Annotated in this window: 71 protein-coding genes, 2 rRNA genes, 4 pseudogenes and 1 riboswitch; of the genes and pseudogenes, 16 read left to right on the top strand and 61 right to left on the bottom strand. The window is 28.3% G+C overall.

The window, feature by feature from the left end:
• Positions 1-20: 20 nt before the first annotated feature.
• The 16 genes from C7U54_RS08835 to loaP all read right to left on the bottom strand — a co-directional run bounded on the left by C7U54_RS08835 (position 21) and on the right by loaP (position 14431).
• Positions 21-437 carry a hypothetical protein gene (locus tag C7U54_RS08835; RefSeq protein WP_162297508.1) on the bottom strand — a complete coding sequence of 139 codons (417 nt, stop codon included), beginning with the start codon at positions 435-437 and terminating at the stop codon, positions 21-23.
• Between the two features lie 134 nt (positions 438-571).
• A complete protein-coding gene (locus tag C7U54_RS08830; protein WP_107030044.1) occupies positions 572-946 on the bottom strand; it encodes an IS1/IS1595 family N-terminal zinc-binding domain-containing protein in 375 nt (124 codons plus the stop codon).
• 146 nt (positions 947-1092) lie between these two features.
• Positions 1093-2160, bottom strand: a complete 1068-nt coding sequence (locus C7U54_RS08825) for an NAD-dependent epimerase/dehydratase family protein (RefSeq protein WP_107030043.1) — start codon at positions 2158-2160, stop codon at positions 1093-1095.
• 18 nt (positions 2161-2178) lie between these two features.
• Positions 2179-3672: a lipopolysaccharide biosynthesis protein gene (locus tag C7U54_RS08820; protein WP_107030042.1), complete on the bottom strand. Its 1494-nt coding sequence runs from the start codon at positions 3670-3672 to the stop codon at positions 2179-2181.
• A 22-nt stretch (positions 3673-3694) separates the two neighbouring features.
• Complete coding sequence (locus C7U54_RS08815; protein WP_162297507.1) at positions 3695-4597, bottom strand: glycosyltransferase domain-containing protein; 903 nt, start codon at positions 4595-4597, stop codon at positions 3695-3697.
• Positions 4598-5041: 444 nt separating this feature from the next.
• Positions 5042-6292, bottom strand: a complete 1251-nt coding sequence (locus tag C7U54_RS08810) for an O-antigen polymerase (protein ID WP_162297506.1) — start codon at positions 6290-6292, stop codon at positions 5042-5044.
• Positions 6292-7179, bottom strand: coding sequence for a glycosyltransferase (locus C7U54_RS08805; RefSeq protein ID WP_107030039.1), 888 nt, complete (start codon positions 7177-7179; stop codon positions 6292-6294). Before C7U54_RS08805 ends, C7U54_RS08810 begins: the two co-directional genes overlap by 1 nt.
• Positions 7169-7747 carry an acyltransferase gene (locus C7U54_RS08800; RefSeq protein ID WP_107030038.1) on the bottom strand — a complete coding sequence of 193 codons (579 nt, stop codon included), beginning with the start codon at positions 7745-7747 and terminating at the stop codon, positions 7169-7171. Before C7U54_RS08800 ends, C7U54_RS08805 begins: the two co-directional genes overlap by 11 nt.
• A complete protein-coding gene (locus tag C7U54_RS08795) occupies positions 7731-8564 on the bottom strand; it encodes an NAD-dependent epimerase/dehydratase family protein (RefSeq protein ID WP_107030037.1) in 834 nt (277 codons plus the stop codon). Before C7U54_RS08795 ends, C7U54_RS08800 begins: the two co-directional genes overlap by 17 nt.
• A complete protein-coding gene (locus C7U54_RS08790) occupies positions 8561-9382 on the bottom strand; it encodes a hypothetical protein (RefSeq protein ID WP_107030036.1) in 822 nt (273 codons plus the stop codon). The genes C7U54_RS08795 and C7U54_RS08790 overlap by 4 nt, the downstream gene beginning before the upstream one ends.
• The gene (locus tag C7U54_RS08785) at positions 9379-10287 is read right to left on the bottom strand and encodes a Rossmann-fold NAD(P)-binding domain-containing protein (protein ID WP_107030035.1); all 909 of its coding nucleotides are present in this window, start codon (positions 10285-10287) and stop codon (positions 9379-9381) included. The genes C7U54_RS08790 and C7U54_RS08785 overlap by 4 nt, the downstream gene beginning before the upstream one ends.
• An 8-nt stretch (positions 10288-10295) precedes the next feature.
• Positions 10296-11054 carry a glycosyltransferase family 2 protein gene (locus tag C7U54_RS08780; RefSeq protein ID WP_107030034.1) on the bottom strand — a complete coding sequence of 253 codons (759 nt, stop codon included), beginning with the start codon at positions 11052-11054 and terminating at the stop codon, positions 10296-10298.
• The gene (locus C7U54_RS08775) at positions 11054-11953 is read right to left on the bottom strand and encodes a glycosyltransferase (RefSeq protein ID WP_107030033.1); all 900 of its coding nucleotides are present in this window, start codon (positions 11951-11953) and stop codon (positions 11054-11056) included. Before C7U54_RS08775 ends, C7U54_RS08780 begins: the two co-directional genes overlap by 1 nt.
• Complete coding sequence (locus tag C7U54_RS08770) at positions 11950-13065, bottom strand: NAD(P)/FAD-dependent oxidoreductase (protein ID WP_107030032.1); 1116 nt, start codon at positions 13063-13065, stop codon at positions 11950-11952. Before C7U54_RS08770 ends, C7U54_RS08775 begins: the two co-directional genes overlap by 4 nt.
• 117 nt (positions 13066-13182) lie before the next feature.
• The gene (locus C7U54_RS08765) at positions 13183-13881 is read right to left on the bottom strand and encodes a sugar transferase (protein ID WP_107030031.1); all 699 of its coding nucleotides are present in this window, start codon (positions 13879-13881) and stop codon (positions 13183-13185) included.
• A 31-nt stretch (positions 13882-13912) separates the two neighbouring features.
• Positions 13913-14431, bottom strand: a complete 519-nt coding sequence (loaP, locus tag C7U54_RS08760) for an antiterminator LoaP (protein ID WP_107030030.1) — start codon at positions 14429-14431, stop codon at positions 13913-13915.
• 649 nt (positions 14432-15080) lie between these two features.
• Between loaP and C7U54_RS08755 the strand changes: the two genes are divergently transcribed.
• The 6 genes from C7U54_RS08755 (at position 15081) to C7U54_RS15215 (ending at position 20179) form a co-directional block, all read left to right on the top strand.
• On the top strand, positions 15081-15767 hold the full coding sequence (locus C7U54_RS08755) for a YveK family protein (RefSeq protein WP_107030029.1): 687 nt from the start codon (positions 15081-15083) through the stop codon (positions 15765-15767).
• 2 nt (positions 15768-15769) lie between these two features.
• Complete coding sequence (locus C7U54_RS08750; RefSeq protein ID WP_107030028.1) at positions 15770-16552, top strand: tyrosine-protein phosphatase; 783 nt, start codon at positions 15770-15772, stop codon at positions 16550-16552.
• A gap of 2 nt (positions 16553-16554) precedes the next feature.
• The gene (locus C7U54_RS08745; protein ID WP_107030027.1) at positions 16555-17265 is read left to right on the top strand and encodes a CpsD/CapB family tyrosine-protein kinase; all 711 of its coding nucleotides are present in this window, start codon (positions 16555-16557) and stop codon (positions 17263-17265) included.
• 1 nt (position 17266) lies between these two features.
• Complete coding sequence (locus C7U54_RS08740) at positions 17267-18265, top strand: hypothetical protein (protein ID WP_107030026.1); 999 nt, start codon at positions 17267-17269, stop codon at positions 18263-18265.
• 288 nt (positions 18266-18553) lie between these two features.
• Positions 18554-19291: an AAA family ATPase gene (locus C7U54_RS15220; RefSeq protein WP_241522596.1), complete on the top strand. Its 738-nt coding sequence runs from the start codon at positions 18554-18556 to the stop codon at positions 19289-19291.
• Positions 19292-19411: 120 nt separating this feature from the next.
• Entirely contained in the window at positions 19412-20179 is a 768-nt protein-coding gene (locus C7U54_RS15215; protein WP_241522595.1) for a PD-(D/E)XK nuclease domain-containing protein, read from the top strand.
• Between the two features lie 10 nt (positions 20180-20189).
• Here C7U54_RS15215 and C7U54_RS08730 read toward each other — a convergent pair whose 3' ends face one another.
• The 14 genes from C7U54_RS08730 to C7U54_RS08665 all read right to left on the bottom strand — a co-directional run bounded on the left by C7U54_RS08730 (position 20190) and on the right by C7U54_RS08665 (position 32222).
• Complete coding sequence (locus C7U54_RS08730) at positions 20190-20879, bottom strand: biotin--[acetyl-CoA-carboxylase] ligase (RefSeq protein WP_107030025.1); 690 nt, start codon at positions 20877-20879, stop codon at positions 20190-20192.
• A gap of 48 nt (positions 20880-20927) precedes the next feature.
• Positions 20928-21353 carry a 3-hydroxyacyl-ACP dehydratase FabZ gene (gene fabZ / locus C7U54_RS08725; protein WP_022000687.1) on the bottom strand — a complete coding sequence of 142 codons (426 nt, stop codon included), beginning with the start codon at positions 21351-21353 and terminating at the stop codon, positions 20928-20930.
• On the bottom strand, positions 21353-22594 hold the full coding sequence (fabF, locus tag C7U54_RS08720; protein ID WP_107030024.1) for a beta-ketoacyl-ACP synthase II: 1242 nt from the start codon (positions 22592-22594) through the stop codon (positions 21353-21355). Before fabF ends, fabZ begins: the two co-directional genes overlap by 1 nt.
• A gap of 11 nt (positions 22595-22605) precedes the next feature.
• Positions 22606-23358, bottom strand: a complete 753-nt coding sequence (fabG, locus tag C7U54_RS08715; protein ID WP_107030023.1) for a 3-oxoacyl-[acyl-carrier-protein] reductase — start codon at positions 23356-23358, stop codon at positions 22606-22608.
• Position 23359: 1 nt separating this feature from the next.
• Complete coding sequence (gene fabD / locus C7U54_RS08710; RefSeq protein ID WP_107030022.1) at positions 23360-24262, bottom strand: ACP S-malonyltransferase; 903 nt, start codon at positions 24260-24262, stop codon at positions 23360-23362.
• A complete protein-coding gene (locus C7U54_RS08705) occupies positions 24259-25302 on the bottom strand; it encodes an NAD(P)H-dependent flavin oxidoreductase (RefSeq protein ID WP_107030021.1) in 1044 nt (347 codons plus the stop codon). The genes fabD and C7U54_RS08705 overlap by 4 nt, the downstream gene beginning before the upstream one ends.
• 1 nt (position 25303) lies before the next feature.
• Entirely contained in the window at positions 25304-26230 is a 927-nt protein-coding gene (locus C7U54_RS08700) for a DUF561 domain-containing protein (protein ID WP_107030020.1), read from the bottom strand.
• Between the two features lie 10 nt (positions 26231-26240).
• A complete protein-coding gene (locus C7U54_RS08695; protein ID WP_107030019.1) occupies positions 26241-27152 on the bottom strand; it encodes a beta-ketoacyl-ACP synthase III in 912 nt (303 codons plus the stop codon).
• A gap of 11 nt (positions 27153-27163) precedes the next feature.
• On the bottom strand, positions 27164-28084 hold the full coding sequence (locus C7U54_RS08690; protein ID WP_022000694.1) for an acetyl-CoA carboxylase carboxyltransferase subunit alpha: 921 nt from the start codon (positions 28082-28084) through the stop codon (positions 27164-27166).
• A 2-nt stretch (positions 28085-28086) separates the two neighbouring features.
• Positions 28087-28953, bottom strand: a complete 867-nt coding sequence (accD, locus tag C7U54_RS08685) for an acetyl-CoA carboxylase, carboxyltransferase subunit beta (protein WP_107030047.1) — start codon at positions 28951-28953, stop codon at positions 28087-28089.
• Positions 28953-30311 (bottom strand): acetyl-CoA carboxylase biotin carboxylase subunit, encoded by a 1359-nt coding sequence (locus C7U54_RS08680; RefSeq protein ID WP_107030018.1) that lies wholly within the window; start codon positions 30309-30311, stop codon positions 28953-28955. Before C7U54_RS08680 ends, accD begins: the two co-directional genes overlap by 1 nt.
• Positions 30304-30729: an acetyl-CoA carboxylase biotin carboxyl carrier protein gene (locus tag C7U54_RS08675; RefSeq protein WP_022000697.1), complete on the bottom strand. Its 426-nt coding sequence runs from the start codon at positions 30727-30729 to the stop codon at positions 30304-30306. The genes C7U54_RS08680 and C7U54_RS08675 overlap by 8 nt, the downstream gene beginning before the upstream one ends.
• Before the next feature lie 103 nt (positions 30730-30832).
• On the bottom strand, positions 30833-31060 hold the full coding sequence (gene acpP / locus C7U54_RS08670) for an acyl carrier protein (RefSeq protein ID WP_022000698.1): 228 nt from the start codon (positions 31058-31060) through the stop codon (positions 30833-30835).
• A 163-nt stretch (positions 31061-31223) separates the two neighbouring features.
• The gene (locus C7U54_RS08665; protein WP_162297505.1) at positions 31224-32222 is read right to left on the bottom strand and encodes a GtrA family protein; all 999 of its coding nucleotides are present in this window, start codon (positions 32220-32222) and stop codon (positions 31224-31226) included.
• A gap of 158 nt (positions 32223-32380) precedes the next feature.
• Here C7U54_RS08665 and C7U54_RS08660 point away from each other — a divergent pair, with 158 nt between their 5' ends.
• Together C7U54_RS08660 and C7U54_RS08655 are read left to right on the top strand one after the other, a co-directional pair.
• On the top strand, positions 32381-33403 hold the full coding sequence (locus C7U54_RS08660) for a YeiH family protein (RefSeq protein WP_107030016.1): 1023 nt from the start codon (positions 32381-32383) through the stop codon (positions 33401-33403).
• Between the two features lie 96 nt (positions 33404-33499).
• The gene (locus C7U54_RS08655) at positions 33500-35176 is read left to right on the top strand and encodes a Na/Pi cotransporter family protein (RefSeq protein WP_107030015.1); all 1677 of its coding nucleotides are present in this window, start codon (positions 33500-33502) and stop codon (positions 35174-35176) included.
• 47 nt (positions 35177-35223) lie between these two features.
• On the opposite strand, the gene C7U54_RS08650 is transcribed toward C7U54_RS08655, so the two are convergent.
• The 4 genes from C7U54_RS08650 to C7U54_RS08635 form a co-directional block, all read right to left on the bottom strand.
• Positions 35224-36240 carry a HAMP domain-containing sensor histidine kinase gene (locus tag C7U54_RS08650; protein WP_107030014.1) on the bottom strand — a complete coding sequence of 339 codons (1017 nt, stop codon included), beginning with the start codon at positions 36238-36240 and terminating at the stop codon, positions 35224-35226.
• Between the two features lie 93 nt (positions 36241-36333).
• Positions 36334-36564, bottom strand: coding sequence for a hypothetical protein (locus tag C7U54_RS08645; protein WP_107030013.1), 231 nt, complete (start codon positions 36562-36564; stop codon positions 36334-36336).
• Entirely contained in the window at positions 36557-37246 is a 690-nt protein-coding gene (locus tag C7U54_RS08640; RefSeq protein WP_022001330.1) for a response regulator transcription factor, read from the bottom strand. The genes C7U54_RS08645 and C7U54_RS08640 overlap by 8 nt, the downstream gene beginning before the upstream one ends.
• Positions 37243-37899, bottom strand: a complete 657-nt coding sequence (locus C7U54_RS08635) for a PIG-L family deacetylase (protein ID WP_107030012.1) — start codon at positions 37897-37899, stop codon at positions 37243-37245. The genes C7U54_RS08640 and C7U54_RS08635 overlap by 4 nt, the downstream gene beginning before the upstream one ends.
• 172 nt (positions 37900-38071) lie before the next feature.
• Here C7U54_RS08635 and C7U54_RS08630 point away from each other — a divergent pair, with 172 nt between their 5' ends.
• The 3 genes from C7U54_RS08630 to C7U54_RS08620 are packed head-to-tail and all read left to right on the top strand — an operon-like array spanning position 38072 to position 41721.
• Positions 38072-40438 (top strand): YfhO family protein, encoded by a 2367-nt coding sequence (locus C7U54_RS08630; protein ID WP_107030011.1) that lies wholly within the window; start codon positions 38072-38074, stop codon positions 40436-40438.
• Positions 40422-40817, top strand: a complete 396-nt coding sequence (locus C7U54_RS08625) for a GtrA family protein (RefSeq protein ID WP_107030010.1) — start codon at positions 40422-40424, stop codon at positions 40815-40817. Before C7U54_RS08630 ends, C7U54_RS08625 begins: the two co-directional genes overlap by 17 nt.
• Positions 40810-41721, top strand: coding sequence for a glycosyltransferase family 2 protein (locus C7U54_RS08620; RefSeq protein WP_107030009.1), 912 nt, complete (start codon positions 40810-40812; stop codon positions 41719-41721). The genes C7U54_RS08625 and C7U54_RS08620 overlap by 8 nt, the downstream gene beginning before the upstream one ends.
• A 38-nt stretch (positions 41722-41759) precedes the next feature.
• On the opposite strand, the gene C7U54_RS08615 is transcribed toward C7U54_RS08620, so the two are convergent.
• From C7U54_RS08615 to C7U54_RS08585, 7 genes are all read right to left on the bottom strand, one after another.
• Positions 41760-42641 carry a hypothetical protein gene (locus C7U54_RS08615; protein WP_107030008.1) on the bottom strand — a complete coding sequence of 294 codons (882 nt, stop codon included), beginning with the start codon at positions 42639-42641 and terminating at the stop codon, positions 41760-41762.
• A 171-nt stretch (positions 42642-42812) separates the two neighbouring features.
• On the bottom strand, positions 42813-42989 hold the full coding sequence (locus tag C7U54_RS14590) for a hypothetical protein (RefSeq protein ID WP_155522450.1): 177 nt from the start codon (positions 42987-42989) through the stop codon (positions 42813-42815).
• Positions 42990-43223: 234 nt separating this feature from the next.
• Positions 43224-48608: a Cna B-type domain-containing protein gene (locus tag C7U54_RS08605; RefSeq protein WP_107030006.1), complete on the bottom strand. Its 5385-nt coding sequence runs from the start codon at positions 48606-48608 to the stop codon at positions 43224-43226.
• 49 nt (positions 48609-48657) lie between these two features.
• Positions 48658-48733, bottom strand: a riboswitch (cyclic di-GMP riboswitch).
• Positions 48734-48830: 97 nt separating this feature from the next.
• Positions 48831-49067 carry a hypothetical protein gene (locus C7U54_RS08600; RefSeq protein ID WP_107030005.1) on the bottom strand — a complete coding sequence of 79 codons (237 nt, stop codon included), beginning with the start codon at positions 49065-49067 and terminating at the stop codon, positions 48831-48833.
• Between the two features lie 72 nt (positions 49068-49139).
• A complete protein-coding gene (locus tag C7U54_RS08595) occupies positions 49140-50585 on the bottom strand; it encodes a glycosyl hydrolase (protein WP_107030004.1) in 1446 nt (481 codons plus the stop codon).
• Positions 50586-50587: 2 nt separating this feature from the next.
• The gene (locus tag C7U54_RS08590; RefSeq protein WP_107030003.1) at positions 50588-54838 is read right to left on the bottom strand and encodes a fibronectin type III domain-containing protein; all 4251 of its coding nucleotides are present in this window, start codon (positions 54836-54838) and stop codon (positions 50588-50590) included.
• A gap of 227 nt (positions 54839-55065) precedes the next feature.
• Positions 55066-55812 carry a MurR/RpiR family transcriptional regulator gene (locus tag C7U54_RS08585; RefSeq protein WP_107030002.1) on the bottom strand — a complete coding sequence of 249 codons (747 nt, stop codon included), beginning with the start codon at positions 55810-55812 and terminating at the stop codon, positions 55066-55068.
• 131 nt (positions 55813-55943) lie between these two features.
• On the opposite strand from C7U54_RS08585, the pseudogene C7U54_RS08580 reads away from it, so the two are divergent.
• Positions 55944-56957 (top strand): annotated as a pseudogene (locus tag C7U54_RS08580) (aldo/keto reductase).
• Positions 56958-56966: 9 nt separating this feature from the next.
• Here the strand turns inward: C7U54_RS08580 and C7U54_RS08575 are convergent.
• The 8 genes and pseudogenes from C7U54_RS08575 to C7U54_RS08545 all read right to left on the bottom strand — a co-directional run bounded on the left by C7U54_RS08575 (position 56967) and on the right by C7U54_RS08545 (position 69617).
• Entirely contained in the window at positions 56967-58814 is a 1848-nt protein-coding gene (locus tag C7U54_RS08575) for a PTS fructose transporter subunit IIABC (RefSeq protein ID WP_107030001.1), read from the bottom strand.
• 62 nt (positions 58815-58876) lie between these two features.
• Positions 58877-59674 carry a histidinol-phosphatase HisJ family protein gene (locus C7U54_RS08570; RefSeq protein ID WP_241522594.1) on the bottom strand — a complete coding sequence of 266 codons (798 nt, stop codon included), beginning with the start codon at positions 59672-59674 and terminating at the stop codon, positions 58877-58879.
• A gap of 311 nt (positions 59675-59985) precedes the next feature.
• The gene (locus C7U54_RS08565; protein WP_107030000.1) at positions 59986-65556 is read right to left on the bottom strand and encodes an MBG domain-containing protein; all 5571 of its coding nucleotides are present in this window, start codon (positions 65554-65556) and stop codon (positions 59986-59988) included.
• A gap of 232 nt (positions 65557-65788) precedes the next feature.
• Positions 65789-66213 (bottom strand): annotated as a pseudogene (locus C7U54_RS08560) (potassium transporter TrkG).
• On the bottom strand, positions 66210-67127 hold the full coding sequence (locus C7U54_RS08555) for an NAD-binding protein (protein WP_241522597.1): 918 nt from the start codon (positions 67125-67127) through the stop codon (positions 66210-66212). The pseudogene C7U54_RS08560 and the gene C7U54_RS08555 overlap by 4 nt, the downstream one beginning before the upstream one ends.
• Positions 67124-67399: pseudogene (locus C7U54_RS15210) on the bottom strand (NAD-binding protein). Before C7U54_RS15210 ends, C7U54_RS08555 begins: the two are co-directional and overlap by 4 nt.
• A 203-nt stretch (positions 67400-67602) precedes the next feature.
• On the bottom strand, positions 67603-68553 hold the full coding sequence (gene tig / locus C7U54_RS08550) for a trigger factor (protein WP_107029999.1): 951 nt from the start codon (positions 68551-68553) through the stop codon (positions 67603-67605).
• Between the two features lie 59 nt (positions 68554-68612).
• Entirely contained in the window at positions 68613-69617 is a 1005-nt protein-coding gene (locus tag C7U54_RS08545; RefSeq protein ID WP_022001344.1) for a nucleoid-associated protein, read from the bottom strand.
• Between the two features lie 65 nt (positions 69618-69682).
• On the opposite strand from C7U54_RS08545, the gene C7U54_RS08540 reads away from it, so the two are divergent.
• The 3 genes and pseudogenes from C7U54_RS08540 (at position 69683) to tagD (ending at position 71870) form a co-directional block, all read left to right on the top strand.
• Entirely contained in the window at positions 69683-70405 is a 723-nt protein-coding gene (locus C7U54_RS08540) for a YaaA family protein (RefSeq protein WP_158561454.1), read from the top strand.
• A 13-nt stretch (positions 70406-70418) separates the two neighbouring features.
• Positions 70419-71390: pseudogene (locus tag C7U54_RS15205) on the top strand (NAD(P)H-dependent glycerol-3-phosphate dehydrogenase); the annotation flags it as partial.
• A gap of 75 nt (positions 71391-71465) precedes the next feature.
• Positions 71466-71870, top strand: a complete 405-nt coding sequence (gene tagD, locus C7U54_RS15200; RefSeq protein WP_227352167.1) for a glycerol-3-phosphate cytidylyltransferase — start codon at positions 71466-71468, stop codon at positions 71868-71870.
• A gap of 53 nt (positions 71871-71923) precedes the next feature.
• Here tagD and hisC read toward each other — a convergent pair whose 3' ends face one another.
• The 10 genes from hisC to nagB form a co-directional block, all read right to left on the bottom strand.
• Positions 71924-72991, bottom strand: coding sequence for a histidinol-phosphate transaminase (gene hisC, locus C7U54_RS08530; protein WP_022001341.1), 1068 nt, complete (start codon positions 72989-72991; stop codon positions 71924-71926).
• A 2-nt stretch (positions 72992-72993) separates the two neighbouring features.
• On the bottom strand, positions 72994-73773 hold the full coding sequence (locus C7U54_RS08525; protein WP_107029996.1) for an HAD-IIB family hydrolase: 780 nt from the start codon (positions 73771-73773) through the stop codon (positions 72994-72996).
• A gap of 9 nt (positions 73774-73782) precedes the next feature.
• Positions 73783-74742 (bottom strand): 6-phosphofructokinase, encoded by a 960-nt coding sequence (gene pfkA, locus C7U54_RS08520; RefSeq protein WP_107029995.1) that lies wholly within the window; start codon positions 74740-74742, stop codon positions 73783-73785.
• Between the two features lie 77 nt (positions 74743-74819).
• Positions 74820-75650, bottom strand: a complete 831-nt coding sequence (locus tag C7U54_RS08515) for a zinc ribbon domain-containing protein (RefSeq protein WP_022001338.1) — start codon at positions 75648-75650, stop codon at positions 74820-74822.
• A gap of 19 nt (positions 75651-75669) precedes the next feature.
• Positions 75670-76173: a thioredoxin domain-containing protein gene (locus C7U54_RS08510; protein WP_241522593.1), complete on the bottom strand. Its 504-nt coding sequence runs from the start codon at positions 76171-76173 to the stop codon at positions 75670-75672.
• Between the two features lie 14 nt (positions 76174-76187).
• The gene (gene gpmI / locus C7U54_RS08505; protein WP_107029993.1) at positions 76188-77708 is read right to left on the bottom strand and encodes a 2,3-bisphosphoglycerate-independent phosphoglycerate mutase; all 1521 of its coding nucleotides are present in this window, start codon (positions 77706-77708) and stop codon (positions 76188-76190) included.
• Between the two features lie 93 nt (positions 77709-77801).
• On the bottom strand, positions 77802-77990 hold the full coding sequence (locus tag C7U54_RS08500) for a hypothetical protein (protein WP_022001335.1): 189 nt from the start codon (positions 77988-77990) through the stop codon (positions 77802-77804).
• 56 nt (positions 77991-78046) lie between these two features.
• A complete protein-coding gene (locus C7U54_RS08495) occupies positions 78047-78436 on the bottom strand; it encodes a hypothetical protein (RefSeq protein ID WP_032091750.1) in 390 nt (129 codons plus the stop codon).
• Positions 78429-78998 carry a CDP-alcohol phosphatidyltransferase family protein gene (locus C7U54_RS08490; RefSeq protein WP_107029992.1) on the bottom strand — a complete coding sequence of 190 codons (570 nt, stop codon included), beginning with the start codon at positions 78996-78998 and terminating at the stop codon, positions 78429-78431. Before C7U54_RS08490 ends, C7U54_RS08495 begins: the two co-directional genes overlap by 8 nt.
• Positions 78999-79092: 94 nt before the next feature.
• Complete coding sequence (gene nagB / locus C7U54_RS08485) at positions 79093-79830, bottom strand: glucosamine-6-phosphate deaminase (RefSeq protein WP_032091752.1); 738 nt, start codon at positions 79828-79830, stop codon at positions 79093-79095.
• Between the two features lie 159 nt (positions 79831-79989).
• Here nagB and ptsP point away from each other — a divergent pair, with 159 nt between their 5' ends.
• A complete protein-coding gene (gene ptsP, locus C7U54_RS08480; protein ID WP_107029991.1) occupies positions 79990-81699 on the top strand; it encodes a phosphoenolpyruvate--protein phosphotransferase in 1710 nt (569 codons plus the stop codon).
• A 766-nt stretch (positions 81700-82465) separates the two neighbouring features.
• On the opposite strand, the gene rrf is transcribed toward ptsP, so the two are convergent.
• Both rrf and C7U54_RS14800 read right to left on the bottom strand, forming a co-directional pair.
• Positions 82466-82573 (bottom strand): 5S ribosomal RNA (gene rrf, locus C7U54_RS08475).
• 74 nt (positions 82574-82647) lie between these two features.
• Positions 82648-82957: ribosomal RNA gene (locus C7U54_RS14800) — 23S ribosomal RNA — on the bottom strand; the annotation flags it as partial.

Here is an 82957-nt window from a genome sequence, read left to right as displayed (position 1 = left end):
AGTATCTCTTGAAAAACTAATCAAATAGTGAAAAATTTAGAATCATATTTAAAATTACTGAATTTCAATGCACATAAGCTGTTGCCTATCTCTTTGAATATATGAAGAAATATCTTCTTTTGATAATATTTATTATGTTGATCTTTATATTTATAAAGCCCTATATAATTTCTTAAATATTTATCTGATATTCCTCGATACTTATATAGAAATAAATCTATCGATGAATGTAAATCATTTATCTTTTTAAGGGTGCTGTCACTTACAACTTGACATGTACTTGGAATCTTATCTTTATATATTTTATAGAGCTCTTTGGAATGAATCCTTCCTGTTTCAGATACTTGGATTACTTTATTGTTATGTTGATCTATGGCACATACGATATTTCTTTTTTGACTGCTCATCCCTCTTTTTTGTTTTTCTTTGTTTTCCATATGTTTGCCTGAATGTGTAACGACATTTAGTTTTTCATCCAAATAAACCGTATCACTTAAAACAGGGTTATCATGAGTCAAATCAGCAAGAACACTTAGTATTTTATGTCTCCATACAAGAGAGGTTGGTTCACTTATTCCAGCGATATCGCAGAATGAACAAGAGTATCACCATTAAATAAAGATTGAATATATTCAAACCATTGATAAGGTTGCTTTTTAGTGTATGAAAGCAATGAACCAGTAATAGAAGAAAATGTTTTTGAACATTCTTTACACAAATATCTTTGATTGCCTTTATTATCCTTGCCATATTTAATGATATGTTTACTTTGGCAATGAGGACAAAAAGAACTATCATAGTTGTTTGATAGTTCTTCATGAATATTTGAATCGTAGATGTGATTGATCAAGTGATTATTAAGTTTTTCTCTAATAATTTCAATTTCATCATCACTTGCATTATTAATAATTGAATCAATAATATCATTAAACATTTTATTTTCCATAGCTTTCAACCTCTTGACTATATGATAAAACAAATCAAAATGGTAAGCTTTCTATCACAAAAGTTAGACTGACATTATTAGGTGTTATCACCAACATTTATCTTGGATTAGGTTTTTTCGTAAAAATGTTGATTTTATTTATACATTTAATCTCCCATATAAAATTCTTTATACCATTTAGCAAATTTTCTAAGTCCATCTCTTAATGATGTACTTGGTTTAAATCCAAAGTCTCTTTCCAATGCTGATGTATCAGCATACGTTACTGGTACATCTCCTGGTTGCATTGGTACGAGTTCCTTGTGTGCTTCAAAATCATAATCTTCTGGTAATACTCCTGAACTAATCAATTCCTGTTGTAAGATATCTACAAACTCTAGTAAGTTTTCCGGATGACTATTTCCTATGTTATAAACTGCATATGGTGGTACCGGTAAGCCATCTTCTCCTGTCTTTCTTTCAGGAGCTTTCTTCGTGACTCTTGATACTCCTTCTACAATATCATCGATATATGTAAAATCTCTTTTACAGTTTCCATAGTTAAAGATCTTGATTGTTTCATTGTTTCTTAACTTATTTGTAAATCCAAAATAAGCCATATCTGGTCTTCCTGCTGGACCATAAACTGTAAAGAATCTAAGTCCTGTTGATGGAATATTATAAAGCTTACTGTAAGCATGTGCCATTAATTCATTTGATTTCTTAGTAGCTGCATATAAACTTACTGGATTATCTACTTTATCATCTGTACTATATGGTACTTTCTTATTAGATCCATAAACACTGCTTGACGATGCATAAACAAGGTGTTCCACACCTTTGTTTCCATCATCATAAGAATGCCTACATGCTTCTAAGATGTTATAGAAACCAATTAAATTACTTTCGATATATGCATCAGGATTGCTAATAGAATATCTTACTCCTGCTTGTGCAGCTAAATTAACTACAATATCAGGTTTATATTCTTCAAAAATCTTATCAATCAATTTCTTATCAGAAATATTTCCATAATAAAAAGACCACTTATTTGTAGTCTTTTTTATTTTCTCTTTAATCTTATTTAATCTGTATTCTTTTATTGATACATCATAATAATCATTCATATTATCGATACCGATAATATGAATATTTTCATTTTCTTTTAATAATTTCAATACCAGGTTAGAACCGATAAAACCGGCTGAACCTGTAACAAAAAATGTTTTATTCAACTTTCATACTTCCTTTCTCTACCCTCTTAAAATTTTATGAAAAATATTATTAACATATTTCCTGTAAAAAACAAAATTAATCATAAAAACAATAACCAATGTAATTAATGATACTTTTATCGCAATAACTACCCACTCAAAATAATTTGCTGGATTAAAAATAAATGCCTTAGTTGAAATAAAATACATGATAGCAAAAGTTACAATATCTATACAAAGCTGTTTGATAAATGTTTTAAAAGGCCATTTAATCAAATTCTTTGAATTGTAATACGCCATCCATACCGTTTGATATAACATTGCAATTAATGTCCCAATCGTTACTCCAATTAATCCGAATTGTCTAACTGAAAATATTGATATAACAATATTTGATACAGCAGCTATAATATAATTATTTTGTGTTTGTTTATAATGTCCACTTGCTAAGATCAAAATGTTATATGGCAATCTCAAGCAATGACCTGCATTAGCTAAAACAATCATAAGCCCAAATAATGGTTGATAATAATTCGCATCATTTATACCTTTAGTATATACTTGTACAAATGATACAATTAAAATTGCAGTAACACCAAATATATAAATTGTAGATGTGTGAATAATCCACTCTACCCAACCAAAAAAATTATTCAGATTTTCCAATTCTTTTTTAGCCCACATCTCTCCTATAAGAGATGTAATTCCATTAGTCAATGACATAAATAATTGTTTTACACCTTTTACTACAAAAAAGTAAACTGTATAAATCGACACATCTGACAAAGTCGCAAAAGTCGTTAATACTACAATATCTGTACCATCTATCACAACAGCAGCAATGTGCTGAGCAATTCCATTCCACTTTTGTTTTATCGGTTCTACTGTATATTTGATTTTTTTATTTATCTTATAATGATTTTTTACATATAAATTTATTATAATAGGTTGCATTAAATAAATTACTGATGTAGTCAATTTTACAATATGTATATTAAAACCGAGATATATTAAAATAAAGCAAACGATAGTATTAAGAATAATGGCGACTGTTTGAACAATATATTGAATATATCCTTTTTGATCAGCATTCAGTAATAATCTATTAACTATTCCAAATAAATATTGTACAAAAGTACTAATAGCAAGTACAGCGACTAAAGTTGAAACATATAAAAAATTATATTCGCTATTAATAATAACAGGATATATAAAAACTAACCCAACTGCATATACTAATAATATAAATCCTAGTTTTTTAAAAAATTTCTTACCTGACTTAACAATTTTACTTACTTCATTAGTATCATTTTCAGCCAACGGTTTATAGAGAGATGATTGAATAACTCTCCCCACTCCTAATTCCAAAAATGATATTAGACTCAAAAACTGTGTAATAGAATTAACCAGACCATTAGTATTTGTTCCAAAATTTTCTAATATCAATCTAGGAAGGATAAAACCACATATGATTGTTGTAACTTGATAAATTAAAGAAAAAAAGGTATTATACATTAATTTTCTCTGTCTCATGTTTTACTCCTTCATAAATAAATTAGGTATGACTATTAATATGTAATTTATAATTTTTATATACATTGTTTCCTAAATAGCCTACATTATTAAATTTATATCCCAATTTCCACAATACATACGGAAAAATTAATTGATCTCTTTTTACATCTGTATTTAAAAATTCATTCCACCAAGCATCCAATATTCTTTTCGAATTATCATTATTTAAATCACTTACTATAACGTTACATTCAAACAATCCATAATTTTTAGGAAATTTTTCATAATTTAATTTTTTAATAAACTTAACTATTTCATCTTTATTTCCCTTTTTTATTGCAATACAACTGTTTGCCTCATCATATATACAATTTCTAGAATTATGATGATGAAAAGCTAATCCTGTAGCTGAATTAATTTGATTAATAAAACATGATATGTTAGAAATAATATCAATGTTTCCATCAATATATATAGAATAATCATATCCCTTTTCTTTAAAAAAAGTAGACGGTTTCATTTTTGCAAATCTATTCATATTTATTGGACTAGAAGAATTATAAAATTCTTTTATATCTATCCATTTCCAATTTTTTGTATTTCTTCTTTTTTCAGAAATAATAAAATAATCACATTTTGGGTATTTTATAAAGTTATCGTTTATTTTATCATAATTACCAATAACAGATGTATAAACAGCTATTTTAACATCACCTATCATATCGTTATATTCACAATCATTATTTTCCTTATAGTCTACTTTTACTTTGTTGCTATGAATATTATTCGTAATAATTTTTTTTAATTTTTTTATATCTCTATTTTTCAAAATGTTTATTATTTTAAATAACTTTCTACCTAATATAAACTCTTTTGAATTTTCCAAATCTATTCTTTCTTTGTTCATTAATTCTAATTTTTTTTCTTGATATTTTTCTATCATATTTTCCTCCATTTATGCGTATGAGCTGCGCTCAACACAGATACAAACACGTAATATAAATTTATTCACCATTTTTACTTCATGTAATATACTTAAAAAGAGATGGTATACTACAAAGCACGGTGGGGTGAGTAGGCAATTCTACCTATATATAGAATATCCTGAATTTTTATAAGTCGCCGTCAACTTTTCAAACACAAACAAGTGAGATTTTAAGCCCGGACACTTATGATTGTATAATAGACAATTCGTCTATTTTCGCTTGTTGACAGTCTATGCCATTTCTAATATTAAAAACCACAGTATTTCTTACAAATCTTGGTTATGAAGTAACATTAATTACTTTAGAAAATACTAAACTAAACAACAACTCACATAATTTCGAATTTTTTAAACATTTTCGACTTGTTTTTAAGTCACTTTTTTTTCGTAAAAATGTTGATTTTATTTATACACTTTTATCCTCAATTTCTTTTTAAAATTATTAGTAATAACATAAATATACACAAAAGTCATAATAAAATTATAACTTGCAAAAGGAGTGATACTCATACTGAATAATATTCCTTGAGCAAATAGAATAAAACAAGAAACTTGATAAATATCCCCTTTTTTCATCCTGAATCTAGACATTATTGCCCCAAAAACAAACGATTCGACAATCAATCCAAAGATTCCACAGTCTTTATACATATATCCAAAACACGTAACAAAGTAATTCATTTTAATATTTGGTGAAACATAAAATACTGTATTTTGACAATCCATCAAAAAACTATTTGCTTTTGAAAGTAAAGAGAAATCCTGAATACCAAATATGTTTAAAATACCAAAAATCGGCCTAAATATACCTTGAAATCCATTAACACCATATAAAAACGTACTATTGAAAAGATAATTCATATCTAAAGATTTAGAAAAGAATACTAAAGACCCTGCATAATAAGTATAAAAATTTTCAAGTAAATTTACACCACGTTCAATAGTTAGCAAACTTGTTAATATACCAATAATTAATATACTATACATTATTTTCTTTTTATTTTTTTTTGAAATTTTTTTTCTATAATAAAAAAGCAAAATACATAATGAAATAAATAATTGTATCATAACCGATCTTCCACCATCCGAAAGAAAAGACAACATAGTAATTAATAATACTTTAATAATATTTTTTATATTAATTTTATTTTGAAATAAATCTACCATCAAAATAATACTTACGCATCTAATAAAAGGTTTCGCAAAATAAACCTGTAATGTCAGTAAAAATCCAGATAAATTCAAAGATTCATTCAATATCATTTCTGTTCTAGCTGATGTTATTCCTGATGTTAATATTATTGGTAATAATAACATAATTTTTTTTAACATAATTAAAATAGCAAAAAACAATAAAATGTACATTAAATTCTTTCGATATTTAAAATTTAAAGTTTGTATATGTAATTTATTTCTACAAAATAACTTTATATTACTTGTCAAAGTACCAAAATAAAAAAACAAGTTACCCAGTAAAACTATACTGTACGTTTTGTTAGATATTTCAAATAGTCCAAAGAAATGGAACATAGATAAAAATACAATCATAAACCAAAATGAATGAAAAATGAAAGGCAAAGATAGTATAGTGTTCTCCTTAAAATAGGATAATATTGCAAATAAAAATATTCCAATTAAAGCAATAAAAATCACTATAATTTTCCAAAAGTTGCCAATAGAATGAATTTTAACTTATCATTCTTTGGCAAATCTGCTTTTAATAATGAAAAAATAAAATGTATTTTTTTTTCTTTATAATTTGCAATACTCTTTATTAAACTATCTTTCATATCAAAATGATTTATAATATAAGAACAATTCAAACTAATACACAATTGCTTTTTATTTTTAAAATAGAAAGTATATATTTTTTTCAATTTCTTATAAAAACTATTAGGTGTAACTCCACAAGCATTTCCTCCATGTACTCTATAATTAATGTAACTATTACTATCATAAAAAGAATTACCTATAGAATTGGCAACCAAATTCACCCAAATATCATGTGTCATTCCCTTTGGCATTTTTAATTTTTTAAGTTCACTCATTAATTCACTGTTCCATACCATTGTACACCCATATCCATTATATATATAAAAATAACGTGAAAAATATTTTTTTACATATTCATTGTTATATAAATAATATCTACTATTGTTAACCATATCAAAAACATTAAGATTACTATAATACAACATTGGTTTTTTACTATTATTTATAGATTTAATGGCTGTAATTAGTTTATTTTTTTCCCAAATATCATCTTGATCACTAAAAGCATAATAATCCGCACCAATATTCATTTTTAATAATGAATAAAAACTCTCAGCAAAGCCAACATTTTCACCCTTGAAAACAGTTATATTATTATTTTTTGCTGCAAATTCATATAAAATTTCTAATGTATTATCCGTTGATCCATCATCTCGAACATATAAATTAACTGTAACATCTTGTTGATTCAATATACTCTTCAATTGCTCTGCTAAATATTTTTCACCATTATAAGTTGACAATAATACAGCAACTTTATTTTTCATTCAAAACACCATCCCATTTATTACTTTCAAAATTATATTTTTTTATTACCTTTGCCGGGTTACCTACAGCAATACAATAACTTGGTATAGATTTTGTAACAACACTTCCAGCACCAATGACTACTTTATCCCCTATTTCAACTCCAGGTAAAACAATTACTTTTTCACCTAGCCAACAACCTTTTCCTATTTTTACATCACTACAAATAATATCTTGATCTTTATAAGATAAATTGTGAACAGGGTTTATACTGTGATTTTCTGAAATAATGGCTACATCACTTGCAATTATAGTATCACTACCAATTGTTATTTTTCCTCCAATTATAAATGAATCTCTATTACAAATATATACATTATCACCCAAATAAAGTGACTTATCTAAATCATGATTAAAAAAATTTATTCTGACATCTGTCCCAATAGAAATATTTTTTCCCAATTGTATTCTTTTATAGTGTTTTATATTTGCTCTTCTTTTAATAAATAGAAATTTATTTATAGGAGTTCTAAAGGCAATTAAAGGATGAAAAATAAACATATAAATAGTTTTAATAATTTTTTTCATTTAAAATCTCCATTATTTTTTTATTACTTCCCCATACTGCTTTTGAATCATAAGGCCTATCAGGAAATGCACCATATTCTAATTTAATTTTATATCCTTCATCTTTTATAAATTTCTCAACTCTATTTGATAATTTTTCTGGATATCCTGAGCACGAATTAATTATTCCATTTATCTTTTTTTGTTCAACAATAGAAGCAACTTGAAAAGAGAAATCATTATAATCTATAAAATCCCATTGATTTGTACCTGTTGTAAATGGAAATGTAGTTTTTCCTTCTTGTACAGCTTTAGTGATTTTTGAAAAAATAGACGATCCATAATGTGAATTACCAACAATATAATACCCTCTAATCCATTGACATATAGCTTTATGTTCCTCGCACAATAAAAAAGTCGCCTTTCGTAAAGCATCTTTAGAAATTCCATATAAACTTTGCGGATTTGTTGGAGTATTTTCATTAATGCATCCTTCATAAAATCCAATTTCATGCATGGTACCTAAAACTGCAATATGTTTTAATCCTCCATCCAATAAATGTTTTATAAACAAATAATGAGATGGTAAATCTTCCATGTGACTGATTGCATTATGTACAAATCCATTTCTCCACGCTAAATGAAGAACAACATCAGGTTCTCCAAAATATTCATATGGATTAGTTAATGAAAAAATATCTGCTTGCACCTTTTTAGCACGATTATCTACATTATCTAAACTTAAATCACATGCAATTACTTCATTATTATCTTCAATTAATTGTTTTACTATTCCTTGGCCTAGATACCCATTCGCTCCTGTTACTAGTATTTTCATTTTTTTTCACCGCCTAAAATTCTATCAGATACAAAATCAACTCCCATCATTCTTCCTATTACTTTTAATGGTTTCTTCGACCATTCAGGAGAATGAAAATTTACAAAACATTTCAAGTTATATTTAAAATTATCCTTTTTATTTAAAACATTTCTATTTTTTAAATCAAATGTATAATTTTGCTTTTTGAATATTTTAATACACTTAGGTAAATATTGGCTTTGGATAATACCATGTGTAATTTCTAAAATATTACTATCATCTTGAATAGAATCAATTTTCCCGTTATTATGTAATCCTTTCCCTAATAACTTAAATTCGAAAATCCATGGATTGTAGTTTCCTTCACCTATCAATTCTAATAAATATTTTTTATTCCAAATTGCAGGTTCTAAACATAATCCATACTTATCACTTGAAGGAATGATTTTTATATGTTTTTCTTTTTTAAAATGCTTACCCTTCATCTTTTTTTGATCAAGTATTCTACAAAAAGTTAAATTATTATCTTCCATTAAATTAACAATATGTTCCAGTTTTTTTCCATCAACATTTCTTGTTGTAAAGAAATCCTCTAATAATAAAACAACATAATCTTCATTAATTTGTTCTAATGCAGTTCTAGCCTTATTACTCCATTCTGAATTTTCACCAGCACTTATTACTTCAACACCATCATAATTTGGATGTAACACACTCGTAGCCAGATAAGTTTTTGGTCTTATAGTACTAGGCCAATATTTATTCAATAACTCAAAATAACTATCCCATACATCAACATAGCCATCATATCCAATTATTAATAACGCAACATTCATTTTTTTCTCTCCTCTTCTATAAAATTAATTAATCCTTTTATTTCTTCGGCAGAATTTTCCAAATATTTATTTTCATTAACCAAATATGCCCATTTTGTTGTCAATTTGTATTGAATTGGATTTTCAACTATATAATTATTAAATTCTGTACCATTTATTTTTTTATATAATAGATCACTTTGTATTGGTTCAGTTACACAATTTAAAACTTTAATTGAGTTAGATATAACCAATTCAACTATCTTATCTAATTTTCGTAAATCAAAATACTGATATATTGATCTTGAATCTGTAAATCTTAAAGAATTATATTTTGAATTAAGAAAATATGAACTTAGTTTTGAATCCTTATTTATATTATAAAAAATTTCCCCATTTTTTTTATAATATAAAAAAATAGTTGGAAATTCTTTTTCAACATTTATGTAATCTTCAATCTCCAAAAATTTTGGAACGGGAGAGATTAAATCATATATATAATTTTTTTTCAAATTATTACCATAAATAGCTGGGAGTCTAACTATATGATAATCTTTAACATTTTGCTCTACCCATTTTTCTAATAGAAATCTATTTTTTCCATAAGTATGTAGATTATTAACATTACTTATGTAATCTTCATTTTTTCCATCCAAATCATCATAAACATCGACAGAAGAAATTAATATCAATTTCTTAGGATTAATTTTAGTAATATTTAATTTAGCATCTTCAATATTCTTTTCATCCTCTTTTGGAAACTTATTTGCTAAAATCTTTGTTCCCCTTACACCTGCATAAACTAATAAATCTGGATGTAAATTATAGGCATTTTCAATATTTTTACTATTAAAAGTATAATCAAATTGCATTATTTTTTTTAGGTTACTACCTACAAATCCTGTATCACCAACTAATATTTTCATAATATCTCCTAATCTAAATAATATCTTTTTATGCTATTCAACGCATACCACATAAAATAATAGCATCGCTTAAAAAAAGGTATACATAAATAATTTTTATATATATTCCATAAACCAAGCGCAGCTTTTTTTTTGTTTCTAGAAGCAGAATTGCTAAGAATTCTATAATGTGCAATTATATTATCGTATCCATGTGCGATTACACCTTGTTTTAAAATTTTTGCCCACAACAAAAAATCCCATGCCATGTTTACACAAGGTATTGGTTTAATATTGATTTGATTTCTATCTATCATCACAGTTAAAAGCCCAATATTACTGTTTTTCAACATAGTTTTATATGACATAATTTTTGGTATTTTTATAATTTTATGTAACGATTTAGAATTGCTATCAATCCAATCATAACTTGCATATGTAAATGCATAATTATTTTCTTGCATAAAATTAATTTGTTCCTCTAATTTTGTCTCAATCCATAAATCATCAGAGTCCAAAAAAGATAAATATCTTCCTTTCATACAATTAAATGCCACATTCCATGCATTTGCCGCACCACCATTTTTTTCCAGATTTATTACTTTTATACGATTATCCAACGCCGCATATTCATTTGCAATTTTTAAAGTATTATCTTTTGAACAATCATTTACAATAATCATTTCCCAGTTTTTATATGTTTGCGCCAATACACTTTCAATCGTCTCACCTATATGTTCTTCGGCATTATATGCAGGTGTTATTATGCTTACTAAATCATCTACCATCACTTTACCACCTTCTCAATATTTTTTATAAGATGTACCTTATTTTTAAAAGTCATATTCAATAATGTATGAATGTATTGTACTAAAAGCAAAGTTAAAATCACACAAATAAAACAGATAAAAAAACACGCAAATAAGGTGGTATTTTTTAAAAACAATGTCATTACTGTTGCAAGAAAGAAAATAAAACTCATAACAATTAAAAAGTATTGAATGGAATATGTATGAATTAATAATGACTCTAATCCCTTTGATATTCTTTCTCTTTTTTCTTCCTTATCATATTTGATATATTTTTTTGATGCATTATAGAAAATCGTACTATTATCCAAGCCACACGTATTAAGAACTGATGTGTTATTTGAAAAGTATTTTGACATCTTACCTACTCTATTGATAGCTCGTCTTGAAAATATTTTAAATCTTTCAGGATATATTTTTTGATCTTTTTTTACTCCAAAATTATAAATATTATAATAAATTTTTTGGATAATTGTTGCTTTTTTATTTGGAGAAACAAATACAACATCATTTCCTTCTAATGATTTTTTATAAGCTTCAATAATCAAATTTGTTTCGTAATCTAAAATAATACTTTCAAATTCATAAACAAAGTCCCCTATAGCTAAATCAAGACCAGAAGCCATAGCCTCTTCAATTGATTTACAATATGATAGTGAGATTATATTTAATGAAACATCAGAGAATTTTTCATTATGTACTTTTTTTAATATATCTATTGTTTTATCAGTTGAATCATTATTTACACAAATAAATTCATAATGTTCAAAATTTTCACCTATAACTTTCATTACGCTACTAATAAATTTTTCTATATACAATTCAAAATTACGTACATAAAACACAACAGATACAAAACTTTTTTCTTTATTTATCATAATATTTCCTCCAAATCATATATTGTATTTATTTTTCCCGATAATACTGTATAAAAATACGGTTTTTCACTATATTGTTTAATTACAGTAGGTCTTGAATCATCAATTTCTGACGCCATTAATATTGGTTTCATAGAATATAACGATTCCACATATTCAAATTCAAAGTTATCTTTCATATATTTTTTTGCTAAATTAGACATATATTCCCATGCAGTTTTAGGCTTGTTTTTGCAAAAATTGCAATTACCTAACGAGTATTTTGAGCAATAACTTTCATTACCTTTTTGACAATCAAAAGTTGGTAAATCATCATATGAAACTTGATGTGGAGTAAATGTCACAGATGTTAAAGAATGTAATCCTGTTTTCCCAAATGGCATTATAGAAAAAAATGGACCATCCATCACTGTAAATCCGACATTCGCTAATTGCTTATTCGTTTTACATAATATTATTTCACAAAGTTCATACTTAATTTTTAATTTTTCATAATTCAACATATCTAAAATTTGATTAATAGATGCATACGTTGTATTTAACAAATATGGTGTATTAAACATCCCTTTATCAGTTTTCAAAATAAAAAACTCTTCATCTTTACGAATAGTTTCTATATTTGTATCATATAATATTGTTATATTTTTTAAATCACAAATTTTTTTTAAAAAAATATCTCTTAATATTTTTGCATCATATGTATATTCTCTCGTCAAAAATGCACCATCACATAACTCTTCGTTAAAGTAATTGTTCGCAGGTAACTCTTCACATTTTATCATTGTATCTTTACAAAATTTTTTAAACTGTTCTCTATTTGTCCATGAAAATGCTGAAGAAGTTGCATAGATTTGTTTAAAATCATCATGAATGCACTCTGGAAAGTCACTTACAAATCTATCAAAATAATTTGCTGATTTTTTTGCGGTAGAATACGATCTTGGATAATGATACCCCATATGTACTCTGGCTTGATTTATGTATGTAGCTCTTCCAAAAGCTTCAGAGTCTTTTTCAACTACTAACACTTTTTCATTTTTTTTCCCAGAATAAATAGCAGAATATAACCCATATATTCCCGCACCAATAATAATTTTATCAAACAGTTCCAATTTATTGTCCTTATATCCTTTAACAGTCCCTTTCTAAGTGGGATCATATAAAAATACTTTACCTTTCTATCAATCTTTTTCATCCGTGATTGATTACGTTTTTTTAATTTTAGTATATTACTTAGCCCCTTCCCCTGTTAATACAGTTTTAATTGTTAAATAAAAGATTTTAAAATACATTTTAAATCCTCTTTGTTCTATGTACTCATTATCTAAAATCCACTTTTCTTTAGGTGTTACGTTATATCCACCGTTAATTTGAGCCCATCCTGATAATCCAGGTGCAACCATTAATCTTGTCACAAAACCTGAATTTTCAGCATTGAATTCAACTGTTAATTTAGGCACTTCGGGTCTTGGCCCAATAAGTGACATTCTACCAAATAAAACATCTATTAATTGTGGTAATTCATCAATTCTATGTTTTCTAATAAATTTACCAACTTTAGTAATTCTTGGATCATCATCTTCTGCCCATTTTTGTCCATTAGCTTCTGCATCAATTCTCATTGATCTAAGTTTATGTATTTTCATTAGTTTACCATTTTTCCCAACCCTTACTTGTGAAAAAATAGGATATCCTTTTGAATCAATTCTAATAATAATTGAAAAAATTAAAATAAGAATTAATACAGGAATTAATGCAACTAAAGAAAAGATAATATCTACTAATCTTCTAAAAAATTCATATGCGTATTTTGGTTTATAGTTTACTGTATTTTTATATTTTTCTATTTCATCTCTAAAATAACTTTCATAGTTATCTTGTTGAATTATCGGCTGTTCAATGCTAACACCATTTGAATCTAATTCCATATTTATACCCCTCCCTAAATAAAACATAAAACTACGTTTTACTAATAATCTCTAGGCCTACTTGTACTCTTGTAATCTTTCCAAGTAGTTCTACATCAACATAAGCGATTCGCTTATGTCGATCTATCTTTGTGATATATCCTTCCAGATTCATTAAAGGACCATCTGTAATAATAATCTTATCATTTTCGATAACACCTCGAGACATATCAACCACATGATTTCTATTAGAAAACTTTGTTAAAAACATGGCTTCTTGAGGATATATAGGATAGATGTCTTCTCCATCATTTCCTAAAAGCTTTGTAAGATCTGGTATCTTTTTCAGTTCTGTATAAAGTTGCTCAACTTTATCAGTAATCATAAAGATATATCCCTTAAAAAGAATATCATCGACAATATGCCATGTACCATGATATTTCTTTTTCTTTTTCGTGATTGGAATAAAACAATCAAGTAAAATATCATGATCAATATAGAACTGACATTTCTTAACGATTTCTTCTTCTTTTCCTGTTCTTACTTGAACAACATACCAATTATCAAACATACAATAACCTCCATTTGAGCATGCTTCGCCCATCCAATAATTCTATTGGACTCTTTTCTAATATATAAGATAAGAGAAAACAACGCGGCACAGCGACGATTCTTTTCTATTTATCTTTTGTCATCATGATTACTTTCAAATTTTTTAAACCACTCATTAATTGAGAGGATACACATATCCCATCTTACTTACAAAAAATAAGTATAATTCATTAAGCCTTCTTTTACATGTATTACATAATATAAAAAGCTTTGATAAAATCATACTTATTTGTTTCGATATAAATATTCTTTTTAATTCTAAAAAATACTTTTTTATGTACATATTTGTACCCCCCCTCAATTTTTTAAAGTTAATACGACGTATTTTTCGAGTTCATCTATAATCAATCTTATTATACCGTGATTTCTTAAATTATCAATAAATATGTTATTTTTTGTCAATTTATTTTGATAATTTCTCATTTTAATTACTGAGCGGTCGATTTTTACAACTAAACGGTCAAATTTATGACTTTCCTTTCCTTATATAATAAGACTTTTATAAAAAAATCTAATTCTGTTGATTTTTAAAGGCTTTTGTTAGATAATGAGCATCGACGTAGTATCTATAATTGTTTATAAAAATATGTATTAAAGGAGATTAAGTAATGGATAATCAAGAAATCCAAAATGAAGAGATTGAAATTAATTTAGCTGAATTGTTTCAAGTATTAAAAGAACATTTACATATCATTATTATTTCAACACTAATTTGTGCGATTTTAGTGGGAGCTTTTACTATTTTCTTTGTTAAAAAACAATATGCTTCTACAGCTAGAATCTTCCCAAAACCAGAAGTTAACGAAGGAATCGTTGACTATTCACAAATTAACTCAAATAATTCGATGACTAAAAACTATGTAGCTTTACTTGGAGGAAACAATATTCAAAGTAAAGTTGCTAAAGAATTAAACGTTGATACAAATGTTGTTTCTTCTGCTTTATCTATTTCAAATGAAACAGATACCCAAATTATTTCTATTTCAGCAACAACAACTGATCCACAACTCAGTAAAAAAATTGTTGATACAACGGTTGATGTCTTCACAAATGAAGTGAAAGAAACTTTAAATATCAACAATATTACAACAGTTGATGATGCAAAACTTCAAACATTACCTGTTTCACCAAGTGTTCCTAAAAATATAGTTATTGGTGGTTTAGTAGGTGCTATTTTAAGTATTGGTATTATCTTTATTAGATTTATGTTAGATAATCGTTTACATACTCAAGAAGACGTTGAAAAATATTTAGAAATTCCAAATCTTGGCGTTATTCCTTATTTTGAGGATTAGTTATGGCTTTTATTGATATACATGGTCATTATGCATGGGATATAGATGATGGAATGCCGTCACTTGAAGATGCTAAAAAGGCTTTAGAAAAAGCTAAAAATAATCGTATTTCTACGATTGTCGCAACACCTCATGTTGTTTCTGGAAAACATACTTTAAAAGATTTAGAAATTATTAAAGATAGAATTCATGATTTAAAAGAGCTTGCTAAAGTTTACAATATTGAAGTTTTAGAAGGGTGTGAACTCTTTTTAAATCATGATTATCTAGAAGCACTTGAACAAAACATCTTTATACCTATTGAAAATACCCATTATTTACTTGTAGAATTTGATGTTAGAAAAGAATTAGGAAATGAAAATGAAGTAGAAGATCGTCTTTATGAAATTCAATATAAAGGATATACTCCCGTTATTGCTCATGTTGAAAGATACTTTAAAGGTTCTTTAGATATCGAAAGAATTCAAGATTTTATAGATAATGGTTATCTTATTCAAGTTAATGCAACAAGCTTTTTGGGATATCATGGTAAACATGCTCAAAAGTTTGCTTATCAATTATTAAATCAAGGATTACTTCATGTAATTGCAACGGATACTCATCGTTGTGACGGACATCGTTCTCCTTGTTTACAAGAAGTCTTTGATTTACTTGTAAAGAAATATAGTTATGAAGATATTCATACATTAATGTATGAAAATCCTCTACATATCATCAACAATGAAGAAGTTGATCCTATTGAAGGAAAAACATCCTTCTTTAAAAAAATATTTAAAAGGAGATAATTATGGCAAAAAAAACAAGTAAAAGAAAAACATTAAATATTTTAGATAAAAATAAAAAACATAGCCAATTTGATTATACTGAAATCTTTCGTCATATTCGTACAAACATTGAATTTTCTACAGTAGACAAAGACATTAAATCAATTTGTATTACTTCATCACAAGCTGGTGAAGCAAAAACAACACTATCTATTAACCTTGCTTATATTTTTGCAACAAAATATAATAGAGTTTTATTAATTGATTGTGATTTAAGAAAAAATACTTTACATAAATATATGGGATTATCAAACAAACATGGTTTAACAGATGCTTTACTTGAATATCGTCAAACTAAAAAATTAAATGTTGAATACTTCCAAAGTGTAAATGATCCTTCTTTTGCAGGTACTATGGCTGTTTTAACAAGTGGGATTCATATTCCTAATCCTTCTGAATTATTAGGATCACATGTATTTAAAGATTATATTAATGAATTAAAGAAATCCTTTGATTTCATTATTATTGACTGTGCTCCTATTGGAATGATATCTGATGCCATTCCTGTAGGAAATGCCGTTGACGGGACTATTTTTGCTATTTCTTCACAAGATACTAATAAAAAAGATGCTGCAAATTGTGTAAAACTACTTCAAAGAAATAATGTAAACGTTTTAGGAAGTGTTTTAACAAAAGCAAAATCTCTATCTGGTAGTCATTACTACTATTACTAATATGAAAAAAGTTACTTTTTCTATTACTGTTGTTGTTTTAATTGCTATGATTGTTGGTTTAATTGGTTATGACCGTTTTTCAACAAGTCAAAACGCTAAAAAATACCAATCAGAAGAAAAAACAACAACTACAACAAAAGAAGAAACAACAAAAACAAAAACAAAAAAGAAAAAAAATAGTCAACGTATTTATTGTATTGGTGATAGCTTTACCTTGGGAAGTGAATTTGCTAGTTACCCACTTAATTTAGAATCACTTACAAATAGTGAAATTATTAAATTCGGTGGAAACCAAGATACAACTTTTGATTTATCTATTCGTGTAGGAAGAACAAAGATTTTCGCTAATAATATCACCATCCCTGGTGATAAAGAAGCTGTAGACCTTACTTTCTATAATGAAAAAGGTGAACAAGTAGAAGCTTTAAAAAGTAGTGGATCAAACTTCGATGAAGTTACCATTCAAGGTATTAAAGGAACTTTAGCTTACGATTCATCTCGTAATATTCATACATTTACAAGAGACAAATCTGGAAAAGCTGTTACCCTAACAGCTCCTGCACAAATCGAAGCAACACTTCCTGAATTCAATGAAAATGATATCGTTATTATCTTTTCTGGAAACTATGATAAACAAAACAACCAAGATGTTTATCGTACAATCACTTATCAAAGAGCTATTTTAAACCAAATTAAAACACAAAAATATATTGTTGTATCAATGACATCAAAAAGACAAAACAACCTTGTAAGAGACGATAATAACATCTTAAAAGAAGAACATAAAGATCACTTCTTAGACTTTAGAACTTATCTTCTTACAAATGGCTTAAAAGATGCAAATATTACAGCTACTGAACAAGATCAAAAAGATCTTACAAATAGCTATATCCCATCAAGTCTTCTAAAAGAAGACAAATTCGCAGGTAATGATACATTCAATCAATTACTTGCAAACCAAATCTATCAAAAATTACAAGAACTACAATATATCAAATAGAAAATACCTCCACTGGAGGTATTTTTATATAAAATAAAAGCTCTAGTCTCCCTGAACCCTTATAACGAGAGGTTACTACTAAAGCTTAGTTAACAACTTGTGTACTCATTAAGTACACTTTTATATTATGCTCATTCTTATAGCTCGATATTATCAAAGAAATAATTCTTCATATATTCATCTTTTATTCCAACAAATCTTGGACAATCTGTCCAATGATTTTTAGTTTACAACAATATATAATTTAACTAATTAAAATTATATTAAACATAAGGAAATGAATAATTTATGAAATTAGTACCTATAGGAATTGAAAACTTTAAAGAAATGATTGATAAAAATGCTTATTATGTAGATAAAACAAATCTTATTGAAAATGTATTAAACGAACAGAGTGTCTTTTTTACAAGACCTCGAAGATTTGGAAAGACTCTTAATATGTCGATGCTTTATTATTTCTTTTCTATTAAAGAAAAGGAGAATGCTTATTTATTTAATGGATTAAACATTTCTAAAAATAAAGAAGCTATAAAACATCAAAATCAATATCCAACACTTTTCATTACTTTAAAAGATATGAAAAATAGTTCCTATGAAAAACAAATGAATCGCTTTAAAGAAGTTATTTGTTTGTGTGCAAAAAGTCATCTTGAATTACTTAATAGTGAGAGATTATTAGCTTCTGAAAAGAAACTTTTTCAAAAATATGTTGATAATGAAACAGAAGATAATGAATTAGAAAAACCATTATTCAATATCTCATATTTTCTTTATAAACATTATCATCAAAAAGTCATCATTCTTATTGATGAATATGATGTTCCTTTACAAGCTGCTTATCAATATAACTACTATGATGAGATGGTAGAATTTCTAAGAAGTGTCTTTTCTTCAGTACTTAAAACCAATGATGCTTTAGAAAAAGGAATCATGGCAGGTTGTCTTCGTATTTCTAAAGAAAGTATCTTCACCGGTTTAAATAATTTTAAAGCCTATCCTATTCTTTATAAATCAAAAAATGAGTAAAAAGAAATCTTACAATTATTAAAAGATTATAATCTAACAGATTATGTAGATGAAGTTAAAGAATGGTATGATGGTTATTTATCTGGAAACATCGAAATCTATAATCCTTGGAGTACACTTATGTATGTTAATTGTAAATTAAATAGCTCAGATAACAAACCTATTTCCTTCTGGGCAAATACCAGTGGAAATGATCTTGTTGTCAACTATATTCAAAATGGCAGTGATGAACTTCATGAAGAATTTGAACAACTCATTCAAGGGAAGTCTTTAACGAAATATATCAAACCTGAACTTACTTATCGAGAAATGGATAATATTAATAATATCTATAGTTTTCTTTTACTTACAGGATATTTAAAGATAAAAGAAGATTTAGGAGAAAATAAGTATAAACTGATTATTCCCAATAAAGAAGTCTATGAAATCTATAAACAAACATTCATGTCTTATTTTGAAGACTATACTTTTGTAAGAAAAGAAAATCTTTATCAAAGTCTTGTTAAAGGAGACGTTGATCATGCAAATGAAATACTAGGAGATATCTTATCTAGAAGTATTAGTTACTTTGATAATGAAGAATCTTTTTATCATAGTTTTCTATTAGGACTCTTTAGTGGTAAAAAGATCAAATCAAATCGAGAAGCGGTGCATGGAAGATTTGATCTATGTATCTTTCCTAAACAAATCTTTCAGACAGCACTAATCTTAGAATGTAAACATTCTAAGAGTGTTAAGGATTTAATTAAGGATTCCAGCGAAGGAGCCCAACAAATCATTGATAATAAATATGAAGAAGAAATCATCAATGAGGGATATCTTCATGTAAAAGGATATGGCATATCCTTTTATAAGAAATACTGTTATATTGTAAAAGTGCAAGCTTAAGCCTGCACTTTTATTTATTATGTAAAGATATTTCATTAATTACCTGCTTATATGTTTTTCCTTGTCGATCAACAAATAAAACAGAACCATCATCTAATAGCTTTTGAAAACAAACTTCTCCATAATCACCATATTCTACCCATTGATCTTTTAAATAAGAAATACTATTAGCGTATTCTAAAACCTTATGAAACTGATTTGTTTGATATAAATTATAATAAATCAACATAAATGTTTTCAGTCCAATAGCAAGTTTAGATATTTTATACTCTTTATGAGTAATTTGTTTCATTGATTGAAAATCTTCATTATTAACATTCAATCCTATTCCTACAATAACTCCTTTTAAATCAGGATCTAAGATCGTTTCTACTAAAATACCACAAATCTTTTTTCCATCAACATAAATATCATTCGGCCATTTAATCGTTGCTTTAATACGATTGCGATCAAGTAAACCAACAACACTACATGTTGCTAATTGTGTCATTTTCCAAGCATCTTCTATTTTATGAAAATCTTTAAATAAAAAACTCATAATCAAATTCTCATTTGCATGGCTTTCCCAAACATGACCATTTCTACCTCTACCTTTTGTTTGATATTTGGCAGTGACACATGTTTGCATAGGTAAATTTTGATATTCTCTTTTTAAATAATCATTTGTTGAATCAACTTCTTCTAGCTCTATCAGTTTCATAGTTTCACCTCTTTATCATGATAAAATAAAAAAAATTGCAATTCAAGATTATTGAATTGCAAATGTAAGTTCAGCTTTGCAAACAACTTTACCATTTACTTTTGCAATAGCTTCACCAATTCCTACGGGTCCTTTTTGTTTAGTAAGAACACATTCCATTTCTAAAACATCCCCTGGTGTTACTTGCCCTTTAAAACGACAATTTTTAATACCACCAAAAAAAGCAATTTTTCCTTTATTTTCTTCTTTTGATAAAATAGCAATACATCCTACTTGTGCCAAAGCTTCAACGATCAAAACTCCTGGCATGACATGATGACTTGGAAAATGTCCACAAAAATGCATTTCATTAACACTGACACATTTGATTCCTTTAGCATACTCACCTGGTTTATAATCTGTAATTCGATCTACTAAAGCAAAAGGATAACGATGAGGATTGATTTCTTGTATTTGATTACTATTAAGTTCCATTACTCTTCTCCATATTTCTTAAAAATAATTGAGGCATTATGCCCTCCAAAACCTAATGAATTTGACATTACATAATTTAATACTTGTTTTCTTCCATGATTTGCAACAATATCTAAATCGCATTCTTCATCAAAATTTTGATAATTAATAGTTGCTGGAATAAAGTTATCTTCTAATGCTTTAACACATAAAACAGCTTCAATTCCACCAGCAGCTCCTAAACAATGACCTGTATTTCCTTTTGTTGAAGATACAGCTACTTTATGAGCATGATTTTTAAAAGCTTTTTTGATTGCAGCCGTTTCTAACTTATCATTCATCGGTGTTGATGTTCCATGAGCATTAATATAATCAATTTGATTAGCTTCAAGAGAAGCATCTTGAAGTGCATTGATCATGGCTTTAGCACCTCCAATACCTTCAGGAGCTGGAGCTGTCATATGATAAGCATCACAACTAACACCATAACCTACCATTTCGCAATAAATATGTGCCCCTCTTGCTTTAGCATGTTCAAGTTCTTCTAAAACAAGCATTCCTGCTCCTTCACCCATGACAAAACCATTTCTTTCTTTATCAAAAGGAATGGAGGCATGTTTGGGATCATGTGATTCACTTAAAGCTTTCATTGATGTAAAACCACCAATACCCAGAGGGGTAATGCTTGCTTCGCAACCTCCAGCAATGGTTACATCTAAATAACCATCACGAATATTTCTAAAGGCATCACCAATAGCATTTGTTCCTCCCGCACAAGCTGTTACAGGACATGTAGCAAGTCCTTGTGCTTTAAAGGCAATGGCAATTTGACCAGCTGCTAAATTAACAATGGTCATAGGAATAAAGTATGGAGAAACACGATCAAATCCTTTCTTTAAACCACGTTGATGATTTTCTTCAATAGATCCTAATCCTCCAATACCACTTGATACTACTACCCCAAAACGATCATGATTTATAGAATCTATCTCTAATTTAGAATCTTTGATAGCTTCTTTAGCTGCAATCAGTCCATATTGAATAAATTTATCCATTTTACGAACATCTTTTTTATCTAAATATTCAGTAGCTTCAAAGTCCTTTAATTCACCTGCTACTTTTACCTTCATATTTGAAGTATCAAATGATTGAATCAAATCAATCCCACATTGATGATTTAAAATACCCTTCCATGTATCATTTACATTATTTCCAATAGGTGTTAAAGCACCTATTCCTGTTACGACAACTCTTCTTTTCATATGCTTCTCCTTTACATAGCCATGCCACCATCAACATGTAATGTTTGTCCAGTAATGTACTTTGCTTCATCACTTGCTAGAAAAACAACTGCATTTGCAATATCTTGAACACTTCCAAATGTTCCTAAAGGAATTTGACTTTTCATTTGTTCTTTAATTTCATCACTTAAAACATCTGTCATTGCTGTTTGAATATAACCTGGTGCTACTGCATTAACAGTAATACCACGACTTCCAACTTCTCTAGCAAGAGACATTGTCATTCCAATAATTCCTGATTTACTAGCAGCATAATTGACTTGTCCTGCATTTCCCATAACACCTACAACAGATGACATGGAAACAATACGTCCATATTTTTGTTTCATCATTAATTTTGTCGCATGTTTCATACAATTCCATGTTCCTTTTAAATTGACATCAATAACTGTATCAAAATCATTTTCTTTCATGCGTAACATTAAGCCATCTTTTGTAATTCCTGCATTATTAATTAAAATATCCAATCTTCCATATTCATTTTTAATTGTTTTAAACATCTCTAATGTTTCATCATAACTTGCTACGTTTGCAGGTAAGATTTCACATTTTCCTCCAAGACTTTCAATTTCATTTTTTGTCATTTGAGCAATTTCTTGATTATTCCCTAAATCTATATAATTAATTAAAACAAAAGCACCATTTAAAGCTAATGTTTTAGCAATTTCTTTACCAATACCTTGTCCTCCACCTGTAACAAGAGCAATTTTATTTTCTAATCTCATTTTATTCTCCCTTCAAAGCTTTCACTGTTTTTTTCAATGATTCCATATCTTCTATTTGATAAAGCTGAATACTTCGATCTATCTTTCTAACAAAACCACTTAATACCTTTCCTGGTCCTACTTCAATGATCGTATCAACACCTTGATCTATCATATAGCGAATACTTTTTTCAAAGTAAACAGATGACATCACTTGCTTTTCTAAAATTTCTGGTATTGATTGATCTTCGATTTCATGACCTAAAGTATTAAAAATAACAGGTATTTTCATTTCATGAAAAGTTTCTTTTTTAAATCTTTCTTTTAAAGCAAGTGACGCTTCTTTTAATAAAGAAGTATGAAAAGGTCCACTCGTATTTAAAGAAATCACTCTTCTTGCTTTATTTTCTAAAGCTAATTCTTTAACTTTTTCCACAGCCTTCTTTTCACCAGCAACAACAAGTTGACCAGGGCAATTATAATTAGAAATAGAAACAACTCCTAATGAACTTGCTTGATGACATAAATCTTGTAAAAGTTCTTCCTTCATTCCTAAAACGGCAATCATTTCACTTTCAATTCCTGATACTGCTTCTTGCATGACTTTTCCTCTAAAGCGTGCAAGATCAATAACTTGTTTCCTTTCAAAAACACCTGCACAATATAATGCTGAATATTCCCCTAAAGAAAGACCAGCTGTATAGTCAGGAACAATCCCTTGTTCCTTTAATAAATCTGTAATGATTGTTGCAACCATCACCATACATGGTTGGGTATATGGTGTATAAGATAGTTTTTCAAGTGGTCCATTAAAACATAATTCCTTTAAATCTTCATTTTGATCAAAGATTTCACGAGGATAAAATGATTTTCCCATTCCCACAACTTGACTTCCTTGACCAGCATAAATAATTCCTAATTTCATTTGTCATCCTCCATTAATTCACGAATCACTTCATCAACATGCATCAAATGATCTTGCCTATAACCATGAGCTCCTGTAAAAATAAGACCATCTTCTAAATTTCCTTTAACAGCTTCTATTAAAGCTCTTGAAATACAATAAGGTGTATTTTTAACATCACAAGGAATTAAACATTGATAACATTTTTTAACAGGTATTTTTTCTTTCTTGGTTTTTTTAACAAAACTATTTTGCATTGCTCTTCCTGGCATTCCAACAGGAGAAGAAACAAAACCAATATCTTCCTTTATAGCTTTTAAGAAGGCTTCTTTATATTTGATAGAAGCATCACATTCATAAGTTGTAATAAAACGTGTTGCTACTTGAATACCATCGACACCTAGATCAAAGAAATGCTTAACATCACTTCTTTGACTGATTCCTCCTGCTACAAAAATAGGAATGTTCAATTTATTATTTTCTACAATTTCTTCAACATCTTTAAAAATTTCTTCTAAACTTTGGCATGTTTGATTTTCTAAGTCTTCTTTTTTAAATCCTAAATGTCCCCCTGCTTGACTTCCTTCAATAACAATAAAATCTGGTGTACGTTGATATTTTTTGAGCCAATGTTTTATGATTACCTTACAGGCTTTACCACTTGAAACAATTGGAGCAATTAAAACATCATGATCTTTTACCAATTCTGGTAAACGTAAAGGAAGCCCAGCTCCTGAAATAATAGCATCAACTTTACTCTCTAATGCTGCATTGATCAATTCCTCATAATCTTTTAAAGCAACCATCGCATTGATGGCTACTAAACCTTTTCCTTGAGAAAGCTTTTGTGCTTTTAAAATTTCTTTTTTTAAAGCACGAATATTTGCTTGACGATGATTACTTTCAAAATCATCTTCCTTGTATCCTGGATGCGCTGTAGAAATAACCCCCATCGCCCCACACTTAGCAACATGTCCTGCCAAATTTCCTAGAGAAACACCAACACCCATTCCTCCTTGAATTAAAGGGACAGTTAGGCTTTTTTGATTGATTTCTAACATTTTAAATCTCCAAATTTGAATAAGTTTCTTGTAACTCACTCATCATTTCTTCTAAAATTTGTTTAACGGGTTTAATTTCATGAATCATTCCTGCAACTTGTCCTGCCATCAAAGAACCTTCATCAACATTTCCCTCAAAAACAGCTTTTTTTAATGAACCTAAAGTATATTTTTCAAGTTCCATCATATCTGCTCCAGCTTTTTCTTTTTGAATATAAGCTTTTGCCATTTTATTTTTTAAGATTCTTACTGGTGTTCCATTAATTCTTCCTGTAACAGTTGTCGAAGTATCTTTCGCTTTTAAAATCGCTTGTTTATAATTTTCATGAATTGGACATTCTTTACTTGCGAGTAAAACTGTTCCAATTTGTACACCACAAGCACCTAAAGCATAAGCCGCTAACATTTGCTTGCCACTGGCAATTCCTCCTGCAGCAATAACAGGAATAGAAACATTACTTACAACTTGAGGAACAAGCGCCATAGTCGTTGCCTCACCAATATGTCCCCCTGCTTCACAACCCTCAACAATTAAACCATCCACGCCTGCACGTTCTAATCTTTTAGCAAGAGCCACACTAGGAACAACAGGTAAAATTTTAATTCCTGCTTCTTTCCACATTTTTATATATACACCTGGATTTCCAGCACCAGTTGTCACAACTGGGACATGTTCATCAATAACGATTTGTGCCATTTCTTTGGCATCTGGATTGAGTAACATAATATTGACACCAAAAGGTTGATTTGTTAATTTTTTACATGCTTGAATTTCTGCTTTTAACATTTTAGCATTCATTCCTCCAGCTCCAATCAAACCCAAACCTCCTGCATTAGAAACACTCGCAGCAAAGGCACCGGTAGCAATATTGGCCATTCCTCCTTGAATAATAGGATATTTAATATTTAATAACTCATTTAATTTCATTTTGTTCTCCTTACCATTCCATTAAAATTGCACCCCAAGTAAGTCCTCCACCAAAGCCAACGAGAATGATTTTCATTCCTTTTTGAAGTAACCCTTGTTCATTCATCTTCGCTAAAGCTAACGGAATACTTGCTGCTGAGGTGTTTCCATATTCTTGTAAGTTCATATAAAACTTTTCACTTGAACATTGATATTTTTTATAAACATGTTTAATAATTCTTTCATTTGCTTGATGACAAATTACATAATCAATATCATTTAATGTCATCTTTGCTTGGTTTAAGACATGATCAATACTTAAAGGAATTGCTTTAATAGCAAATTTAAAAACATCTTGACCTTTCATTTTTAAATAATCATTTCTTTTAGAAAATAGTACTTCTTCATTTCCATCACTATCTAAATAACTAAAAAAAAGCTTTTGACTTTTTTTAATCAACGTAGCGGCTGCACCATCTCCAAATAAAATACACGTATTACGATCTTGATAATCTACAATAGAGCTTAATTGTTCACTTCCAATAACAAGTCCATATTGATTTTCTTCTAACAAGCTTTGAGCAACTTTTAAAGCATAAACATAACCACTACAAGCAACATTAATATCAAAACACATCATTGATTGATGATTTAAACCTAAAGCTTTTTGTACAAGACAGGCATTACTTGGCGTATTATTTTCTGGTGTCATCGTAGCTACAATAATTAAAGCAAGTTGACTTAAATCTTGATTTTGAGTTGCTTTTTTAGCAGCTTCAATAGCTAGAAAAGCACTTGATTTATCTGAAAGATGTCTTTTTAAAATACCAGTTCGTGAAACAATCCATTCATTAGATGTTTCTACCATTTGTTCAAGTTGTTGATTATCTAAAGTCTTTTCAATTTTGGCATAACCTGTAGAAACAATTTCAATTCCATTCATCTTTTTCTCCTTTAAAATACTTGTCCTATCTTTCTATATTTTTCATAACGTTTATTAATCAATTGAGATGTTGATAACTTTTGTAATTCTTTAAGATTTGTATTTAAATATTCTTTTATTTGTCGATAAACTTCATAACTTTCAACAGTAGCCCCTTTTAAATCTTCATCTATGATATGATCAATAATATGACGCTCATAAAGATCCTTAGCTGTTAATTTCATTAAGCTTGCAGCCTCTGCAACGCGCTTTCCTTCTTGATCTTTCCATAAAATAGAAGCAAATCCTTCAGGAGATAAAATCGAATAAACACTATTTTCTAACATGACTAAGCGATCACTCACACTTAAAGCCAAAGCTCCTCCAGAACCTCCCTCACCAATAACAATAGTAATAATAGGAACTTTTAAAAGAGACATTTCTAAAAGATTTCGAGCAATTGCTTCTCCAATTCCATGCATTTCTGCTTCCATTCCTGGATAAGCTCCTGGAGTATCGACAAAAGCAATAATAGGACGTTTAAATTTTTCTGCCTGTTTCATTAAGCGCATTGCCTTTCGATAGCCTTCTGGTGAAGACATTCCAAAATTACATTTTAAATTATCTTCTAAAGTTTTTCCTTTTAAATGACCAATAATTGTTACAGGTTGTTGATTAAATAACCCAATGCCTCCAACAATTGAACCATCATCTTTTGCTAAACGATCTCCATGTAATTCAATAAAATCATCAAAGAGATGATTGATATAATCTTTAATATTTGGTCGTGTACTTTTTCTAGCAAGATAAACATGATCATAAGGTGAAAGATGTTGATAATATTCTTCTTGTTTTTTGATTTGACTTTCGATTTCTTTTTTTCTTTCTTGATTGCAATCAAGAAGTTCTTTTTGTAACTTTTCAATTTCTTTTTCTACTTGACTTAAAGACATCTTTATGCCCCCTTACCATGCATTTTTAAAATTCTAATAAGTGTTGAACGCATTTCTTGACGTTTCACAATTAAATCAACAAATCCTTGTTCTTCCATAAATTCCGTTGTTTGAAAGTTTTCCGGTAATTTTTGTTTAAGCGTACTTTCAATGACACGTCTTCCTGCAAATCCAATCAATGCTTGAGGTTCACCAATAATAATATCTCCTAAGCTTGCAAATGAAGCTGTTACTCCTCCTGTTGTTGGATGGGTAATATAGGAAATATAAAGTAAACCTGCTTGATGATGTCTAGCAAGAGCTGAGGAGGTTTTTGTCATTTGCATTAAAGAATAAATTCCTTCTTGCATTCTAGCGCCTCCTGAAGCTGTAAAAATAATGAGTGGATACTTTCTTTTGGTTGCATGTTCAATAGCTTTCGTGATTTTATCACCTACAATAGAAGACATACTACCCATTAAAAAACGTGAATCCATCACACAAGTAATCACCTTTGTCCCATTTATTTTTCCACTTGCTACAACAACAGCTTCATTTAAACCTGTTTTTTGTTGTAGAAATTCTAATTTTTCATCGTATCCGGGAAATTCTAAAGGATTTACTCTTTGTGTACTTTTATAGAGTTCTTTATATTTTCCTTGATCATAAATCATTTCTAATCTTTCATAAGCAGTGATCTTTAAATGATTTCCACAATGAGGACAAACTGACATATTTTTTTTAAGTTTACTTGTAAGAATCAATTCTTTACACTTTGGACATTTTGTATAAAGTCCTTCAGGAACTTCTTTTCTTTCATTTTCTCTTTTTTTTCTTAATGACTTAAATAAATGAAGTTTTTCTTTTCTTTCCTTAAATAACTGTTCCATCATCTTTCATTCACCAACTCATCTAAATGTTTTTCAATAAAACTTGTATCAAAATTTCCTTTGACATAATCACTTTCATGTAAAATCAAATACTGTAATTCTTGATTCGTATCAATACCATCAATCACTAATTCACTTAAGACCCTACGCATTTTACGAATTGCTTCAATACGATTTCTTCCATGAACGATTACCTTAGCAATCATTGAATCATAATGAGAAGACACTTGATAACCTTGATATAAAGTTGTATCAATACGTACCCCAAAACCTCCTGGAATATGTAAACTACTAACAATCCCTGGTGAAGGTCTAAAACCTTCTTGAGGATTTTCAGCATTGATTCGACATTCAAGGGCATGTCCCTTTAATTCAATATCACTTTGTTTATAATTCAATTTTAAATGTGCAGCTATTCTAATTTGTTCACGAACCAAATCAACCCCCGTTACCATCTCTGTTACTGGATGTTCAACTTGAATACGCGTATTCATCTCAATAAAATAATATTTTCCATCCGGTGCTAAAACAAATTCAATCGTTCCTGCATTAACATATCCTACTTTTTTAGCTGCTTTGATAGAATCATTTCCCATCTTTTCTCGAAGCTCTTGACTTAAAGCTTTACTTGGAGATTCTTCCATCATCTTTTGGTTTCTTCTTTGAATTGAACAATCTCTTTCTCCTAAATGAATAACATTACCAAAATGATCAGCTAAAATTTGAAATTCAATATGTTTAGGATTTAAAATCAATTTTTCCATATACATATCATCATCACCAAAACAAGCCTTTGCCTCTGCTTTAGCTGTTAAATAAGCATTTTCAAAATCTTCTTCCTTAAAACATTTTCTCATACCTCTTCCACCACCACCGGCAGAAGCTTTAATTAAAACCGGATAACCAATCTTTCTAGCAATTTCTTTTCCTTGACTGACAGATTCAATACTGCCATCACTTCCAGGAACAACTGGAACTCCTGCTTCGATCATCATTTGTCGAGCAACGCTTTTATTCCCCATTTGATCAATCACATCACCACTTGGACCAATAAAAGTCATACCACATTTTTCAACAAGTCTGGCAAACGTCGAATTTTCAGATAAATAACCAAATCCAGGATGAATTGCATCACACCCTGATAAAGTAGCTACTGATAAAATATTTTCCATATTTAAATAACTCTCACTACTTTTAGCAGGTCCAATACAGTAAGCTTCATCTGCTAATTGAACATGTAAAGAAGTGGCATCTGCTGAAGAATAAACAGCAACGGCTTCAATTCCCATTTCTTTACAACAACGAATAATTCTAACGGCTATTTCACCGCGATTAGCAATCAATATCTTTTTAAACATTTTCTTCAATAACCATTAAAGCTTGATCATATTCTACAAGCGCTTCATTTTCTACAAGAATTGATGTAACCGTTCCATCACATGGTGCCTTAATTTCATTCATCACCTTCATTGCTTCAATAATACAAACAATATCTCCTTTTTTAACTGTCTTTCCAACAGTAACATACGGATCACTTTCAGGTGAACTTGCACCATAGAAAACACCTACAATTGGTGATTTTACAGGCGTACCTGTAGGCTCTTTAGTGTTTACTTCTGCAACCATTTTATTTTCTTTTTCTAATGGTTTTACATATTCAACTTTTTCACTTTCTTTTTCTAATTCTATTTTTAAATCATCTATTTCTACTTTCATTTTAGTGACATTTGATTGATCAAACTCACTCATAATTTGTTTAATAAAATCTAATTTCATAGCATTCTCCTTTATTTGAAGTTCAAAGCATATAGTAAAATAATAAGCTTTGAAATTCAAAGCTTATTATAAAATATATAGTCGCCTCAGCGACACCTCTTTACTATTTGTTTGCTTCAATATAATCTACGATATCTTTAACAGTTTTCATGTTAGAAGCAACTTCATCTGGAATTTCTACTTCAAATTCTTCTTCAATTTGCATAATTAATTCAACAGCATCTAAAGAATCAGCTTCTAAATCATCTTTTAAATTTGCTTCCATTGTAACTTGACTTTCATCACAACTTAATGAATCAACAATGATCTCTTTTACTTTTTCAAAATCCATTTTACTTTCCTCCTTGAATACGATTTGTATTATACACGAAGAACATAAAATGTAAATACTTTGAAGTTCAAATTTATTTATTTTTTTAATTTTATTTGATTTCATCAGTGTTTTTTTATTTAAAATATTTTTTTTAAAGAGGATAAATCATTGATTTATCCTATTATTCTTTATGAAATACCCACTTTGTTTGTGCACTATAACTGAGTAAAAATAACAGTAAATCCCCTACTGGTTTCGCAAGTTTTTCTGACATGATATTAAAAATCGATGCCACATAAACAAATAAAGTAGATAAAATTGTAATAATAACTGTTAGAATCAAAAAACGAATAGCTGTCTGTTTAGTTTCAGTTCTTTCTTTAAAAACAATCTTTTTATTGTAAATGTAATTTTCAATAGTTGAAATAACACGGGCTACAAGACTAGCAATAGCAATACGCCAAAAATCACTTGTCATCCATATTTTTAAAACATCTAATAAAATCCACGCTAATAAAACATCTATTATAGAACTAATAATAGAGGAAGATACAAAGCGAATAAGATGTAAGAAGATAACATAAATAATTTGAGAAGTTTTATTTTTTGGATGAAAAGCTTCTTGTGATAATTTTTTGACCTTGATTTCTTCTATATCATGTTGATTTTGTACTTGATCTATTAAAGCTTGTACTTCATAACAGTTTTCATCAACTTCTAGCATTTCATCTAAATAAGATGTTGAAAAGCCAAACAATTCACTGTCGACATTGATAAATTTTTGATTATAAATAAGTGAAAATAATTGAGATAGAATCTTTTTCCCTTGATGATGCACAAAATAGAATTTAGATGCATCCTCATTAATTGATTGACTCATTTGATCAATTAAATTTAAATCATATTCATTTTCTAAAATAAGAATTCCTTTTTTATCCTTTAAGTGTTCTTTTACATACTGATATCCCTTTTTTAAAGCATAGCCTTTTCCTTTAAAATGTGGATAATTAATGATTTTACAGTCATAGACCATCCTTTCAAAAACAGCGTGATAATTTTCATCAGAGCCATCATTAATTACAACAACATCATAATTTTTTTCTTTTAACTTTTTAACATAGTTTATAATCCTCTCCCTAGGATTATAAACTGGTATTAAAATAACCATTTTACTAAACATATTCATCCCTCATCATATCTATGATACATGAATGTGTTTTAAAGTACAAACCTATGAGAAAAAATTATTCTTAATTTTTCTTAATAATTAATTTATGAGTTTCTAGTTATTTACTATTTTTTATGCTAAACTACTTTTGTTTAAAAGGGAGAGAGTTTATGAATTTTAAAAAGAATTATAAAGGAATGTTATTATGTTTGATTATTGCCATTCCTTGTTGGTTTTTAGGAAAGAAGTTTCCTATTGTAGGTGGTCCTGTCTTTGGAATTATTCTTGGAATGATCATTACTTTATTTATTAAAGATAAAAATGACTTACAATCAGGAATTACTTTTACCTCAAAGAAGATTTTACAATATGCGGTTATCTTGTTAGGATTTGGAATGAACCTATCTGTTGTATTACAAACAGGTAAACAATCATTACCAATCATTCTAGCAACGATTTCTACATCACTTATTGTTTCTTATGTATTACATAAAGCAATGAAGATACCAAGTAAGATATCCACACTTATTGGTGTAGGATCTTCGATTTGTGGTGGTTCAGCCATTGCAGCAACAGCACCCGTGATTGAAGCGAGCGATGAAGAAGTAGCTCAAAGTATTTCTGTTATCTTTTTATTTAATATGATTGCTGCATTATTGTTTCCTACTCTTGGAACAGTTCTTGGTTTTTCTACAAAGAGTGGTGAAGCATTTGGTATTTTTGCTGGAACAGCCATTAATGATACATCTTCAGTTACTGCTGCAGCTTCTACATGGGATTCAATGTACCATCTACAAAGTGCTACTTTAGATAAAGCTGTTACTGTAAAACTTACAAGAACACTGGCTATTATTCCTATTACTTTAGTATTATCTTTTTTTAAGTTAAGAAAGAATAAAGATGGTCAAAAGGTTAATTTAAAGAAAGTTTTTCCTTTCTTTATTATTTATTTTATTTTAGCTTCACTTATTACAACAATATCCATTCATATGGGTGTATCTGCTAATTTCTTTACACCATTTAAAGAATTAAGTAAATTCTTTATTGTTCTAGCAATGGTGGCTATAGGACTGAATACAAATGTTATTCAATTAATTAAAAAAGGTGGAAAACCTATATTATTAGGATTTATTTGTTGGATCAGTATTACCTGTATGAGTTTATTTATGCAACATATATTAGGAATTTGGTAAAAGCTCTTAGGAGCTTTTTTTGTTAAGAATATGTTAAGTCTATATACATTACCTTAAGAAAGTGTTAATCTACTTACGGATTGTGAGGGATTATATATGAAACTAACAAATATTTTTTCTATGTTAGGTGGTTTAGCGCTTTTCCTTTATGGAATGAATATGATGTCTAATGGATTAGAGCTGGCTGCTGGAAATAAAATGAAAACGATTCTTGAAAAATTAACATCGAATCGTATTTTAGGAGTTTTAGTTGGTGCTTTAGTAACTGCTATTATTCAATCTTCATCAGCAACTACAGTAATGGTTGTAGGTTTTGTTAACTCTGGATTGATGTCTTTAACAAGTGCTGTTTGGGTAATTATGGGAGCTAATATTGGAACAACCATTACTGGTCAATTGATTGCAATTGATATTACAGCAATTGCACCTTTAATTGCTTTTATTGGTGTAGCAATGATTGTCTTCTTTAAAAGTAAAAAATTAGATGCTTTTGGAAGTGTTATTGGTGGTTTAGGTATTTTATTTATAGGAATGGAAACTATGTCTAACGCTATGGTTCCGCTTCGTACTATGCCAGAGTTTGTAGGATTAATTTCTAAATTTCAAAATCCATTTATTGGTATTTTAGTAGGAGCGTTATTTACTGCACTTATTCAAAGTTCTTCTGCTTCTGTTGGTATTTTACAAGCTTTAGCTAAAAGTGGCGTTATGACTTTATCATCATCTATTTATGTTTTATTTGGTCAAAATATTGGAACTTGTATTACTTCTGTTTTAGCTTCTATTGGGACAAGTAAAAATGCTAAAAGAACAACTATTATTCATTTAACTTTTAATATTATTGGAACTGTTATATTTGTAAGTATTAGTATGTTATTTCCTTTTGCTCATTTGGTTGAAAGTATAACACCAAATAATGTTGCTGCTCAAATAGCTAATGTACATACAATATTTAATGTTGCTACAACATTATTATTACTTCCAATTGGAACAAAATTAGTTGATCTTGCTAAGATGATTTTACCTGATGATCCAGAAGATCATCAACATATGTCACTTAAATATTTAGATTTTAGTATTTTTAACAATGATTATCATATTGGAACAAGTGCTATTGCAAATACTCAATTATTTAATGAAACTCAACATATGTTAAATGTAGCTAATCATAATGTTAAACGTGCATTTGAGTTATTAGATCATTTTGATCAAGAAAAATATGAACGTTTATTAAAGGATGAAGAATATATTAATTATTTAAATCAACAAATTATTGATTTTACTACAGAAGTTATTTCAAATGAGTTTCCTACAGAAGGTTCTCAAACAATTGTATTATTTTTAAAACTATCTTCTGATTTAGAAAGAATCGGTGATCATGCTATTAATATTGCTTCAAGAGCACAAAAATTAGCTGAAGATGATACGCATTTTTCTGCTGATGCTTTAAAAGAAATAAGTATTATGGAAAGTTTATGTAATAATATTTTAGATGAATTAATTATTTTAGATTATGATGAATTTAAAAATATTGTCGATAAAGTAGATATCATGGAAGATAATATTGATAAAACTCAACATCAATTCACTGTTAATCAATTAATTCGTTTAAAAGAAAAGAAATGTTCGACTGAAAATAGTATTATTTATACTAAGATTTTAACTGATTTTGAAAGAATTGGTGATCATGGTTTAAACATTGCTGAAAGCTTATATCATATTCGTAAAATCATGAAACAAATGAAAATGATTAAACCAGAAATAGAAGAATAAAGAAAAAAGATTTCTTATATTATATGCATAATATTTGAAATCTTTTTTTATAAATGACATGGAAATGTAATAATTAAAATAAATGAATCCATTAAATCTTGAATGAAGCATTGTCCTTGATGTATTTCTATAATCTTTTTAACACTTTTTAATCCAATCTTATTACTTTCAACTTCATGATTTGTTTCTTTCTTTTCATTTTCAAAAACTATTTTTAAATTTCCTTTTTCAATACTTATTTGTAAATAAATGGGTTGCTCTTTTCTTGCATATTTTTGGATATTAGAACATATATTATCCATCATTCTTTTCATCATTGATAAATCTAATTGTAATTGTACTGATGAAATTGTTATCTCTTTTTCAATCTTAAACCCTTCTAATTCTAAATACTCTAAATGTTCTTCAATATATTGAATAAATGATTCACTACTTATTGTTTCTAAACTTGGAATTAAATCATCATTATAAACCAAAGAATATTCAAATGTCTTATTAGATAAATCTTTAATTTGTTCAGTCTTTTCAATACAACTATTTAAATAATGATCCATTTGTTTTTCATCTTTATAACAATGTAAACATAAAATATCTAAATAGCCTCTTAAAGCGGTTAAAGGTGTTCGCAAATCATGTGATAAACAAGTAATCATTTCTTGATGAGCTTCTTTTATCCTTGCTTCATTTTGATAATTAGAAGCTAATGTTATTCTTAAAGTATCCATCTCTTGAGCTAAAATAGCTAACTCATCATGACTCATAATCGTCATAGCATGACTCAAACCCCCTTGTGACATATTTAATACTTCTTGTTTTAAAATATTAATATATTTAACTTTTCTTTTAATAAAAATAAAAGTTGGTAAAAAGAAAATAAGTAAACTAACAAACAAAGCAACATAAAAATAGTATTTTACATACTTTAATAAATGCATAGAACTAACATATACAATTCCCTCGCCATCTTTAAATTTCACTGATCCACTTATCAATCTATTAAAAGAATACTGTTCAAAATCATTTTGTAAACTATATAACGGTGTAATTCCTACAGGTTCATCCAATACTTTACCAAAATCTCCTCCTAGAAAATTATCTTCTGCATCATCATAAATATAAACATTGGTATAAATATCATGTTTTTTTAATAATTTTTTTTATGCTTTTTTATCTTCTTTATTTTTAGAATAAAGATTGATTTCTTGTGCTTCTTGTTCAAATCTTTTAAAAAATTTATCCTCATTAAAGGGTTTTTCTATAGAATCAATATAATCATAAAATTCTGTCACATTTTCTCGAAAAGCTGCATAACACAAAACAGCAAGCATAGCTGAAGAAAGAAGTAGTAAAACAATTTTCATTGATAAATTCAAGTTCTTTTTAATCAATATAATACCCCTTTCCCCAGACAGTTTTTATAATTCGAGGATTTTGAGGATCTTCTTCAATCTTCTTTCTTAAATTACGTATATGTACCATAATTGTATTATTAGCCCCATAATAATAGTTTTCATGCCAAATAGTTTCAAACAACTGACTTGCTGAAATAACTTGTTTACGATTTAAAATCAAATAATCTAATATCTCATACTCTATATCTGTTAAAGATAACTTATTTTTATTTAAATAGACTTCTTTATGTTCTTGATCAATTTCTAAATCATTTAATCTAATAATTGCTTTTGCTTCCTCTTTTTTACCTTGATATACATGATATCTTCTAAGTAAAGCTTTTACCCTTACATTTAATTCATTATAAGAAAAAGGCTTAGTTAAATAATCATCTCCTCCACTAGAAAACCCTAATGTCTTATCACTTTCTTGCCCTTTAGCTGTTAAAAATAAAATAGGAGCATTTGTCTTTTCTCTCATTAATAAACAAACCTGATACCCATTCATCTCTGGCATCATTACATCTAAAATAATTAAATCAATAGAATCATCTAATAATTCCAAAGCCTCTTTTCCATTTTTAGCTTCTATAATTTGATACCCTTCGTTTGTAAGTAAAACGTGTATCACTTCTCTAATATCATCATGATCATCTACTACCATTATCTTTTCATTCATAAACTTCTCCAATCCTTAGCCTTTACCCAATTTTCATATTTCATCATATGATTTAAATGTCTCATTACTTTCTTTTGTGATGTATAATCATTGATTAATTTCATTTTAGCATCATATTGATTTATTTTCTTTAAATTTTCAGGTACATGATTTTTTTTATAATACTTACCAAAATAATATAAATTTTGTTGAGAACACTTTATACTGACTATCTGTGAAGTTAAACGGTGATGTATATGTCCATACTCTCCTAAAGGATTATGACTTACAACACATTTCCACTTCTTTTTATGACTCAAATAAGCAACATCCTTTTCTATACTTCCTTTTACATGCACCCATGAATCTCTTTTACCATTTGTCTTATCAGGATAATCAAAGATTAAACCTTGATTATGTGTTTCTTTCATTATTTTCATAAATTCTTTTCTTCTCGTTGGATTATTTCCATTTGTTAAACAAACAACTAAATAGTGTCCTTTTAATAAATGATCACCACCCCATATCGTTTCATCATCAGGATGAGCAACAATCATTAACTTTTGACAATCATTTAAATCGATTTGATCTATTTCATTTTGATGTCTACAAGATTCATGATCTATAAAAAAACATCCTAAAACAACTAATATACAAATTAATATTCTCTTCATTTCTATCACCTCTTATACCTTATCACTTCTTTCTTAATAACAATTCATAAGAATTCTTAAGACTTTCTAAAAAGAATAACCACAATTTATAAAGTTGTTTAGGAATTCTTTAGAATTAATTAAGGCGATTATTAAGAATTCATTGATACAATTCTTTTTGAGGTAAAAAAAGATGAAAAGAAAAGATTATTTATATATATTCCTTTTAATAATGATTCCCTTGTTATTTTTATTTATTATCACAAGTCAAAACTTATTATTTGGAAATAAAGTTGATTGGTTTAATCAACATATTACAATTGCTGATGCATTAAGACATGCGATAAGAGAAGAAGGAACTATTTTTCCTACTTATCTTTCTCATTTAATGTCAGGAGTTAATATTTATTATTTTTCTTATTATGGTTCTTTAAGATTTGATGTTTTATTAGGAGCACTATTTATCAATGTAAAGATGATTGATCTTTTTATTGGTTATCAAGTATTTCTTTTAATTCTAACAAATTTAACTTGTTATTTTTTCCTAAAAAGACATTTAAAAAGAAATGATTTATGTTTTTTATTAAGTTTATTTGTTTTATTATCTTCTATCTTTTTTCAATTTCACAAACAAGTCATGTTTGTGAATTATATGCCTTTTTTATTTTTGATGTTAAGAAGTATTGATCATTATTTTATTAATCATCATTTTACAGGCATTATTATTTGGGGAAGTTGTATTGTTTTACATAGTTATTTTTATTGTATTGCTTGTTTTATTGTTTGTTTTATTTATTTCGTTATGCAATGTGCCAATCATAAAGAATATAAGAAACCTTTATTTCATTTATTAATAGCTTATGTAGGTATTGTATTACTAACTGCTATTTATACAATTCCTACTTTATATGTTATTGTTGATGGTAGTAAAAGTGTAAGTTCAACACATCTATTAGATTTATTAATGCCTACCTTTTCTTTAAAAGGTTTACTTTATAACAATTATGGTTGTGGATTTACATATCTTATTTGGATTTTAATTGTATATGGTCTATATAAAAAGAAAACGCGTTTACTATCATTAATTATTATAATTTCTATGTTTTGTCCTTTAATTAGTTTTATAATGAATGGTTTTTTATATGCTAGAAGTAAAATACTCATTGTATTTATACCTCTCATTATTTTACAAGCAGGTTTAGTTTTAGAAGATTTCACTTTTAGAATCAATTATTCTATGCTTATTTTAATTATTTTACCATTATTTTTTATCACTCAACCTTATCTTGTATGTATTGATTTAATCGTCAGCTTAACCATTCTTTATTTTTATAAGCACCATCAACAAATAGTTTTTATCTATTTATTGATTCCTTTACTTGTTGTTTATTTTAATAATCCAACAACAAGTTTTATATCAACAAAACAATATCAAAACTATTCAAATGAAGAAGTAGAAACACTCATTCAAAGAAATAAAATCAATACTTTAGTTAATTTAAATCAAAGCAAACAAAATATGAATCAAACATATCAAAATCAAATAACACGTATTTCTGGTTATACATCAACAAATCATAAATTATATAATTCATACTTATATGATACATTGAAATTGCCTATTTCAATTAATAATCGTGTTGCCCAAATAGATCAAAATCATCTCTTTTATTTAAAACTGATGTCTGTTGATTCTGTTGTTTCTAAAAAGAAAATTGAAGGATATCAAAAAGTTGATGAAATAAATGGTTTAAAGCTTTATCAAAGTCAAGATGTTAAACCTATCGCTTATGCGACAAATCAACTTTATAGTCAAAACCAATTTCAAAAACTGAAATACCCTTATACTTTAGATACACTATATCATCAAGCAATTGTAAAAGATGGAAATAATGATTATCAAAGTCAATTTATTAAAGAAGATATGGGTTTAAAAAAAGAATATCAAATTAAAAATAATAAAAAAACACATATTAATTATCAACTAAATAGAAAAACAAATAATGAAATCATTGTAATTGAAGGAGATGTTATTAATCATCTACCTTTACAAAGTGTTTCTATTACTATTAATGGTATAAAAAATAAATTATCAAAAAGTACTTCACCTTATTATAATCAAAATACACATTTTACTTATTTATTAACAGCTCAACAATTATCTATTTCATTATCTAAAGGACACTATGACTTAAAGAATATTCAAACTTATTCTTTAAATAAAAATGCTCTTAAAAATATAAAAGTTGATCCTCTATCTATAAATAAAGGAAAAGATATTTTAAATGGAACAATAAATGTAAGTAATGATGGTTATTTTATTACACGTATTCCTTATGATCGTGGATATCAAATTTTAGTTGATCATCAAGAAGTTAAAAGTGAAGTTGTTAACGAAGCTTTTTTAGGATGTAAAATCAAAAAAGGAAAACATCAAATTCAAATTAAGTTTACTCCTTATAGTTATAGATTAGGTTTTATTTTATCTTATTTTGGATTTATGGTTGTTTTTATACATTATTTAATTGAAAGGAAAATAAAAGATGAAAGAAAATACTAAAGAGATTATTAGTTATGTTTTTGTAGGTATTATGACTACACTTGTTAATTATATTGTTTATTTTGTTTTATTGATGATCCATTGTCATTGGTTAGTCGCTAATAGTATCTCCTGGTTTTTTGCTGTTATATTTGCTTATTATGCTAATAAAAAATATGTATTTGAAAGTCAAAATGATATCAAAAAAGAATTGAGTTCTTTTGTTTTGTTAAGATTTTTAACTTTAATTGTTGAAAATGGTTGTTTATATATTTTTATTACTTTAATGCATATACAACCCATGTTTTCTAAGTTATTAGTAAGTTTTGTAACTATTTTATCAAATTATGTTTTATGTAAGTTTAAAATTTTTAAAAAAGAAGGTGTTTATAATGGATAAAATAAGTGTCATTGTTCCATGTTTTAACGAAGAAGAAGTTTTACCCCTTTTCTATAAAGAAGTTGTACATACTTTAGAGAAAATTCAAAATATTGATTATGAAATTCTTTTTATTAATGATGGTAGTCAAGATCATAGTGAAGATATACTCAAACTATTAGCACATAAAAATAAACATTGTTTCTATTATTCATTTTCACGTAATTTTGGAAAAGAAGCCGCTATGTATGCTGGTTTAGAAAATGCGAGTGGTGATTATGTAGTCATCATGGATGCAGATCTACAACATCCACCTTATTTATTAGAATCTATGTATCAAGCATTAAAATATGAAGACTATGATTGTTGTGCTGGTAAAAGAATTGATCGTATTGGTGAAAATAAATTAAGAAATTTTTTATCACATAGTTTTTATAAAGTGATTCAATATCTTACGAAAATGGATATGGATGATGGAGCAGGTGATTTTAGAATGATGACAAGACAAATGGTAGATGCGATTTTAGAATTAAAAGAATATAATCGTTATATGAAAGGCATGTTTTCTTTTGTTGGTTTTAATACTAAATGGTTAGAATTTCATAATGTAGAACGTCCTGCAGGTAAGACAAAATGGAGTTTTAAAAGTTTATTTTCTTATGCATTTAAAGGTATCTTTTCTTTTTCTTCTACACCCATTACAATGGCTGGAGTTATTGGCGGAATATTGATATTAATAGCATGTTTTATATCTTTATATTCTATTTTTATTCATCATCTATCCTACTTAACAAGTTTAGTTTTATTTTTAAGTGGTATCCAACTTGTATTTGTAGCTATTTTAGGCCAATATTGTTCCTCTTGTTATTTTGAATCTAAACAACGACCTATTTATATTATTAAAAACACAAATAAAAAAGTGTAGTCTTTTAAAAAGGATAGCTAAACTGCTATCCTTTTATGTTAAGCTTGAAAATATTTTCTAATTTCTTCTCTTTCATCATCTGTTAATTTTAAAATATCCATTGCTCTTTGCATAGAACATTGAAGCTCATGCATTACATTTTGTAAATGTTCTAGGTTCATTACTCTTCTTTCTTTTTGTTTTGCTTCTCTTTCAATCATTTCTCCTAAGTTACACATCTTTTCTATCTCCTTATCTATTACCTTAAAACCATATTTTTTCAAAATCTTTCTTTTTTCTTGATAATTTAATACATTATTTAAAAAAGTAACAAGTGGTGTTAGTATGTTATCATAGATTATATACTTTTCATTAGTATCATGTTCTTTGTTCAAGTATATCATAATAAGTACACCTTTGTCATAGGTTTCTATTCTTTCTATTGTTGTTCCATTGATATTTATTTCATCTATCTTATATGCATTGATATGACCATCATTCTTTTTGGCAGATTGTGGTAATATCCAAATTGAATAGACTTTCTTTATATGATTATAATCATAGTCATAATATTCATTTTTCCATTGTGTGGTCATGATTCTTGAGATATAAGTAAGACCTCGTGTAATCAGAGAATAACCTGGATTTGGATCGTTTTGTATTTCAACATTTAGATAGATTCTTGGGGATAAATCAATCGTACAAAGGAAATCATAATTCGTTTTACCACTATAGGGAATAAAGTTTTCTTTATCTAAATGTTGAAAAGATTTCTTTTCTTTGATCAATCTTTCAATTTCATTCAGAGTTAAATGTTTTGCTTCATCAACAAAACATTTAACTATTCTACTTAATATTTCTTCATGACAAATAATCAACTTACAATAGTTATCTAATACTAGTTTATGATTAGATGAACTTTTTTCAATTATACCTTCCATAAAATATACCTCCTATTATATATATCGTCTCTTTTTTTACTTTTTTCTTTAAAAAAATAAAAAAATTACGAAATGTTCGTAATCTCTATAAATCATTTAATCTTGCTTTAATAAACATGAGTATATAATTATTTTTTTTACCTCTTTTTTTGTGTTAAATGAAAGGTCCTTTTAATTAATATACTTGATAGCATTATTCCATTCATCTAAAGAATAATCATCTATTGAAAAAAATAGAATCTTATTTACTTGCGTATAAGTAAAAGCAATATTATTTCGTAAACCTGAAATATAATTTCTATCAGTAGAAATTCTTATTTTTTCTAACAATTCTATTTTTTCGTTCATCATTAAATCCTTTCTAAATAGTGGAAAACTATATTAAAGAGTTAGTATCTTTAATATAGTTTGGGAAGAAGATATAAAAATATCTAAATGTTGATGTCTAACACACCACATGATTAATATACACTCATTAAGAGCTTAAATAAAGAGATTAGCTAAAGGCTGTCACAGGTTTCATTTAATGTTACATAATACTTAATAAAAAGAAAAGTGAGGTTTTTAATCCTCACTTTAAGGCTATGCCTTTTGTTTCTTTAATAAATACAATCCAATAATAGCTAAAACGCAAATTCCTAAATATAAAACAATATTTGTATTATCTCCAGTTAATATTTTAGATAACTTATGTTGAGTTGCATCATTTTTAATTGTTGTTATAACTGGTACATAAGTATTAGTAATATTCATACCATCAATAGATGTATTATATCCTTTAACATAATCTTCACTGGTTGTATAATTGATTTCTTTTCCTTCTTTATATTTTGAAAGATTTCCAAAGTCATATGTCCAATCTTGTGATTTTGAAACATCTAGAAATGCAATTTCTTTTCCATCAGCATATAGACGTACTCTAATAGTATCAGGTCTTTGATGTGCTTGATCATGATTATCAATCCAAGTCTTAGTTCCTTTAAGATGAACAGTTTCAACATCATGACTATTTGTAATAATATAACCATCCTTTTGATTTCCAGTAATACCTACTTTATATCCTTTAACTTCATCTTCTTGAACTGTATAAACAATTTCTTTTCTATCTTTATATTGATTTAAATCATCAAATGAACTAATCCATTGATTATCATCACTTAAAGTTAATGTTTTTCCAGTATCTTTACCATTAGCGTATAAATGAACAATAACTTGTTTAGCACGTTTACCATCTTGATTATCTTGATCATTCCATTCTTTTGTTACATTTACACTTGTTTTTAAGATTTTATGTGTATTTGTAATATCATAATTATTAATTTCTGTAGTATAACCTGCTACTTCATCTTCATCTACTGTATAATTGATTTCTTTTCCTTTTTTATATTTTGAAAGTTTTCCAAAATCATATGTCCAATTAGAATCTTTATCAACTACTTTTGAGGCAATTTCTACACCATCAGCATATAATCTAACAGTAATATTTTCAGGACGTTTTCCATCCTGATCATGATTATCATTCCATGTTTTAGTTCCTTTAACTTCTACTGTTTCAACATCATGTGTATTGGTAATAACATAGCCTTTATCTTGACTACCTGTATATCCTATTTCATATCCATTCACTTTTTCTTCTTTTACAGTATAATTAATTTTATTTCCATTGCTGTATTGATCTAAATTAACAAATGAATCTTTCCAATGATTAGTATCACTTAATGTTAGTGTCTTTCCAGTATCTTTACCATCAGCATATAAATGAACAATAACTTGTTTTGTACGTTTACCATCATTATTGTTATTATCATTCCATACTTTTTCAACTGGTATCGTAATTTTTTCAACCTTATGTTTATTCGTTATTTGATAACTCTTTGTATCTTCATCATAATTAATTGTTTTATTATAATGAGCAACATCTACTTCATCTATTGTATATTGAATTACTTGTCCTTGATTATCATATTTTGGCATATCAACAGACCATTTCCAATTATTATCTTTTGTTACAGTAATTGTTTTAACAATTGTATCACCGTTTTTTATTTGTATTCCAATAGAATTTGGACGTAATCCATCGTAGTCTTCTACATCATCCCAAATTTTTTCACCACTAATATGAATAATTGGTTCAATTAAACCTAAGTTTTGATTTGGTAAGTTATATTCATATTGCCCGTTATTAATCATTTCTTCTTTAGAAGGCATTGTTAGATTAGGAATTGATCCTGTTACAATTCTTTGATCTGTTTCACTTTTTGTAACTATATTATCGGATGTAACTTTTGAACTTTCTTTATCACTACCTTGATTAGCAATTGTTGCTTCATATTTTTCTAAAGATGTTTGATCAGATGATTCAAAAACAACTGTATATTCACCTTCAGGTAAACCTTCAAATTTGTAATGTCCGTTTTTATCTGTTGTAATTGTTGTTGGATGTGTAATTGTTTTATAAATATCTCCATCTTGTACAACTTCTTCATAAGCTTCAAATGATTCATAGCAATCACCATTTTTCTTAAGAATAATCACCTTAACATTTTCTACTCTTTTTTCACCATCTTCCAATTTACCATCTTTATCTTTATCAATCCAAACAGTTCCTTCTAATGAACGTTTAACAACATCTACAGATGCATCATCACTAAGCAAAGTATCTTGATGTAATGTAGAAATTGAATTAAGTAAATGATCTCCTTCTGCAGCAATAGCAGCATATTCCATTTTTAATTTAAAAGAACAATTTCCTTTTAATTTTTTATCTTTATAAGCAATAACTGTTGGCCATGCACCAATCAAGTCCTTACCTTTAATTATTACTTCTCCATTTTCTTCAACTATTTCAGCCTTTTTCCAACCATTTTCTTCTGTAACATCAGATGCTTTTATTCCATCTGCTTTTTTTCTTCCGTATTTTTCAGCATTATTTGTATACCAAATTTCAACATCATTTATTTCATCACCAATAGCTGCTTTATCTAATGTTAACCCTGTTAATTTATAAATTCCTTTCATGATTGTTCCATCATAACCATCTTGAGGCATTGTATCAACTGCAAAAACATCATCTCTTGCATTAGAATTTACATTACTTAATAATAAATTAAAATCTCCTTTATCTTCTAGTTCTAATACAGACTTACCTGTTTTACCTAAATAAAATTCATTATTTTTATTAACTATAATTGATGTTGTAACTTCATTATTATTATAAGTTGTAAACGGTCTTTTATCTTCATCTGTCTGTATATTAATTGTATTTTGTAAAACATCATTATTATTTACATCTTGATTAAGATCTGTTGTATTACCAATTTTACATGAATAATAAAGTGATGGTAAAGTTCCATTAACTAAATTAACTTTTTTAATTTTCCATTTTAAAACAGTTTTTCCATTTTCATTTGTACTTATTGTAGGTTCAATCGCTTTTCCACCTTCTACCTTACCTTCTTTAGGAAATTGTGATTTATAGTTTCCACCCCAATATGCACTATTAGGTATATAAGTAAGACCATCTGGTAAAGTATCTTCTAAATAAACTGTTGTTGTAGAACCCTCTGGAATAGTTACATTATCCCAAAAACTCATTTTACTATCAATTTTATAATCTACATATCTTTCATTAGAAGAAACATTATAAAATTTTCTTGATTCTCCATTACTCTTTTGAGCTACTTGTTTTGTGATACTTGTTGTATATGGGACAACATAAATACCATCAGCAAAAGTAATATTATTATTTGGAGTTACTTTATCTGAATAAACTCCATTTTCATAAGTTGGAACAGTATATTCATTTCTATAGTCAAGTGTAGCATTTGAAGGATTTATATTTTTAAATAGTTCATCTGGTTTTTTCCCTTGTTCAGTTTTATGCCAAATCCATTGTTTCCAATCTTCTGAATTTAATTTTTCACCATTTGTTTTTCCTCTATATTCTCGAACATCTTGTTCATATGCTTGCATATCACTAATACTCCATGTGTTAGTAACAGCGGTAACCATGTATACTTGATCTGCTATATTTGGATTTTTCTTTAAATTTGATGTAAATTGCGTAAGTAAATTGACATCAGGTTTACCTTTTTTTGTTGGACAACCTCTATATTGCACATAAACAACATCACAACACGTTTGTTTACGACCATTATTCTTCAAATCATCCTTCATATCTTCAAGACTATCATAAAATTTAAAATCACTTAAATTTTTAGTTCTCATAGATTCATTAGTTAAAGCTTCTCCATCATTAGAAATACCATATGATATTTTACATTTGTAGCCAGTATCTTCTCTTGAAAAATTTTTCATCTTTACTTCATCAAAAGCATTTCTATTAAATAAAACAAGTTGATCTATAGCTACTGGATAATTATTAATATTACCATCTTCAGAAATAATATTCGTTTGATCATAGCCTACTGTAAATCCTAAATCAGTTGCTCCAACAGCAGCAATATCCCCATCTACGTTAGTAAATTTCTTTCCAGGAGTATATTCATCAGTCCATGTTTTTTTATTTGATGTAGAACTGTAAAAAATACTTTGATTTCTACTACCTGGACTTGTATTATCCCAATTTGATGTTTGTTTATTATCATCTATTTTAGTTTCTTTTGTAGTTACATTACCATCAACTTCAGAATATGCATGCATATTGATGACTTTAGCTGTTGCACTTATATTAGTTTTTCCTGTTGTATCAGGATTATATGATGATAAAGATGTTGTTTCATTGTTATTAGGATATACTACTTGAAATTGTTGTGTAGAGAAAACACCTTCTAAAATTGAATTAATATCCCCATTTGAATAACCAATAGGCATATTTTCATAGCCAGTTGGGAAATGATTAAAATCAGTATCGTATCCAGTAACTTCAAAATGTAAAGTCGTACCTTCTTGTGTAACTACGTAATTTCCACTATTACTACAATAAATACGATCATTAGCATTACCAGAAGCATTTTTATTTGAATATGCTATATCAGTTACTGCATCGCCATCTCTTTTATTTTCACACACTCTATATAATAAAGGCGTAAAATCACTAGATGCATTTATACCATTTACAGTAAATTCACTTAAATCAACATCAAATTTAAATGGTTTTGTTGGATCAGGTAATTCAACTCCTCTCATTCCATTACCTGGTTTTCTTACTTCTAAAGCAACACCATAATTAATTTTATATCCTTTAATATCTTTATCTTTTCCATTTAATAAAGGATTACCATAATAACCTGTATGATCACTATCAAAATCATATTCAGCGAGTTTTATTGTTTCAGTTTTCTTTTTTAAAACGATATTGTACATTGGGGCAGTTGTAACAATAACTGGCTTCATATTATCAACAGTAGACATATGATTTTTATCATTATCTACATAAACATTAATTGTTGGTTCAATTGTATCATCTTGATGTTTATTTTTAATTTGTAAACCAAATCCTACACCAATAGCTCCACCATTATACTCATTTACATTTAATTCTTTTGAAATCGTATAGATTTTATTATTACCATCAATGACTGGTTCAGGTATTTTATCCGATGTTACAGTTTGTGTTGATAAAACTAATTCATCATCATTTGGAATAATAAATTCATAAGTAATTGTATGATTAACATTACCTAAATTTTGAAGAGTCGTATTGACCCTATATGTAACAGTATCAAAAGAACATACGATATCATTTGCTTGAGAATTATCATAGCCTCTATTTTCTCCTGTCTCTTTGTTATAACATAATTGATTTAACTCAGGCGTTCCATTATCTCCTAAACCACTTAGTATTCCATTACCATAAACAGTACCATCATTATTTTGTAATAACTTTGAATTAACAATGACACCTGATTCCTCGGCAAATACACCTACTTGGAATGTTGCGACTGCAATACATAAACATATCGTAAAACAAAATATTCCTTTAAACTTTTTAAATATTTTTTTCATCTTTTACACCTTCCCTTAATTTAAAATACAAAAAGCCATTTACAAATCCTATTGCAACTGGCTAGCATTTTAAAGCCCCTTTAGCTTTGCGTCATAACCTTTCGATTACTTTGCTGAATATATCTAACTACGCCTATAATATAAAATATATTTTAATAAAAATGAATACTATTCATTTTCCTTGTCACAATTTACATTTCTTGTAACAAAAAAGGAGTATTGCTACTCCTTATGCATTAATATAGAACATATATATTTTTTAGCATCTAAACTATTATTAAATTCTTTATTTTGATTACTCACATATTTTGCTGCATCGTTCCATTCTTTTAAAGAATAATCATCAATATTAATTTCTTCAATTTCATGAAATTGATAGAAAGTTAAATAACGATTACATGCTAAATCTGAAATATAGTCGCTATTAGTAATAAATCTTATTCTTTCTAATAATTCCATCCCTAAATCCTCTCATATTTACATGTTTTGTATAGAAGGTGTTAAAAATTTTAATTATGATTTGTAAATATTTTAATATTCATTTTTATTTTTTAATAAGAATATGCCCATTAATGATGTAATCATCATTAATATAAAGAACATATAAGATGTTTGATCATCTGTTTGAACAGATTTTCTTTCTATATTTGATGATAATTGTTTATTTGTCTGATCATCTCCTTGTATCACATCATGATGAAATTGATCTTCTATGTATCTATCTTCTTCAATAGAAGATGGATCTTTGCTTCCATCTAAATAAGGTAATGTATAATGAAGTGGATTTCCACATTCATTTCTATATACATTTCCTAAATCTGTAAGTACACCTAATTGATTTTGATTTGATGTATCTTTAGTATTATAGAATAAAGCACTTGATGCACTTTGTAACTGCGTAGCATCAAAACTGAACCAAGCATATCTTTCTACAAAAGAAAGATCATCTAGTCCTTGAATATCATCAAAACCATTAATAACATATTTCATAAATTCTTGAACAGCTTTATTATGTTGTTCATCATTTCCATCATATGGATGCCAATATTCATTTGAATCCCAAGCTGCTACTGCAAATTCTGTTACCCAAATAGGTTTTTGATAACAATCATAAATATCATTCATATATTTCAAAAAGCTTTTTGCTGCTTTTTTAGGTGTATATTCTTCACTATCTAATCCAACATATCCTGGATAATTATGAACAGCAATAAAATCATCTTTTATTTCTAGCCGATTCCAATAGTTTTCAAACCAGCCATTTTTTTTAACTGTAGATTCACTTACTGCTGGAGAACCAACTCTTAATCCACTTGAATGGAAATCTTGATTATAACCAGAAGCTAAGTCAACCGACATATTTGCTTCTTGATCATAATCAGGTTCATTGAAACTTAACACCTTATCATACCCCTTTTCTTTTAATGATTTTAAGCGTTCACTAACATTTCCTGCATCATTCCATATCATCGGTACAAATTCTAACTCGCTATTTACTTCATCTTGATTATCATAAGCTTCTTCACCCCAGTTATAATACCAAGAAACCCCCATATTTTGTACATAGCTTAATGAATTAATACCTTGATCATCCTCATATAACCCTATTCCTTTTTTTGAAATATAAAATGTACGCTCACTTACATTTATTTCATCATTATTTTCTAAAACAGCAACAACTCTTATTGTATGTCTTGCTACTGCTGTTGAATAAATAGTTGTTTGTGTTATATTTGCTTCTACACTTTTTTCATATTTCCCATCAAAATAAATATCATAATGTTGAACTTTTTCTAAAGAATTCCATGAAATCTTGATATCTCCAGCTGCTACAAGTTGTCCTTTAGATGGAGATTTTAAAGCTGTTGTTTTCCAAGTATCATAAGGATTATCTTGTGCATTGATAGAAGTCATACAAGGTATAAGGAGGAGGGTTGCACTTAAAAGTGCAACGCCCAATTTTTTAAATCTTTTCATTTTTAATTTTCCTTATTTCTTCTACAAACAGTAACATATCCACCTGCTGCAGCCATCATTAATAATGCATATGGTACAACTTTCATATTATCACCTGTTTTTACTTTAGACTTATTTCTATTTATTGCATTTCTTTCTTGAGTTGTTTGCCCTTTTTGATTATCTCCTTGTCCATTTGCATTTCCTAATTTATCTCCTTTAGTTTCTTCTTCACTAGGAGTTGTTGTTTTAGTTTTTAATGCATCAGTAGCTTCTTTTAAAGCACCATAAGCTTGATTGACTTCTTCTTGAGTGGCATTTTCATTATTAAGAACTTCTTGAGCTTTTGACAATGCATCTTTAAATACTTTCCATGAATCAGCGGTATAGCTTTCTTCTTTAAAATCTTTTTTATCTGTATAAAGTTTATCTAATTCATCTTTATTAACTTTTATTTCTAATTGAGCTTGTGCATCTTTTAATTTTTTCACCGCTTCATCTACATCTTTTTGTATACTATATTTTAATCCATCGGTTGTTAAAATTTTTGATGCATCAGCATAAATGTCTGCATATTTTTTATAACTATCTTCTGTATATAAATTTTCATTCTTTTTATTGTTAACAAGTTCTTTTAATTCATCTAAATCTAAATCATCATCTCCTAATTGTTTAATATTTTCTATTGTATTCACACCAATATATTTACCTTTTTGATCACTATTATTAGCTTTACCAACAACAGCAGTACCATTTCTATAATTTAATAAGAATTTTCTAGACCATCCTTCTCCTGTAATACCACTGCTTACACCTGAACCAACACCATTAATAATAGAATTAAATTTTTGTAAAGCTCCATCTTCATTAGCAAATGTTTGAATACAAGCATTTTCAATTAATACATCTTTATTATTAGGAACTTCAATTGCATTATCCATTGAAATAGAAACAGTTTTACCATCACCTAAAGTTCCTGGTTGCCCATTTTCTCCTAAAGTTCCACCTGTATAAATAAATACATTATAAATACCTAATCCAACTGCATAATGTTTTTTTACATTATTAGCTACTTTATAAGCTGCATAACCATTTACCGAACCATTATGAGACATCCAACTTTCTTGAGAAATAGGATCATAACATTTTTCATTTTGATAGAAATATGTTGAACCATTTTCACCATTCCATAATGTATCATATTTGTTGAAATGTTCATTAAATAAAGCGTAACATGTTACATCATCACCATTAACAATTAATCCATGATTTGAAACATTTCCATCCCAAGCAACACCAGTTCCATGATCTGCACGCCAAATCCAGAAGTGATCACATAAAACATTATGACTATTAATCTCTAAAGCATTATCTGCTGTTGTCAATGTATCTGTTGTTCCACCAACTCTAAAGAATAAATCTTGTAAAATTGTTGGATCATCTTTATGACTATTTTTACTTCCTGTTTTCCCTACTTTTAATAAATATTTTGAATGACTACCTGCATCAAAAATAATTCCAGCAACTCTTACTCCGTCAACATCATCAACTAACATAGCTGCATCATCATTATCAGGAATAATTGAAGTCATTCCACTACCTAAGACAATTGTATCAGCTTTTTTTACATGAATTGTTTCCTTAGCATGATATGTTCCTGGAGTAAAGTAAATATTTTTACCTTCATCTAAAGCTTTGTTAATATCGCTTGCAGAATCTGTTGGTTTAGCAACATAAAATTCATCTAAAGAAATAGATTTTCCAGCTCCCATACCATTATTATCTTTACCTTCTCCCCAACTAATACCTTTTGTATTCTTTTGAACTGAAGGAACAAATACTTTATATTCACCATCATCATCCATATATAGGAATGGTTTTTCTGCTAATTCTTTTGTTTGATCAATATGCGTGAATACTTGTTGTCCTCCATCACTTGCTGGAATATTCCAGTTAGAAGCACCTTGTCCACTTAATAATTCTTCACCACTTGTTCCATCTGCTTTTGGTAAATTACTTGCTTCAACTCCTTGGAAGAAATTATTTAAAGTCGTTCCATATGCATTTCCTTTTAATTTTGAGTTTCTTGTATAAAATTGTTGCCCAGAGAAAGTACCTGCACTCAATTCATTTCCATTATCATTAAATGAAGCATTAATCCATGAATCTGCAACATATCCTCCACTTGCCCATCCATAATTCCAATCATAAGCAATTGGTCTTTCAGAATAAATTCTTCTAAGTGGAGCAGCTTGTGCCACTGCCCAGTTTAATTGATCTGCTCGATATGAACCATATCCTGCTTTTCCTTGTTCATTTCCTGTATTATAAACTGCTAGATTTTCAGCAGATCTCCAGAAATTACAAGTTGCATTGTCGCCATTTCCACCTAAAGCTCCTGCTGGAAGATAAGCTGGAATAGCAATATTATTTAATTTAACATCTGTTGGTACTTTTCCTAAACCACTTAATGTTGTATAGAATCCCAAATACATACATGATGTATTTGTATAATCACCTTTTTTGAAATAAACTTGATATTGATTTCCTTTAAATTGTGCATCATTTGTATAATCATTTTGTTGTTTAAATAATTTATTCAATAATTCATCAATTTTTGTTGTATCATCATTTGGTGAGAAAACAAAAGTATTTCTACCAAATAATTCAGTTTCTAAAGAAACATATTCAGATTCATCTGCTTCTTCCGCATTACTAAAATCTAGATCTCCAAAATTACCATTATTTAATGCTACAACCTTATAATAGTTGTTATATTTATTTTTAGAATCTAGTGCATTTACTTTAGCGCTGTTTGTATTAACAGTAGCAACTTCAGTATATTGACCAAACATACTTGTTGCTCCTAAAATACGATAATGTGTCGCATTTTTTGCTTTATCAAAATTAATAGTAAATTGATTATTAGATTGTTGTAATTTTAAATTTGTTACTGTTTGTGGTTTTTCACCAATTCTTGTAGAAGCCTTGATTTTTTTAGTTTCATAAACCGGATTATCAGATAATTCTAAGTTACCATTACCACTAATAAATTTTAAATAGAATTCATATTGAGTTCCTTCTTTTAAATCATTAACAGTATAATGATCGACATTTGTAATAGTTGTAACTTTATTAAATACAACTTCATTTGAAGCTTTTGCATATACTTCAATATCAGTATATAAATTCAATGGTTTATCCCATGATAAATCTATACTTGTTTTTGTTCTTGTACTCTTATCAAAAGTAAAGTGAGAAACTTCACTTAATTCTTGACTTGTATGGATAATAAATCTTTCATTATCAGGAATTTCATCAGTTGCTTCACATCCTGCTTCTAAAATATTATCATCATTTACTTTTACATAAGTCCCCTTTGCTGCATCTCTTAAAACAAATTGTCCATTACCAAGTGGTTCAATAGCAATTGATTCCCAACCACCATTTCTGTTAATAGAACCAACTAATGGTGTAGCACCATCAATCCATTTAGCTGAGGCAATTTGATATCCTGGTTTACTTACTGATTGAAATGCTACAACATCTTTAATACCATCACCATTTGTACCATAACTTACATTAAATTTTTCATCATCTGTAATATTTTCTTTATCACCCGTAACAGAAATTGGTGCATATTCTTCATCACTTTGATTTTTAAATGTTACTAATTTACCAGTAGCGACACTTTCAATATATGCTGTATTATCAATAAGTTGTGGATTTTCAACAAATGTAAATTCTGTTGCTTGGCTTGCATCATCACTTAATTTTCGAATTTCACCTTGTTCATTGACTTTTAGATAATATCCTCTTGTCATATCTCTAATAATTCCTACATTATCATCAGTTTTAGTAATAATGTAAGTATTTAAATCTCTAAGTTGAGGATCAGCAAAAATAAAATCATTTCCTTCTGAACGCATTGGATATAATTTTCCATCTACTGTTTGATATTCAATATTTACTTTTACTTCACCCTTAGAAGAATCCGCTCCACTTTGATCATCTAATGGCGTTATTTTAAAAATAGAATTTGGTAATACTTTCCCAGATCTTGTATAATCACCATCTGCCTTTGTATCATTATTTCCCCAATTTATGTTATGTACATAAATTGCTTTATTATTTGTTTTTGAAATTACTGCATACGTCTTACTTTTATTAAATTCAATAGGCGATTGCATAGCTTGAATAGTTGCAATACTTGCCATCGACAATGTCATTGCAAAAGTGAGTACCATCGCAATAAGCTTTTTTATATAACTCATATTTTAATCCTCCCTTAATATTTACATTCATCTTGTGATATTTATAAAAGTTGGCCAAGTTTTTATAAGCTATGCACTGAACATGAATGCATATTTATCACACAAAAATAAAATAGCATATAAGCCAAAAATAAGATAGCGCTTTCAAATTTAATGTAACAGGTTACATTCTTTGTAACAAAATGACTTTTTGTCATAAAATAAAAAAAGTGCCTTTATATGCACTTTTATTCTAATATTTCTAAGTTCTTTTGAGTTTGTAATTTTCGACAAATACGTTCAATAATATAAACAACAGGTACTTGAGATGAAATATTTTTAGTATTTGGTAAAATAACTTTTTTAATGAAATACGGTATTGTTAAATCTGACATTTTAGCAATTGTGCTATTTGAATCATTTGTGATTGAAATAATTTTAGATTGAACACCTCGATAAAGTCTTAATTGATCAATAACTTCTTTTGTTTCTCCACTATTTGAAAAAGCAATTAATAAACATTTTTCAAATTGATCTGTTGGTGCAGGATAAAATGGATCATCGATATATTGACTATAATAACCAACATTAGAAAAAAAACGTGCTGCATATCTTGCCATACTTCCACTTTGTCCAATTCCTAAACAAACAATAAAGTTACTATCTGTAATATACTCAACAGCTTGATTTATATGCTCATTAAATTCTTTTCCCTTAGAATAATCAAAAAACTGATTGAGCATAGTAATTTCATCATCAATTTCAGGCATCTTATTAATTTCATTAAATCTTTTTAATTCTATTTTAAATTCAACAAAGCCATCACAATCTAATTTATGACAAAAACGCGTAATTGTTGCTGTTGATACATGACTTTGTGCTGCTAATTCCCTAATATTCATTTTTAAGACTAGTCCAACATTTTTTACAATGTAATTATAAACAATAAGTTCAGTATCATTGAGTTTTGAAATTTGTTCATATGTAAAAATCATTATATCACCTTCCCAAAGTATATATTATCATAAATCTTCATTGATAAAAATATCATAGTTTTTAGGCATTAAAAATGATTGAAATCAAGTATTAGACAAATCAAATTTGAATTCTATAATATAGATAAGAGGTGATAAATTTGAAATATACAACATTAGGACAAACAAATATAAAAGTATCTAAAGTATGTTTAGGATGTATGAGCTTTGGAAAAGCAGGAACGATGCATGATTGGACTTTAGATGAAAAACAAACTGAAGAGATGGTAAAGCACGCCCTTGATTTAGGTATTAATTTTTTTGATACTGCTAATACGTATTCAAATGGTACAAGTGAAGAATAGTTAGGAAAAGCTTTAAAGAATTTAAATGTTAAAAGAGAGGATGTCGTTATTGCTTCAAAGGTTTATTTTAATGAAGGTAGATTATCTAAAGAAGCTATTTTTAGAGAAATAGCTGGTACTTTAAAGAGACTACAAACTGATTATTTAGATTTATATATTATTCATCGTTTTGACTATGATACACCAATGGAAGAAACGATGGAAGCATTAAATGAACTTGTTAAATGTGGAAAAGTACGAGCAATTGGTGCTTCTGCAATGTATGGATATCAATTTCATAACATGCAAATCATTGCTAGGGACAATCATTGGACTCCTTTTTCAACTATGGAAAATCATTACAACTTACTTTATCGTGAAGATGAAAAAGAATTAATTCCTATTTGTCAACAAATGAATGTCTCCTTAATGCCTTATCGTCCTTTAGCAGGTGGACATCTTGCTAGAAACACTTGGGAGTCAAATACCTTAAGAGGGAAAACTGATCGGGTTGTTCATGGTAAATATGACCATTTTGAAAAGCAAGATATGGAAATTGTTAAATGTGTTGATGAATTAGCACATAAATATCATTGCAAGATGTCTCAAATTGCTCTTGCTTGGCAATGGGCTAAAGGTGTTTCTTCTCCTATTATTGGTGCTACTAAAATGCAATACATTGATGATGCAGTAATGGCATTAGAGATTTCTCTTACAAATGAAGATTTAACTTATCTTGAAGAGAGGTATGTTCCTCATCCTATTGTAGGAGCTATTAATGAAAACCCACCACAAGGAACTGTTTTATTAGATAAAAAATAAGAAGGAGTTTTACGACTCCTTCTTTAGTTTTGTAAATAGGATTAATAATATTGTTCCTACTAGTGTTGAACAAACAATTAAACTTAAATAAGAAATTGGATTTTGAATCATCCATATTAAGAATAATCCACCATGAGGTGAAGCAATAGAACAATTAAAGTACATAGATAATGCTCCAGCAAGTCCTGCTGAAAGGCAACAAGCTGGTAAAATTATTTGAGATTCTTTTTGAATAAAAGGAATAGCTCCTTCTGAAATAAATGAAATACCATTAATATAATTCATTAAAGCATCTTTTTTAACTTCAAATCTATCTTTAAATAAGGTTGCTGTTAAAGCAATGACAAATGGTGGAATCATTCCTCCAGCCATCACAGCAGCCATTGGATAATAATCATAACTTATTAACATACCTATAGAAAATACATAAGCTGTTTTATTAATAGGTCCTCCATTATCAATAGCCATCATCATACCTAATACAAAACCAAATAGTACTTTAGTTGACATTTGTGATTCAACTAATGAAACATAATTTAAAATATAAGTATGACCAATATATAAATAACTATTTAAATAAAACATTAATAAAGTAACAATAATTGTAGAAATAATTGGATGAAACAAGGATGCTTCTATTCCTTTTAAACATTGTGGTAAATAAGAAAATAACTTTCTTAACATCAAAGATACAAATCCTGCTAAAAAACCTGCAATAATTCCAGCAAGTAAAGAAGGTGAACTTGTAGAAATTGATGTGATTGAAATTCCTTGACAAACAATCAATCCCCCAGCAAATCCAGAAAGCATACCTGGTCTATCAGCAATACTATCTGCGATATATGCTGAAATAATGGGAATAATCATAATACTAATGAGTTGTTGTACATTACTTGTAAGGATTAATAATTGGTTTGTAAGTACTTGATCTTTAAATAAATAAAGAATTCCATAGAGTACCCCACTTGTTACAAGAAAAGGTAATGCATGAGAAATACCATTCATTAAATGTTTATAGAATAAACGAATGATATTTTGTTTTTCTTTCTTTTCTTCATGATGATATATCTCACCATCTCCATTATTAGCTTTTTCAACAAGTTCTTGAGCTTTAGAGATACCATCTCTAACAGGTACTTGTATCACTTTTTTACCTTCAAATCTTGCCATTTCAACTTTCTTATCAGCAGCAACAATAATTGCTTTACAATGTTCAATATCTTCTTGTGTTAATTGATTTTTAACACCTTCTTGTCCATTCGTTTCTACTTTAATAGAAATATTTAATGCTTCTCCTGCTTGTTGTAAAGCTTTAGCCGCCATAAAAGTATGAGCAATTCCTGTAGGACACGCAGTTACTGCTAAAACAGCAGGATGAACAATTTCTTTCACTTCTTCTTTTTTATTTTCCTTAGCATCTATTAATTGTAAAAATTCTTCTTTAGAAGATGCATTAATTAAAGCATTTCTAAAATCTTCTTCCATTAATAAAGTAGATAACTGTGCAAGAGCTTGTAAATGAGCACCTCCCGAATCTTTAGGAGCACCAATCATAAAAAATAAATAAGTAGGTTGTCCATCAAGAGATTTAAAATCTAATCCTTCTTTAACAACCATTGCAGATAATCCTGCTGTTTCCACACCTTCACTTTGTCCATGAGGAATAGCAACACCATCCCCAATTCCTGTTGTACTTTGGGCCTCTCTATTTAAAACACTTTCTTTATAAATTTCTTTATCATTTAATTTTCCACTTTGATCTAATAAATTAACCAGATGATCAATTGCTTCTTCTTTATTAGAAATTTGTGGATTTAAATCTATCGAATTTATATCTAACAATTCTGTAATTTTCATTTCTAACAACCTTTCTTTTTTTGTTTATCATAAAGCAAAAAAGTTGTTCAATCAAGAACAACTTAATCATACTGACATAACTTATAAATATCTTTGATGCAAGTTCCTACATCTGCTGGTTTATGTGCATCACTCGCTGTAATAATATCCACATGATGTTCTTTAAAAATATCTAATAATTCTTTAGAAAGACCTTTATCTTGATGATGATAACGATAATAACATCCTGTATTACATTCTCCTTTAACATGATGTTTTACTAGTAACTTGGCTAATTCATGATATGTTGGTTTTAAATCATATGTTGGATAATAGTTAAACATTTTAATTGTATCTGGATGAGCTAATTGCGTGAATAAACCACTTTTAACTAAATCAAAAATCAATTCATAATATCGATGATAAATATCATCTACATTATATTTATCCCATAAGATTTCTTTAGACCAAGGCATATCATATAAAAGTCCATCAATAGAATGAATAGCTCCTACTAAAAAATCAAATTGATAGGATTCTAAAATACGTCTTATTTCTTCTTTATATTCAGGAACATAACATACTTCTAATCCAAATAAAACTTCTATTGGAAGTTCTTCCTCTTTTACCTCATTAATTAAACACACATAACTAGAAAGTGTATCTTTAAATTTCATTTTCTTATTAGCAAGCCATTCTCTTTGTTGATCACTTGCTTCTTTAACACCTTGATAAATAACTTCAAATTCTTTAAAACGATGTGTATGATCTAAAATTTGAATACGATCAAATCCTTGTTTATAAGCTTCATTAATAAATTCCATTACATATTCTTTAGTAAGTGGTCCGTTTTCTAAATGCATATGTCCATCTACTAGCATAGGCAATCCTCCATTCATGTTGTATACAATTATAGACTTTTTAATAAAAAAAACAATCAATTTGATAAAACATCTTGTGACAAAAAAGTAACAAAAACAGTAGATTATTTCCTCTCTATATTTTACTAATATTTGACTATTAAATTTATCATTAGATTTAAAATTCAAATTAGTAGCATATAAATATTTTAGCATACTTGGTATTTGTTAAGAACGGTCGTTCAGTTTTGAATAGTGTCGTTAGGTATTTAAAATTGAAAACAGCGAAAAAGCCTTTAAGCATCAACTTAAAGACTTTTTCTATATCTCTATTAATTTTCTTTTTTTCTTACAAATACCATCACAAACATACTGCTTACTAGTAGCATCATTAATCCTATAATATTTGCATTATCTCCCGTTTTAGCTTTCATTGTTTGTTTTGTATTTGATTTATTTATTGAAGTAGTTACCGTTGTTTTTAATTCTTTTTTATCTTTATAAAGAATTGCATAATCACTGAACTTATCTGTTTCAAATGTTAAGCTGTTTGTCTTTTCATTATATTTTGTTTCTAAGATATCTACTTTTCCATTATGACTTCTTGCGATATAGTATTCTCTTTTAGTTTTACTATCTTTATTGATTAGTTCTTCTGGAACTTTGATTGTTACTTTCATGACTTTTGTAAGTTCATGTATACTTTCACTTGTTCCATTAACTATTTTATTTAAAGTAATATTTAAGTATTTTCCTACTTTATATCCTTTTGTATTTGTTTCAATAAGTTCATTTGTTTGTGCTTCTTTTACCTCTAATACGATTTCTATTTTCTTACCTTCTGCTACTTCACTTAATTCATTTGCTGTTATTTCTTTGTTTTCAATAAGGAGATCTATAATTTCATCTCTACTTATTTCTACATCTCCTGTTGTTTTAACAGTAAATGATCCTGTTCCTATCTTATCATTTTCTTTTGGTAAGATTGCATAGCTATATTTAAAGGATCCTGTATGGTTATTTCCTTTAGCTTTGATTGTTAGAACATGTTTTCCTTCTTTCGTTGCTTGATTATCTAATACTTCATAATCTTCTTTATTTAATGCTTTTCCATTGACTAAAACTTGTTCTACTTCTTGTGTTTGTTTTTCTCCTGTATATTTTAAGACATTTCCTAATACAACTGTTCCTTTATCAATCGATAATGGATTAATTGTATATGTTCCATCTTTAAAAGTAATATCATAATTTGGATTTGATCCTTCTTTTTGACTTACTTTTATCTTATATGTTCCTACATCTTCTCCTTCTTCTCTTGTAAGAATGATACTTGTTAATTTATCATTACCAATAAGTTTATCATTTACATATGTAAATTCAGAGTCTTCATCTCCATATGTCTTTGATGCATCATTTACAGTAACTGTAATCTTTTTAGCTTTAACAGTAAGATTTATTTCTTTAGATACTTTTTTATAATTCTTACTTTCTTTTTGACTTACTGTAATGATGACTTTACCTGCGCCTTTGATAACTACATTACCTTCACTATCTACTGTAGCTACTTTTTCATCGCTACTTGCATATTCAATAGCTGATTCATGATCTTTACTTTGAGCATGAATTGTAAATGCTTCATCACCATAAGTCTTTTCAACATCTTTTTGATCAACTGCTATTTCATGATTGATTTTATTAACAGTTAATGTTACTTCTTTACTATCACTATCATAGTTATGATCAACTCCTAATGTAACTTTTAATTTTGTTGTACCAGCATTATGAATTGTTACATTACCTTGATCATCTACTGTAGCTACATCCTCATTACTACTTGAATAAGATAATTTTCCATTTCCTTTATGAGATACTTCTAATTTAAATCCTTGATCACCATATTTTTTATCATTCATTTCTTTTACTTTTAATCTAGCATCTGCACCTTTTACTACAAATTCAGCTGTATTTGTACCAGTTAAATTATAGTTTTTGTCATTGATACTTACTGTAACAGTATATTTACCAGCATGACTAGGAACTTCTGTTCCATTAACTTCTGTTCCATCATACCCTGTTCCTGTGTAAGTTAATGTTACTTCTGGATGATCGCCATTTTCTACATCATTTAACTTAGCTGTAGCACCTGTAATTTTTTCACCATAAGTACCACCATTAGGTGTTATTGTAACAGTGATATCTTTTGGTTTAATTGTATAACTTGTTGTGACATCTTCAGGTAACTTATAATTTTGATTACTTACTTTTGTAGCTGTAGCTTCATAAGTACCTGCATTTCTATTTGCACCTGCAACAGTAACTTCACATTTATCACCATCTGCTAAGTTATTAACTGTAGCTGTTGGTAATTGTTCTTTACCATTGTAAGTTAACTCTTTATTCCAGTTTAAATCAATTGTTCTAGGATTGATTTTATTTGTGATTTCTTGTACATCTACATCTTTAAAGTTTTTATTTCCTTCTACTTTGTAATAAACTGTATATTCTTTGGCCTCTTTCCCTGTTGGAATTGATGTTGACCAGTTTTTGTTGTCTAAAGAATATTTTACTGTTCCTCCATTAGTAGATGCTGCATTTACTAATTCTTGTTCACTTCCATTATATGTTAGTGGTTTTGTTGTTGGTTTCGTAACAACTGGTGTTGCTTGGGTAATATTGAATTTTACTGTTGTATCAATAGTACCGTCTTCCCATCTATAATTTGTAGGATCTTTTAAAGTCAATTGAACATCATATTCATTTACATCAATACCACCATTATTTTCTTTAACTGTGTATAAACCATTTTCTGAAATATTTGCAGTTAATGTTTGTCCTGTATATACTTTGCTTTCTACGGTTGGTTTTTTAACTTTTTCCCAGTTAACTGTAATCTTATTTAATGTTGTTTTATTTCCTGTTTTATCTGTTACTTCGATTGTATATGTTCCTTTTTTTGGAACCAATGTATAACTACCATTAGTAGGTTCAACTGTTTTCCCATCTACTTTTACTGTATCTAAATTATTATCAGTTACTGTAAATGTTTGTGTTTTCGTATATGTTTGATTGCTTTCTACACCTGATACTTGTGGTGCAATCGTATCAATTACGATACCATCTGTTGAAACATATTTAATATTTCCTGCTTTGTCTGTTACCTTGGCATAAATAACATAATTACTATCTTCACTAAATGTAACAGATGTTCCTTCTTTCCAATCTACTGCTTGTAATTGTTTTTCTGTTAGTGATTCTTCACTACCTGATTTATCAACATAATAATAGTATTTATTAACTCCACTACCTTCATCTGTAGCTGTAATTTCTGCTTTTTGTGTTTCTTTAAAGAATAAACCGAATGTGATTTTATTTAAAATACTTTTCCATGTTTTATTGGATACCTTTATTTCTGTATCAGGTGCTGTTATATCAGCTACTCCTTCAACTGTAATATCTGTATCTTTTTGAATATTTTTAATTGTGTATTGATTATTGTTATTTAATTGAACTGTTTCACCATTGACCTTAACAGCGAAATCTTTTGTTTTTGAATAGCCTTTATTTAATTTAAATGTTAAAGTGCTTGATTCATTATAATCAACAACTGTATTACTAACACTTAAAGTATATCCAACTTGACTACCTGGAACATTTACTTTGATTTCTTGTCCATTGGCAATATATACTTCTTTTTCAGATGATTCATAATAGTTTTTACTATCTTTATATCTTACATAATACTTACCAGTAGATAATCCTTCTACAGTATCTCCAGTAATACTATGCCATTCATTTTCACCATCTTTTCTATATTCCATTGATGAATCAACATTATTTAATTTACCATCTGTTCCACCCTTATATGTTGTTCCTGTGGCTGTTACAGATGTTGGTGCTTCTCTTTGGGCTTTGACAATTTCGAACGTTACTGTTTTTTGTGCAGGTAATTTATAATTAGAATTACTCAATCCAGTTGCAGTTGCAGTATATGTACCTACATCAGTTTGTTCACCAGAAACAGTCACGTTACATTTGTCATCTCCAACTGTATTAATGACAGTTGCTGTTGGAACATGTGGTTTACCATCATATGGAATTTTAAATGTATTTGTACCATCTAGTTCCCATGATAAAGTTGCTGTTCTTTGGGTAATAGTAATAAATTTTTGAGGAGCATAGCCAGGCTTATAAAGATCGGATCCCGAATTATATATACTTAAATAATATTTTCCTACGTCTGGATATTCTTTATCTACCTCAACATCTGTATCTCGATAATAGTATTTAAATGAATATTGACAATTATTTAACTTACTTTCAGGGACAAGTTCTGGTTGCTCTCCATATTCCCATGTATATTTAACAATGCTAGGTGGAGTAGGTTTTGCTTTAGTCACAGTAAATTTAAGTGATTCTGTTGTTAAACTTAAATAATGATTATTTTCAGAAACTACTCCTCTAATACAATAAGTACCAGGTTTTAGACTGTTTAGCTCATCTAAACTTATTGATTTATATGCACTGTCGTCATCATCATATTTCTTATATTCGTAAGAAACACGTGCATCTGTTGGAACATAGTAATGGCCATTTCCTGTATTCACTTCTACATATGGGCCAAATTTTGATTGATATCCTTGATAAGTATATTCACAACTATCTTGTTTATTCCAATTCTTATCTTTGAAATATATTTTATTTGTCCAATATTTTGCTTTCGTAATTGTGAATTCTCCAGAAACTGAAACTTGATCCATTGTTAGAGTTACTGAATAATCTCCTGGTTCTTTTGGTCTTTGTGATAATTGTTGTCCATTTTGATAATATGTTAATTTGTATGAATCTCCTGATATTGGAAAACTATTGGTATTCTTACCATTGGCATTTTCAACCCAAGCATTGGTTCCTCTGTTATACTCTCCATTTTGTGTTTTTAATACTATTTTTGCTGTTGTAGTATCTGGATTCTGATAATCACATTCATTATTTCTTTCTTCTTCACTACAATAACCTTTTATTGTTTTTCCACTTTCATCGCTGTTATCAAGTACATAGTTCCATTTGTGAACATGTTTTGCTAAATAAATATATTGACCTTCATCATCATATTTAAGATCAACCTTGTATAATTTACCACTATTTTTTACAAACTTGATTTTATTCAAATCAGCTTTACTTACTCCTCTAGGAGAAATTCTATGTTTCTTTCCATCGTTTATTTCATAATCAATATCAATTGTAATAGCATTTCCATTATATTCTGAAAGATCAATGGTACCATTACTACCAAGTTTAACGTCTGTTCCACAATTTTCAAACGTGATATTTTTAAGTTTAAGTACTGCCTCTTTAAGTTCTGTCCCTTTATTGTAAATACCTATACTATTTGCTTTAATTGTTGCATCATTAACATTCAAAACTCCCTCTATAGAGTTAAATCCAACTTCATCAGATACAATCGTTCCACCACTACCATTGATTGTCATTGTTCCTGAATTTCCAACAAATCCGCATAGACTGTAAACATCATTTCCACTATAAGTAAATGTATGACCATTCATATTAATAGTTACATCAGTATTACTGTCAGCCCTAATAAAATCAAACCTTCCACTTTTTTCAGGATTATTAACAACATCGCCTAATATATTTAAAGCTATCGTTCCTTTTTTAGAGCTATCATATTGTATATAAACTTTTGTACCTGCATCAGCCCATGTAGAATATTTCTTAGTATAATACGTACCTCCAGGTAAATTATATGTTCCTGGTGTACTTGTACGATACGTATTTCCATCATTTGAAATATTAGTATCTGCCGCAAATACATTTACAGGCACTTGTGTAAAGACCATCATAAATGTAAGTACGCTTGCTATTATTTTCTTAATTTTTATCTTCATAACTTTCTTTTCCTCCCCTTATTAAAAATTATTATGTTTAAAACTACTTATTTATTTGTTAATAAAAAACCTCCCTTGTCTATTCATATTTTACTATTTATGATACTTTATTTTTTCATTTGTCGCGAAATGTCGTTTTTAGGGTGTGAAATGCAAAAAGACCTCTTTCGAGATCTCCTAATAAATAATTTTCAATATTTTAAAAGAAGTCCACTAGGGACTTCTAAGTAGTCTATTTTCTCCATTGAGATGGAGCAAATAATAATAACATTGGGAATATTTCAAGTCGTCCTGCTAACATATCAAAAGATAAAACAAGTTTTGATACATCCGATAATGATGAGAAATTTTCTACTGGACCAACAACATTCATTCCTGGACCAACGTTATTTAAACACGTTGCTACAGCTGAAAAAGCACTTGTAAAGATACTACAAAAATCATTAAGTAAATCACTAAATATCCTTGAATTGAACTTATGACATTACTATCAATTGGTTGATTTTCAAATTCAATTGTCTCTACACTATGAGGATGTAATGCTTTTCTTAATTCTTTACGAGCACTTTTACAATACATGACGATTCTAGAAATTTTAATTCCTCCACCTGTTGATTCTGAACTTGCTCCAACGAAAGTTAAAACAAGAATAATCACTTGTGAAAGTAATGGCCATTTACTATAATCAACAACCACAAATCCTGTTGTTGTAAATAATTAAAATGTTCTGTTACTTTAAATTCAACAGCTTCTACTTCACCATCAACAATTTTATAAAGTGTTTTAACAGCTGAATCATGATCTTTAGTCATTTTAGCACGTACATATCTAATAATTTGACTAGCAACAATTTTCTTTGGTGCAACAATACTATCAACCTTTAACACATCTGATAATCCTATGTAATTCATTCTTGTTACTTTCGCAATTGTCTTTTTATGATATAGGCTTTTTGCGGATAATGATAAAACAATATTTTCTTCATCTAAACCTGTAAGTGCTAAAACAGCATCTGTATTTTCAATACCTTCTTCATTTAATAATTCATCATCACTACCATCTCCATGGATAATAGTGACATAAGGCAATTTTTCTGCCAGAACCTGACAACGATTTTTATCCTTTTCAATAATTTTAACTTTAATTCCTTGTGTTGATAATTGTTTTGATAAATAATAGGCAATCTTACCGCCACCAATAATAATAACATTTTTAATACGATTTGTGATAGCACCGATATCTAAACAAAATCTTGATAAATCTCGATGTGTCCCTGTAATATATAAATGATCACCTGGTTTGATAGCGTAATTTCCATCTGGAATAATAACATCTTCATTATGACTAACAGCACATACTAAGATATTTGTTTTTGTAATTTTATGTAATTGATTCAATTCTATTCCTTTTAAACGACTTTGATCTTCCACAAAGAATTCAGCAAGCTCAACTTTTCCTCTTGAAAAAGTATCCACTTTAACAGCTGAAGGAAAAGATAGAACACGGCGAATTTCACTTGCTGCTTCAAGTTCAGGATTAACAATCATTGAAAAACCTAATTGATTTCTCATAAAATCACGTTGCGATGAATAATCAGGATTTCTAACACGTGCAATAGTGTGTCTTGTTCCCATTTTTTAGCCATTAATCCTGCTAAAATATTTAATTCATCTGAAGTAGTTACACAAATAATAAGGTTAGCATCTTCTGCTCCTGCTTCCATTAATATATCCTATGAACCGCCATTACCTACAACACCTATAACATCATATTGGTTTACAACTTCTTCTACTTTAGTTGCATTTTGATCAACAACAATAATATCATGATCTTCATTTGACATATGTTTAATAAGTGTTTTTCCGACTTTACCGGCTCCCAAAACAATGATTTTCATAAAAAATGAAATCCCCTTAATACAGATAGATATTTTTACCCTTTTTCTTTAATTACTCAACCTATTTTACATTAACCAAACTAAATATCAATGAAAAAATTATTTTTATACAGTATAATAAAAAACTCCACTATATCGTGGAATTTTCATTATTTTTCAACTGCATTATTTACAATAATACGGCTTGCTTGCATACGAGATAAATCTCTTTTGAATCCTTCTAAATCAATTTTTTCTAAAACTTGTTCTTTAGTCATTTGATTAGCTTGTGCAACCATATTTAATTGTTCTTCTAATACTTCTTCAGTAACAACAATATTTTCAACAGCAATAATTTCATCAATTAAAGCTTCTAATTTAGCTTGTTGAGTAGCAGATGGTTTCATTTGTTCTCTTAATTTTTCTTCATCCATACCTGTCATTTGTAAGTATTGATCTAATTGAATTCCTTGAGCCATCATTTGATTTGCCATATAAGACATTTGTCTATCTAATGCTTCATCAATTGCATCTTCATCTAATTCAACTTCACAATCATTCATAAATGTATCAAAAATTGTATTTTCTTTTTGTGCTTCATATTGTTGATCATGTTGTTGCTGTAAACCTTCATTAATATAAGCTTTTAAATCTTCAATTGTTTTAATTTCAGGTACACCTAAACCTTCAACAAAATCATCATTTAATTCAGCTTCTTTTTTTACAGATAATTTTTTAACTGTTACTTTGAAAACAACATCTTGTCCAGCTAAATCTTCTGCTTGATAATTTTCTGGGAAAGTTAAGTTTAAATCTCTTGTTTCATTAACTTTCATACCAATCATTTGTTCTTCAAACCCTGGAATAAATGATCCTGAACCGATTTCTAAATCATAATCATTTCCTGTTCCACCTTCAAAAGCAACATCATCTTTTAAACCAACAAAATCAATTGTAGCGATATCTCCGTTTTCAACAGTATCTCCATCTTTTTCTTCTGTTTGACTTGATTGAGCTAAAATCATTTGAATTTGTTGTTCAACTTCTTCATTTGATACAGGTACTTTTTCTACTTTGAATTCAATTCCTTTATAATTACCTAATTTAATTACTTTACTCATTTATCTATTTCCTTTCATTATATGCCTGTTTATTCTATCATAAAGAAAACTTCTTGTCTTTATTTAATCTTAATATCCTTAATATTATTTAAAGTAATTGTTGAATATCCTGACATATCTGTTTCGGTTGTAATATTTTCATGATTTAAATAATCTTCAACATTTAATTCAATAATACGATCATCATCTAAAACCAATTTACATCTTGACATACGATCTAATGAAAGTGGGACATTAACAATTTCATCATCTTCTTCAATTCCTAGATCTCTCATAATCGTTTCAACTTCTTCTTGTGCATTATAATCATCACCCATGACCTTCTTCGCAATTTCCATTGGTTTTAATGGTAAATGTTCCATTACTAAATCAATCATTTCTTTTTTGACCATAGCTGTAGGATCACCTTCAAAAACATTATATTCACTATCGACTTTTTTAACGACTTTATTGACAATACTCATTTTTTGTTTATCTGTTAATTTAGGTTCACCTTTAATATATTGTTCATTAAGATAGTAGCCTGGTTTTCCATCTATTTGAAATCTTTTTTCAATTAAAGAAACTGTGTTTTTATCAACATTGATAATAATTGCTTCTTCAACAGCTGAAGTTTTAGGTGGAAGACTTTGTCTATTAACAAATTTAATAAATCTTTTACCATCTACTTCTTCCACAATAGAAATAGGGGTCACTTTATAATTTAACTTCATGATGAGAATCATCTTTTCTCCATCTACTTTACATTCAACAAACATTAAATTACTATTAGGCATTTCTTCTACATATTTGCTGACAGCAAATAGATCTTGAGCAATCTTTTTAGATTCAGCAATAAATTGTTCATCATCAATGATCATATTTCTAGCTGCTTGTAATAAATGATGTTCACTTCCTACAATGAGTTCTTTAATGGTTGTATTCGTTAAACATTTTTCTATTTTTTTATCATAATATTCAGTTGTTCCTTCTATTAAATCAATAAATTGATCAGAATAAATAATTTGACTATGTTCCATATCGAGCATATGAATTAATATCTTATCTATAATTGTTGTATTCATCTTTATCACCGAATGTAGTATATCATAATTTTTTATTTTAATATATAATGGATGTGGTGAAGTCTATGAAAATTATAATTGCTGATGCAAAAAGTTTAAAAGAAAAGCATTTTCCTATTGAAAAACAAACACCATTGTTTTTTAATAAAGCAGAATCTTTAAGAAAACAATTAAAAGAATTAGATATTAATCAAATTCATGATTTGATGAAGATTTCTTTTAAACAATCTTCATTAATTTATGATTATTTTCATAATGAGGAAACTTTTGCAGCCATAAATTTATTTAATGGCGTTGTTTTTAAACAGCTTGATTTAAAGAATTATCAAAAAGAAGAATGGGATTATTTAGATAAGCATTTACTAATTAATTCTCCACTTTATGGAATTTTACGTTATAATGATGCTGTAAATTATCATCGTTTAGAAATGAAACATAAATTAAATGAAATAAATTTATATCAATATTGGTATAAAGAACTAAATGATTATTTAAAAAATGAAGATGTTATTCTTTCTTTAAGTACGAAAGAATATGAAAAAATGTTTGATCTTCCAATCATTCAACTTGATTTTGTGATAAGAAATGGGCATACTTTTAAACGAAATGCCGTGTATTTAAAAAAAGCAAGAGGAATGATGCTCAATTATTTGATTGAACATCATATTGAAGATATTAAACAAATAAAAGAAATTGTAATCGATGATTATCATTTTAGTGAAAATGATTCAAATGATGATCATTGGGTTTTTATAAAAAATGAAAAAATGAAATACATCAAAAAATAGGAGGTTATTTATCATGTATAAAGTTGGTGTTTTAGGAGCAGGTACATGGGGGATGGCTGTCGCAAGAGTGTTATGCAATCGTCATCATTCAGTGATGGTTTGGTCAGCTTTACCTCAAGAAATTGAATATATTCAAAAAAACAGAACACATCCAAAATTACCTGAATTAGAAATTCCTGATGATATGGAATTTACAACAGATATTAAAGAAGTATGCAATAGCGAGTATTTAGTGGTTGCTGTTCCTTCCATTTTTATGAGAAGTACAATGGAAACAGCTAAAGATTATATTAAAGAGCAAATCTTAATCGATCTTGCTAAAGGGGTTGAAAAAGATAGTCTTTATACAATGTCTGAAATTATTCGAGATGTTTTAGGAAATCAAGCAAAAATCGTAGCTCTATCAGGTCCAACCCATGCTGAAGAAGTTGTAAGAGATATGCCTTCAACCATTGTTTCAGCTTGTGATGATTTAGAAGTTGCTGAAAAAGTACAAAATCTTTTCCAAGATACATGCATGCGTGTTTATACAAACATTGATGTCCGCGGGGTTGAATTATGTGGTGCTTTAAAAAATATCATTGCTTTAGCAGCTGGTATTTCCCATGGGTTAAATTATGGTGATAACACTCGTGCTGCCCTTATTACGCGTGGTCTTTCTGAAATGACACGTTTAGGAACAACAATGGGATGCCTTGAACAAACATTCCATGGTCTTGCTGGAATTGGTGATTTGATTGTCACAGCAACAAGCGTGCATAGTCGTAACTTTAAATGTGGAACATTAATTGGACAAGGTTACAATGTTGATGACGCTACAAAAGAAGTTGGTATGGTCGTTGAAGGTTTAAACGCTTTACCTGCTGCAATGCAACTTGCTAAAAGATATGATGTAGAAATGCCAATTACTGCCATGGTCGATGCTATTGTTAAAGGTAAAGTTAGTCCAAATGAAGCAGTCAAGGCATTAATGAATCGTGATCGAAAAACAGAGCTAACAAAGTCTGTTGCAGATATTAATTTTGAAAATAGTATTATTAAAAGTAAAAGAGGGTTAGGTATGAAAAGAGTTATTACTTATGGTACATTTGATTTATTACATTATGGACATATTAATTTATTAAAACGTGCGAAAGCTTTAGGTGATTATTTAATTGTTGCTGTTTCAACTGATGAATTTACACGTTTGAAAAAAGATAAAAAATGTTATTTCTCTTATGAACAAAGAAAAGGTCTACTAGAATCTGTACGTTTTGTAGATTTAGTTATTCCTGAAGAAAATTGGAATCAAAAAATCAAAGATATTAAAGAATATCATATTGATACTTTTGTTATTGGAGATGATTGGAAAGGTAAATTTGATTATCTAAAAGATGAGGGTGTAGAAGTTATTTATTTACCAAGAACTCCTGAAATTTCTACAACTCAAATTAAAGAAGATTTACATCATACAGAAGAAAAATAAAGGCTATAGCAATCGCTATAGCTTCTTTTTTATAAAGGATTGTTATGAAAAAATCATAACAATTCTTTTTGATTTAAATAGTTTTCTAAAAATTCAAAGAATCTTTCCATTTGTTGATCAGTTCCAATCGTAACTCTTAAATACTGATCAATCAATGGTTTATTCCAATGACGCACAATAATGCCTTCTTTTCTAAGTGCTAAAAATAATTCTTCCCCATCAATCTTTGGATGTTTTACAAATACAAAGTTAGCATAACTATCTGGAACCACAAATCCTAATTCTTTTAGTTTCGTTTTTGTATATTCTCTTGTTTGAATTACTTTTTGACATTTTTCTTTCATATCTTGACTATTTAAAACAGAAACAAGTCCAATTTGTTGAGTTATATAATCAATAGGATACGAGTTAAAAGAATTCTTTACATCATATAAATGAGAGATTGCTTCTTTATTTCCTAAAGCTACTCCTAATCTAGCTCCAGCAAAAGATCTTGATTTAGAAAACGTTTGAATAACCACTAAATTTTCATATTGATGAATAAGTGGGACACATGATTGTCCTCCAAAATCAATATAAGCTTCATCAACAACAACAATACTGTCTGGATTACTTTTTAAAACTTCTTCTATAAAATCTAAAGAAACAAGTAATCCTGTTGGTGCATTAGGATTAGGAAAAATAATTCCTGAATTTGGTTGTTTAAAATCTTCAACATACATTTTAAAATCTTGATCCAAAATAATTTCTTTATAATTCATTTGGTAAAGATCACAATAAACTGGATAAAATGAATAAGAAATATTTGGAAATAATACTGGATCACTTCCATTAAAAAATGTTAAAAATGTAAGTGCTAAAACTTCATCTGAACCATTTCCTAAAAAAACTTGTTCATCTTTTAAACCATGATACTTAGCTAAAGCATGTCTTAATTCTTCTCCATCACTATTTGGATAAAGTTTTAATTTTTCAATATCGATTTCTTTTAAAATATCTTTTATTTGTTTACATGGACCATATGGATTTTCATTCGTATTTAATTTAATCATATTGTTGATTTTTGGTTGTTCACCTGCTACATATGGTTCTACTTGTCTTAATTTATCTTGCCAACTCATTGTTATTCCCCCTCTAACATATCGTTGATGACTTCATAAACATAATCAACTTGTTTTTCTGTCTTTTCTTTTATTTGTTTTTCTACACGATTAAAAGTATAAGCATGATCAGCTTTTTCAAACATATCTAAATCATTATAAGAATCTCCTATACAATAAGAAATCACTTCTTGATCCAATAATGAACAAAGCTTTTTAAGTCCACTTCCTTTAGTACAATCTACTGTAATATCTAAATAAACAACATTGAGTGTTGCATGAATACCTACATATTTTTGGTGGATTTGTTTTTGAATTTCAAGTATTTCATCTAATTTTTCTTGTGGATGAAAAGCACATACAATATCAATATCATCTTGAGTATGATCTAATATTTCTAAAAAATCACCTGCTATTTCTTGATAACCATTTTCTGTTAAAATACATGTTTTTTGATTTATATATCCATATGTTTGTTGACCATCAAAAAATGTATAATTTAGATAAGGATATTTTTGATAACTTTCTTTAAGTATTTCTTTAGCAATTTCATTTTTTATTTGTTTTCGATAAAGAACTTGATCATTTTGATCAACAATCATTGCTCCATTATTTAAAACAAGATAATCATATTCAAAATATGGTGTGACAAGTTTTGTTTCTTGAATATTTCTTCCTGTACAAAATGAAAAATAATGACCTTGTGTTCTTAATTTTTTTACAGCTTCTTGATCTTTATAAGTAATGGGTAAATTGTCCTTAGCAATTGTTCCATCAATATCACTAAATAATATTTTTTTCATATCTTCTCCTTAAGCTAAGTCTAAAAATAATTGATATAAACGATCATGATTTTCATTTTTTTCAATTAAAGCTTCTTCAATATTTTTAGATATAATTTGATTATCTTTCATACAGATACATAAACCACTTTTTCTTTTTTCTAATAAACAAATGGCTTCTTCTGCCATTTTAGATGCTAAAATACGATCTTCAGGAACAGGTGATCCACCTCTTTGAATATGTCCCAAAACAATTGATCTTCCTGAATATCCAGTTTCTTCGCTAATACGATTAGCTAGTTTTTCAACATCTAATATTTTTTCACTTACAATAATTATCGCATGTTTTTTATGATACTCTTCTTCACATATTTTAAGTTCTTCAATAATTTTATTTTCATCATACTCTGTTTTATCTGTAATAACAATTTCACTACCACATGCAATTGCAGAATATATAGCAAGATTATCTGCATGATTTCCCATAACTTCAACAACAAAACAACGATGATGTGAACTAGACGTATCTCTTAATTTATTAACAGCATCGATAATGTTATAAAGTGCTGTATGAAAACCTATTGTTTCATCTGTTCCATTAATATCATTATCAATTGTTCCAGGAATAGCAATACAATCAATTCCTTTTTGACTAAGTGCTAAAGCTCCTTTATAACTTCCATCTCCCCCAATAACAACAAGCCCATCTATCCCTCTTTGTTTAAGCTGATGAATTGCTTGTTCTTGAACTTTATCTTCCTTAAATGAAGGTAATCTTGAAGATTCTAAAATAGTTCCCCCTTTAGATAATATTTCAGAAACATCACTATACCCTAATTTTTTGATATTCCCTGCTACTAATCCTTTATATCCTTCATAAACACCATAAACCTCAAAACCTCTTTTTATTCCTACACGAACAATAGCACGAATAGCCCCATTCATTCCTGGTGCATCTCCTCCTGAGGTTAAAACTGCAATTTTTCTCATCGATTCACCTACTTTTTCCCTATAATTATCCCTATTATACTTGTTTTACATAAAAAGAAAAAGCCAATTTCTTGGCTTTATATAAATTTTTCTAAATTTAAATTTGAATCATAAGAAAATTTTAAACGATATGTATCTTTATAATTAAATATTCTTATTGAAGATTGATCGTTTCCTTTTGATTGTGTCATTCCTTTTCCATAATGAGAAAGTGTTTCTTTTGTAATTTCAGCTTCATTATTTTTTAAATCATTTAATGTTTTTTGAATTAATTCTTGATTATCTTTTTCATTAAATAGTGTAATGATTTGATTTATTTTTGTAACTTGTTGATTTAATTGTTGATAGCCATCATCTAATTGTTGAATATCATTTAAATGATATTCAAACTGTAATTGGCTTTCTTTTGATAAATCATAATCATAAGAAATACTCATTGTATTTTGTTTATCTAAAGAAATATCATATTGAACAGATACATAAAGATTATTATTATTTGTTATTTGAAACAAATATTCTGAATCCATATTTTTTGTTCCAACTATTTTTTCTAAAGACGATTCCATGTTATTAATCTTATTGACATATTTTTTACTATTTTTAACATTTTTTGAAAATTCTTTTAAGGAATCATATTGATATACAACTGTTTCTTGATTTGATTTTGTATATGTTTTTAATGTTGCTGTTTGATTGATTCCACTATCAGATAATGTATTAAATGCAAAGAAATAAGAAATTCCCATAGGTAAGAAAACAAATGCAATAATCAAAATTGGATAAATGAATGCGTATTTTCTTTTAGGGGTACGTTTCATTGGTTGATAGCCAGATTGAGGTGTTCCACAATAAGGACATACTTTTGCATTACTTGGTATATTTTTATGGCATTTTGGACATTTTTTCATATTTTATCAATCCTTTCTTTTAATCTTGGTATATTTGGTCTAGCCAAGATGAAAGTTTATCAATATAATTCTGTTTCTTTTCTTTTTGTTTTTTGCTTGGTAATGAATAATAATCTTCATCTAAAAAAGTATATTGATCTACAAATTTCCCATTGATCACTAATTTTAAAGTAGGTGTCCATGAAAAATCAAGTTTTTTTCTCATTTGGTTATATCGAGATTTTTCTTTTTTTGTTGCTTCTTGACTATTCGCTTGATCTCGATATTCTTTAATATTGAAATAATAAAGATAAACTCCTTTATTTTTCTTTAAATATTTTTTTAAATAAGGTTCAAATTCTTGACAATCTTTACAATCAGGTCTTCCAATATATAAAACAAAATCTTCTTTTTGATTTATTTTCTTTAAAACATCATCATAATTGATTTCTATGATTTGATCTTTTGATAAATCTTTCTGTATAGTATGAGTGGATGTAGTATGACTACACCCACTTAATATACCTATTAAAAATGAAATCAATATGAACTTATTGATTATTTTAATAAAGATTCTCCATCCATTTCTTCAGGAATTGGTAAACCTAATAATTGTAACATTGTTGGAGCTAAATCTCCTAATTTTCCGCCTTCTTTTAATCCTATATGAGAATTAGTAACAATTAAAGGTACAACATTTGTTGTATGTGCAGTAAATGGATTTCCATCTGCATCTAATTCTTCTTCAGCGTTACCATGATCAGCAGTAATTAACATAGTTCCACCTAATTCAAGAACTTTTTCATAGACTTCACCGATACAATCATCAACAACGCTAACAGCTTTGATTGCTGCAGGAATAACACCAGTATGTCCTACCATGTCACAATTTGCAAAGTTAACAATGACAACATCATGAATATCTTTATCTAATTCAGCAATTAATTTATCTTTTACTTCATAAGCTGACATTTCAGGTTGTAAATCATAAGTAGCAACTTTTGGTGAATTAACTAATACACGAGTAGCTCCTTCGATTTCTTTATCTACCCCACCATCAAAGAAGAAAGTTACATGAGCATATTTTTCAGTTTCAGCAATACGTAATTGTTTTAAACCTTGAGCTGACAAGTAATCACCTAATGTATTTGTAAGTTCAGGTGAAACGAATGCGATTTCTCCATTAACGCTGTCTGCATATTTCATCATACATACGAATTCTAAATCTTTAACTTGTTTTTCAGGCACATATCCTTCATAGAATGTAGGATTTGTAATTACTGTAGCTAATTGGATTGCTCTATCTGGTCTGAAGTTAGCGAAGATTACTGAATCTCCATCATCAATTGTTCCTTCAACGTTTTTGTTGTAACCAGGGATAACGAATTCATCTAAAACATCTTTAGCATAAGAATCTTTTACATATTGAACTGGACATTCAAAAGATTCACCTTCTTGACATACGATTGCATCGTAAGCTAATTTAACACGATCAAATCTTTTATCTCTGTCCATTGCATAGTATCTACCAGAAATTGATGCAATTTGTCCAACACCGATTTCTTCAATTTTTTCTTGTAATTCTTTTACGAAATCAACACCACTATCAGGAGCAACATCTCTTCCGTCTAAGAAAGCATGTACATATACTTTATCTAAACCTTGTTGTTTAGCTAATTCTAATAAACCAAAGATATGTTCATTTGATGAGTGAACACCACCATTTGATAATAATCCCCAAATATGTAATTTAGAACCATTATCTTTAGCATGTTGAATTGCTTTTAAGAATTTTTCATTTTCAAAGAAAGTTTTTTCATTTAAAGCTTTATTAATTAAAGTTAATGATTGATAAACAGTTCTTCCTGCTCCAATATTTAAATGCCCAACTTCACTATTTCCCATTTGTCCATCAGGTAAACCAACTGGCATACCACTAGCTGAAATAGTTGTGTTTGGATACATAGCCATTAAATCATCTAAGTTAGGTGTATTAGCAAGTCTTACAGCATTACCATTAATGCTTTCAGAAATACCATAACCATCCATAATACATAATACGATAGGTCTTTTTTTCATTTTTTTGTTTCCTCCATTAATACGTTATACATATTATCATTTTTGTTATCGTGTTTCAATTCATTTAGCTATATAAAATCAGTATTTTTTATTTCATTTCTTTTTAGTTTTTTGTGGTGTAGCAAGCAATGAAACACCGCAAAAAGTAATGAATAAAGGCCAGTATTCTTGAATATAATAAACAATAATTGAAACAATACCTTTGAATTCATTTGTTCGATCTAACGTTAAGATGATTCCCAAAACAATCAAAACAATACCACAATTTTTTTTAATATTCATTTTATTCACCTAGTTTTATTTTATCTTGGATAAAATAAAAAAGATGTCCAAAAAAATCATACGATTTCTTTAAATATCTTTTTTGCATAATCTAGTAATTGAATGATATTGACTTCTTCTTGTCCTTTTTGTGAAAAAACATAAACTTTATCGTCCTCAAAAAAATCAAAACGATTTGAATGGATAATACTATTAATATCTTTTCTTCTTTCTTGATTTAAAGTAATAAATTGATTTTCACACATTTTTCTTAGAATAATACACAAAGAAGCAAGTGATAATTCTAATTGACACTTTGTTTTTAAAAGATCCCTTTCAATTATATAATTAGCTATCTCTTGATTATTTTTTAATCTATTTAATTGATTTAAAATCATTTCTACTTTAACAACCTCTATATTTAATTGTTCTAAATAACAACTTAACTTTATTTGCCTTTTATTCATTCTTAAGCTCCTTATAAATTGATAACAGTTGTTTAGCATATAAAACAAGTGATAATAACATCAACACAATACAAACAAAAATTGAAATAGTTGCAAAAATAGAATTTGGAATATGTATTCCAATTAATACGATTGCGACAACATCAAAGATAGCAGTAGAAATTTTCCCCCACCATGAGGCTCCTTGGACCTTTGCTCCTTTTTCATATAAATAAAGTCCCCCTAAAGCCAGCATTCCATCTTTTAAAACAATGATAAGAAGTAATAACCACATCCATGAATACGTATAAACTAAAACAAACGCAACCGTAAATTGTGTCAATTTATCAGCAATTGGATCTATAACTTTCCCAAAATCAGTAATCATCTGGTAATGTCTTGCAATGTAACCATCTAAAAAATCAGATAGACCTGAAATAATTAAAATAGTAGCACATATATAATAATCTTCTTTACTTCCAGCTAAAAAATAGCGATGTAAAAAAATAGGAATAAGTATTATTCTTAAATAGCATAAACAATTAGGTATATTAAAAAATTCTTTAAGTCTTATTTTTTTCATAATTTTCACCTTCTGTATTAGTAATATAATCTTACAGTTTAATGATAAAAATTTCAACCTAAACAAAAAAAGGGAGATTTCTCCCTCATGAATTTTAATATTCTTTTTCTAATAAAGCTGCAGCTGCTTTATCAATAATTACAGTTACATCTTTATGATTTTGTAATACACTAGCTGGTAATTCTGGAGTTACAGGTCCTTCAATCATTCCTTTAACAGCATTTTCTTTATTTTTACCACAAGCAATTAAAACAACACTTTTAGCATCCATAATATTTTGAATTCCCATAGAGATTGCTTGTTTTGGAACAGCATCTTCATCTCCATTAAAGAATAATCTTGCATTGTCTTTAATAGTACTTTCTTTTAAATCAACATAATGTGTTTTTGAATTAAAATCAGTTCCTGGTTCATTGAATCCAATATGTCCATTTGAACCAATTCCTAATAATTGAATATCAATTGGATTTTCAGCTAACATTTTATTATATTCATCACAGTTTTCTTGAATATTTCCTTGTCCGCATGGAACATGAACATTTTCATCTTTAATATCAATTCCATTGAATAAGTTTTTATACATAAAATAATGATAACTTTGTGGATGACTTGCATCTAATCCAAAATATTCATCTAAGTTGTATGATTTAACATCTTTATATGATGTATGATTTTTTTCATGATCTTCTCTTAATAATTCATACATTCTAACAGGTGTAGATCCTGTAGCTAATCCTAAAATACTATTTGGTTTTTCCTTTACTTGATTAATAAAAATTTTTGCTGCTTCTTGGCTTGCTTCTTCATAATTTTCAACAATAATAACTTTCATTGCAAACTCCTCCTCGACAACATTTTATCATGTCTAGACAAACAATTCAATAAATACTTATCTTTTTTCTTAAAAAGTCCTTTCGTACAATGAAAATATCTTTATTTTTCAATAAAAATAGGTTAGAATTGGAATGTAAATATGGAGGTGTTTAATACTATGATTAAAGGTATTGGGGCTTCTAGTGGTATTGCAATTGCTAAAGCGTACAAACTAGTTATGCCTGATTTAACTGTAACACAAAACACTGTAGAAGATGTTGCAGCTGAAATCAAAAAATTTGAAGATTGTATGGCTGAAACAGCTAAACAATTAGAAGCAATTAAAGAAGCTGCTTCTAAAAACTTATCAGCTGAAGAAGCTGCTGTATTTGATGCTCATGCATTAGTACTTCAAGATCCTGAATTAAAAACACAAGTTTTAGACAAAATCAATAATGAAAAATTATGCGCTGAAGCTGCATTAGATGCAGTTGCAAATAGTTTCATTGCAATGTTTGAAATGATGGATGATGATTATTTTAGAGAAAGAGCTGCTGATATTAAAGACGTTTCTCGTCGTTTATTAGCTAACTTACTTGGTAAACCATTACCAAACCCTGCTTTAATTGATGAAGAAGTTGTTATTATCGCTGATGATTTAACTCCTTCTGATACAGCACAATTAAATAAAAACTTAGTTAGAGGATTTGCTACTAATATTGGTGGTAGAACTTCTCACTCAGCTATCATGGCTCGTTCTTTAGAAATTCCTGCAGTTGTTGCTTGTAAAACAATTACAGAAGAAGTTAAAGATGGAGATTTAATTGTTCTTGATGGTATTGAAGGAGCAGTTATGATCAATCCTGATGAAGCAACTGTTAAAGAATATGAAACTAAACGTGCTGAATTCATCGCTTATAAAGAAGAATTAAAGAAATTAGTTAATGAAAAAACAATTACTACTGATGGACATCAAGTTGAATTAGTTGCTAACATTGGTTCAGCAAAAGATTTAGCAGGTGTTAAAGAAAATGGTGGTGAAGGTGTTGGATTATTCAGAACTGAATTCTTATATATGGAATCTGCTGAATTACCAACTGAAGAACAACAATTTGAAGTTTATAAAGAAGTATTAGAAGGTATGGAAGGTAAACCTGTTGTTGTTAGAACATTAGATATCGGTGGAGATAAAGAAATCGAAGCTATCGATTTACCAAAAGAAATGAATCCATTCTTAGGTGTTCGTGCAATCCGTTTATGTTTCCAAAGAGAAGATATCTTTAGAACTCAATTAAGAGCATTACTTAGAGCATCAGTTTATGGTGATTTAAGAATCATGTTCCCTATGATTGCTACTTTACAAGAATTCCGTAAAGCTAAAGGAATCTTAATGGAAGAAAAAGAAAAATTAGTTGCTGAAGGTGTTAAAGTAAGTGATACATTACAAGTTGGTATCATGATTGAAATTCCTGCAGCTGCTGTATTAGCTCATAAATTTGCTAAAGAAGTTGATTTCTTCTCAGTAGGAACAAATGACTTAGTACAATATACATTTGCAGCAGACAGAATGTCTTCTGGTGTAAGTTATTTATATCAACCATTCAACCCATCAATCTTAAACTTATTAAAACATGTTATCGATTCAGCACATGCTGAAGGTAAATGGGCTGGTATGTGTGGAGAAATGGCTGGTGAAGCTATTGCAGCTCCATTATTACTTGGTTTAGGATTAGATGAATTCTCTATGTCAGCTACTTCAATCTTAGCTCAAAGAAAATTAATTAAGAGTGTATCAAAAGCTGATATGGAAGCTTTAGTAGAAAAAGCATTAGATTGTGCTACTTCTGAAGAAGTTGTTGAATTAGTTAAATCTACAGTAAAAATGTAATAATAGGCTTTATGAAATAACATGATATTTTTAAAACGAAGCTAATTAGATAACATGAGGTTTTTTCTATGGAGGAGACCTCATGTTTTTATATGCTCTATTATTGGTGTCTTGCTATAGTCCAGATATTTTTTACTAATTTGATTTTAACATTGGTAACACAATAAACGGTAAACCTACTCAAAAATTAGTGTATTAAAAGAATAGCTAACAACTAATAATAATATTCTTTAATTAAAATTCGAATAAGCAAGTAATTGATTTAAAAATACATTTAATAAGCTTAATAATAGAAAAATAACTATGACAAGATAAATAAGGAAAAAATTTAATGAAAAGAGAGAAATTAAAAATAACTATATCTAATTCTTTAATAGCACATAACTTAAAAATTGTAAACAGCTAATCCATTAGCGTTAGTTATTGTTACGAAAAAGAGCAAACCTCATATAACAGAAAATGTCTGCTTTTATTTTAATTATTAAAACCACAAGATTTTGAAAAGTAGTTTCAAATATCATGACATAAAATAAAACCTAATAATAAAGGCCTCGAAAAGATGTCTTTTTTTTTACTAATTTCAAATAATAATTCATACAAAAAGTCAAGATATTCAAATAATTTCAGCAAATTTATAAACATCAAATAATAGCAACTTAAAATTATCTCTATTTTATATGATGCAATAACACATATCAGAAAAAAAAGCCATACCACAAGGGCATGACCTGTCAATGATCATGTAAAAACATAAAAAAAAAGAAGGAACTGGCAACGAGCTATTTTCGCACAATGTACTATCTTCGCCGCGATGATGCTTAACTTCTGTGTTCGGAATGGGTACAGGTGTGTCCATCATGCTATCATTACCAGATTCTTCTTKTCAAGTGTCTTCAGGACACTCAAAACCAGACAGTAGTTTTTCTTCTTTCAAGCTCGCTTRCCTTTTCGGTCAAGCCCTCGACCTATTAGTATCAGTCCGCTTAACATGTCACCATGCTTACACTCCTGACCTATCTACCTTATCGTCTTTAAGGGGTCTTACTTGCTTGCGCAATGGGAAATCTCATCTTGAAGTGGGTTTCACACTTAGATGCCTTCAGCGTTTATCCCTTCCGCATTTAGCTACCCAGCTATGCCACTGGCGTGACAACTGGTCCACCATTGATGCGTCCATCCCGGTCCTCTCGTACTGAGGACAGCTCTTCTCAAATTTCCTGCGCCCACGACAGATAGGGACCGCGACAGATAGGGACCG

It is taken from the genome of Faecalibacillus intestinalis, from assembly GCF_003024685.1.
Taxonomy (GTDB): Bacteria; Bacillota_I; Bacilli_A; order Erysipelotrichales; family Coprobacillaceae; genus Faecalibacillus; species Faecalibacillus intestinalis.
Note: the sequence above shows the minus strand (reverse complement) of the source record. Positions and strands in the feature narration are given on the sequence as shown.

Coding starts and splice junctions, on each gene's coding strand:
- C7U54_RS08835 (WP_162297508.1), bottom strand. CDS start 437: ATGGAAAACAAAGAAAAACAAAAAAGAGGGATGAGCAGTCAAAAAAGA.
- C7U54_RS08830 (WP_107030044.1), bottom strand. CDS start 946: ATGGAAAATAAAATGTTTAATGATATTATTGATTCAATTATTAATAAT.
- C7U54_RS08820 (WP_107030042.1), bottom strand. CDS start 3,672: ATGAGACAGAGAAAATTAATGTATAATACCTTTTTTTCTTTAATTTAT.
- C7U54_RS08815 (WP_162297507.1), bottom strand. CDS start 4,597: ATGATAGAAAAATATCAAGAAAAAAAATTAGAATTAATGAACAAAGAA.
- C7U54_RS08805 (WP_107030039.1), bottom strand. CDS start 7,179: ATGAAAAATAAAGTTGCTGTATTATTGTCAACTTATAATGGTGAAAAA.
- C7U54_RS08800 (WP_107030038.1), bottom strand. CDS start 7,747: ATGAAAAAAATTATTAAAACTATTTATATGTTTATTTTTCATCCTTTA.
- C7U54_RS08795 (WP_107030037.1), bottom strand. CDS start 8,564: ATGAAAATACTAGTAACAGGAGCGAATGGGTATCTAGGCCAAGGAATA.
- C7U54_RS08790 (WP_107030036.1), bottom strand. CDS start 9,382: ATGAATGTTGCGTTATTAATAATTGGATATGATGGCTATGTTGATGTA.
- C7U54_RS08785 (WP_107030035.1), bottom strand. CDS start 10,287: ATGAAAATATTAGTTGGTGATACAGGATTTGTAGGTAGTAACCTAAAA.
- C7U54_RS08780 (WP_107030034.1), bottom strand. CDS start 11,054: ATGGTAGATGATTTAGTAAGCATAATAACACCTGCATATAATGCCGAA.
- C7U54_RS08775 (WP_107030033.1), bottom strand. CDS start 11,953: ATGATAAATAAAGAAAAAAGTTTTGTATCTGTTGTGTTTTATGTACGT.
- C7U54_RS08765 (WP_107030031.1), bottom strand. CDS start 13,881: ATGGAATTAGATTCAAATGGTGTTAGCATTGAACAGCCGATAATTCAA.
- loaP (WP_107030030.1), bottom strand. CDS start 14,431: ATGTTTGATAATTGGTATGTTGTTCAAGTAAGAACAGGAAAAGAAGAA.
- C7U54_RS08755 (WP_107030029.1), top strand. CDS start 15,081: ATGGATAATCAAGAAATCCAAAATGAAGAGATTGAAATTAATTTAGCT.
- C7U54_RS08750 (WP_107030028.1), top strand. CDS start 15,770: ATGGCTTTTATTGATATACATGGTCATTATGCATGGGATATAGATGAT.
- C7U54_RS08745 (WP_107030027.1), top strand. CDS start 16,555: ATGGCAAAAAAAACAAGTAAAAGAAAAACATTAAATATTTTAGATAAA.
- C7U54_RS08740 (WP_107030026.1), top strand. CDS start 17,267: ATGAAAAAAGTTACTTTTTCTATTACTGTTGTTGTTTTAATTGCTATG.
- C7U54_RS15220 (WP_241522596.1), top strand. CDS start 18,554: ATGAAATTAGTACCTATAGGAATTGAAAACTTTAAAGAAATGATTGAT.
- C7U54_RS15215 (WP_241522595.1), top strand. CDS start 19,412: ATGTATGTTAATTGTAAATTAAATAGCTCAGATAACAAACCTATTTCC.
- C7U54_RS08730 (WP_107030025.1), bottom strand. CDS start 20,879: ATGAAACTGATAGAGCTAGAAGAAGTTGATTCAACAAATGATTATTTA.
- fabZ (WP_022000687.1), bottom strand. CDS start 21,353: ATGGAACTTAATAGTAATCAAATACAAGAAATCAATCCTCATCGTTAT.
- fabF (WP_107030024.1), bottom strand. CDS start 22,594: ATGAAAAGAAGAGTTGTCGTAACAGGAATAGGTGCTTTAACACCTATT.
- fabG (WP_107030023.1), bottom strand. CDS start 23,358: ATGAGATTAGAAAATAAAATTGCTCTTGTTACAGGTGGAGGACAAGGT.
- fabD (WP_107030022.1), bottom strand. CDS start 24,262: ATGAAATTAGGAATTATTTATGCTGGTCAAGGAAGTCAAGTTGTGGGA.
- C7U54_RS08705 (WP_107030021.1), bottom strand. CDS start 25,302: ATGTTAGAAATCAATCAAAAAAGCCTAACTGTCCCTTTAATTCAAGGA.
- C7U54_RS08700 (WP_107030020.1), bottom strand. CDS start 26,230: ATGAAATTAAATGAGTTATTAAATATTAAATATCCTATTATTCAAGGA.
- C7U54_RS08695 (WP_107030019.1), bottom strand. CDS start 27,152: ATGAATGGAATTGAAATTGTTTCTACAGGTTATGCCAAAATTGAAAAG.
- C7U54_RS08690 (WP_022000694.1), bottom strand. CDS start 28,084: ATGTCTTTAAGTCAAGTAGAAAAAGAAATTGAAAAGTTACAAAAAGAA.
- accD (WP_107030047.1), bottom strand. CDS start 28,953: ATGGAACAGTTATTTAAGGAAAGAAAAGAAAAACTTCATTTATTTAAG.
- C7U54_RS08680 (WP_107030018.1), bottom strand. CDS start 30,311: ATGTTTAAAAAGATATTGATTGCTAATCGCGGTGAAATAGCCGTTAGA.
- C7U54_RS08675 (WP_022000697.1), bottom strand. CDS start 30,729: ATGAAATTAGATTTTATTAAACAAATTATGAGTGAGTTTGATCAATCA.
- acpP (WP_022000698.1), bottom strand. CDS start 31,060: ATGGATTTTGAAAAAGTAAAAGAGATCATTGTTGATTCATTAAGTTGT.
- C7U54_RS08665 (WP_162297505.1), bottom strand. CDS start 32,222: ATGTTTAGTAAAATGGTTATTTTAATACCAGTTTATAATCCTAGGGAG.
- C7U54_RS08660 (WP_107030016.1), top strand. CDS start 32,381: ATGAATTTTAAAAAGAATTATAAAGGAATGTTATTATGTTTGATTATT.
- C7U54_RS08655 (WP_107030015.1), top strand. CDS start 33,500: ATGAAACTAACAAATATTTTTTCTATGTTAGGTGGTTTAGCGCTTTTC.
- C7U54_RS08640 (WP_022001330.1), bottom strand. CDS start 37,246: ATGAATGAAAAGATAATGGTAGTAGATGATCATGATGATATTAGAGAA.
- C7U54_RS08635 (WP_107030012.1), bottom strand. CDS start 37,899: ATGAAGAGAATATTAATTTGTATATTAGTTGTTTTAGGATGTTTTTTT.
- C7U54_RS08630 (WP_107030011.1), top strand. CDS start 38,072: ATGAAAAGAAAAGATTATTTATATATATTCCTTTTAATAATGATTCCC.
- C7U54_RS08625 (WP_107030010.1), top strand. CDS start 40,422: ATGAAAGAAAATACTAAAGAGATTATTAGTTATGTTTTTGTAGGTATT.
- C7U54_RS08620 (WP_107030009.1), top strand. CDS start 40,810: ATGGATAAAATAAGTGTCATTGTTCCATGTTTTAACGAAGAAGAAGTT.
- C7U54_RS08615 (WP_107030008.1), bottom strand. CDS start 42,641: ATGGAAGGTATAATTGAAAAAAGTTCATCTAATCATAAACTAGTATTA.
- C7U54_RS14590 (WP_155522450.1), bottom strand. CDS start 42,989: ATGAACGAAAAAATAGAATTGTTAGAAAAAATAAGAATTTCTACTGAT.
- C7U54_RS08605 (WP_107030006.1), bottom strand. CDS start 48,608: ATGAAAAAAATATTTAAAAAGTTTAAAGGAATATTTTGTTTTACGATA.
- C7U54_RS08600 (WP_107030005.1), bottom strand. CDS start 49,067: ATGGAATTATTAGAAAGAATAAGATTTATTACTAATAGCGACTATATT.
- C7U54_RS08595 (WP_107030004.1), bottom strand. CDS start 50,585: ATGAAAAGATTTAAAAAATTGGGCGTTGCACTTTTAAGTGCAACCCTC.
- C7U54_RS08590 (WP_107030003.1), bottom strand. CDS start 54,838: ATGAGTTATATAAAAAAGCTTATTGCGATGGTACTCACTTTTGCAATG.
- C7U54_RS08585 (WP_107030002.1), bottom strand. CDS start 55,812: ATGATTTTTACATATGAACAAATTTCAAAACTCAATGATACTGAACTT.
- C7U54_RS08575 (WP_107030001.1), bottom strand. CDS start 58,814: ATGAAAATTACAGAATTGTTAGATATAAATTCGATAGATTTAAATCCA.
- C7U54_RS08570 (WP_241522594.1), bottom strand. CDS start 59,674: ATGCTAGTAGATGGACATATGCATTTAGAAAACGGACCACTTACTAAA.
- C7U54_RS08565 (WP_107030000.1), bottom strand. CDS start 65,556: ATGAAGATAAAAATTAAGAAAATAATAGCAAGCGTACTTACATTTATG.
- C7U54_RS08555 (WP_241522597.1), bottom strand. CDS start 67,127: ATGAGAAATCAATTAGGTTTTTCAATGATTGTTAATCCTGAACTTGAA.
- tig (WP_107029999.1), bottom strand. CDS start 68,553: ATGAGTAAAGTAATTAAATTAGGTAATTATAAAGGAATTGAATTCAAA.
- C7U54_RS08545 (WP_022001344.1), bottom strand. CDS start 69,617: ATGAATACAACAATTATAGATAAGATATTAATTCATATGCTCGATATG.
- C7U54_RS08540 (WP_158561454.1), top strand. CDS start 69,683: ATGAAAATTATAATTGCTGATGCAAAAAGTTTAAAAGAAAAGCATTTT.
- tagD (WP_227352167.1), top strand. CDS start 71,466: ATGAAAAGAGTTATTACTTATGGTACATTTGATTTATTACATTATGGA.
- hisC (WP_022001341.1), bottom strand. CDS start 72,991: ATGAGTTGGCAAGATAAATTAAGACAAGTAGAACCATATGTAGCAGGT.
- C7U54_RS08525 (WP_107029996.1), bottom strand. CDS start 73,773: ATGAAAAAAATATTATTTAGTGATATTGATGGAACAATTGCTAAGGAC.
- pfkA (WP_107029995.1), bottom strand. CDS start 74,742: ATGAGAAAAATTGCAGTTTTAACCTCAGGAGGAGATGCACCAGGAATG.
- C7U54_RS08515 (WP_022001338.1), bottom strand. CDS start 75,650: ATGAAAAAATGTCCAAAATGCCATAAAAATATACCAAGTAATGCAAAA.
- gpmI (WP_107029993.1), bottom strand. CDS start 77,708: ATGAAAAAAAGACCTATCGTATTATGTATTATGGATGGTTATGGTATT.
- C7U54_RS08500 (WP_022001335.1), bottom strand. CDS start 77,990: ATGAATATTAAAAAAAATTGTGGTATTGTTTTGATTGTTTTGGGAATC.
- C7U54_RS08495 (WP_032091750.1), bottom strand. CDS start 78,436: ATGAATAAAAGGCAAATAAAGTTAAGTTGTTATTTAGAACAATTAAAT.
- C7U54_RS08490 (WP_107029992.1), bottom strand. CDS start 78,998: ATGAAAAAAATAAGACTTAAAGAATTTTTTAATATACCTAATTGTTTA.
- nagB (WP_032091752.1), bottom strand. CDS start 79,830: ATGAAAGTTATTATTGTTGAAAATTATGAAGAAGCAAGCCAAGAAGCA.
- ptsP (WP_107029991.1), top strand. CDS start 79,990: ATGATTAAAGGTATTGGGGCTTCTAGTGGTATTGCAATTGCTAAAGCG.